This is a genomic window from Haloarcula marina, from assembly GCF_024218775.1.
GTDB classification, from domain to species: Archaea; Halobacteriota; Halobacteria; order Halobacteriales; family Haloarculaceae; genus Haloarcula; species Haloarcula marina.
On the sequence record NZ_CP100405.1, the window covers coordinates 56,919 to 172,261 of the forward strand.

A 115,343-nucleotide genomic window follows, 5' to 3' on the forward strand; every position below is an offset into this window, starting at 1 on the left:
ATTCGACTGTCGCTTCGGTAGGTATACCTCCGGAGTCGGCTTCGACAGAAGGTCAGTACAATACAGCGGTTCGAGGGAGGGCATGCTGTCTCGAGCCCACCTCGATGGCGACCGTGTCAGACGAACTCTCCGCCCAGAGCATTTATTTGCTTGCCTTCGGAGACTATCGTATGGATTCGATCCCACTCGGAACAACTGGTGAGACGGTCAGTCCGATCTGTCTTGGTGCGATGTATTTCGGGAGTAAGACCGATCCTGAGACGTCTCGGGAGATACTCGACCGGTACTACGATGCCGGGGGCCGGTTCATCGATACTGCCAACATCTATGCGACCTGGGTTGACGGCTTTGCTGAGCCGAAAAGTGAGCCGTTTCTCGGAGAATGGATGGCTGACCGTGGAAATCGAGATGACCTCTTCGTAGCGACGAAGGTAGGATTTGAGTACGGCGACGTTCCCAAGTCACTCGACCCGGGTGTTATTGAGCAGGAGGTCGACAAGAGTCTCGACAGGCTAGACACCGACTATATTGACCTCTTGTATGCGCACGTTGACGACAGGGACACGGCACTCGAGGAGACCATGGAGGCGTTCGACCGGCTCATTGAATCCGGCAAAGTCCGTCACATCGGTGCGAGCAACTACTACGGATGGCGGCTCGCACAAGCAAACACCATAGCGGAAGAACGAGGCCTCACGCAGTTCAGTTGTGTCCAGCCGCGTTTTTCGTATCTCATTCCGCATCGCAACTCTGATTTCGTGCGCCAGCGCCCGGCGACTGACGAATCTGTCACGTACTGTGACGACCACGATTTGACGATGCTTCCATATTCCCCACTGTTGAGGGGGTGCTACGGCCGTGAAGACCGCCCCATTCCGGACCGGTACGTCACCACGGAGAACCGACTGAAGATGGAGACAGTTCGGGATATCGCCGAACGACGGGATGTATCGGGTAACCAGGTCGTCCTTGCATGGCTCACTCAACGCGACCCGCCGACAATCCCGGTCATCGGGTGTAGTACCGTCGACCAACTCGAACAGAATCTCGCGTCGCTTGACCTCTCGCTATCCGAGCATGAACGTGAACGGCTCGACAGCATCGAAACGCTGGGCGGCCTTCACTGAGGTTCTGGTTCAGTAGCAGATCGGCTCAGACGAAAGTCGGGCCTTCGACGGACTCCTCTTCGCCCGCCTTCCACGAATGGCGTGGTTTCCAGCCGAGCATCGTCTCGGCCTTCTCGTTTGAGAAGGCAGATGCATCGCCGGAGATGCCGCATTCGTCCGGGAGTTCGCCGTAACCTGCTTCAATCGCGTCCGTGGTGTCGACCCCGAGGAAGTTATCGGCAGCGAAGCCGTTGAACACTTCGTGGCCGTCGAAGTCGCTCTCCAACGCCGCTCTTACGAGCGACACGAGGTCGCGAACGTCTATATACGACCAGAAGTTGCCGAATCGGCCCGCGCTCTCGAAGTCGAACTGTTTCCGGAGTGGTGTGGTCTCGTATCGTCCAGGGTACTGGACCCACGAGGGTCGAATCGAAGCGACCGACACGTCGAAGGCGTTTGTCACACGTTCAGCGGCCGCTTCACCCGCCAGCTTCGACGTCTCGTAGCCGTTCCACGGAGCTGGAGGCTGTTTCTCCGTCACTGGCAAGGAATTGGGCAGTTCCGGCTCGGGCCAGTGGGTCCCGTACACCGTTTCGCTGGACGCCCAGATTACGTCGGCGGTGGCCCTACCCGCAGCTTCCAGGGTGTGGAATGTGCTCAGCGCGTTGTTCTCGTAGACATCACCGCCGGCGTGGTTCTCTTCGTGAGGGATGTTTCCGAAGTGGACCACTGCAGTCGGCTCCGCGTCCAGCACTGTCTCCCATATCGGACCCTGTTCGGTCAGGTCCACCGCTTGAAAGCTCACTCCGTCTACGTCGATAGACTCCGGTAGTGTCATATCGACTGCCACGACCTCGTAGTCGTCACGGAGGTCTTCTACGATCCAACTTCCTGCCCCACCGAGTGCGCCGGTAACGACGACTGTATCAACCATACGGAACTGTGAATCCAATCGCTGATAAGCGTTGGTTTTGCGAAGTCTTGACCTGTCTCTCTCCGTCGAGAGGGGGTCACCAATCCAGCCAGCTAGGGGTCGCTTCTTCTTCCACACTTAGCCAGTGGCCCGCCGGGAATGTCCAAGTGACCACCTATCGCTTCGTCACTCCTCGTCAAACAGTTCTTGGCCGTCGGCGAGATGTTCTTCAACGGCGTCGAAGTCAAGCGTCAGGCCGAGTCCTGGTTCTTCGGTGACCGCCATCCGACCGTTTTCGATGAGGTTGTCCTCTTCGACCAGATCTTCCCACCAGCCGAGTTCGTAGCTGTGGTATTCGAGTGCAAGCGCGTTCGGGATTGCCGCACCGACGTGGGCCGAGGCCATCGTTCCGACCGGCGAAGAGACGTTGTGCATCGCCAGCGGGACGTAGTAGATGTCCGCCAGCGTTGCGATCTTCGTCGATTCCCGCATGCCGCCTACCTTGGGTACGTCAGGGGCGACGATGTCGACGGCCTGTTCTTCGAGCAGGCGGCGCTGGCCGTGGGTGCGATAGACGTTCTCACCGGTCGCGATCGGCGTGGACGTTCCCTGAGTGATCTCTCGCTGCACGTCGTGGTTTTCCGGCGGGATCGGGTCTTCGAGCCACCACACGTTGTACGGTTCGAGTGCGCGAGCGAGTCGGCGGGCACTGCCCGCACTAAATGCCCAGTGGCAATCGAAGGCTGCGAGTGCCCGGTCGCCGACGCGTTCGGTGACTTGTTTGACGATCTCGGCCTTGTGGTCGATCTCGGGTTTGCTGAGGAAGCGATTCGCGCGGTCCTGCTCGTAGCCGCTCGGCACGTCGAGGTCGAATTTCAGGGCGTCGTAGCCGAGTTCCTCAACGACACGCTCCGCTTCGTCAGCACAGGCTTCTGGGTCGGCCTCATCCTCAGTGTGACAGTCACAGTAGACACGGACTTCGTCCCGGTACTTACCACCGAGCAACTGATAGGCTGGCACGTCAAGGATTTTACCCGCTACGTCGTTGAGCGCGATTTCGATGCCGGAGATGGCGGCGATATCCTTGCCGGCGATCGACCCCTCTCCGCTCATCTTCTGCACAAGGTGCTCGTAGATCCGGTCGACGTCCAACGGGTTCTCGCCGACGATAAACGGCTTCATCCGTTCGATGATCTCCGGGATTGCACCGCCCCAGTAGGATTCTCCGATCCCACTGACGCCTGCATCCGTGTACACTCGGACGAGTGTCCATGGGTAATTGCCGTCGACGATAACGGTCTGCACATCAGTGATTTCGATGTCGCGCGACGAACTGTCTCGAGACAAGCCCATCGACTTGCCCGATAAATCACGCATGGTATACTCTGCGTTCGGATCGCTGAGAGTTTCGTAGCTCATTCGACGCTTAAGTGGTTTGATCAAGACCTAAATAAAGATTCCGGGGTCACATCTTTGTTATCGCTGTTATTCCCGCAAACCGAACAAGAGTCGTGCTTACGAGTGTGTGATGTTGAGCTCAATTACGTTCATTGCTTCAAGCAGTTTCGTAGGCAGTTCCTCATAGTACCGGTCGCCCCTGAGCCGGTTCGTTGGCCCCGAGATACTGATCGCCCCGAGGACACGATCACTGTTGCTGTGGATGGGAGCGGCGACACAGCGTAACCCCTTCAACCGCTCTTCGTCGTCGAACGCGAATCCATTTTCGCGAATCTCTTCGAGTTCCTCCAGCAACTCGTCCCTGTCAGTTATCGTCCGCGGGGTCCGTTCCGGCAGTCCCTGTCGATCTAGAATCTCGTCACGCTGCTTGGCAGGGAGGTATGCAAGGATTGCTTTACCAAGACCGGTGCTATGGAGGGACACACGCGTGCCAACATGGGCTTCCACTTGCACGGCGTCCTCCCCCTGCGCTCGATGGAGATAGCTTCCAAGGCCATGCTCTTCAACGAGAAGATTTGCGAGTTCCCCGGTTTCTGATGCGAGTTTGTCAATTTCGGGCTTGGCTGTCTCATAGATCTTCATCCGATTGCGAGCGTATGCGCCGTGTTCCAGGAACCTGATTCCGACGCGGTACGTTCCATCATCATTGATCAGATACTCTGCCTCCTCGAGCGATTTAAGATAGTTGTGTGTCGTACTTTGTGGCATCCCCATCTGCTGTGAGACCGTCGTCAACGACGCACCGTCGAGATCTTGCACCATATTGATGATGTCAAAAGTCTTTTTGACTGACTTTACTTTGTTGTCTGCCATAACCACACAATCGCGACCATACTGTATAAATCTTCAGTTATGCTGGAGTTGGCTTCCGTATTGTCGATGTTGAGTTGACAATCCCCCTATCCGGTGGCAATTGCGGTCCTCAGACGGGGATGACTTCGTTCTCGAGTGTCCCGATTCCTTCGATGTCGATATGGATCTGGTCGCCCTTTTCGAGAGTGAAATTCTCCTCTGGGACGAGTGAGGTACCGGTGAGAAGCACCGAGAATTCCGGGACGTTGTTGTGGCGAGTGTAGTACGAAACTAATTCTTCGCACGAGCGGACCATCTCGGAAGTAGACGTGCCATCGTTGTAGAGAACCTCCCCATCACGCGTAATCGACATGTTCATGTCTAAATCGTGTGGGTCTTCGATCGTCCCCACAGTCGCGACACATGGGCCGATAGAGCAGCATCGATCGTATACCTTTGCTTGCGGGAGATACAGCGGATTTTCTCCTTCGATTGAGCGACTGCTCATATCGTTTCCGATGGTATACCCAACGATATCTCCCTGATAGAGGACGATCCCGAGCTCGGGTTCGGGAACATCCCACTCCGAGTCCGAGCGAATCCCAACGGCGTCGTTCGGGCCGACGGTGCGACTCGGGGTCGACTTGAAGAAGATTTCAGGTCGCTCTGCATCGTAGACGTTCATATATATATCGGGACTCTCGCTTTCGGCTTCACGCGCTTCCTCACTGATTCGATAGGTGACCCCTGCTGCCCATATCTCGTCGGCAACGATAGGTACAGACAGTGTCCCTGGCACCGCCTCAACGGCATTTGCCTCTTCCAGCGATTCTTCGACATATGTGTCCGGCGTTACGCCTTCGTCATCCGCTGCTCGTAGAAGAGTGCCGAACGAATCGATGTCATCGTTCCAGTTGGTGAGGTCGTACGTAGCGTTCTCTGTCTTTGCTAAAAGGTGTCTTTCGTTCTCGAGAGTAGACTGGTAGTAACGCATAGTACTCCCTCTATCACAGCCATATAAAAGCGCTTCCCGAAAGTATTTAATAAAACCTTAGATTTCTGCTTGGTTACCCAATTTTGTGTCGTGTAATCACATTGTCGCTCCTTCACACTCTGGGGAGAGTTGCGTTCTCACTAAAGTACTCTCCAATCCGAAATGCCATCTCCGTCAGTTCGAGGCGAGTGTCTACAACAATGCCAAACGATTATACCAGTCGGAAGAGAACATTTAAATTGTATGGAATATCTAAATCTTATCGGTGGCGAGTGGGTCGCCTCCGGCAGTGGAAACACGACGGCAACGCGAAATCCGGCCGACAACCGCGAAACGCTGGGTACCGTGCAGGAATCGACGAGCGAAGATGCAATCCAAGCGGTTGAAGCTGCCGTTGCTGCCCAGCAAGACTGGCGAGCGACGCCTGGCCCTTCCCGAGGGGCTGTCCTGCGTGAAGTGGCGCAGTTGCTTGAAGCGCGAAAACCGGACCTCACGGAGACGCTCGTACGTGAAGAAGGGAAGACGAGGGCCGAAGCTGCCGGTGAAGTCCAACGTGCCATAGATATTTTCTACTACTACGCCTCGAAGGCCGCCGATCTCAATGGCGAAGTCAAGGCGAGCAGTAGCCGAGATGCGACGCTGAGGACTAAAGTGGAACCTCTCGGCGTCGTGACGGCGATCACACCGTGGAACTATCCGATCGCAATTCCAGCATGGAAAGTCGCCCCAGCACTCGCGGCCGGTAACGTGGTCGTCCTCAAACCTGCATCGATGGCTGGTGCGATCGCCCACGACTTTGCCCGCTGTCTCGACGATGCAGGGGTCCCAGATGGCGTCTTCAACGTTGTTACCGGGTCCGGAAGCACTGTCGGTGACGCACTTGTGACCGACAAGCGTGTCGACGCCGTGTCTTTTACCGGAAGCGAACACGTCGGCAATATTGTCTATCAGAACGCCGCACCGGATCAGAAACGCGTGCAATTGGAGATGGGGGGCAAGAATCCAACGGTTATCTCTGACAGTGCAGATATCGACGAAGCGGCCACCATTGTCGGCACCGGCGCCTTCGGGACGACCGGCCAATCGTGTACTGCTTGTTCACGCGCAATCGTCCATGAAGATGTCTTCGACGAATTCGTCGCTACGATAACCAACTATGCCGAAACGCTTGCCGTCGGTCCCGGTGTAGACGACCCAGATATGGGTCCTCAGGCCAGTGAAACCGAACTGGAGAGTACCTTGAACTACATCGAGATAGGGAAAAGAGAGGGGGCGACTCTCGAAACAGGCGGTGAGCGGCTTACAGAGGGCGATTACGCAGAGGGGTACTTCGTCGAACCGACCGTCTTCTCGGATGTCGAACCGGATATGCGCATCGCACAGGAAGAGATATTCGGCCCGGTTCTCGCCGTGATTCCTGTCGCCGATTTCGACGAAGCACTCGACGTCGCCAACGGTGTCGAACAGGGACTTTCGGCCAGCGTGGTCACAGACGACCTGACCGAAGCCCATCGATTCGTCGACGAGATCGAAGCTGGTGTCGCCAAAGTCAACGAGAAAACGACTGGGCTCGAACTGCACGTGCCCTTCGGCGGCATGAAAGCGTCCTCCAGCGAGACCTACCGCGAGCAGGGTGACGCCGGCCTCAACTTCTACACCATCACCAAGACCGTCTACCTGAACTACTGATAGGAGCGTTGTTGATAACAGGACTCCACTGTCAAGTCTGGTTGGTGCACTACAGTGTGGGTCCCCAATCCCGGCATTCTATCCCGAAATAGTGAATTTGAATTCATTAATTCGGAAAAAGTCTCTGCCTGATATCCCCCAATTCGGCCGTTTCGGACACATATATCATAAGTACACTTGTTATTCCCCTAATTCACCATATCTGAAGTGGTTTCCAGCCAATCAGGTTATAGCGCCCGTAATATTGAAGGAATCCGTCAGGAATATTCATTATTACCGATGCGCGTAGGAACACATATTCGGGTTGTTGGGCAGAGAACTGCTCTACGTGGAGGATCACAAAATAGTATGCGAAACACATCGATTCTACAATGGCATAAAGACTCCAAAAGTATCGAAATAGAATAGTTAGTTGTCCGTATTAGGAGTGATTCGTATGCTGTAGATATATTCGCGAGCGTAACAGGTATTTTTATATACTATGGTACTCCAGTTATGGATGCTCTCACTGCACCAGAGAGCACAAGATTCCACTTGCCCGTAACAATGCCGTGGACGACAACGGACGCGACTGGCGCACCACTCTCGCCTCACCGAGATCGTCTGTCCGAAAATAGCCACCTGCGTCTTCTCCACTGCATTTTGTAACTGGCAACGCCCAGAAGTTCTCACAGTACGAGTGTCACTGTAGACACACGGTCCTTGCTTAGAACAGGTCGAGTCGTCTCAAAGTTTCTGCGAGTTGTTTTTCTCCGGTTGCATCCATCCGCCGTAGCGGGGTCCGCATCGGTCCCGGTCGGAACGTTGTCTCTGGGTGCAGATCAAGTGCGGACTTCACGCCACCGAGGTATGGTCCCGTATCAAGTGCCGCCCACACGTCGAAGACAACGCTCTGTAGCTCACGTGCCCGCTCATCGTTCTCGTTCATATAGGCTTCGTACAGTTCGACCGCCATTTCGGGGAACACGTTTGAGACAGCGCTGACGAGACCGGTACAGCCGATCTCTAATTCCGCAATGAGCAACACGTCGAGCCCTGCGAGATAGGTTAGATCCGGGTTGCGGTCGATTGCCTGTCCGAGCCACCCAACGTCGCCGCTGGAATCTTTCACGCCGACAATTCCCTCGATGGAAGCGAGTCGATCTAAGGTATCGAGTTCGAGTTTATTCCCCATCCGTGCTGGAAAGTGATAGATGTACACCGGAATAGACACCGCGTCGGTGACTCTGACGTAGTGGTCGACGATCGCTTCGCTGCCTATTGGATAATAGTACGGGATACCCACGACGACGGCGTCGGCGCCGTTTTCCTCCGCATCAAGCGCGTATGAGATGGTGTTACGCGTACTTGGTGCGCTCACACCCGCGATGACCGGCACTTCGTTACCGACTTCCTCAACGACTGCCTGGATGACGTTCGCGCGTTCTTCTGGTTTGAGCATCGGAAACTCCCCGTTCGTTCCCAGTGGAAACACGCCGTGGACCCCCCTGTCTACGACAAACCGCGCATGAGCAGCCGTGGCCTCGTAATTGATCTGTTCGTCCTCGTAAAACGCGGTGATAATCGGTGGAATGACACCCGATAACAGGTCCTGTTCGTCACAGCTGGTCTGGCTCGACGTCGTCAATGGAGGTGTTTTCAAACCAGCCTGATGATTGTTTCGATGAAACCAGATTTCGCCGACGATTTATTGACGAGAACTAGCAAATGCTCTCGGGAGGGAGTTTCGGAGTGTCTTAGCCGTCGGTCCGATTGAGAGAGCAGTCGCTCACACCCCGCAGGCGCGAGCAGTTAGTCCGGCTAATCTGACTCGTGTGAAGCGACGTAACCGCATCCCTCACAGATTTGGCTGTGAACAGACTGCGGAATGGTCGTCCCACATCGTGGACAGTCGAATGCAAGTTTCATCCTACGGTTGAGACGATATCTTTGCAGGATAAATAAGTTGCATATTCGGCACCGTTCGGTCCGTGTGTTGTAGGATAGTGAACAGAACTGGGATCGAATTACCGGCCGATTAAATGAGTCGGAAAGATTCCCTAGAGTGTGATCCACTCACCACCTTCCGCGCTGCGTTCGACAGCGTCGAGGATCCGCTGAACGGCGAGACCGTCCTGAAAGTCAGGGTGGTATTCATCACCGTTGTCAACCGCTCTGAGGAACTCGTAGTTTTCATGGATGAACGTATGTTCCCATCCAATGACGTGGCCGGGTGGCCACCAGTGACTGATATACGGGTCGTCAGGATCCGTCATTAGGATGGTCTCAAAACCACGGTTGTCGTCAAGGTTTACGTCGAGTTCATTGAGGCGCTCAAGGGAGAAGCGCAGACTTCCCTCAGAGCCGTATATCGCTATCGAATGGTCGTTCTTGTGCCCGCCTGTGACTCGTGAGGCTTCGAAGGTCCCAACCGCACCACTTTCGAACTCCACCTGTGCGGTGTAGGCGTCGTCGACGGTAACTGCCCGAGTCTCGTCCGTGTCGGGGACCGGCCGTTCGTCGACGAAAGTCTGTAGCTGGCCGCTGATGCGATCGAACTCGCCGACGTGATCACCGACGAGGAAGCGCGTCAGGTCGAACGTGTGCGCACCCAAATCTCCGAGCGCGCCGCTTCCGGCCATCTCCTCGTCGTTGCGCCAGCTCCACGGAGCCTCGGAATCGGCGAGCCAATCCTGCAAGTAGCGGCCGCGTACCTGTCGGATTTCCCCGAGTTCGCCAGCTTCGATCAGCGCCCGGGCGTGCTGAATCGCCGGAATATAGCGGTAGTTGAATGCTGTCGCAGCGGTCGCATCGCTCTCCACTGCTGCTTTAGCCATCGCTTCGGCACCCTCGAGCGTCGGTGCGAGCGGCTTCTCACACAGCACCGGGATGTCACGCTCGAGCGCTGCGATTGACGGCTCCGGGTGGACGGAGTTCGGCGTCAGGTTGTACAAGATATCGACGTCGTCGAGTATCTCCCGCCAATCAGTCGCCGTATTCTCGAACCCGAGTCGAGCGGCCGCCTCTTCGAGGGCATCTTCGGTTCGCCCGACGATGACGTGGCGGTTCGTCTCCGGAGCATCCGGGAAGAACATCGGGAGCTTGTTCAACGCGTTCCCGTGAGCTTTACTCATAAACTGATATCCGATGAATCCAATGTTGTATGTCATATTGTTTTTCTGAGTGTATCTGCTGACAGTGCGGAACGACCGGCGAGCACTGCGCTAGACCCAGTGAGCCTCACCGGGGGTCGTTTCGAAGATAGCGCGGTCTAGCAGGTCGACAGCTTTCTCCAGTCCTTCACGGCCGCTGGTCAGGGAGTCTTCGTGTTCGATTGAGAGAGCACCGTCGTAGCCAATCATCCGAAGCGTACTTACGATGTCTTTCCAGTGTTTCTCTCCGTGGCCGTAACCGACCGAGCGGAACAGCCACGAGCGATTCTGCTCGTCGGTGTAGGGGGCTGTGTCGAGATATCCCTTTGTCCGCGCGTTGCTCTCGTAGAGTCCGGTGTCTTTCGCGTGGAAGTGGTGGATCGCATCCTCTGCACCGAGCAGGCGAAGCGCTTCGGTAATCTCGATACCCTGCCAGTACAGATGAGAGGGGTCGAAGTTCGCCCCGATCCGCTCGCCTCCTGCTTCCCGTAGCCGCAGCATACTGTGCGGTTCGTAGACGAGCATGTTCGGGTGCATCTCGATAGCCACGTCGACACCGTGTCCCTCGGCAAACTCCCCGATTTCGGACCAATACGGAATTGCCACGTCCTCCCACTGGTACTCAAGCGCGTCACCGTGTTCGTTGGGCCACGGGGCAGTGATCCAATTCGGCGTCTCGTCGCCCGGTGCACCACCAGGCAGGCCCGAGAACGTCGTCACCGTGTTCACGTCGAGCTGGCTCGCCAACCGAATCGCATCACGGAGCTCCTCGTCGGCGCGAGCAGCGCGTTCCTCGTCAGGGTGGAGCGGGTTGTTGTGGGTCGCCAAGGCACTGACGTCCATGCCGTACTCCTCGAGCAAAGCGTGGAGATCATTCTGTGCCTCATCGTCGTCGAGATAGTCCTCGGTCGCGAGGTGGTCGTCACCGACGAACCCCCCACAGCCGAGTTCGACTGCACCGACCCCGATATCGTCGAGATAGTCGAGTGCGTCTTCTAGTGGTTCGCCACCGAGCACGACGGTGAGTACGCCAACTTGCATAACGTAGGTTACTGCTCTCTAAAATGATAATAAATTTTCGGTCAAAATACCTATCGACTGCCGACAGATTCAACTCCCCAGCTGGGCGAAGCACGGCTAACAGCGGTATCGGTCCAAGGTGGGCCGTGTTCTTCAGTCGTCACGAGCAGCCCATCGGGTCCCTTCCCGGACGAGCCTCTGGACGCCCTCGTGGGTCAGTGACGGAGTACCGTGACCGAGCGAGCTGTAGAAGACGCGTCCGTCACCGTACTCTTTGACCCATACAACAGGCATATCGGCGTGTTCGGGATGATCCATCCGCGCCAACACGCGCACGTCGTCGTCGGCCTCGACCACGTAGGGTTCGTCCCACACTGTGAGATCGTCCATCGCTGCAGTGACCGGGTGGTGGTGGTCGATCACGTGGATGTCAAGCGCAGCCTGCTCCGGATGAGTGATGAAGTGGCCGCCGATCAGTTCGCGAAGCTCCGGGAAGGGCTCGTCGTGGAAGTCGATCACGTCCTCCGGGTCGTCAGCCTCCGTGCTGGTGAGGTCAGAGGCACAGTGAATACCCACGTATCCCCCACCATCGGCGACGAACGAGGTGAGCCCCTCCAGCTGCGCCTCGGTCAACGAACTGTCCGTGAGGTAGTCGAGCACTGCATCGTACCCCGACAGATCGACGAGGTCGTGCTTGTCGGTTGTGAGTGTCACGTCGATACGGTCGTCGAACGCAGCAGCGATCTCCGGACCTCGGTCCTCGAATCGATGGAACGGGAAGCGGTTGCCGCCGATCACGAGTACTGATCGTGGTGCCATACCACTCTTGTCTTGGAGGGACGATAAGAAGGTTCGGGTCGTTACTGTGGATTCTTATCGGTCCGGAAACGCTGGAGGGAGCGGTGTTGGGCGTCGGCAGTCTGACTCGATCGGTACGTGTTCACCAGCCGCGGACGCGGTGCGAATACCCGAGAGTACCGTCAATACGTGATAGGCGAGGCCGGCGTTTGTCCGGTGGTCCCAGTCGCCTCTGATAGCGTAGGCGAGGTCGGCGACACCGGCACCGCGGCCCGCAGTGTACTCGTGGGTGAGTTCGACAGTCTCAAACTGGTCGCTGTCGCGGTCCCGGACGCGAACGGGCCCCTCGAAGTGGTTCGGATCCGGCAGTTGGAGGGTCCCTTCCGTTCCGTAAATCTCGAAGGCGGGAGACGGTAGGGATGAACCGCCGTGCGTGTCGAAGCTCAGCAATAGGTTCGCGATCGCACCGTTCTCGAACTCGACGATTCCGGCTTCGTGTGTCGGAACATCCACGTTGAGCGTCTCACCGTTACGTGGCTCGCTCGTGATCGTCCGCTCCGAGAACGTCTGTTTGACCGAGCCGGTAACGCGGGATGCCGGGCCAAGCAACGAGACGAGCGCAGTAACGTAGTACGGGCCCATGTCGAACAATGGTCCACCTCCTTCATCGTAGTAAAGATCAGGGTTTGGGTGCCAACTCTCGTGGCCACCGGATGTCCAGATGGCGGTCGCGCCGATCGGCTCGCCGATTCGCCCAGAGTCGATAACCGACCGGCATGTCTGCAGTCCAGCACCGAGGAATGTATCCGGTGCTGAGCCGACCAGCAGGTCGGACTCGTCGGCCATGGCGAGGATTTCCTCGGCGTCCTCGACAGTCGCTGCGAGGGGTTTTTCGACGTAGACGTGTTTGCCAGCGTCGAGGAGTTGCTGGCAAGTCTGTGCGTGGACTGCTGGTGGTGTGAGGTTGACGGCAGCGTCGATGTCAGATTCGAGGAATCCGTCGACATCGTAAGCCGTGATGTTGTACTCGTCAGCCTTGGCCTCGGCCAGTGCCTGATCGAGGTCCGCGCAAGCCGTTATCTCGAAGCAGTCGAACTGGTCGTTCGAGGAAAAATACGCGTCGCTGATCGTACCACAGCCGAGGATACCGACCGCAATTGGTTCCATACTATTCAATCGTTGTACCCCCGTTTATTTGTGTCCCCTGACGCGTCGGTCTTACGAAATCGAGACGAGCATCGCGCCGACGACGATTGTGACGGCCGCTGCGATCAGTCGTGGCGTGATCCGTTCGAGATGACGGGGGAGAAACACAGCTGAGAGGACCAAGACGAACAGCGGGCCGGACTGGAGCAAGGGCATGACAATTGAAACGGGTGCCACCGCCAGCGCGGCGAAGTAGAGTCCGACCCCAGCGGTGTTCGCCAGTCCCGCACCGACGTGGTAGACCAGACCGGGCTGGTGGAGGACAGCGGTCACCCGTTCGTTGCTCACGAGCCACCGATAGGTAGCGAAACCGACGAGACCTGCCACAGCCTTCACTCCAAACCCCGTGAGAACAGACGTTCCCTCGTTGTACCCATAGTTTACGAAGATGGGTTCGAGTGCGATGAAGATGGCCGCTAAAAGGGGGAGCGAAAGGGCAACACCTGCGTCCCGGACTGAGAGAATAGATTCGTCGTTGGCGGACGTCTCCCACGAGAGGACAGCCACGCCGACGACGACGAGGATAATGCCGGAAAAGTGTCTCGCCGAGACTGATTCGTCCAAGACGATGACAGCAAGCACTGTCGCGAAGAGGACATTCGCGGCCACAATCGGCGAGGTTCGACTCGCGCCGATCTTCTGAATGCTCTGAAACTCGAGGACACGGGCCAGCAGCGAACCGACGATTCCTGCGGCGACGAATGAAAAAACAGACACTGTCGTGACCCGCACCGGAGTAAGGGCGAGTCCGAGCGGTAGCACGACCACGACGTTACAAACCAGCGAGACCAGCATCACGTCCGATACTGACCCGTCGGTCGTCCCGACGCGAACGAACAGATACTGTGACGCGAACGCTATGGCGGCCGCTGTCGCCAGCCCCGCGCCGAGGAACGACCCCCACTCAATCATTAACCATCTCTGCTCGAACTGAGGTGAAAATCTCTCCGGTTCTCAGCAGTGTCACAGGGACACATCTCCTAGCGAAGATTCGCGCCACGTGGACTGACTCAGATACGTCACATCACAACACTTTTTACACTCTTTTGAGATTATTATTTGGGACATTCACATGCAAGAGCTTGATATAGCTTTCATCGGTACCGGAGCAGATCCAGAAACGCAAGACAACGAGGGATTCGCGATGGCGTATCGGCACGGCTCAGCGTACGACCGACTCGACAACTGCACTCCCGTGGGCGCAGCGGACATCGTCCTGGAGAATGCGGCCGCGTTCGCCGACTACTTCGGAATCCCGGACGACGGCGTCTATGAGGACTATGAGGCTATGCTGGAGGAGAGACAGCCGGACGTAGTGAGCATCTGCACGCCGCCACACACACACGCAGATATCGTCGTCGACTGTACTGAGGTCGATTCGGTCCAAGCGATTCACTGCGAGAAACCGATAGCGCGGAGCTGGGCGGACTGCGAGCGGATGGTCCAGGCAGCCGACGACGCAGGCGTTAACCTCACATTCAACCATCAGCGCCGATTCGGGAAACCCTACCGTGAGGCCAAAGCCCTACTCGACGACGGAGAGATCGGCGAACTCGTACGCCTCGAGATGGCAGCACCCAACATATACGATTACGGCTCGCACTCCGTCGACCTGTGTAACTACTTCAACGGCGAAGGGTCGGCCGAGTGGGTCATCGGTCAGCTCGATTACAGCACGGAAGACAAGTGGTTTGGCGTCCACAACGAGAATCAGACGCTCGCTTCGTGGGAGTACGAGAACGGCGTCGAGGCGCTCGCATCGACGGGTGACCTCGGTGGTAACCTCGTCAATTGCCACAACCGACTGGTCGGCACCGACGGGGTAATCGAAATCGGGTACGGCTTCCCGAACGGGACAGTCGGTGAAGAAGTGCTGCGCATCAAGCGCGACGGAGACGGCGAGTGGGAGTCGATCGACACCGACGACGAGGGACTCCACGGACTCGATTCGGCGGAGTACGGGCGACTGTATATCGACCGCGCCATCGAAGACATCGTCACTGCACTCGTGGAGGGCAACACCTCCGAACTCAACGCGCAGAACGCCCTCGACGCGACGGAGATTATCTTCGCCGTCTGGGAGTCTTCGCGCGTACACGGTCGCATCGACCTCCCGCTCGACATCGAGGACAACCCCCTCGACGCGATGATCGAATCCGGCGAACTAACCCCCGAACCAGCGGACGACTGACTATGCCGTCCCTCTCAGTTTGTATCGAGATGGTGTTCGCTGACCGTCCTCTCGAAGAGCGAATCGAGCGCGCCGCGGCAGCCGGGGCCGATGCCGTCGAGTTCTGGGGCTGGCAGGACAAGGACCTCGACGCAATCACCGAGGTGTGTGCTGACGCGGATGTCGAGCTAGCGGCGATGCTCGGTGCCGACGCGCCACTGACCGATCCTGCCAGCACAGATGACGCGGTCCACGACCTGGAGCGTTCGATAGAGGTGGCCGCCGAGTTCGGGTGCCCGAACCTCATCGTCACCGTCGGACCGGAACAGGCTGCCATCGACCGCGATGCGCAACACGACGCGATCGTCACAGCACTCTCACGTGTCGCGCCGATGGCCGAAGACGCGGGTATCACGCTCGGTGTCGAACCGCTCAACACGGCCGTCGATCATCCGGAGTATTACCTAACGTCCACCGCCGAAGGCCGTGAGATCGTTCGGGCGGTCGACAGCCCTGCCGTCGGGCTGCTGTTCGACGTGTACCATCAGCAGATTACCGAAGGAGACGTGACCAGGAGCCTGACCGACGCAGTCGACGACTTGACGTACGTGCACGTCGCCGACAATCCTGGTCGCAACGAACCCGGAACGGGCGAACTCAACTACGAAACGATTCTGTCGGCGCTGGCCGAAACTGGCTACGACGGGTACGTTGGCTGTGAGTTCTCGCCAGTCGGCGACGATTCAGAAGCAGTCGAACGCTGTCGGGACCTCCTGCCCGACTGAACGCGGCCAGCGTTACTGCTCGACTCGGATCGCTATCTCGTGGGCAGGCCCTTCGACGACTGCGAGGTCTCGGCCGGGCACAGTCTCTTCGCCCAGGATGATGGTTCCACTTCCAGGGTCGACCGACACGTCCTCCTCGCGGAAGTTCGTAACCCACGTGTGGCCGTCGCGCTCGGTGAGACGAACGTTCTCGGGCAACTGCTCGGAGACCGGGAGTCCGGCCCGTTCGAGCAGCGCGACCACGAGAGCGTCCGCGAGCGCCGACTCGGGCCAGACGCCAACGTAGGCGACGTGGCCCTCGCCGTGTTCGTTGCGAACGATCGCCGATTCGCTGGCACCGACGCCCGATTCGTGCTGGCCGACGACCGTCGCGCCCTCCGGCTGTATCCATTCTCCCCACGTCCGGTAGTCGTACGTGTCGCCGTCGTAGCGCACGCGGGTATCGAGCCCCGGTGCGAGGCTCTCGTGTTGCTCGATCCGAGCGCCGAGCGCGTCCGACAGCGGTCCGGGGGCCAGTTCGTCGCGGAACCGGTCATACTCGTTTTTCGTCGCCGTCCGAACGGTCAACAGGAGTTCGCCACCGTCGGCGGCGTAGTCGGCCAGTCGACCGGCGAGGTCGTCGTCGACGACGTGCAGCGAGGGCGTGACGATCGCGCTGTACGTGTCGAAGTCGGCCGCCGTCGAGACGACGTCGACGGTCACGCCGCGGGCGCGAAGGGCGCGGTAGTAGGCCCGAATGTGTGCCCAGTAGTCGAAGTCGGGCGTGTGGCGCTCGTTGTGCAGCGCCCACATGCTGTCGTAATCGATGAGGAGCGCCACGTCACCGCTCGTCGCGTCCAGGTCGGGCAGTTCGTCGAAATCTGCGGCCGCCTCGGTGGCCTCGACGACGCCGCGGTCGGGCGAACCGTCGTAGTTGTTGAGCGCACCCCAGTACTGTTCTTGTCCGAACGTGCACCGTCGCCAACGGAAATACGAGACGGTGTCAGCGCCGTGGGCCACGGCCTGGTGAGCCCAGAGTCGCATCATCCCGTCGGCGGGTTCCGCAGAGTACGGGTATGCGCGGATGTCGCCGGACTGATTCTCCATGACCCAGAACGCACCGTCGCTGGCACCTCGGTAGAGAGCGTGGTTCATGCCGGTCAGATCCGGGTCGCCGACCCGCTGGATCGACGCACCCGCATCGCTGTCGGGGTCGGGCGTGTCGGGCGCTTCCTGGCCGTGCAGTGTCGGGTAGGAGTCCCACGCCGCGAAGTCGAGGTCCTCGGTCACGTCGAAGGCGTCCAGCGGTTCGAAATCGCCCATGAAGTTGTGCGTGACGAACCAACTGTCGTCCGCGTCCCGGAGGATGTCGACGTGCAGGCGGTTGTACTCGACGACGCTGTCCGAGGAGAAGCGCTGGTACTCGAGCATCCGACTCGGGTGTTGCTGCTCGTTCGCCGGTGTCCGTCCCGGGAGGTCGACTTCCGCGAAGGAGTTGTACTCCTGACTCCAGAAGGCGTTGCCCCACTCGTCGTTGAGTTCGTCGATGTCGTCGTAGCGCTCGCGCAGCCACGACCGGAAGGCGGTCGTACAGTTCTCGCAGTAGCAACGCACCGTCTCGTGACAGCCGAACTCGTTGTCTGTTTGCCAGCCAGCGACGTGTTCGTTGCCCGCGAACCGGTCGACCATCCGCTCGATGATCCGGCGACTCTCACGCCGGTAGATCGGTGAGTTGTAACAGTAGTGACGGCGGCTCCCAAATTCGAGTGGCGTCCCGTCGTCTTCCACTCGACGGACGCTCGGGTATTCGTCGATGAGCCACTTCGGCGGCGTCGCCGTCGGGGTACACAGCACTGCTTTCATCCCGTGGTCGCCGACGAGTTCGACTGCTTCGGCCAGCCACTCGAAATCGTACGTCCCGGGTTCCGGTTCCATGCGGTTCCACGCGAACTCGGCCATTCGCACGTACTCGATACCTGCGTCGGCCATCCGCTCGACGTCCGTTTCCCAGCGGTCACGCGGCCAATGCTCTGGAAAGTAACACACTCCTGTATGCATGATAGTCACACCAACTCACGGGGTTTTAATAAATTCGTATGGTGGCTTCTTACCCACGATCGACCGGGACTCCATGCATCGTCTCGATATCACTCGCCAGTGTTCTCGCGTAACCGTGTCGGTAGCCATCGTCCGAGACCATCGATTATTTGTATGTGGAACGTTCACTAAATGCGTATGTCTGTAAATCTCGACAATCAACGGAACGTCGGAATTCTGGTCGCGTTGGTCGCTGGGACAATCGCTGTCATTGCCTTCGGAATCATGTGGCTACAAGGTCAGGGAACGAACCTACTCGAAGAGGTCGGGTTCGCTATGTTCGTTCTCGTTCTCGCGTTGATACTCTACGACAAATTTCTGGTGATGTAATTAACTGTTCCGAAGCCATTATTACCCGGACGCCCCTGTAGATAGACATCCTCTCTTTCAATACTCATGACGACTAACGAAATGTACTCCGGATGGCAGGATATCCCGTCGGCAGAGACCCGCTCGATGATCCGTGACGCCTCCAGGCAGATGGGGGACCTCGTCCGAAGCACCCTCGGGCCACTGGGGATGGACAAGATGGTGGTCCGTCGGATGGAAGACGATCGAATCCGTGGGTTTGTCAGTAACGATGGGGTCGCGATCATCGAGGAATTCGAAGGGGAAACGAATCATCCAATCGCACAGCATTTCATTCGAGTCGCGGAAGACCAGGAAGACGACTACGGCGACGGGACCACGACGATGGTGCTTCTGGCGTCGGAGTTCCTGTCTACGGCGATGGACCTCGCCGACCAGGGCGTCCACCCGAACGACATCATCGAGGGGTTCTCAATCGCCGCACAGCGGACCCTGGAACGCTGGGACGAGATGGCGATCGACCTGCGGGCCACTGAGGGCACCCTGGATCACGAGAAACTCGAAGCGATAGCTCTTACCGGGATGACGAACGGACGAACAGGTTCGTGGCCGCTTGGAGACTTCGCCGAGACGCTCGTCGACGGTGTGTTGCGTGTCTCCGATCCAGCGACTGGTGGTGTTCGATTAGACCACGCTGAGACTATCGCCGTTCCGGGGGGTAATGTCACCGACTCGGAGCTCGTCGAGGGCGTCATGCTTCCCAAAGAACTCGTCGTTGCCGAGCATTTGCTACCAACGACCGGGTCGGTCTTGTTGATCGAGGGCAACCTCCAGTCTCGGAGCCTGTCTGCGAACGTCAGCATCAATGTGGAAAACAACGACGACGCACGTCGAACCGCGGGAGGGTTCAACGATAGCGAAGCTATCGCGGCGACTATCGGGCTCACGGACACCGTCGCGGTCGTCGTCAGTGGCGACGTTGATATGGCAATCGCCAAAGAACTCGCTCGTCACGGTGCCGTCGTCATGCGTAACGTCAAGGACAGCGACTTCGAATATATCGCAAAGGCCACGGGTGCGACTGCCCGCGGACCCATCACGCCAAATAGCAAAATCGACCCCGAGATGTTGGGGGCCGCGACTGTTCGGTTCCGAGACACGGGGCGAGACGACGATTGGGTCGCCTTCGAACCGCCGGCACACGTCGGTGCCCCCGCGGTAACGCTGCTTGTCCGTGGTGGTACCCAGACGACGGCAGAAGAAGCCCAGCGCCGAATCAAAGATGGGAAGAACGCGCTCCGGGCTTCCATCAAGAACCCGAAGGCCCTCCCGGCAGGTGGGGCCGCAGACATGGCGGCGGCCGTGGATATCAGGTCGTTCGCAAACCGCTTCGATGGTCGCGAACAACTCGCCATCGACGCGTACGCGGATGTGCTCGAATCGGTTCCCAGAACGCTAGCTCGGAACGCAGCGCTAGATCCGATCACAACGGTCGCCGACCTTCGGACACGACACCACGCGGGCTTCGAGCGTGCTGCTATCTCGAAGAATGGCGTGCTAGTCGACGACGTGACCGCCGACGGTGGCGGTCTCGAAGCGTTCCAAGTCCGAGCCTCAGGACTGATCCGTGCCGTGGAGTTCGCCAACAAAATCACTCGTATCGATAGCGTTCTCCTCGACGGGCGTCCACCGTCGGCAGAGCGTGTCCTCGACGAACCGAGAGTCAAACCAGGTGAGGTTCCCGAATAGTTGTCAATAGCACTGCGACCATACGAACTCTATCCGTTCGCTGATTTTAGACTAGTTGCGTTCCGATAACTGCGAGCAATGTCACCGGGAGTACCGAGATGACGCTCTGTTTCCGGTTGATATCGTACAGTTCGCTAATGATCGGGAGCAACAGGAAGCCGACCACGATCCACGTCGCCGACAGCAACAGGTCCACAATCCGCATCTGCGGAGAGTTGGCGACCACTCGGTGTGTCTCGATAACATCGGCCGTGGGCTCAACACCGGCGACAACTGCTTCTGGAGCTGGGATTGTAAGCGCCAGGAACCACGAAATAACAAGCACGGGTACGAATAGGACGGACAGATACCCACCCGCCTTGAATACGGTCGAATCCATGTTGGTCTTGTCTGAGAAGAATCCCGCTATCGACCCGGCAACGCCAAAATAAAGGAACCACGTGAACCCGACGATAAATACCCCGAACAAGAGATTGATTCCGAGTGCAAGCTGCCACCCAGTGAAAATGTACCCCTGCGACATCGCAAACGGTTCGGTCAGATGCTCGAAAATCCCTCTTGTGAAACCGTAGAGTAGCAACCCGACAATCGGTGGGAGCCAGCCGTACCGCTTCATCGTGCCGACTAGATCCTGCATACTTCGAGCATTCGCTAACTCCCGAACGAGCTGCCTGTAACTCTGCTCTGGGACACCCACGCCGATTGCCTCGTTGTGTGGCTCCGCAGTGCGATCCATCTGAGGATCGTATCCAGTGTTAGAATCGTCAGAATCCATTATTACCGAACAATGGTGCTCGGGACTTATAACCTGTCGTCTGCAACCGTTCGAAAGAGGTCTGGCAGCTCAGTCGTCTGCCTCTGCGATAGACTCAGTCGAGGCGTCGGCTACCGTCGGATTTTCCATCCCGACGTTCTCGCCGGTCTGGGGATCGAACACGTGCATGTGTTCGGTGTCGAACGTGAGGTGGACCGGCGTATCGTTTCGCTCGTACTCGATCGGGATGGAATTCGGTTCGATGAAGGCTTTGTGTTCCTCTTCGTCGCTCTGTTCGTCTTCCCCGATCTCGACTGAGTCAGAGACCACTTTCTCGACGTCCTCGCTGTCCTCAAGCTCGAAGTAAAGCAAGTCGTTGCTACCGAGTGGTTCGATGATGTCGACCTGTGCAGGGACGCTTTCCTCAGTCGGTTCCGTGTGTACTGTGATGTGTTCTGGCCGGATACCCAACAGGAGCTGCGTTTCATCGGTTTGTTCGCTGATCGTGTTGGCCCGTTGTTCGCTAATCTTTACGTCTATGTCACCGACAAACTTCGCACCATCGGCCGTCTGTTCGAGCTCAGAGACGAACATGTTCATCGACGGGCTGCCGATGAACTGTGCGACGAACGCGTTCTGTGGCTCGTTGTAGACCTCACGGGGCGTCCCAACTTGCTGGAGCTCGCCGTGGTTGAGGATCGCGATTCGGTCGCTCATCGTCATCGCCTCCTCCTGGTCGTGAGTGACGTAGATAGCTGTTGTCTCTAGCTCGTGCTGTAGACGCTGCAGTTCTGTCCGCATGTGTTTTCGCAGTTTCGCGTCGAGGTTCGAGAGAGGCTCGTCGAAGAGGAACACCGCGGGTTCTCGGACGATTGCACGTCCTGTCGCCACACGCTGGCGTTGTCCACCCGAGAGGTGTTTCGGTTTGTCGTCAAGTAGGTCCTCGATGCCCATTAGCTCTGCCGCCTCTCGGACTCGCTTGTTGATTTCCTCCTTGGGAAGATCCGTCGATCGTTTGAGACCGAAGGCCATGTTCTCTTGTACCTTCAAGTGAGGGTACAGTGCATAGTTCTGGAACACCATCGCAATGTCGCGGTCACGCGGCGGGAGGCGATTCACGATGGTCCCTCCGATGTCGATCTCTCCGCTCGTGATCTCTTCGAGGCCAGCGACCATCCGCAACAGCGTTGATTTTCCTGACCCGCTCGGCCCCACGAGCGTCAAGAACTCACCATCCTCAATTTCTAGATTGAAATCTTCAACGGCGATAGTTTTTCCATTGTATATCTTCGTCACTTCACTGAACAGAATCTGACTCATTATTGGTGAGATATGTTAGTCCATCCATTTATTACTTTGGGTTGAGGTGCCAGGAATGTCGGTCGGACTGAAAATCCAGGCTTCCTCTATTTAATTCAATACAATTTATTTACGGGACTCTCAGGTCTTGACAGCACCCTCTGCGAGCCCGTTGATAATGTACTTCTGCAGGAAGAGCAGGATGAAGAACATCGGCAGGGTCGCTCCAAGCGCGCCAGCCATCATCAGGTCCCACTGCAGGGAGTACTGGCCAACCCAGGAGCCCAACCCCGGTGGAATAGTCGTTTTCCCAGTGTCGTTTATCAGGATGAGTGCCATGACGAATTCGTTCCACGCAAAGATCCACGCGAAGATAGCGGTCGTCGCGATGGCTGGGGTGGACAGCGGAATGACAACACGGACAACCGCACCCACGCGCGTGCTCCCGTCAATCATTGCCGCCTCTTCCAGCGACGCCGGGAGATTCTCGTAGAAGCCACGCAACATCCAGATAGAGAACGGAAGGACGAACGCGACGTACGCTATCGTAAGCCCCAGCAGGCTGTTGAACAGACCGATGTTTCGGAAGATGAGGAACAGCGGGACTGCCACCAGAATGAGCGGAAACATCTGGGTTATCAACAGAAACGTCGCCACCGTCTTCCGCCCTCTGAAGTTCATCCTACCGATACTGTACGCGCCGAACGTACAGACCACGATTGCCAGGGCCGTCGAAGCTAACGTGACGATAACACTGTTCTTGAACCACGTCGGGAAACTGGTGTCGTACAACACAGTTCTGTAAGCGTCGAGACTCACGCCCGCGAGCCACTCTCCGGGGTTCGTCAGGAACGTATCGAACGCTGTTTGATTCAGTGAGACGATGATCATCCAGAACACCGGCAGGAGGACGACAAAGATCAGAGACCACAGCAGTGAGTGGAATCCGATTTTCTTCCCCCATTTAACCGTCTCTTGAGACAGTTCGAGGCCGAACACTTCCGTCTTGTTTGGGTTTTGACTAGCCATATTACTTCCCTCCAACTTCTTCTTGGTACAGTCGCAGATACACCATCCCGTATCCGAGCATGATGAGGAGCATCACGACTGAGATGGCCGCAGCGATACCGAAGTCGTTCTGGAGGAACGCCTGTCGGTAGATGTACACGGGTAACACCATCGAGGTGTTACCAGGACCACCGCTGGTCATGACGTATATCAACGTGAAGTGGTTCAGCGTCCACAGACTCATCAGCAACGTCGTAATGACGCCGATAGGCTGGATGAACGGGAGTGTTATGTGGCGAAATAGGTCGAGCCGAGTCGAGCCGTCGACACGTGCTGCTTCGAAGAGATCGGACGGAATACCCTTCATCGCTGCGAGGAAGGTAATCATGAAGAACGGGAAGTTACGCCAGACGTACGCCATCGTTATCGAGAATAGCGCGTACCGTGACCGGCCGAGCCATTCGATCCCTTCGAGCCCGAACAGTCGTAAGAGTCCGTTGAGCATCCCCAGTTCGTAATTGAACAGAAGCGTCCAGTTCAATGCCACAGCGATGAAGGGGATCGTCCACGGCAACAACAGGAGCGTCGTCGCAATCGACCGTCCCGTGAATTCACGGTTGAGGAGCACGGCAAAGAATAGCCCTATTGCCGCCATCATGACAACGCTTGCAAAGGACCAGACGAACGTGTTCTTCATCACGACCCAGAAATCTGGCAACGAGAACACTTCGACGTAGTTCTGCAACCCAACGAATACGTCCGGCTGAAGACCGCCGTATTCGTAGAAGCTCAGCGCGATGCCGCGGAGAATCGGAACTACGCTGATGAGTGCTAGTGCTGAGAGCGCCGGGAGGAGAAACAGCCATCCCCACAGACTCTCTTTTCCGAGCCAATATCGGTATTCTCTGGGAATTGTGAGTCCTCCGACTGTGGTATTAGCCTTTGCCATAGTCTTTGATGGATATGTGTGCTGGGGTATTTTATTTGTTTGGGTATTCCTGCCACTATTTGTTTCGGGCAGCGTTACCACCGATAATGCGAAGTCGCGAAAAAGTACCGCTACTCGCTCGACGGGTTACTCGTAGGGGTTGTAGATCTGCGGGACACCGTCGCCCGTAATCCACTTCTGAACCGAGTCCGGTGCGTCGTCGAGGGACGGCCCGCTGGTTTTCTCTTCGACAGTGAAGTCGAAGTAGTCTGCGTCGTTGATCTGCGAGCGTGCGTTGTTAGCCATCCCCCGCAGCGCAGACTTCGGATCCTGATCTGCACCGATCATCCCGGAGATCGCAGTCGAGTAGCCGGAACTGGCCCCCTCGAAGGAACCGAGGAACGGTGCGGCTTGCTTCGCACTACTGACACCGTACCGAACAGCGTTGGGGGCTTGTTCGAGACGGGTCTCGAGCCACGAATCCGGGACCTCTGTCGGATTATCGGTGAATAGCTCCATCTCTTCCTGTCCGGTTCGAACCGGGAGGAAGTTCGGTGCGGAGACCGGGAAGTACGCGTTCAGCTGTTCCGGCTGCGTCATGTAGTCGATGAAGTCGTCGCCCACCTCGTTGCCTGGGTCGTGGTTCGTGACGTTCGAGTTGAACGCCGCCAGGCAGCTCCCGCCCATGAAGGAGTGGCTCTCGCCATTGGGGCCGGCAGGCATCGGTGCCAGTTCGGTCGCTTCAGCGAGTTCCGAGTTCTCCTCGTTAACCCCTTCTTGGGGGTCAATGAGACTGCGTGCAAGGTCAGATGGCTGGTAATTGATCGCGCAGCGACCGGATCGGAATATCTCCTCGCTCGCCGTGTTGTCGAGGCCGCCCCATCCGCCGGGTGCGATGTCCCACTGCTCCCGGAGGCTCAACGTCCACAGGTGGGCAAACAGGGAGGCAGCGCCGTCGATATCGACGTTCCACGTCCCGTCGTCATTCACGCTATAGTAGCCACCGTCTGATTGGGCGGTGAATGCGGTTACGTTCTGCCCCGTTGTGAAGTCCTGTGCACCAGGAGTCGTGAATCCAGATGCATCCGTGTTCTCAGTGACGGCTTGTCCAGCCTCGATCAGTTCTTCCCACGTTTCTGGGATGCTCGACACACCGGCATCGTCCAAGAGGTTCATGTTCACGTGATTCGTTCGAAGTTCCATGAACCACGGGATGCCCCAGAACTCATCATCGAACTTACCCCAGTTTCCGACGGTTTCGTACCAGTCGTCGTACTCGTTGAACACTTCGGTGTTCGGGCGCGCCGCTCCTCGGTTCCCGAAGTCGACCGCGTGCTCACAGGCCATCTCAGAGACGTTCGGCATCGACCGTCCCTCAAGTGATGCGCTCCACTCCTGAAACACTTGGTCCCACACGACGACTTCAGTTGAGACGTTTACGTTCGCGTCGGCCGCGTCCTCGAACCCCTTTGCGGCACTCCTGATGGCCTCTGTTTCGGCGGGGATGTACCCGCGCATCGTCCACCAGAGGAAATCCTGTTCGGACGTTCCGTCCGAGCCGCCGTCGCTCCCATCACTGCTGCCACCGTCGCCACCGTCGCCCGAACAACCTGCGAGGCCGCCGGCGGCTGCGAGCCCACCGACAGCTGCTGCGGTCTGCATGAAGTTTCGACGCGAGTACTCGTCGTCTTTGTCTGTTCGTTCATTTGTTCCTGCTGCAGCTTCATCAGGAACTGATTCACTATTTTCTTTCGCCGACATAGTTTCTCTGTTGTAGACAGTCGTTATATATCTATCGGGAATTATTGGCATAATCATCATACTACTCTGGCAATTCAATCTTTGATTAACCGAGTGGTGGGTTTCGTCGTTGTTCTGACTGTCTTTATCAATCTAGGGATTCGTTCTCTCGCTCACCTTTCATCCTCCTTTTCTCGCCACAGCACTCTGCTCTATCGTCTGATTCCACCGGTTATCGACCCAAGCGGGTCTCGACACTATCGTTGACCCCATTGCTGTGTACCGGTAGTGATAGGCGATCGTAGTCGGTTCGCCATCGCTTGCTGCCGTGGTGTACTCCACATCAAGCGTTCGGATCAGGCCACTCGGGGTGACGATGGCTCGGACACTGTAGTTCCTGAAATTCTCGATGTTGGGGTGGACATCATAGGTGCCTGCAATCTCGTAGTTCACTTGCGTATCGACTCGTATTTTGGAAACCGTGACATGCCCCACCTGTAGGAATGGCTTCATCAATCGAGTTGTCGGCGTTGACGGGGCTCCTGTCACATTCCCCCTGTTGTAGGAGAGGCTCCCACTCCGATTTGTTCGGATGTACAGGTGTGTCCCGTCAGCAAACGCAGTTACGGACCACGTTGAATCGCTCGCATTGTCTCTCCAGTAGTATCGCGTCGGCGATTCTATCCGGACGAGTCGTTGACCGCGATTTCCATCCGAGGTCACTCGCACGCGCATTTGGTGTGACCGATTGTGCAATTGTTGCTGGTGGGCGTTGACCAGTGCATTGGTGTCGACGATACGGTTCTCGATAATTCCGGGCGGGAGTCTGTCTCCGGCTGGGTCGCCTCTTGATTCGCTGGGTACCGGAGCGGGGGTGACTGTGTCTGTCGACTCAGGACCAGTGACAAAGCCGCTACAGCCACTGAGTAACAGTGTCGCCACGACAGCACAGACCCGCCAATTCATACACAGTCTATGGGATCCATGGTGAAACCATTGTTGACACGTGGGTTGATCGAACGTATTCAAGAATTCAGCAATAGTGAAAAGCTCTTCAAAATTGTGGTCTTGTATTTCTGTAGCGTATGCACAATAGAGAAGGGACCGTATCATCACATCACCTAGATGTATGGCAAAGATTGATAGTATTGGCCACCAAGTATTTCTTCATTGTCACGATATCGTGCAATCGTTCATTATTTTGCTCTTTCGTTCTTGCCTCACGAGATTGTCTCACGCCTACTGAAATCCAGCATTACTGAATGGCATTTCATATGGATTTGTTAACAGTGGACCAGGGTTAATCTCCACCTCTTCCAGCCCCATAGAACTAACATGTGTACATCTGTTACCTCCAATCCATATTTTAGCAATTAACACATTCGTGTCATTGTCCTGCCACCCTCAATAGGCAGTTCTGTCGAGTCAACTGGCGGGGTCGATAGTTCGGCGAATCATCGAGAACTGGGTACTGACCAGACCTCTGCGCTCAATACCGACTGATATTAACGATTCGTGTTCGCATGTTATCTGGTAATTCCCACTGGTGCCACGCTCCTCTAAACATTCAGCATTATTGAATTGGTGAATTTCCGTTTTAGTATATTCGAAATTTTCGAACAGGTGATTACAGATCCACGAAACCGGTAGAGTTGTATCCTATACGCGTTATTTGATGACTGCGAAGAAAACTATATCGGCGGAGAGTGGGTTCGATTCTGAGAGCGGGAGACGACCGAAAGCCGGAATCCGGCAGGTGCGTTTGAAGTTGTCGGGAATGTTCCGAAATTAACTCCCGAGGATGCCGGACGCGCGAATGCGCAGACGGCGCAGCAGTCAAGTGGGCGAACACTCCGGGTCCCGAACGCGGTTCAATCCTCCGTGAAACCGGGTCATTCTAGAAGAACGAAAAGCGGAACTGACTGAAACGCTCATCCTTGAAGAAGGGAAAACACAGTCGGAGGCCGGTGGGGAAGTTCAACGGGCCATCGACATTTTCTATTATTATGCCGGAAAAGCGGCCGAAATCGGTGGCGAGAACAGCAGAGCTGCGGGCGCGATACGTCGCTGTACGTGCGTCAAGAACCCCTTAACGTCGTCGCGGCGATAACACCGTGGAACTACCCCTCGCCATCCCGGCTTGGAAAGTTGCACCGGCACTCCCAGCAGGCAATACAGTCGTTCTCAAGCCGGCGACGACGGCCAGCATCATCGGTGCCGCGTTCATAGAAGCACTCGACGACGCCGCCATCCCTGCTGGCGTCAGCAATTTCGTCACCGGACCAGGCAGTGTTATCGGCACCGCACTCTCGACCGACGAGCCCGTCGACGCAGTCTCCTTTACCGGGAGTGAGGTCGTCGGCGACATCGTGTATCAGGACGCGGCAGCGGATCAGAAACGCGTGCAATTGGAGATGGGGGGCAAGAACCCGACCGTGCTGCCCGACAGTGCAGACCTCGACGATGCCGTGAAAATCGTCGATACCGGCGCCTTCGATGTAACCGGGCGGGCCTGTACTGCGTGCTCCCGGGCTATCGTCCAGGAATCAGTCTGCGAAGAGTTCGTCGACGAGATCGAAGCTGGTGTCGCCAAAGTCAACGAGAAAACGACTGGACTCGAGTTGCACGTGCCCTTCGGCGGCATGAAAGCATCCTCCAGCGAGACCTACCGCGAGCAGGGTGACGCCGGCCTCGACTTCTACACCATCACCAAGACCGTCTACCTGAACTACTACGCGCGTCAGTGTCCTTTACCGGCCGATAGCGCACCCATGACCGTTTCGGGGGCAGCGATAGACTTTTTAAGGCTACCCACATCACACGTGATATGATAGCAGAAGATGCTCCTGAGTACCGAGATGCCTCGTTGCCAGTCGACCGTAGGGTCGACGATCTGATTGACCGGATGACGGTCGAGGAACTGGTCGCCCAGTTACTCTCCGTGCCAGCGTATCAACTTGTCATCGAGGGAGACGACGAAGATGTGGGCCAGTTGCTTACCGAAGACGGCGAGTTCGATCGAGAGGCTGCGACAGATATCCTCGAGCATGGTATCGGCCACCTCACACGACTCGCCGGCGGTGGCGGCCTCGAACCGGAACGTGCTGCCGAGATAACCGATGAGGTCCAGAACCTGCTCGTCGAAGAGACTCGATTAGGCATTCCAGCCGTCCCCCACGAAGAGTGTCTCAGTGGGTACATGGGTCCCGACGGAACGACGTTCCCGCAAGGAATCGGTCTAGCGAGTACGTGGGATCCTGACCTCGTCGAAGGGATGACCACGCGGATTCGCGACCAGCTTTTGTCTATCGGTTCAGTCCACGCCCTCTCCCCAGTTCTCGATATCGCACGGGACCTCCGGTGGGGTCGCACCGAGGAGACGTTCGGCGAGGATCCGTACCTCGTCGCACAGATGGCCAGTGCCTACGTCCGCGGGTTACAGGGTTCGGACCCAACTGAAGGTATCTCTGCGACGCTCAAACACTTCGTCGGCCACGGACTTGGTGAAGGTGGGAAGAACCGCTCCTCGGTCCAGATCGGCGAACGAGAACTCCGCGAGGTCCACCTGTTCCCGTTCGAGGCCGCCATCCACGAGGCGAACGCCGAGTCCGTGATGAACGCGTATCACGACATCGACGGCGTCCCCTGTGCGGCCGACGAGTCCTTACTCACCGACGTGCTCCGCGGGGAGTGGGACTTCGAGGGAACCGTGGTTTCGGATTACTTCAGCGTCCGGTTCCTCCACGAGGAACACGGAGTCGCTCGCGATCGGTACGAAGCCGCGATTCAGGCGGTCGAAGCAGGACTCGACGTAGAACTCCCACAGATAGAAGCGTACGACCACCTTGTCGAAGCAGTTGAGTCCGGGGACATCGCCCGCGAGACCGTCGAGACGTCGGCTCGGCGAGTCCTCCGCCAGAAATTCGAGAAAGGATTGTTCGAGGAGTATGGCTCGGACCCCGAAGACGCGGCTGAGGCGTTCGGACCTGACGCCCACCGAGAGTACGCTCGCGACCTTGCCCGCGAATCCATAACGCTCCTGAAAAACGAGGATGAGTTGCTCCCGCTCGACGACGACACGTCGGTGGCCGTCGTCGGCCCGAAGGCTGACACGCCGGAGGGACAACTGGGCGACTACGCCTACGCCGCTCACTACCCTGAGAAAGAGTCGAACCGTCACGTGGTGACGCCGCTCGAAGCCTTCCAGAGCCGTCTCGGTGAAGAACAGGTGACGTATGCTGCTGGTTGTACCACTACGGGCCCCGAGACAGACGGCTTCGAGTCGGCGGTCGATGCCACCGCTACGAGCGATGTTGCGGTCGCATTCGTCGGTTCGCGCTCGGCCATCGCACTCAGCGACGCGGAAGGGGAGGACCGACGCGACCGCCCCGACGTGCCGACGAGCGGCGAGGGTGCGGACGTGACCGACCTCGAACTGCCGGGGGTCCAGCAGGAACTGGTCGAACGACTCCACGAGACCGACACGCCCCTCGTCGTCGTCCAGGTCAGTGGCAAACCCCACAGCATCGAGTGGATCGACCAGCACGTCCCCGCAGTGGTCCACGCGTGGCTTCCCGGCGAAGAGGGTGGCCACGGCATCGCAGACGTGCTGTTCGGCGATCACAGTCCGAGTGGACGCCTCCCCGTCTCGGTGGCAAAGAACGTCGGACAGCTTCCGGTCTACTACGGTCGCAAGCCCAACAGTCGAAACGAGCGCCACGTCTACGCCGACAGTGACCCCCTCTACCCGTTCGGATACGGCCTGAGTTACACTGAATTCGAGTACGGCGACCTGTCACTGTCTGACGACGAAGTTCATCCAGCGGGAACCGTCACTGCGAGTGTGACCGTCGAGAATACGGGCTCGGTCGCCGGACACGAGGTCGTCCAGTGTTACGCCCACCAAGCCTGGCCGAGTCAGGCCCGCCCCGTGCAGGAACTCGTCGGGTTTGAGCGAGTTCACCTCGACCCGGGAGAGTCGGCGACAGTTTATTTCGAAATCGCAACTGCACAGCTAGCCTTCCACGACAGGGATATGGATCTCGTCGTTGAACCCGACGAGTACGAACTTCGCATCGGGCGGTCGGCCGCGACCACCGAGACTGCCGACTCCTTCGAGGTGGTCGGTGACCGCTACGAGGTACCACGGAGTGGCCGTGTCTACTTCGCGGAGACGCGCGTCGAGAACTGAGACCACCCGACACTGGCGGGGCTCCACATTCGACCGATTCTGATACCGGTTTGCGTGAACACATAGATTAATACCGCGTGTTGGCTGACACATCGTATGGGACTCCACGACGATTCACTCGACTACCACGAGTCCGACCCACCTGGAAAGATTGAAATCGCGACCACCAAATCGACGAGTACCCAGCGCGACCTGTCGCTCGCATACTCGCCGGGGGTCGCTGCGCCATGCGGGGAAATCGCTGAGACGCCGGAAGACGCCTATCGCTACACGGCGAAAGGGAATCTCGTCGCGGTTGTCTCTGACGGCTCCGCGGTGCTCGGACTTGGTGATATCGGTCCAGTTGCCTCGAAGCCAGTGATGGAGGGCAAGGGTGTCTTGTTCAAACGGTTTGCAGATATCGACGTGTTCGACATCGAACTCGATGCGTCTTCGACCGAAGCGTTCGTCGGTCACGTAGCGGCGATGGAACCGACCTTCGGTGGCGTCAACCTCGAGGACATCGCTGCACCTGATTGCTTCACTATCGAAGAGCGGCTTCGAGAACAGATGGACGTACCGGTCTTCCACGACGACCAGCACGGAACAGCGATTATCTCCGGTGCGGCCCTCATCAACGCTGCACAGATTGCCGGCAAAGACCTCGGCGACCTAAACGTGACATTCGCCGGTGCCGGTGCGGCCGCGACGGCAACCGCTCGATTCTTCGTCTCGCTCGGGGTCTCAACCGAGAACATCACGATGTGTGATATCGACGGTATCCTTACTTCCGACCGCGCAGCACAGGGCGAACTCCATCAGTACAACCGCGAGTTTGCACGAGACCGTACTCCAGGGGACCTTGCTGACGCGATGGACAGTTCTGACGTCTTCGTGGGCCTCTCAGCTGGCGGAATCGTCGATGAGGCGATGGTCCGATCGATGGCAGAGAACCCGATTATCTTCGCGATGGCCAATCCCGACCCCGAAATCGACTACCACGCCGCGAAGAACGCGCGTGAAGACACCGTCATCATGGCGACTGGGCGTTCTGATTATCCGAACCAAGTCAACAACGTCCTCGGGTTTCCGTTTATTTTCCGCGGTGCGCTCGATGTGCGTGCGACCGAGATAAACGAGGCGATGAAGGTGGCTGCAGCCGAACGGCTGGCGGAACTCGCACGCGAAGACGTGCCCGACGCCGTCGTGAAAGCCTACGGTGAGCAGCCCCTTCAATTCGGCCCCGAGTACATCATTCCCAAGCCGCTAGACCCGCGGATTCTGTTCGAACTCGCTCCGGCGGTAGCCAACGCTGCCGTCGAGAGCGGGGCCGCGCGTCGAGAACTCGACCTCAGTCAGTACGTCGAGCACCTAGAGGCACGCCTGGGGAAGTCTCGTGAGATGATGCGAGTCGTGTTCAACAAGGCACAGCGCGATCCGAAGCGGGTCGTCTTCGCTGAGGGCACCGACGTGAAGATCATCCGTGCCGCCTACCAACTAATCGATCAGGAAATCGCGGATCCGGTCTTGATCGGAGACCGTGAGCAGATCACTCAAACAATATCGGAGTTGGGGCTGTCCTTCTCGCCGGACATCCTCGACCCGGCTGAGATGGAACTCGACACATATGCCGAGACGCTCTACGAGCGGCGTAAGCGAAACGGCATCACGCGGCGGGATGCGGCTGAGCGTATCACAGATGGAAACTACCTCGGCAGCGTCCTCGTCGAGCGGGGCGAAGCCGACGCGATGTTGACCGGATTGACACACCAGTACCCTGCCGCGTTGCGTCCCCCACTCCAGATCATCGGAACCGACGACGATGCCGACTACGCGGCCGGCGTCTATATGCTCACGTTCAAAAACCGGGTCGTATTTTGTGCCGACACCACAGTCAACCAAGACCCAAGCGCCGAGGTGCTCGCCGAAGTAACCCGCCACACCGCTGCGCTGGCCCGCCGATTCAATGTCGAGCCGCGTGCCGCGTTGTTGTCGTACTCCGACTTCGGGAGCGTCAGGACGGCTGGGGCCGCGAAACCCCGACGTGCCGCAGAACGTCTCCGGGAGAACCCGACGGTCGACTTCCCGGTCGACGGGGAAATGCAAGCGGATACCGCCGTAGTCGAAGAGATGTTGACTGGTACGTACGAGTTTTCCGACCTCGACGAGCCGGCGAACGTGCTCGTGTTCCCTAACCTCGAAGCTGGGAATATCGCCTACAAACTCCTCCAACGTCTCGGCGGTGCGGAAGCTATCGGTCCGATGCTCGTCGGTATGGACAAGCCAGTCCACGTGCTCCAACGCGGGGACGAAGTCAAAGATATCGTCAACATGGCGAGTGTCGCCGTCGTGGACGCACAGGAGAAGTGAGCAAGAGAGATTCTGAGCGATTTTTATAGTTGGCTCTCGACGGAGGAGGTATGCTGGATTGGATACGATCGTACGAGGACCGTGATTGGCAAATAACGAGCGAGGGGACCGTCCGATACGCGCTCCTCGGGCTCGGGTGGTGGACGCTCGATGTGTCGCTGCCAGCCATAGAGAACTCCGAACTGGGTGAGGCGACCGTTCTCGTTAGCAGTTCGACCGAGAAGGCCGAAAAAGCGGCAGCGGAGCACGACGTCGAAAAGGGGATCAGCTACGAAGAGTTCCACGATGGAGCAGCGAGTGAGGCGTACGACGCGCTCTACGTCGGGACGCCTAACGCGCTCCACCTCGAGTATATCGAAACTGCGGCAACACTCGACAAGCCGGTCATCTGCGAGAAGCCGATGGAATCGACTGTCGAACGTGCCGAGCAGATGGTCGAGACCTGTGAAACGGCCAACGTGCCACTGATGATTGCGTATCGAATGCACACGGAGCCGGCCGTCCGACGAGCACGGGAGCTTATCGTCGACGGGTTCCTCGGCGAACCGGTCTCAGTCCACGGCCACAACACCCAGCCGGTTCTCGAAATGATACCGAATCCAGACCAGTGGCGACTCGACCCAGACATCTCCGGATACGGGACGTCGGTGATGGACCTGGGTATCTACTCGCTGAACACCACCCGATTCTTGCTCCGGCGCGAACCGCTCGCGGTCACCAGCCAGATGCACTCGCCACACGAGGCGTTCAGCGACGTGCCGGACGAGCGGTCGTCGTCGCTCCTCTACTTCGAAGACGATATCGTCATGACTTCCACGTCGAGTCAGAACGCACAGACTGACACCCACCTCAAAGTCACCGGGACCGAAGGCCAAATCGAACTCCAACCTGCCTTTCACGGCGAATGTACGCTGCATCTCAAACGCGGTGACCTTTCGATCACCGTCGACCACACGACGTTCGACGCTCAGCGAGAGATGCGCGAGGAGTTCGACTACTTCGCTGATCGTATCCTCTCAGACGGCGAAATCTATCCCGACGGGCGACACGGACTACAGGACATGCGGATTATCCGTGCGATCCACGAGGCTGGCGAGTCTGGAGAACGCGTGGACATCCAATAGACGCGCAGTCGCTGACTGTCGTGGTCAGCCCCGCTTCGATGATATCGTTGCCTCCGTTCGACATATTCATCGATGTCGCTTTGCCGCAGGTGGATTGTCGATTTGCTTCTAGGCTTCTGAGCACGAGACTCGTGATTTGATACGTGCTTCAGGCACGTAGGCCCTGGTCGGTACAGTTTAAACCGAGACCGACGGACACAGTACTAGTGAGACACCATCGTTTTGCCAACCTGGACCTCCTCTTCCTGATGGCGTCTATCTGGTTTCTCGCGAAGTTCGTCCGCTACACACTCCCACCGTTGTTCCCGGAGTTCCAGGCAGTCTACGGCGTCTCCAACGCCACGCTCGGTCTCGTGTACACGACGATGATGCTCGTGTACGCATTGATGCAGTTTCCCTCTGGCGTCCTTGCAGACAAGTTCTCCCCGCCGCACGTCATCGTCGGCGGACTCGTCACTGCCATGAGTGGCGTGTTCTTTCTCTCCTGGCCTGGTTCTTTCTTACTCCTTGCTGGCGGGATGGTGCTCGTCGGACTGGGAACGGGTGTCCACAAAACCGTTGCTGTCGCCTATCTTTCCCAGGTTTACTCTGAGAGGAAAGGTCGGTCTTTGGGCGTTCTGGACACGTTCGGGACCACTGCTGGCGTCGCCGCTCCTGCAGCAGTCGTCGTTCTCGCGAACACCCACGGGCGGGAGGTACTGTTCCTCGGTAGTGGCTGTGTTGGCCTCATTCTCGCAGGAGTATTTCTCACTCGAGCGTCGACGACACCGGAGGCGGTTTCTCAGCCGACAGATGCCGCGTCGGTTGCTGACTACATCGCATTGTTTCGGAATCGACGGTTCAGTGCGTTCGTCGTCGTGTCTGTCACGTACGCGTTCACGTACAACGGCATTGTTGCGTTCCTCCCCCTCTATCTGACTGAGTCGACACCGCTCAATTCAACCTTCGCAACCGTACTATATGGGGTGTTGTTCGCGGTGAGTTTCGTCCAGCTACTCACAGGCGACCTCAGTGACCGGTTGGGGTCGTTGCTGGTCATCGCTGGAACAACACTGATAGCGCTCCTCGGGCTCGTAGGAATACTGATCGGTTCGACACCGGTGGCCCTCGGAGCTGCCGTCGCTTTCTTCGGCGTCGGCGCCCACGGCTTTCGTCCGGTCCGAGGGGCCTACCTCGTCAAAGTCGTCCCTGATTCTCTCGCTGGCGGTGGTTTAGGTGCGGTGAGGACAATTCTGATGGGGGCTGGTGCGCTTTCCCCCGCTGTCGTCGGGTACGTCTCCGACAGTATCTCGTTCCGCGTGTCGTTCGCAGTCCTGCTGCTTTCGCTCGTCGTCACAGTGGTTACCGCATTCGGATTGCTCGTCACTGAATGACGTCCCCGGTCGTTTCGTCGGGAGTCGGTGTGGTCATTGTCACTCTTCCGGATGCCGGACGCAGCCGAATCGTCACCGGGCTCGCTTCCCGACCGGGCCACCCAAAAGATAATCATCACGGGGTCAGTCTCTGCGGATATTATGACGGACTGGATCAATCCGGAAATCATCGGTCGAAATAGGCTCGCACCGCATACTGATGTACTGCCGTTCGACGACGCGGCCACGGCTCGCGAAGGCAACCGTCCAAAGTCACCGTGGATTACATCGTTGAATGGTGACTGGCGGTTCAACCTATCTCCGACACCTTCTGACTCCCCTGATAACTTCGAATCCCCCACTTTCGATGTCAGTGATTGGGACGAAATCGAGGTCCCGCGGAACTGGCAGACCGCTGGCTATGGTGCGCCACACTACACGAACGTCGTCTACCCGTTCCCGCTCGACCCGCCGAACGTCCCGACAGAGAACCCCACAGGGTCCTACCGCCGGACGTTCCACGTCGCGGATGATTGGGACGGCCGTCAGATTCGCCTGCATTTCGAAGGCGTCGACTCGGCCTTCCATCTGTGGGTCAACGGCGAGCGGGTCGGCTACAGTGAGGGGGCACGCCTCCCTGCCGAGTTCGATGTGAGCGACTACGTCGAACCCGGCGAGAACACCGTCGCAGTCCGCGTCTACAAGTGGACCAACGGTAGTTACATCGAGGACCAAGATATGTGGTGGCTCAGCGGTATCTTCCGGGAGGTGTACGCCTACGCCCTTCCCGAGACCCACATCACTGACGTGGACGTGCGCACCGACCTCGATACCGACTACGTTGACGCTGACCTCAGTGCGACCGTTGACCTTGCCAACGTCGGCGATACTACTGCGACCAGTACTGTTTCGGCGACGCTGCGGGATGAAGACGACAACGCCGTCGTCGAGCTAGATGAAACCACAGAGATTCCAACAGACAAGACGTCGACGGTGACACTCGCAACGACGGTCACCGACCCCATGAAGTGGACAGCCGAGACGCCAGCCTGTTACACACTGGAACTGTCACTGACTGACAACGAGGGGGACGTCACCGAAGTCGTCGCCCAGACAGTCGGGTTCCGCGACGTCGCGATTGAGGACGGTCAGTTCCTCGTCAACGGCGAGGCAATCACGATTCGCGGGGTCAATCGCCACGATTTCCATCCGGACCGAGGTCGAAACGTCCCCATCGAGACGATGCGTGCGGACGTCGAGTTGATGAAACGGCACAACGTCAACGCCGTACGAACCGCCCATTACCCGAACGACTCCCGGTTCTACGACCTGTGTGACGAGTACGGTCTGTACGTCGTCGACGAGACGGACATCGAGTGCCACGGGATGGAACTCGCACGCGATACGCCCCACATCAGCGACGCGGACGAGTGGCGAGACGCCTACGTCGACAGAATGGTCCGCATGGTCGAGCGCGACAAGAATCACCCGAGTGTCGTGATCTGGTCGCTGGGCAATGAGTCCGACTTCGGCGAGAATCACGTCGCGATGGCCGAGGACACGCGCGAGCGTGACCCGACCCGACCAATCCACTATGAACCGGATACCGAGCAGGTCGTCTCGGACATCGTCGGACCGATGTACCCGCCGTGGGAGCAACTCGAAGCGTGGGCTGCCGAAGACGAGTACGACCACCCGGTCATCATGTGTGAGTACGCGCATGCGATGGGCAATGGTCCTGGTAATCTCCGAGAGTACTGGGACATGATCTACGACAACGACCGCCTGCAGGGTGGGTTCGTCTGGGACTGGCTTGATCAGGGCCTGCGCCAGACGACGGCCGACGGCGAGACGTGGTTCGCCTACGGCGGTGACTTCGGCGACGAGCCTAACGACGCGAACTTCAACATCAACGGACTGGTGTTCCCCGACCGTACGCCATCGCCTGGTCTCACCGAATACAGGAAGGTCATCGAGCCAGTGACACTGGAGGCCGCTGATCTCGAACAGGGAGCAGTGAGCGTCGCAAACCGCTACGATTTCCGCGGCCTCGACCACCTCACGGCCTCGTGGCGCATCGAAGCCGACGGCGAACTCGTCGAGAGTGGTGAACTCAACCTCCCGGACGTATCAGCCGGCGAGCGTGAGACGGTCACCGTCCCGTTCGCTGACACCGACCGAAGCGACGCCGAATTCCTGCTGACCGTCACAATCACGTACGCGGGCGAGACACCGTGGGCCGAAGCGGGCCACACCGTCTCGACAGGGCAGTTCGAACTCCCCGACAGCGGCGAGCCACGGATGCCGTCCGTCGGCAGCGGCCCGCTCACCTGCGAGACTACCGATGGCGGCATCGTGGTCACGGGTCCGGAGTTCGAAGCCCGTTTCGACGACACAACGGGTGTCCTCGACACGCTGACCTACCACGGAAAGCAACTCCTCGAAGCCGGTCCGCGCGTCGACCTGTGGCGTGCCCCGACGGACAACGACCGGGGGCTGCCACTCGACAGGACGCTCCTGTCTCGACTCACGGAGCTGTCTGAACGCGGAGCGACGCTCGAACCCGGTGCGTTTCGCACCATCGGATTCGAGCAACTCTGGCGCGAGCACGGACTTGACAGCCTCCAGTTCCGAACCGACGACGTCACCCAACAGAGACGCAGCGATGGCCGCGTCGAGATAACCGTCCACGGACGCCTCGCACCGCCCGTGTTCGACCACGGATTCAGCACTGAACAGGTGTATACGTTCCACGACGACGGGGCCGTCGAGATAGAGACGACGCTCGAACCGGAAGGGGATCTCTCGATTCTGCCGTCACTGCCACGGGTCGGTCTCGATCTGACACTCCCGGGAGACCTAGAGACCGTTACATGGTACGGTCGTGGCCCCGGAGAATCTTACGTCGATAGTAAACAGGCCTCACTCGTCGGCCGATATCAAGACGACGTGACTGCCATGCATACGCCGTACGTCCGCCCGCAGGCCAACGGCAACCGGGCGGACGTGCGCTGGGCGAGGTTCACCGACGGCCGCGGTGTTGGTCTCCACGTTACTGGCGACTCGCTCCTCCACGTGACTGCCCACCGCTATACGACCGACGATCTGGAAGCGGCTGCCCATGGCCACGAACTCCCCGAACGCGACGAGATTTCGGTGTCACTCGACCACACCCACTGCGGGTTGGGAACCGGGAGCTGTGGGCCGGCGACGCTCGACCAGTACCGCGTCGACCCTGAGACGTTCACGTTCTCCGTCACACTCCGTCCGTTCGTCGCACAGTAGAACCACCTGTCTCGACCGTCCGACTCTGTCTTGTCCGATGTCGGTCGAGAGATTCCGCCTGTCATCTACGAGTGACGAGTCGAACAGCACCCTTGCTCGGAACTGCGTCGGACAACCACCTACGAACGCGGTGCCGCAGCCTGCGCGAAGACCCGCTCGTTGCGGAAGAATGAATCGACCACCCCGGACTTGTACACCTGCTCGTAGCTGAGACACTCCTCGGCCAAGTCCTCGACGTAGCCGTTGCGCTGTCGCCAGCGCTCTTTTATCTCGTCGCTGACCGTGAAGTCATTGTCTTCGTAAAAGCTGGATTCGGCACCCATGTGTCGCATGACGAAATAGAGACTCGACGTCGGGAACGCGAGCATCCCGCGCTGTGACCCCTCTTCGGTCACCAGTTCAGAGTCGAACAGCTCGAAGCCGTTGCGGTCGTAGTAGTCGATGTATTCCCGGATGCGGTCGCTCACTGGGATCGACCGCATCGCTTCCCAAAAGTCGTTGTCGCCGTCGGCGAACAGATAATGGATGCTGATGAAGTCGTAGGCGGAGTTCCAGCTCCCCCGGACGTATCTGTTGTACGATTCCCTGAACGCGGCATCGTTGATGTGGCCACGGCCAGCGAGCCGACGGGATAGTCGGAGAGCAGTGTTCAGATGGGTCGTCAGTGATGTCGCCTGGAGCGGTTCGATGAACCCCTGGGCGTTGCCCGTCGTGACGCAGTTCCCGACCCAGGTGTCCTCGAAGAACCCCGAGTCGAACTGGTGATGTGCAATTCCCTGGAGCTGTTCGTCGCGGTGGGACTCGAACTCCGCGAGGGCCTCCTCCTCGGAGACGTATTCGGAACTGTACACGTAGCCCATTCCCCTCCCTTCGGGCGTATCGATCTGCCAGAACCAACCGTACTCGCCCGTATCCAGGACGGTTGCCGGCACGATTTCCGTGATGTCGATGTCTGCTTGGGCGGTGACGGCCCTGTCCAGCGGGATGTCGAAACTACGGTACTCGGCGTCGAGTTCGCCGACCAGATGGCGGGAGAATCCCGTCGAGTCGACGTACAGGTCTGCGTCATAGACGCCAGATTCACCATCGACGCGTTCTACCCAAGTCCCCGAAGCGTTCGTCTCGACGTTCGTCACCCGGTCGTTGATAAGGTCGATGTCTCGCTCCGTACATACTGTCCGCAAAAAGTCGTTAAACCGGCCGATGCTCAGGTGATACGCCATGTTGGGATACATGACGTACGAGTCCTGGCTGGGTGCGTAGACCAGTGGTGTCTTGCAGTGGTCGACAATCCCTTCTGCAGGCGTAGACATATCTCCGGTTTGATAATAGTGGTATAGCGATTCGACTGACTTTGGATCGTCGACTTCAGGTTTCACCGATCGGATGTCGAACGAGTAGTGGAACGGTTCGTAACCGCACCAGTCCCGGAAGTACGATGACCCTTTCCAGACTGGTCGAACTTCTTGGAGGAATCGCGCCTCGTCGATCCCGAGCGCATCGTGCAGCAGCGGGACGATCGACTGGAACGTTCCCTGACCGACGCTCGTCGGAGGGTCCTCAAAGTCGTCGACAATCTCGATAGATAGGTGCGGATTCACCCTACGAAGTGCCAGTGCGGCAAGGAGGCCAGCGTCGCCGCCACCGACGACCGTGACGTTCTCTATTTTATTCCCCATGTTATCTTGTATCGTCGTGATTTTCCGTTAAATACCTGTCTCTGTTTGAGGGAGTTCAGGCCCTGCTTGTACCGGGTACGCTGTAACCAGCATGAAGGGGAACCGACTGACACACGGCAACTTCGGCGATTCTAATAGTGGTGGTAATCACACTGATACCGGTATCAAGCAGCAGACAGTCCGCTGAGAAAGTTTTTACTGCTCATCAAAATGCGTAGACGTATAGCCACGGGGAGAGATACGCTCTTTTAGCGGCGAAGCTACCCATGACCGACACTGCACCCGACGTTCTCGTCTTACGAAACAAGTCACACGGGTTGGAAGCGCGTGACTACGCCGACTTGCTCGTGGAACGGTTACCAAATCACGACGTACGGCTCGCGACGACGACTGCCGAAGAACGAACGCTGATCAAACACGCGACCGTTGTCTCCGGTGTCGATATAGATGAAGACTTGCTGAGACACGCACAGGACTTGCAGCTGTTCGCTGGTACCGCGGCAGGTTACAATCACTTGCCACTCGACACGCTTTCAAAGATGGACGTCGCAGTGACCAACGCCTCAGGTATTCACGCACCCAACATTGCAGAACAGGTGATGGGCTATATCCTATTGTACTCACGGCGACTTCGTGAGGGACTTGCTCGTCAGGAGCGTAGCGAGTGGCGTCACTACCAGGCTGAGGAACTGATGGGGAGTACCGTCACCATTGTCGGCCTGGGTTCCCTTGGAACCGCTATCACTGAACGCCTGTCGGGTTTCCACGTCGATACGATCGGCGTCCGGTACACACCCGCGAAAGGTGGGCCGACGGACGAAGTCATCGGATTCGATCAACCAGACCTCGAATCCGCTCTCGCTCGGACTGACTACCTCATCGTCGCAGCACCATTGACGGACACGACACGAGGACTGCTCTCCGAGGAGGAGTTCATGACGCTCCCGTCCGATGCATTCGTGGTCAACGTCGGCCGTGGACAGATTATCGATACCGACGCACTCGTGACCGCGCTTCGGAAGAACCACATCGACGGCGCTGCCCTCGACGTCACTGATCCCGAACCACTCCCCAGCGACCATCCGCTCTGGGACTTCGAAAACGTTCTCATCACACCGCACAACGCAGGACATAGCCCGAAACACTGGGATCGGTTAGCCACGATCGTCGCCGAAAACGTCGCCACGCTCACAGAGACAGGCCGTGTCGGCTCACTGGAGAACCTCGTTCAATCGTAGACCGACGACTAGGCACACTTTCCTGCCAGTACTGGCTGTTCAGTTCCTGTCGCACCGACAAACGGTTGAAGTCATGGCTTCCGTGTAGTCACACTGTGATTGAGGTCGCAAGTATCTTTTCCGAACCAGTCTCAGCGCGGAAATGCTGGGAGGACTGCGTCAGGTTTCGTATTCGACGTGCGCGCTCCCAGTTATCCTCACTGAGTGCGTCGAAGAGCGCGAGTCCGACTTTTGGACGAAAATTGCATTGCTCACGCCTGCGGAGAACCCTTCGATACCGTGGTTCCAGAAGCTTAGTGCGTACGGCGTCGCTGTCGGCCACACGCATCTCCAACACGCGGCCACCACCGACGGCCGCCCTCTCGTCAACCCCGGAAGCGTCGGCCAACCGGGAGAGAAGCATCCCGACGCCGCTTACGGCGTGTTGGATACGAACGAGAACACAGTCGACCTCCGGCGGTCAGTTACGATATCGACCGCGGTATCGCGGAAGTCGAAGCAGCGGGGCTGCCGACCGAAACCGGGACACGTCTGCTGAATGGGTAACGAGAATTTAGTATAGCTACACAGTATAGCTATACTATCATACAGGTGCACAGCCGTTTGCGTCCGGTGTGCTGGCCGAGCGTAGGCAGGTCATTTTTAGCGACCAGACGGTCGCCGTCTACAGGTGAGAAGACGGTTTCCGCTATCGGTTGCGGACCTAATTAGAACTGTTCGTCGGCCGAGTTGTCGCCGTCAGCGACCATCGCTTTTCGAGAGACGAGTTCGATAGTCGTTTCGGACCCGATTGACGACCCACCGTCGATGCGCTCGACCCTGAGGACGACGTCTTCGGGCGAAGCACAGCCGCAGTTGACGAACTCCTCCCACTGGTCGCCGACGGCGATGGGGCCCGCGTGGGCCCATCGGAGATATCGCAGATAGGTCGACTCGGTCATCTTTTCTCGGAGCCAGTCGCTGTCCGCGATCCACCACCCGCCGTCTGTGTCGGGGTCCGCCTCGGGCGACCGAAACGACACGACCACACGGCTCGCTTGGTCCGCGACGGTCGACGGGTCAGTCAAGTTCGGTTTGCGCTTTCCGGATCGTCCCATCAGTCATCTGCCTCCGCTGGGACCGATGCCGCTGTCTCAGAGGCCGCCGCCAGCTGTGAGTTGAGCCACTCCTCAGCGTCTAACGCGGCCATACTCCCCATCCCGGCGGCGGTGATGGCCTGTTGATAGGCGTGGTCCATCACGTCACCGGCGGCGAAGACGCCATCGACGGCCGTCTCCGTCGTCGCCCACGACTCGTCCGCGTCAGCGGTCAGAACGTACCCGCTGTCGTCGAGTTCGACCGGCGTGTCTCTGAGGAAGTCCGTGTTGGGTTCGTGGCCGATAGCGTAGAAGACGCCGCCGACAGCGATTTCAGATACTTCGACGTCGACACCATCGGCGTACTTCGCCGCCGGATACCCGTCGGGATGAGACACGACAGTCGCACCGGTCACGCCTTCCTCGGATGACCCGTGGAGCGCGACAAGTTCGGTGTTCCATGCGAACTCGATGGCGTCGTTCTCGCGGGCACGGGTCGCCATAATCTCCGACGCTCGAAGGTCGTCACGACGATGCAGCACGGTCACGGTGTCGGCGAACTTCGCGAGGAAGAGCGCTTCCTCCATCGCGCTATCACCGCCGCCGACGATTACCACGTCGTCGCCGCGGTGGAACGCGCCGTCACAGGTCGCACACGTCGACAGCCCGTTCCCCATCAACGCCGTCTCGCCGTCCGCACCGACCCAGCGGGCGCTGGCACCGGTCGCGACGATGAGGGCACGAGTGCGAAGCGTCTCACCGGTCGAAAGCGAGAGCTCCTTCGGTTGGCTATCGAATGTGGCCGATTCGATGCTCCCGTACTGGAACTCGGCACCGAATCGCTCGGCCTGTTCTTTGCCCTGCTGGACGAGTTCCATCCCGCCCACGCCGTCGGGGAAGCCGAGGTAGTTCTCGACGTCTGTCGTCAGTGTCAACTGGCCGCCGGGTTCGTCGCCTTCGAGGACGAGGGGGTTGAGGTCGGCCCGCGCCGCGTACACCGCGGCGGAGAGTCCCGCCACGCCGGAGCCAGCGATTACCACGTCCCTTACCTGCTCGCTCATCTACTCGGTGTACCTCTCGATGAGGGACCGCAACTGGTCTTCGCTCTGGACGCCGACGATTTCCTCGACCTGCTCACCGCCAGCGAACAGGACGAGCGTCGGGACCCCACGAACGCCGTAGGCGGCCGCGAGTTGCTGATTGGCGTCGACGTCTACCTTCGCGACTGCGGCGTCCGTTTCAGCGGCGAGCGTTTCCACGACTGGTTCGAGCATCTTACACGGACCACACCAATCGGCGTAGAAGTCCGTGAGGACGACGTCATGGTCGGCAACAGCGTCGTCGAGTGCTGCCTGGCTCTCGATGTGGACCGGTTCGCTCGGAGCGGTGCTATTTGCGGTGGGTGCTGAATCAGTTGTCATCGTTTACGTATAGGTGGTGGCGGTAGTTAAGAGTTGTGGGGAAATTATACAATACCAATGCGACTATGGTCAGCGGTAGCAGTGAGAAAGACGGGTTGGAGGTTCCGGACGGCCGGGAAGACGAGATATTCGGACGCGGTGAAAAGGACTTGAGAGTCCGGGCACCGGGTTGGACCTGTATCTGGTCGACACGCTCGTCGGCCGATACGGTGGCGCCGAGTTCGTCAGCAGGCACCTGCAGCCGAACGCTGGCAGGACCCTGACCGCTGGGCCTGCCGGTGTCTCGCTCAGGCCGACTGCCGAGCGAACTCCCCGATGCGTTCATCCATCCGGACGTACCAAGCAGACAGTAATCTGTGCATCTCGTCTGCGAGTGCGTCGGCGTCCCGCATCCGGTACACGTACCGGTAACTCGGCCCGCTATCGTCGCGTGTCATCCGTTCTATGAGGCCTGCGTCGACGAGCCGGGTGAGCGACCGAGACACCGTCGACCGATGACGGTGGATTCGTTCGGCGATCTCGTCGACCGTCACTGGGCCGTCCACATCGGCGATGACAGCGAAGACACGCCGGTCAGTCTCACTGGCCCCGTACACGTTCTCCAGCAGAGTCACCCAGTTAGGATCAGCCTGCACTGACTCGTGAACGGAGGACACCATCTCGATTGAGATTATTGTTTGAAGACGTAAAAAGGTTGTTCGTATTCTCTACAATACTGTGGGAACAGCACTTCAGAGTCGGACTGACAGCAGTGTCTTCGAGAACCGAGAACAGCACACGTGACCGGCCATCATCCGAATATTTGGCACTCAACATCCGAAATATCCGCGGGTGGGAGAGGGGTTCGGTCGGCAGCGGCCTCGTCATCCCTAATCTGTCGGGGGCCACGATTGTTTATATTGTACAATCAAAGAGTTATTACCAGAGGGAGACTTAGGAGGAAGTATGGACCGTAATGTTGGTTCGACAGACAAGACTGCGAGAATTCTTCTCGGTGCCCTCGCGGGCCTCGTCTCGCTTAGCATACTTGCCAGCGCCGTTTCACTGCCAGCGATACTCGCGCCGGTGCTCGGACTCGCCTCGGTGATACTGCTGGGCACCGGCTTCAGCGGATTCTGTGGGCTATACAGACTCCTGGGTGTTGACACATGTTCCGTCGACGCCCGGTGAACGGTCGGTGTATTATCGGACGGACTTCAGAAACGGCGCGCGGCTAAACGCCTATTTACAGGGCGAGAGGGTGAGTTCGGCAGTAGCCAAAAATCGCCCCTCAGCGGTTCCGGGCCGAACGACCGAGCGAACGACGGCTGAGTCCAGCGACGCCCGAATCAGGACTCGTAACCGTCGAGGTCAACGACCCCAAAAAGACCGTCGAGCGTCTGGCCAGTGAGGGCATCGTCGTTCGGTCGTTGCCCCAACCGTCGGCGGTACGGGCGTCTATACACGCCGTCAATACCGAATCAGAAATCGACCGTCTTGCAGCGACCCTCGGCAGCGTCGGTATGTCCGCCCGGTGAACCTCCCGGACCCACGACGTGAGGGCGTGAATCCAATCCAGGTCGTCGTACACCGAGGTCTGTGAACCGCTGATAACCACGCCGTCGTACCGCCAGTCGTCCCCGGCTGGCGCCGGTGGGACCTGGCCATCGCTAACTTTGTACACCCGAGTCGTAGCGTCGAGTGACCGGGTCAGGTTGCGCTCTGCAGGTGTCTCACCAACTGACGCGTCGACGATGGCGATTGTTTGATTCATGTGGTTTCAGTCCCGGAGAAAGTCGCGCAGTGGCTGTCGTCGCTCAGACGAGCAGTTGGATGTCGGACTCGGCCATGTGCTGGAGCGCAGTGGCCGCGCCGACGCCGACGGTGACATCGTCGTAGAAGTCGTCCTCGTCGTAGTCCATCAGCTCGATAGTCATCTGGCAGGCCTGGAGGTCGACACCCTGGTCCAGCGACAGCTCGATGAGTTCGTCGATCGTCGCCGTCCCGTTGTCGTCGATGCGCTTTTCCATCATGCGCGTCGCCATCCGGTCCATCCCGGGCAGTGCCGCCAGCGCGTTCGGCATCGGCATGTTCGGATTACCGACGGCCGACAGCTGGAGATTCCGGGACTTCTCCTCGTGGAGGATATCTAAGCCCCAGAACGTGTGGAACACGACCACGTCCCAGCCGAACGCGGCCGCGGTGCTGGCGAGGATGAGGGGCGGATACGCCATGTCGAACGTCCCCTGCGTCGCGACGATGGTCATCTTCTTCTGGTCGTCGTCGGCCTCCAGGTCGGCGACCGTTTCCTCGAGTTCTTCGATGCGAGCCTGCAGTTGCGCCTCGCTCATCGACTCGCTGTCGCCGGTCGAGGATGCGTCTGTACTCATGTTAGGCGGTCTTCTCGATGTAGTGTTTGTACACGTCGCCGTCCTCGACCTGTTCGAGGAGTTGCACGCCGCTGGTCCCTTCGGCCCAGCCCTCGATGTCGCTCATGCTACCGCTGTCAGTGGCGAGGACCTCCAGTATCGATCCCTCGGCGAGGTCGTCTATCGCCTGTTTGGTCTTCACGACTGGCATTGGGCACGATACACCTTTCACGTCGAGCGTCTCCGCGATGTCGAATGCTTCACTCATTGTTGGAAAGACTCCAGCTACTGTATTGGAGCCACTACACAATATTAGGGGAGCAGTTAAAAGAATATCGATTATTGCACCATCCAACCACAACCAGTTTTCGGTATCGGCCAAACAATACCGCAATTTAGCCCCTAATACCGCTATATCCGATTCTAAAGAGAGGTGTTCCCAAAACAGTATTGTGTGTATTGGGAATTTCTATACAAACTCTTTTATGCCTCAACCCTGTAGGGATGGGTGTACTACATGAATGCTGAAGACTTCCCGACGCCGGACGCAGAAGTCGAATCGATCAACCCCGAAACTCTGAAGCAGCGAATCGACGACGGAGAATCGGTCACCATCCTCGACGCGCGCATGTCTGGGGACTACGATGAGTGGCACATCGACGGGGAGAATGTCGAATCCATCAACGTTCCATACTTCCACTTCCTGGACGAGGAACTGGACGCAGACATCATCGCGGACGTCCCGGAAGACCGCGAGATCACGGTCCTCTGTGCGAAAGGCGGGGCGAGCGAGTACGTCGCGGGCACGCTCGCGGAGCGTGGCTACGACGTCCACCACCTCGAAGATGGGATGAACGGGTGGGCCCGCATCTACGAAACCGTCGAAGTCGCCGACTATGACGGGGCCGGAACGCTGCTGCAGTACCAGCGACCGTCCTCCGGTTGCCTGGGCTACCTCGTCTACGACGACGACGAGGCCGCCATCATCGACCCGCTACGCGCGTTTACCGACCGATATCTCGACGACGCCGACGAGCTCGGGGTCGACCTGAAGTACGCACTGGATACGCACATCCACGCGGACCACATCTCTGGCGTGCGTGACCTCGCCGCTGAAGGTGTCGAGGGCGTCATTCCTGCCGCGGCCGTCGACCGCGGCGTCACCTACGCCGAAGAGCTGACGACCGCCGAGGACGGTGACGAGTTCCACGTCGGCGACGCGACTATCGAGACCGTCGCCACGCCCGGCCACACGACCGGGATGACCTCGTATCTCGTCGACGGAAGCCTGCTCGCTACTGGAGACGGACTGTTCATCGAGAGCGTCGCCCGTCCGGACCTCGAGGAGGGCGACGAGGGCGCGCCGGACGCTGCCCGGATGCTCTACGAGTCGCTGCAGGACCGCGTGTTGACGCTCCCCGACGACACGCTCGTCGGTGGCGCGCACTTCAGCGACGCCGCCGTCCCTGCCGACGACGGGACCTACACGGCGCCTATCGGTCAGCTCGTCGAGAAGATGGATGCGCTCACGATGGACGAGGACGACTTCGTCGAGACAGTCCTCGCGGACATGCCCCCACGGCCAGCCAACTACGAAGATATCATCGCGACGAACCTCGGTCAGAACACCGTCGGTGACGACGAGGCGTTCACGCTGGAACTCGGACCGAACAACTGCGCGGCGAGCCAGGAATCGCTCGCGGGTGACTAATCGTCGATGGTAGCTGATCCAGTCCCGCTCCAGCTGGCCGCCGAACTCTTCCCAAACGGGATTAGCCGGTACGCCATCGGCGGGCTCTTCGTCGGTCTCGGCGCGGCAGTCATCTACGTGGGCACCGGTATCAGTGCCGGTGCGAGCACGTTCCTCGAGTCGACACTGTCGTACGTCTCCGACCAATCGCGATTCCAGCAGTACGTCACCTCACGGGACTGGCGGCTCGTGTTCACGCTCGGTATCGTTCTCGGGGCCGCTGTGTACGCTGTGGTCTATCAGGGCGGCACGTGGACGACGGATGTCTCGTGGTGGCGACTCCTGTTGGGCGGCGTCTTCGTCGGCATCGGAACGCGCGTCGGGAAGGGGTGTACCTCGGGCCACGGCGTCTGTGGCGTGGGGTCGGCCTCGAAAACGTCCATCGCGGGCGTGCTCGCTTTCCTGCTGGTGGCGATACTCACCGCACAGGTGGTCGCTGCACTAGGGGTGACCCCCTAATGGCAGCGTCCAGTGACCGGCACCCGCTGTTCATCCCGCTCGTGCTGGTCGGCGGGCTCATCTTCGGCTTTGGGCTCGGTTACAGCCACATGGCCCGCCCCGAAGTGGTACTGAACTTCCTCCAGTTCGAGGACTTCGGCCTGCTGTTCGTGATGTTCGGCGGCGCGGCTGTGACGGGAATCGTGTTCTTCCTCATGCCGCGCGTGCTAGACCGGGCGCCCCTGACCGGCGACCGGTTCGAACGTCGGCTGAAGTCCTTCGACCGGAACGTGCTGGTCGGCGGTGCTATCTTCGGCGTCGGCTGGGGACTGTCGGGTATCTGTCCGGGTGCCGCCTACGCCAGCCTCGGCATCGGCAACGTGACCATCCTCTGGGCGCTGGCGGGGATGTTCCTCGGCGCGTATCTGCAGGGGTGGTGGCGAAGCCGGGCAACCGACGACGTCGACGTCACCGCCACCGGGGCAGACTGAACACCAAATCACATCTGCCCCAATGGAACTACAGCTTCTCGCCCTCTTCCTGACTGCTGGTCTCGCGAGCCTGTTCATGTCGTGGGTCATCGGTGCTGGCTCCAGCGGCGCGACACCCTTCGCACCCGCTGTCGGTGCCAATGCCATCTCGACGATGAAGGCGGCGTTCGTCGTGGGCATCTTCGGACTCGCGGGCGCGGTGACACAGGGCGCAAACGTCTCGGAAGCGGTTGGGCGTGGCCTCGTCGGCGGCGTCACTCTTCCTGCAGTCGGCGTTATCGTCGCCTTGGTGGCGGGTGCCGGGCTCATGGCCGTCGGTATCTACACCGGCTACCCCATCGCGACGGCGTTTACCGTCACCGGCGCAGTCATCGGTGTCGGGATGGCCCTCGGCGGCACCCCCGTCTGGGGGAAGTACCAACAAATCGGGACCGTCTGGGCGCTCACACCATTCGTCGGCGGCGGTCTCGCCTACGCCATCGCCAGCGTGTTGCCGCGGTCAGACGTCCCAGAAGTGGCCACAGTTCCGACGCTCGCGGCGCTGGTCGGCATCGTGTTGGCCAACGTCGAGTTCGCGTTTCTCGGACCTAGCGGCGGGCCGGGCTCGCTGACACGCTTCGGACAGCGACTGCTCGGCATCGACGGGGTCGTGGCGACAGTGGCACTCTCCGGTGTCGTCGCCTTCGTAGTGTGGGGCGTGGTGTACCGTGATCTCCGCCACGACGAGGCAGACGGCCTCAGACACGTCCTGATAGCGCTCGGTTCGCTGGTCGCGTTTTCGGCTGGCGGGAGTCAGGTCGGACTGGCGGTCGGCCCATTGCTCCCACTGCTGGACGAGGCCGTCCCGCTCTCGCCAGCGGTCGTCTTGCTGGGTGGTGGCCTCGGTATCCTCGTCGGGTCGTGGACCGGTGCGCCCCGGATGATAAAGTCGCTCGCGCAGGACTACTCCTCGCTGGGGCCGCGGCGCTCTATCGCCGCACTCGTCCCATCGTTCCTCATCGCTCAGCTCGCCGTCTTCCTCGGTGTGCCGGTGTCGTTCAACGAGATTATCGTCAGCGCTATCATCGGGAGCGGTGCCGCAGTCGGCGGCAGCGAGGCAATCGACCCGCAAAAGATTCTGGTCACGGTTGGCGCATGGGTCGGTTCGTTCGCACTCGCACTGACCGTCGGCTTCGGATCGATGACTGTGATGGCCGCGTTCTAGCCGCCTGTATCAGGCTGTTCGTGGGGGCGGGACGAGGTAAACGTTCCCGCGTGCGCGAGCGACGATATCCTCAGAGACACTCCCGAGCAACAGTCTGCGCATCCGGCTCTGGCCACGGGACCCGATAAGCGTCGTCGTTGGCGTCACGTCCGTCTCGACGTCGAGAATCTCCTCGGCGGGGTCGCCACTGCGAACCATAACTTCCGTATCGATGTCCCACTGTGCCAGCGTGTCCGCGAGCGCAGTGAGCCGTTCGGATGGTTCCTCGTCGCCCGTCTCGTCTTTCGGTGATTCGACGTGGACGAGCGTCGCTTCCTGGGTCGCGTGGCGGAGATACTGGAACGCGTCGAAGGCACGCGCTGCGTTCTCTGAGAAGTCTGTCGCGTAGAGTACTCGCTGGAACAGATGCTCCCTGAGTACCGCCGGGTCGTCGGTACTGCGTTCGATACGGTTGACCAGTAGCGGAACGACGGTTGTCCGCGCGAGATTGCGGGCTGTAGAGCCGATGACGCGGTTGTCGAGCGGACTCTGTCCGCGGGAACCGATAATCGTCAGGTCGGCTTTCTCTGCCTCTGCGATGCCGTTGATGCGCCGGTGGGGAGTGCCACGTACCACGTGGGTTTCAGTGTCGAACCCAGCGTTCTCCATCACGTTCTGGTACCGCGTGAGCCCCTGTTCCCGCCGCTTGCTGAAGTTCAGTCCCGGCATTCCCACGTGAACGTTCGACGGGATGACCGTGACGAGGTGAACGGTGTCGACACCGATGCGGCCGAGACATTCGAGACACGTCTCGTTCTGAATCGCCGCTTCACTCGCCGCCGAGAGATCTGTCGCATAGATGGCCCTCATGTTCGACTGTACGCGACCGACCATTAATATTGTTTGCTTTGTACAATATTAACGGACTGGGTAAGGGGGAGACAATCCAGAATTCTCGCCGTTCCCATAGCCAGTATAGGGGTTGTGACGGACAGATATTCGTTCAGGCAACCGTAGAAAAATGGCGCGCGCAACATTATTTCGGCATATTTTAGGGAATTTGAACCGAGGTCGACGAAGCCCGATATCTGGATAAGTTATACAGATATTTCGGTGGGATAGCGGTGTGATACTTTGCAGTAATATTGTGTATGTCTCCCAAAACTATTATCAATGCCCTCCGGCTAGGGTGCGGTGAGTAGAAAAGTATGATATTCACACAACAGCACAATTTCGAAGGGTGCTACCGATGGTAGACCTCGCGGCTTTCGCATCGATGGGCGCAGGCGGCGTCGACGCAGCGATGCTCATCGGTGCGGTGCTCCTAGAGGCAGCCCTCCTCTACGTCGGATACGGCGCACTCGAACAGGCATTCGGAGACCGTGTGGTCAAGCAACTCAGAGGGGAGTGACGAATGGAGATACTGGGACTCAGTCTCGCGATGGTGGTGCTGTTCATCGGGTTCGGCCTACTCATCGGCGTGCTCTTCGGATTCTTCGGGATGGGTGGTTCGTTCCTAGTCACGCCAGCGTTGCTGGTGATGGGGTATCCCACCCGGGTTGCCGTGGGGAGCGGACTCGCATTCGTCTTCGGGACCTCAGTCATCGCGACGCTGAAACACCGAGACATGGGGCAGGTCGACTACAAGTTGGGTTTACTGATGATTGCGGGGACGACCGCCGGCATCGAGGCCGGGAAAGAGATAGTCCTCCACCTCGAGACGCTCGGGATGGCAGGCAGCATCATCAGTGTCACGTACGTCGTCCTGCTGGGCGGTATCGGCGCGTTCGTTACGTACGAGGCGCTGCGAGGTGGCGACAGTGAGGGCGGTATCGACCACGACGCCGCGGACACCGAGGTCGACGCTGACGATATTCCGGACATCGCCAAGAAGATTCAGTCGTACCGCGTCCCGCCGATGATATCACTACGTGGAGGTATCAGCGTATCGCTGTGGATGATACTGGGCGTCGCGTTCGTTACGGGGCTCCTGTCCGGATTCCTCGGCGTCGGCGGCGGGTTCATCCGCATGCCCGCGCTGTTCTATCTCATCGGGGTACCCGTTCCCATCGCCGTCGGGACGGACCTCTTCGAAATCGTCTTCTCGGGTGGCTTCGGGAGCTTCCTGTACGCACTTGACGGCGGTGTCGACCTCTCTATCGTCCTCCCGCTGCTGGCAGGAAGCGCCTTCGGTGCCCGTGTGGGCTCGGCCGCGACAAGCATCGTCAACGAGGACGACATCAAGGTGTACTTTGGGCTGATGCTGCTTGGAGGCGCGCTAGCCGTTGCGGTTCGTGAAATCGGCAACGTCTACGGCATCAACGTGCTGAACACGGTCAGTCTGGTGCTCATCCTCGGCTCCGCGCTGCTAGTCAGCGGGGCCGTCGTCTACAGCAGCATCACTGCGCTCCGCGAGGAGAGTCAGTCCTCCTCACCCGTCTAAACTGGTTCTCGCGCACAATTGTGTAAACTACACACAAATCTTTTTATCGCCAGCACCCCTCTATTCAACTATATCAATGCCAGATTCGATGAGCGAACAACTACAACAGGATATGGAGTGTGAGGGGCTGTTGGAGTGTTTTCACGGCCTCAAGGAACTTGACAAGGAGTGCTTCCGGGCGCTTGTCACTGCGGGGGAGCCACTCACCGTCGACGAGATAGCCGAAGCCGTCGACAGAGAGCGGTCGACCGCCTACCGGGCGGTCCAGCGTCTCCTCCAAACCGGCTTCATCCAGAAAGAACAGATCAACTACGACCAAGGCGGCTACTACCACGTCTACCGACCAACCGATCCCTCGAAAATCGCGGGAGAGATGCAGCGGATGCTCAACGACTGGTACGCCAAGATGGGACAGCTCATCCAAGAGTTCGAGACGAAGTACGAGAACGAAACCGAGTCGGCCCCTCAGATCGAGAGCTGACGCAACGATCTTTTTGACGGTTGTGCGCCAAACCCCCGATTCCCGCTGGACTGCTTGAATATAGAGTTGGCATTGTAGATATACTACACGGCTGTTAACTTCCACTAGCGTGTTGGAGACGGCGATGTCACTGATGTTTGTTCGAGCCGCGCTGGATACAGAGCGCATATCGGGACTGGAATGCTCCCCGTTGCCACCGTCGAATTGGTCTGCCCGGAGAAACTGCCACTCGGTACTGAACGTCGAGGGTCCTATTGAGGCCAGGTGTTCACTGCAGAGGCACGTCGTCAGTGGCCTGTCTGGTCACAGTCGGTCGAAGACGTGGACCGGCCACTCCTCTTCGTACGACAGGTTGAACTCCGGATCGATATCGACTGTCTCGGGGTCACAGACTCGGAGTTCGACGCGGTCACCGATGGCGACGCTCTCGAGCGACGCGGTGACTCGACCTGTAAGCCGAGCCGACGAGTCGAGTTCGACCACTGCGACGGTGATCGGCGCCAGATGTTCGAACGCGGACGGCGGTCGCTTGACCGACGTGTACGAAACCACCTCGCCGGTCCGGGGCTGTTCCGAGAGTGTGACTGCCCGGCTGCCACAGTTGTAACAGGCTGGGCGAGGCGGTAGCAGGTGTGTCTCACACTCCGTACAGCGGGCGGCCATCAACCGGCCCGCAGCTAACGCGTCGAAGAAGCCGGGGAGCGTAAACGGCGACTCGGCGGTGATGTCTTCGGGTGCGAGCGGTCCCGTCGTCGTGGAGTCGGTGTCTGTCATCGGTGAATCACTCTCGTCAGTCATTGTGCGTCAATACGTGGGCCACAGTGTGGGCGTCCGCGACGCCACCTTCATTGATGAGCAGCGCGGTGTTGGCGTCGGCCACTTGCCGCTCACCGGCCCGGTCGGTGAGCTGTTCGTAGGCTTCGATGGCCTGCAGCAGCCCGGTCGCCCCAATCGGGTGTCCGCGGGCCTTCAGTCCGCCGCTGGTGTTGATTTGGACGTCAGTCCAGCCCGCCGACCGGTCTCCGGGGTCCTCGACGGTCTCGATTCCACGACCCTTGGGAGCGAACTCGGCGGCCTCGGCCAGCAGTGCCTCGCAGACGGTGAAGGCGTCGTGGACTTCCGCGACGTCGATATCCGCGGCGTCCACGTCGGCATCCTCGTAGGCGGTCGAGGCAGCGACGTTCGCGCCCTCGACGAACGTCAGGTCTCGCTCCGCGACGGCGAGGTTGTTGGCCGCCGAGCCAACGCCTGCCACGTGGACTGCGTCGTGACGGCGCTGCAGGTCGGCCGCTACTTCGTCGTTCGCGACGACGACGGCCGCGGCACCGTCGGTGACCGGCGCACAGTCGTACAGTTTCAGCGGAGGAGCGACATCGGGAGCGTCCATGACCGTCTCGACGTCGACTGCTTGCTGGAACATCGCCCGTGGGTTGGACGCCGCGTTTCGGTGGTTCTTTACGGCGATCCTGGCCAGGTCGCGTTCCGTCGCGTCGGTTTCGTGGAGGTATCGCCGAGCGAGGAGGGCGTACGTGGCGGGCGCGGTGATCCCGGACCGCTGTTCCAGGGCCCGCTCGAAGGCGGCACCGAGCGCGTTGGTGGCCCCCTCGGTCCCGCCAGCGGTCATCTTCTCGACGCCGCAGGCCAGCACGGCGTCGTGGACGCCCGCCCGAACGTCGCGGACGGCGTTCTTGAGCGCGAGCGCACCGGCGGCCGCACACGCCTCGACGCGCTCCGCGGGGACGTTCCGCAACCCGGCCCACTCGGCCATGAGTGTCCCCTGCATGATCTGGTTCTCGTACCGCTCGGACTGAGCGCCGACGTACAATCCGTCCACGACGTCGGCTGGGTCGGGCAGCCCCTCGAACGCCTCGGCTATGGCCCGAGAGAACAGGTCGCGGCCGGGCAGGTCCGTCTTGCCCAGCGGCGAGGAGCCGACCGCGATGAGATGCGCTGTAGCCATCCTCTGAGAGTCCGCAACTGAGCGCATTAATAGTTCGTCCCGAAGCCCACAACTCTCGACGCCGGGCAGTGAGTGGCAGTCCGAAACACATCTAGTCAGAAGTATGACCACTTCTACAGCGCCGATTGTGGATGCGTCTGGTCTCCCTGTGCGACCCCCGAACGGGAAATCCATGTCGTCGTCGAGAATTGATACCGCCCCCATTGAGGCATGAGACGCCCGTTTCGGGAGTATTCGAGCGCCGGTCACGCGTAGTCACCGGGCACGAGCCACCGGGGAACGTCAGCGGGTGAGAAAGAAATTTACGTGCCACAGACACGTCTTGTCATACCATGCATCGAGCGATGACGACGCTCGACTTCCTCGACAGGGGGGTCGACGTCTACGGTGACGCCGTCGGTGTAATCGCCCACGACGGCACCGAGTACACGTACGCCGAGTTCGGCGAGCGAGTCGACCGAGCGGCGGCGGCACTTTCGACCATCGGCATCGAGGAGGGCGACCGCGTGGCGCTGCTCTCGCCCAACACACACTGGTTTCTGGAGACGCTGTACGCGATCAACGTCCTCGGGGCCATCTCGGTCCCGCTGAACTACCGGCTCATCGCCGACGACTACGAGTACATCCTCAACGACTGCGGGGCCCAGGCGGTCGTCGCCGACTACGAGTACGCTGAGAAAATCGAGGCGGTCCGCGACCAAGTACCCGCCACGGCGTTCGTCGCCAACCCGGCCGACCGCGTCGACGGCGACTGGCGCGACTACGAGTCACTCCTGGAAGAAGCCGACCCCGGAGGTGTCGAGCGTCCCGACATCTCCGAGGACGACCCCGCGACGATCAACTACACGAGCGGGACGACCGGCGACCCGAAAGGCGTGGTCCGGACCCACCGCACCGAACACTGGCACGCACTGATTACCACCCATCACACCGAGGTCAGGGACGACGACGCCTACCTCTGGACGCTCCCGATGTTCCACGTCAACGGGTGGGGCTATCCCTACGTCATCACCGGCGTCGGCGGGACGCACGTCTGCCAGCGCCACTTCGACGCCGAAGGCGCCTTCGAGCGCATCCACGACCACGACGTGACTTATCTCTGCGGCGCGCCGACGGTGCTCGACTCGATGGTCGACCACTACGAGGACAACGACATCGCAGCGACCGGTGACAAGCCGGTCAGAATCTCGACCGCGGCCAGCCCACCGCCCGAAGCCACCATCCGGACCGTCGAGGACGAACTCGGCTGGGACATCCTGCACGTCTACGGACTGACGGAGACCGGCCCGCTGATAACGACGAGCAACTCGCCGCGCCGGATCGAGAGCGAGGGCCGCTTCGCGGTCAAGACCCGCCAGGGCCACGCCATGCTCGGGACCGAACTACGTGTCGTCGACGAGAGCGGTGCCGACGTCCCCCGCGACGACGAGACGATGGGCGAAATCGTCGTCCGCGGCAACCAGGTCATGGACCGCTACTGGAACAAGCCCGAGCAGACCCGCGAGGCGTTCAGCAGCCGGGTCGACGGGTGGTTCCACACGGGCGACTTCGCCACTATCGACGAACTTGGGATGATCTCGATCAAGGACCGCAAGAAGGACGTCATCATCAGCGGCGGCGAGAACATCTCCAGCGTCGAGGTCGAGAACGCCCTCTACGACCACCCCGACATCCGGCGCGTCGCCGTGATCGGCGTCCCCCACGAGAAGTGGGGTGAGACACCCAAAGCAATCGTCGTGCTCGAATCCGGCGCCGACCTCACCGAGGACGGAGTGATCGAGTTCGCACGCGACAACCTCGCACACTTCAAATGCCCGACCGTCGTCGAGTTTGTCGAGGACCTCCCCGAGACCTCGACAGGCAAAATCCGCAAAGTCGAACTCCGGGAGACCCACAGCGACCCTGTCGGGTGAGGCAGTCGACTCGTCCCGCCGTTCTCGACGGCTTCAGGCGACACCCTGACCGAATGGATCGCATCCCAACGACAGTCGGGAAACTATTCCTCGAACTGAAAATTATATCAATATCCCTGTAATCGCGAGTTTCTCCGAAACAGACGACGACGAGGAGAACCGGTTCGGCCAGACACAGACCGAGTACAAGGAGTGGGCCATCGAGCGGGTCCAGTAGCACCACACGACGACGGTCACCTACACCGGCGACAACAACGTCACCTACAACATCTGGAGGCGTCCCGCGGGGAGTACGCCGAGATGCCGCTCCACGAGAAAGCGATGGAGAACAAATTACTGGCCGGGAGAGCGTGGTCGCGACGCGGCTGCTCGTCGTCAGCCTGTTCGTGGGCGGCGGCATCATCTAGACCGACTTCACTGTTACCGGTCTCAGAGTGCCGCTATCCGGTCGATTGATTTTGTTGAACCCGTTCAGCAACGGCTGACTCAAACGCTGACAGCGAGGCGACAAACTCATCATCGGAAAAGAGGTCGACATACGATTCTCGGGCAACTTCCGAAACAAGCCGATTCCGCACCGCGTCGACCGTCAGTGACTGGTCATCCGCTTGCAGTGCTGCCACGATACGATTGATTCGCTCGTCAGTAGCATACACCGCTGCCAACTCTGTAGCCGACCGAGAGGCGGGGGGAGACTGTGTCGTGGCTTCGTCAGCCCATGCTGTGGCACGCCCACCGGATTTGTCGCGTATCAGCACGCCGACTGCGTGCCCATCTCGCCACTCTGACTGCGGGAATGCCGACTCGTGGTCGTACTGAGTGAAGTCAGCGTGTGCCGCCGCCAACTCTTTGTCGATAGCCGGTAACGTGGGCAAGCCCAGACGCTCGTATACACCAGTCGCCGAATCCGGGGGCAGGAATTTGCCTTGCCGACTGGACCACACGTCGACCCCCACGAAGGCTGGGACCTTCTGCCAGTCGAATTCGGTTCCCTCGTTTCGGGTCGCGAGTCCACAGAAGGTTACGTCGCTCGGGTCGTCCGTCGCCGCCGCCAGTGCTTCACGGTCCAGTCGGTCGTTGATGAGATTTGCCGCCCGACGGAATTGCGGCGGTACAGCTGCAGCCGTGTCGTAGGACTGCCTGGCTGTGGCGAACGTCACGAAACCTGATGCGGCCACCTGGAACCGAAACTCCGCGCCAGTCGGGAGTTCCTCTACCCAGACGTGTCCGGAGAACTCGGCATCATCGAGGGCCGGTGTGTCGGGACACTGCTTCACACTTAGACTCACATTCCGTGTGGTCGTAAAGGGATGGACTGAGCCAGCTGGATTTGATGAACGATAGTCCAGACGTGTTTGCTCGGAACAGCCACAGGGTACTTAGGACGAGAATGCCACTGTGTGCTCACCGAAACTGCTGCGTCACCTGTGACCAGTATTGATTCGGGGATTCGTATACCAGTACGCCCAGAGGATTAGGACGCCCTGCAGTGGTAGCCGTGCCCACCGGATGAGTTCTGACGGATCGCCGCCGCCGGGCACTCCTTCGATGACGAGACCACTGGTAGCCATGTAGATGTTCGCAGGAAAGATCGTTATGAGCAACGCAACCGTCGCCCACGCTGCGTATTTTCTCGTTTGTGGGAGCAATACCCCGATGCCCACAGCGATTTCGGCGAGCCCGGACAGATAAACCAGCAAGAGTGCTGCTGGGAATATCGGCGGGACAATTTGGACGTACAACTCTGGGACGACGAAATGGAGGAGTCCAGCAACGATGTACAATGGCCCCATCACGTAGAGCAACGGGCGTTTGAACTGCGCCAAACGAGCAGACATTCAATGCCGAATCGTGCCTCCACGCGTGAACCAGTTTTGGGGAGGGGGCGGCCATCGACGAACGTCAATGTGGACGGATTTGCGTCGTCTTGGCCCACCTGTCGTTTGGACTCCACTCCGCTCTGCCCTCGACCGTGACGCCGCCCCGCCGCGTGTCGGACTATCGCCCACCGTTACGGGAAACGCCGGGACGCCGCCCTCGCCGGATGCACTGGGGCCACCTCCTGACTCTCTCCGCGTGCCCCACGCCGCATTCGCTTCCTGCTCCTCGCGGCGACAATGAGGGCAACAGCCACGCCTCGATGCGTTCTCTCTGTGTGTGGTCGGTTAGGGGACGAGGCCCGACTGTGGAAATCGTGCGCGGTTGGGTCCGGTGGAACGAAAGGGCACTCCCGACGCCGCCACCGCCGACGCCACGCCCGCCGGGTCGTAGCCCCCGCTCACGGCGCTCCTGTGGCGCTCGTGGTCCCGGCCCCCTGGTGGCAGAGACGTCGTCGCCCTCCTGCCCCTCGCGGCCCTCTCCACGGGCCACGCCGGACGAAACCCGGCGGGCCGGGCAGTATCAGTACCGCCGCCACCTGTGGGACTCGCACCACTCACCGGGCCTGCAGGGTCTGCGCTACCACACTACGGACACCACTTCGGGGCCGGCCACTCTCTCCGGTCCCTGTGCCTGATCCACCTCCTGCACCGGCGCTCGCCGGCCACGGGACCGCTTCGCCGCGCCGTTGCCTCCCACGCTCTGCGCTCGCGCGTCGCCGACGTGGTTCCTCAACACCGCAACCTCCGGCTTGCGGCAACAACAGGGACAGCCTCCGCCCCCCGTCCGACTCGCTGCGCCGCCGCCGAAGCGACTGCCCCGGACAGGCCCCATGCTGGTCCGGGGCTACTCCCCTCGCCTCGGTCATACCGCTCGGCCACGGAGTAGCGGGTCCATAGCGCACCTGCCTGTCGACGTATCGAACCGCACTTCCAGAGGCCCGCGGCGCTCACACCCCACCTTCGAGGTCGCGTAGCCCCACTCACTATCCACGGTCACTCTGCCTCTGCCTGTCCACTCTGCATAGGCACACTCACTATCCACTCTCTCGGTCTCGGTGTCTGTTCACTCCTACGTACACACTTCCGCTGTCCCCGGTCGCGTAACACCCCTGCTGTCTCGGCGGCGCTTCTGCAGACTCTCCCCCTGCCGGTATAGACCTCGCTCACTCCCACTGTCTCTCTCAGACCTTGCGGAGTCGCCGCGGCGCTCATAGACACTCCGTAATCCATGCTGTTACTGGCCCTATCAGAGTCACCTAGACGTACCGCACTCACCGCACATTGAAGTTCATCCGCTGTTCTCATATCGAACTTCTCAATCCTTCCCTTTCGGGGTGACCCCCCTCCCCTCGAATCTCATCCGCGATGGGGGTCCCCCCCCCCTCTATAGGTGTCGTTCGGGTTGAACGGAATCAAATAGCCATCAACTCTTAGAGACGGGAAAGTTATCAAATAGCATCAAATTATCTCTTGATATGGGACGAGATCTCGGACTTGATCGCAACGCTGAACGCATGCTGGTAATGCTCGCTGACGACGGCCCGCTGAAGACGTCGGCACTACGGGAGCGGCTCGAACTAAAGAAGAATCAGGCCGTGAACTATCGTGGAAAGCGTGTGCTTGGCGGTGGTCGCGACGACGATGATCCAGCACTGGGGTTCGTCCAGAATGACGGCGATGGGATGGGCACATCGACAGAACTCACTTGGTGGCTAACGGAGTTGGGGCAGGAGTGGGTGCGTCAGCATCGCGACGACCTCGAATCTCCTCAGGATGCGAAAGAGGCTGTCGAGTTAGTTCGTGAGTTGCAGGACGAGATCGATTCACTACGTGGGCGGATCCAGCAGGCCGAAGGAAAGGTCTCTCAACTTGGCAGGAGTCCAGTTAAATCCAAAGAGGGTTTCTCTAAATCGGAGTTAAATAGTACTGGAAAAAATTCACACGATATACACAGATTAAAATACGATATAAGAAGTATTAAAAGGAAAAACGAACAGTTTGGAAAACGGCTGTCGAATATAGAGGACATATTGCTCGATCCTGAGCGCGAGCGTTGATCCGTGGGAATGCACGGTATCCTACATTTTAGTGGAAAATGAATAATTTATACATACGACTAGAGCCTCAGGAGGTGCACCCGAGATCAGCATTTGTGCCCGTGTCTCAACTATGAACGGTGTAGCCACGTGGCTTCAAACTCGCGACACTCGGATTCGATAATGATCTGGAATTAACAGAGATTGCAAGTCACTCGAATATAGGGAGACGAAGGTACGATCCGCTAGATCGGTCTGGGATCTCGGTATATCCAGACATCAGGTCCATCATTCGTTCGCCATATTCTATTCCATCGACGGTACGAACAGGTATTGTCGCGGGGATTGTCCCATCAAAAATTGGTTCCTGGTCTTCGAGAGAGTCGTAGTCTTCTTGAACCAGAATAATGTCGACGTCACTTGGGTTCTCGCCAGCTCTATCAATTGGTTTGTCTGGGTTGGCAAAACTACCTGTGAGCCATACGCTGTGTACTCCACTCCAGTCAGTAATCCTCAGATTTGCTTGAACGTGTTCGGCGATGAGGTCGAGATCTAATTGACTTGGATCTACTCCCATCGATGTCTCAGTATCTTCGCCTTGAGGGTATATACTCATATACATACTGGCTGGCAGTTCACAACTCAAGACATTCAAAATTGTAATAGCACAAAATATTTCGTGATGCTCGTAACCCCCTCTCTTTCTCTCTCAATATGGTCGGGTACTCTCAATGAGTGTCTAAATAATGTTAATTATCTACTTATACTGTTATCACTGGCCAGATTGACCGATGTATATGGAAACACCCTACACTCGCTTTGGGAAAACGACCTATCTGAGTGCGATTTTCGACGACACTATTTGGGAGATCGGATCACCCCTCGCGGTCGAGAATCCGTATCCGGGTATCGTGACGTTCCAATCGGCCCCAGAGCCTGAATCGAACCGATTCATAACAAAAAAGAGAACGAGCCCAGTCATCAGCACTGGTGAGTTCGTCGAACAATTTACATATTCACCGACGCTGGGCGTCTGGGAAGTCATTGGCGATGAGACAGCGGTGCTGTGGTTGGTTGCCGATGAGCCGACGAGAGATTGGCCCTGGGCAGTGTATAACGCTGTTAGCGAAACGGTAGCAGACACTGTTGGGATGTCACTTGAGCGGGTTAGCAAACTGCTCAACAGTACTGTAACACGGTTAACAGAGAAGACGATTGATTTGGGTCCAGTCAGACAACTAGACGGTAGCCGCCACCGTTTTCACCGACGCGGCTATCTATGGACCGTTGAGACCGTCGAGCGCACGAGTCTCGAATCGTTCATACGGTGGAACTTTCTCAACCACCACAAGCGAAAGGGGAGCGAAGAGCCGATCGACGAGGCGATACTCAGTGGGTTGCGACAAATGGCCAGCCAACTGCGAACAGAGGCTGCGATCGTCGAACGATTGGCGTCACCAGGTGACGATATCGTCGAACACCGTAATTCGCCGTTCGTTTCCATTGCGTACCCGACCGATACGCATCGACCTGAGACGAACGTTGCCGTCTCAGCTGACACAGAGAGAACCGAAACCAAACTGAACCCGATCCAGACAGATATCGGTGCAGCCATCGAAGGTGTCGATAGTGCACAGGACATCGATATTGTCCAGTCTTCAGTCGGGATCTGTAGTCGACCAAGCGATGTGATCGATATTGGTGAGAATATGGACACTGGGCCCGTTCGTGTCGGAGCTGACCGGTGGCAGCGAGCGTCCGAAGCAGAACTCGAATCGATGTCTCGGGAAAACTATATGCCACTCCGTCGGTTCCTCGTCACACGGCTCGGCATCAGCCAGTCTGAGCCAGAATTTGACCGGATCTCATATCGATTGCACGAGTACCTCACTGCGACTGACAGCATCCAGTCGGCAGGAACCCTGAGTAACGTTCGTCAGGATCTGCGAAGGCGAACAAACGAAGTCCCGACTCCACTCATGCACTGGAGCGGTGTGACTGGCCTGCTCGATATTGCTGCACTTGAGACACCTGACTTCTTTGTGGCATTGCCATACAGTTATTCATTGGAGGCGGCGGTTGACCGACTACGCGAGCATCACGAGACCGTTCGTCAGCTCTGTCGTGGTTGTGGAACATACTTCGAGATTGAGCCGGAAGCTCCTTCTTGGACCTGTGAGCGGTGTTGTTCGGACGCGACGCCGACGATCAACCGAACCGCAGTCTCGCCATTCGGTGCTGAACAAACAGAGTATTGTTACATTTGTCTTTCACCGGTCGCGCCGGACCAATTGCAACGGCACCATCTCGTCCCTCGCGATGTCTTTGAAGATGCGCGCACCAGGGACGACCCGGCCAATACGGTCACCGTTCACGCGACGAAGTGTCCGGGGCATGCACACGCGATTTCCCATCAAGCGTTGGACGCAGATATCGATCGGGCATGGAACCAGCAGTCGGTCGAACACGAGCCAGCGCGGTGGTTCAATCTGCCACATCTGGTCTGGGTACTGCACGAACTCGGCGACGAGATGGCGCCTCCAACCCGACAGCGAGTGATTGAGGTCATCTATCGCATGTGGACCGAACAGTTCCAATGACGCGGTATTCGCGTGAACATCACCTCGTCGAGGCAGCGTTCGAAGAGTTAGCTCCACGGGTCGCTCAATCGGTGACAACAACACCCAGTGCCAGTGAGGTGTGGGATTCCATCAGTGAGACGGATGCGGATGCACTCGTCTCGTTGGTGGGTAAAGAGTCGACGATTCGGACAGTGTCACACGACGTATTCGCTGATATTGATCCAGTCCGACCAGCCTACGGGCTCGACGCGGGGTCGACGGGCGGAATCCAGTTACAGTCGGGCCACCGTGTCTGTGGCTGTCGGTCGATGTTCGGCGTGGAGGGTGAGAAAGGCGATGTCTGGGGAGAGAAGACACTACTTCACGCAGTGATCGACCCGCATTCGGGGACTGAGCAGTATTACTCTGCACGGGTTTCGGATCGTGGGTACGAGAACGTCCAGACGGTGAGCCATGCGATTGCCTTGCCAAGCCCTGCAGATGGCCGCGAGACTGACGAACTCGTTACACTGCTGCAGTTTCTCTGTGAGGCGTTGCATCTTCAACGAGGTGTGCATCAGCTCCGTGGGCCGCTGTACATCGATGGGGCATTGCTTCCGTTGGGACTGGCCAGCAGACTGCAGTTCTCCCGTGATACGGAGACACGAGAGGAGCCGTGGACCGCGCTCGCTCGGGTTGTGCTGGCCGTCTTCGCGACGGCGATCGCCGTCCACCTCGAAAAGGGATATCGAGTGTTCGCGATCGCGAAGACGCAGGAGTCTGATGCCCTGGTTCGGACATTGAACGAGGTTATCGAGACTGGCGAGACGTCGGTGAGTGCCGTCCGGCCGACGTCGACCGCGGACGCTGTGTTACCGTGGCAGACTGACCGACAGTTCATGGCCGATTTGCTAGCCGAACAAGCTGCAGGTGGTCGGCCTGAGACGACGTGGGCCTACACACCGTGGTTGGCCCAGCCGATGCTTCCAGGTCCGCATGGTGACCACCAGTATCACCCACTTGCAGAAGTGCCGATATCGTACGTGCCCCAAGCGTTGTTGTCTCGGGCGTACTTCTTTGTCCGAATCCCGAATCAGAACGGCCTGTTTCGGATCGAAGCTCCGCTCCCGACGATTACGCGGGTTGATCAGGCAGCGCGAGAGCGGCTTCAGCGACTCATCATGCGAGAGATGGCCCAAGACAAAGGAACGGTCCAACCAGTTGCGCGTGCCGATGAGAACGTGTCTGTCGGCTATGCGGGACGGCGTGAGGTACAGGAGACGGTCGAGAGAGTGTTTGCTGCAGCTGATCTCAGGTCGCGGCCTGTGCCTGCGCACAACCGGGATATTCGCTGGCAGCATTAGCCCTGACAATATCCGACGGTTCACTGTCGTGATGGTGGGACGATATCAGCACACCAGTCCGACTCATTAACGTTGTGATGGTGAAACGACGTCGCAACACCAGTCCGACTCATTAACGTTGTGATGGTGAAACGACGTCGCCACACCAGTCCGATTTATTAACATTATGGTGGTATAACGACGTCACGGCACTAATCCGACTCATTGATATTGTGGTGGTGGTGAAACGACGTCACTCCATCAGTCCAATCCCACCCACTTCTATCGGAATTAACGCGTTGTAGCGGCGGGTCCGGATACTGGAGGGACATTCGGGGCCGGTAGCTATGATCGCCTTCGAGCCGAGTGACACCCTTCCGATGTATTAGTGCTGTGGTAGTCACGTGACGTTACTGACTCAGTCCGACCCCACCGCTCATTTATCCATCTATGTATACTCTCGACGTTAGTTGAGTGCTCTCCACGAACGGACTGAGTTGGACTCAATCCCAGAGAGGATTAGGGCGGCTGTCAACACATTCGGTGTGGAGATCTCGCTTGACCGTCCCTGAATCATTCGCCCTCTCGACGTGGACTATCCAGGCCCAATGACGAGGCGGTCGTTCGGACACTCGGGACAACTCAATTCGGGACTACCATTCCCGGCATCTCTCTACCCCTCACAGCCGCCCAGCGGCGGCTGGTGCCGCTGCATACGATAACACAAAGGACACACATCCAGCCAGTCCGTCAGTCCCACGCTGCCCACACCAGTCTTCGGCGGTTGCTCCCGGCCGCCAGCCCCCATGACGTTCACCGGTAACCTAGGTTTCTGCCCACTTCCTACCCCAACTCTAGAACCCGGCTTGAGACCCGACCGATAGTGAGCCGACACAATCGTCAGCAGGAACCAGCTCGCAACTGGACTGGCTCCTCAATTGTAATTAAATTCGTCGACGCAAATGTGATTAGCACTGTTAGTGATGTTCCGGGGTCTACTCGGCACCATCCAGTACCGTTGCCTCCGACAACTCCCGAATGCGAGACGGTGCAATCGGAAAAACCACCTCGGGTGTGCCGGCCGCCGCCCAGACGGTGTCGAACTACGGAAACACATTGCTAGCAATCTCGGTCGCCGAGTGCACCAATGGAATCGAGATAGTCTCGCACCGCCTGGACGAACGCACGATAGTGCTCAAGATCTTGAAGTTCATTATACACGACGTCGTGATTGATCATGTTGCCGTAGGTATGCGATAAGACATTTCGGAACCGGGCACCTGCACCATCTCCTCAGCCAGTGGTCTCGCGAGGACACCCATCTCACCGAGCGTTCGCATCGACGCTAGATTACTCGTTGGTAGCTTGCCCCGTTCGCGTTTGACGATCTTCCCAGCGGTATCGATGGCTGTCTCTGTCATTTTGACGACCCACATTTTCCTAGACCCACACATATGCTCGATTTATGACGATAACTATCTTTTACTCGAACTCAATCTAGTAAGCTTTCTCTACAAAACCTTATTGTTGTATAAAATTACTTAGTATAGGTTTGGATGGAAGTTTGTCTTTGCCAATATAGGTTAGTAAATTTCCCCGATACACTTCTAATCGATATTTTCTCTCTGAGGATGGCTACGTAGCTATCGTCCAGCCATCTTACCCGCAAGGAGTTTGGTTCTCTTTTCTACCTAATAAAAGGAAAATTGTATTTTATAGATTAATTATATCCCGGCCGATTGAAGCAGTTGTTCGGCCACCTGCTTCGTAGAACATGTAGAGTTTGTCCCCGTTCAGGTCGAAGTTTTTCGACGAACCAGTGGTGTAGAAGTAGGGGGAAGCACACCGCTCGTAATCCGGGCGGTCGGAGAGTGCCTGTCTGAAGATTCCGAGGTGATTCTCTTTGTCAAGGTTCTCTCCGACTTCGGCAATATAATGTTGGCCTTGACTGGTGCTCGGTCCGTCAGCATGGAAGGTGACATAATACGTCCCATCCCATTCGAAGTAGAACGGACCGGAGACATTACCGACGTTGTCGTGGGCAATATTATCCGGGTCGATCACTTCTTCGTCGTCTATCGTCCAGTTCTTCGCGTCGTCAGAGTACGCGGCGCGGATGTGTCGAGTGCCGCTCTGGTTATCCATGAACAGCATCAGATATTGTTGGCTTGCAGACTTCTTCGGCAGCGAATGTTCGAACACGCGGGCATACGACGATTCGCTGCTGTTGAGGGGATCCATTGTAGTGTCGATCGCAACCCCTCCGTACGTGAAGTTGATACCGTCCGATGAAGTCGCGTATCTGGTCGTGTCATTGTCACCGTGGAAATACAAGAAGAGCTGTCCGTGTTCGTCGTTCCACATCGCGTGCGGCGAGGAGACGTGAGACGCTTGGTAGTGTGGATTCCAATCCGGCGGGACGATTGGATTGTTCGAGTACTCTGTCCACGTCCCGTCCTCTAGTGTCCCATCGAGCGAATCGGAGTAAAACAACGCTACACCGACAGTGTTCCCATCTCTCGTATTCTCGTTCCCGTGCGGGGCACAATAGAGGTAGTACTGGCCAAGCGGATTGTCCAGATTCGAAGTCTCGATGACCGACGGGAAGATGAATTCGTCACCCGGACTGTAGTTCGCGTTCGCGGGCGCGAACACCTCGTCATTCGTCGAGAAATTCGGTTTCGGTGGGAGGTCTACCAGCGAAGTGCTACCGCTCGCTCCCGGTGAGCCGATGTCGATCGAGGAGTATGACGACTGACCGATACCGCTGACTTCGTCGAAGTTCGACGTGCAGAGCGTTCCCTGCAAGCCGCTCGTGACCGCCAGCCCGATATACGGGTCGGTCATGGAGATGGTCACCGACCCTATTTCAGTCCATGACTGACCATCGCGCGAATTGTAGCCGGTAAGTGTGTCACCGACTCGTTCGATCTTTACCCAGTATGGAGCGTTCACACCGTCATTTGGGTCCGTATTGGATGAACTGCCGCCGGTGGAACTCCGCCACTGGAACCGAGAGCCGTTCGCGCTCGGATTGTCCGGTGTGACGTACATCATCGCGTTCTTCGCGTCTGCGGAGAGACTGTCTCGAATCATCACTCCGGCTTTCGCCCAGTCGTGTGTCGCTTCTTGACGTGTAACCCGTGTTTGTATCGTAGTGTCACCGGAAACCTGTTCGTACGCGAAATGGCAGTGATCGGCGCTGCCGTAAATATCGTCACCAGCCCCATTGAGTTGCCATCCGTTACCCGACCCGCTTCCACCGCTTCCAGCGGACTCGGTGAGATAGTCGAAGGCGGCGGACTCCCATACTCTGAAGCCGAAACTCCCATAGGTATACGTCGAGTCCGTCGCCGAAACCTGTGCGAGTTGGCTCCCCGATGAATCTTCGAGGACCCACGTGAGGTTCCCGCTTGTGTCTGTCGTGATCGTATTGGTGACCCACTCGCCGGTGGGAATCGTCGCCGACGATTCGGCGAGTTTGGTCTTGCTACCGCCATCGAAGCGTCGAATCTTCACGACGTTCTGGTCTTCTTGGACGACGAACTGATAGCCGTCTGTACCAATCGCGTTCGTAAATAGCTGGATACCGGCATCGGTCTGTGTCCGGACGTACTGATGAAAGCTGAACTCGCTGCCGGCGGAAATTGAAGCACTGTCGTGTGTAATGACGGCCAGGGACCTGTCGACGGAACTGTCGAGCGCCGACGACCCGGTGTGAACCGGATTGCTGGTGATACTGAACGACCCTGTATCACCGCTGTATTCGGATAAGTCGCCGTCCTCGAAGTCGTCGAGGACGGTTGGACTGGCGAGACTGACTTGCGGGGCGATACTTGTACCAGTGGCTCCGACGCCGAGGACGCCGAGAGACTTGAGTAGGTCACGTCGGTTCATGATGTTCTCCGGGTTCGGAACCATGCGTCAACTTGCCGGCGTCACGCTCGATATGTGCTCAGCTCGACATGGGGCCGAACTCGGATTAAATTAGTAGAAGAAGGTACTTATACTTATCTCCTGAAAAATATAATCTTAAATTGGCAAATTCAAAGCAGGTGGAATTTCCAGATTTACTCAGAAGGACGGCGTCTCCGCTTTCGAATCGAGACGGCGGTTGTGGACCGCTTTTCCGGTCGCAGCGTCGAAAATGTGAATGACAGCTTCTTCGACGTGGAGCGCGACATCGTCCCCCTGCCTGATGTTTCGGGCAACAGCATCGTCAACGGTAGCAACGGCTGTCGTGTCGCCCGAACCTTGGTCTAGTTCGACGTAGATGTTACTTTCCTTCCCAAGCGATTCCGTAACGTTCACGCTCCCCATCGTATCGTTTGAGTCGGTAGCTTCTGGATATAGCTGAATGTCTTCGGGACGGATGCCGAGGACGTACTCTGACTGCGGCTTCAGAGCGGGTGCGATATCGTCAGAGAGGGCGTAGTCGAACCCACTCCCGCGTAATGTACCATCCTCGAACCTGACGTCGAAGAAGTTCATCGACGGCTCACCGAGGAATCCTGCGACGAATTTGTTGTTGGGCTGGTGGTAGCACACCTCCGGCGGGTCGAGTTGCTGGAGTTCGCCGCCGTTGAGGATCGCGATCCGGTCACCCATTGTCATCGCCTCCGTCTGGTCGTGAGTGACGTAGATAGTCGTCACATCAAGTTGGTTCTGGAGCTGCTGTAGCTCCGTTCTCATTTTCGACCTGAGTTTCGCGTCTAAGTTCGATAACGGCTCGTCCATCAGGAACACGTCCGGGTCACGGACGATAGCTCGGCCGAGCGCGACCCGTTGCTGCTGGCCGCCGGAGAGTTCTTCCGGGAGTCGGTCAAGCAACTCACTAATCCCCAACAACGAGGCTGTCTCTTCGACCCGATGACTGATTTCACTCTTGGATAAGTCGGTAGACTGCTCAAGCCCGAAGCTCATGTTTTTCCGTACTGTGAGATGTGGGTACAGCGCGTATGACTGGAACACCATCGCGATGTTCCGGTCCTGTGGCGCCCTGTCGTTGAGGGGCTCTCCGTTTAGTCGAATCTCGCCGTCGCTTATCGTTTCGAGGCCGGCGATTGACCGGAGAGTCGTCGTCTTTCCACAGCCTGACGGGCCAACGAAGACGACGAACTCGCCATCGTCGATCGTCGCGTTCAGTGTATCGACTGCAGTTACTTCGTCTGTGCCTCCTTCATTGAATCGCTTCGTAACGTCGTCGAATTCGAGGTGTGTCATTGTATTCTCCTTGTGTTAGCTTCCGCCGTATCCTGCGACACCGCGAACGAACTTATCGCCGAAGAAGATATAGATGATCAGCGTTGGAATCGCGGTGATGAACGCACCGGCCATCATCGTGTTGTACGTGGGTATTCGGCCAGCCAGCGCGAGTTTGTTCAAATCGACTGTTATCGGCGCTGCCGGACCCGCTCCTGCGACGATGAGTGATAATAGCAGGCCGTTCCAAATGGACGTGAACTGGTAGATGAACGTGACGATGAAGATGGGTTTCGATAGGGGGAGCACGATATTCTTATATATGCTCATCAGTCCAGCACCGTCGATCCGCGCGGCCTCCAGCATCTCATCTGAGAGGTTCTTGTAGTACGACCGAAACAGGAGCGTCGCGATGGGGATGCCGAAGGCGGTGTGAGTGAGGATGAGTTCGACGATAGTCGCGTAGTGTGGCTCCATGAACGAAAGGCCCCACAGGTCGAGGGGTGTCACCGATTGTAGTACGTTCTCGATATCGACGATAGCCCAGAAACGTGAGACGGGGACGAGAACCGATTGGATAGGGATAAACGTCCCGGCGACGAAGAAGACGAATATCAGCGTCTGTCCCCGCCACTTCGTGTTCGTCAGCCCGTACGCCGCGAGGCTACCGATGGTCGCCGAGAGAATCGTCGCGGGAACGGTGAAAGCCAGACTGTTGAAGAAGGACCCGGAGAGGGTGTTCCATGCCTCTTGCCACGGAGCGAGCGTGACTGTTCGCGGCGGGAGGAACGGCAGTGACGTGAGATAGCCGTCCTGTGTCTTGAATGCGGTCATGATACCGGTCTCTATCGGCACAAGGTATATCGCGGCGATGGTCCCCGTGAGAACGAGGAGCCATGGAACGTCACCGACGATGGTCGATTCGTCTTGCGCAGCGTCTTTGGACCGGATTGTACTCGATAGCTGCTGTAGTTTGGATTTGCCAGACATTGTTTATAGTCCTCCGCGCTGATATTCGCTGTACAGATACGGCCCGATAATCATCAGTGCGACAACAAAGAGCGCAACCGCGATGGCCGAGCCATAGGCCCAGTTGTTCGCGCTGTAGGCCTGCCGGTACATCATCGTCGCCAGTATATCCGCGTTTGGTCCCGGGTTCACCCTGAAGAGCGCGTAAATGAAGTCGAACGCTTTGAGACCGAACACAACGAGGACCACCGCTGCGCTGACCGTCGACGTTCGCAGTTGCGGGATGATGATACGGAGGTACACGGTGAGCGTATTCGCTCCGTCGATGTTCGCCGCTTCGTATTGGGCGTCGGGAATCGCGCGTAACCCCGCAAGATAGACGACCATCGCGTAGCCACTAAACTGCCAGACTAACCCGATGATAATTGACCAGAGCTTCAACCGGGGACTCAACCAGTTCAGAGCGAGAAACTCCAGTCCAATTCCCTCGAAGAACGTATTCACGACCCCGATATCCGGGTTGTACATCCAGAGCCAGAATTTCGCCGTAACGACGAACGAGAGGCTGAACGGGAGAAGATATATCGTTCGTATCGTATTCTCGTAGCGTATCCCTTTATCGATAAGGATGGCCAGCCCGAGACCGGTGAGCAGACACAATAGCGTGAAGACGACCATCAAGATGAACGTATTTTTGGTCGCATTCCAGAACACCGGGTCGCTGAACAATTGTCGATACATCTCGAGGTCGAAGGTAGAAACATCATATGTAGGGAGGGTCAATCCCTCGAAATCGGTGAACGATATCAAGACGTTCCACGAGATCGAGCCGTAAATTGCCAGTCCGACGATTAGTGTCGGCGGTAGCCAGAACGGCGTCGAGCGAAGCAACTCGCTGTCCCGTATCCGCTGAGTGAGCGTGTTCATGTGTCCCGGTAGGATTCTATGACTCATATTCCACGATTAAATAACAAGGTTAAATCGTTTTCGGTACCGCGTTATTCGAATGCGCTCACGAACTGATCGTACGTGGCATCAACATCCCACGAAGAGGTGAAGTCGCCGGTCGCTTTCTTCAGGTTCGTCAGCGGTTCCGGTGCGACCGACATGCCGTGTGTCATCGACCCCGGTTGATTATCTGTATTGTTGATGCTCTCGATTTGCTCTTTCTGATAGCCACTGAACTCCTCGGTCGAAACGTCGGTACGTGGCGGAATCGACCCCTTAATCGAGTTGAGAATCCGCTGTCCGTCCTTCGATCCGCAGAATTTGAGGAACTTCTTCGTCGCCTCGGGAGACGGATTGTTAGACGGCATCGCGAACACGTCCATCACGACGGTAAAGGAGTTCTCCGTTCCGGGGAAGGGAATCCAGTCCCAGTCTTCACCGAACGCGAAGTCTTCCGCACCGAGGAAGACCCCGGCGGCCCAGTCGCCGTTATTGAAGAACGCGGCGTTTCCCTCAGTGATCTGTGAGGCCGCTTCGGGCCATGCGATTGCGTTCGCATCACTCGAAAAGTGGTCTTTGAACGCCGCGATGCGTTCGAGTGCTGCTTTTGCTGGTCCCTCCACGGCCGCTACGTTACCGTTTGCGAACTTATTGTAGGCTTCAACTCCGCCCTCGTCGAGGAGCGCAGTCTCCCACAGTTGAAGGACGGTCCACGGTTCCATTGTCGATTGTGCCATCCCAACGGCATCAGTGCTGTTCTCCACCTTCTGCATCGCTGAGGTCAGGTCACCGGCACTTCCGAGGGACGTCGGGTCGACACCAGCCTGCTCAACGACCGATTTATTGTAAAATAGGAGATTGACCCGGTGGATATTTAGTGGGACCATCATGTAGCTCCCGTCCAATTGGGCGATCTCCTTTGGGCCCTGAAGATACGCATCTTTCATCCCGTTACTCGACCAGACTGAGTCGCCAATGGGGTCAAGATGCTGCTTAAACGGAGTCATGTACTTCCCCGCGAGGCCCTGGAACGTACTCGGCGGTTCGCTGTTCAATAGCCGTTGCGTGATGACCGTTTTGACGCCGGAGCCGGCCTGTCCGGCGATGGTGTTCTCCAAAATACGGACATCAGAGTGCTGATTCTTGAATTCCGTAAGGAACGCGCTGAACGCTTTTCCATCCGCACCACGGGTCCAGTGATGGATGATTTCTAACTCGCCGTTGCCGCCGCTCCCACCGTCGCTACTTCCATCGCTGGTGCTATCGCTACTGCCATCACCGTTGCCGTCGGTGGACGAGGTACCATCAGAACCGTCACCGCCGTCACCTGAACAACCAGCCAATGCCGTGACACCCCCTAAGCCAGCTAGCCCTGTAAGACGCATGTAATTTCGCCTGGAAACGGAGTCGTCGCTATCTACACTTGAGTCTGGAGTCGAACGTTGGTCGCTCATGCTTCGCTGTACCATTTATATTCATCATATATAAAACCTTCCCGAACCATCATCGACGATACGTGGAAGCGAGAGGAGAGACGTGGTTTGGGGTATTTTTATATATGAGATGGTTGTCTGGTATATCGATGACACGAGTAGTGTACATCGACATTGATTCGCTACGTGCGGATCATGTTGGTGCGTACGGGTATTCGAAAGAAACGACTCCAAATATTGACGCGGTGGCGGCCGACGGTGTAACCTTCCAGCAGGCATACGTCGCCAATTCACCTTGTATGCCGTCTCGTGCGGGCCTCATCTCGGGACGCTACGGTATCCACAACGGCGTCGAAACCCACGGAACGCAGTCGCAGTCCCTCCGAACGCCCGCACGGGAAATAGAGTGGGCAGGCACGTGGGGAGACCACACTGACGCTCATCCATGGTGGACTCTGCCGGAACTCTTTTTCAAGAACGGAGTGACCACTACGGCCGTATCGTCGTTCCCCCGTCATCCCGCACACTGGTTTTATCACGTCTGGGATGAGTTCCACCACCCGAAAGAACCGGATGGCCCGAACGAATCCTTTCAGACACCCCGCGGAGAAGTCGTTGCAGAGACAGCAAACGAAGTACTGGACAGAGTGGGCGACGACGAGTTCTTCCTCTATATCCAGATGTGGGATCCACATGGGCCGTATAACCGCTCCGAAGCACAAATTGAGGAGTTCCGTAACGGTAACTTCCAGGAGTACCCGACGGCTGAACAGATTGCCGAGCACCAGGAGTGGGATGCGTGGCGGTCCGCATCGCACATGAATATCGCAGACAGGGACGACCTTGAAGAACTGCTCGCCCACTATGACGCGGAGATTCGCTACGCAGACAAGCAAGTCGGCCAAGTGGTAGAGACGCTCAAGCAGGCGGGCCTCTACGACGAGACGTTCATCGTCGTGACGGCCGACCACGGCGAAGAGTTCGGCGAACACGGTGTGTATCGAGAACACTGGAGTACTCACGACGGGACTCAACGTGTTCCGCTGATCGTTAAGCCGCCAGCGTCAACCTCGTTTTCTACAGGGCCTCGAACCCAACTTGCAACGAACGTTGATATGCCGCCGACACTCGCCGACTTTGCGGATCTCGATCCACCAGAGAACTGGCAGGGGCGATCGCTTCTCCCCGCTATCGAGAATCCGAAGATCGACTGGCGCTCCGAAATTGTCGTCGACCACGGTCTCTACACGGCGCAACGAGCGATAAGAACGGACCAATGGAAACTCATCTGGACGTTCCACAGCGGTATGTGGGAGACCGTTGTCCCAAAAGTGCAACTCTACAATATGGACAATGACCCATGGGAGCAACAAGACGTATCGCAGTCACACCGGACCGTCGTTTCGGAGTTGAAGGAGCGGATGTCTGAGTGGGCGGAGACACACGCCGGGACGACCGGCGACACGCTCAAAGCAGTAGCACGAGACGGACCGGCAGGAACAATCGCCTTCGGTGACGATTTCGAGGGAGTATGAGAACGGTTATTCAGACTCCCATGGCGGATTCGAGTAGAGACTCTCCGCACTCCGTCTGAGCGAGAACGCAGTTATCGCACCAGGAGACATCGTCGAAATGGTTGCGACCGCGTTTGCCGCTGCGAGTATATCACGAACCGATTTCGCATCGTGCAGAAGCGACGCGATGACGCCCGCGGTGAAAGCGTCAACCGCACCGATGGGATACACTGGATCGACATCATACCCGTCGTGATGCGCGTCTCCTGTAAGGGGGCCATCGATAATCGTCCCATACGCTGATATGGAATCCAAAGAGAGGAAGACTGAATCGGGTCCGTATTGGACGAGTTCGTCAGCGAGGGTCTCCGGTGTGCTCGTCTCGAATCCGATTGGTTCGAAATCGGCTGGCGTCGCAATCACCACGTCAGTCAGTTTCAGTGCGTCGCCGATATCCTGCGCGAGCTCTTCCGTTCGATTCCAGAGCTGCGGGCGCGTGTTTGGATTGAACGACACCTGACAGCCAGCTTGCTGTGCTCGATCCATTAGTGAGAGGATAGCTGTCCGGCTCGGTTCGGTTGCTAGCAGGACCCCGGTAACATGGAGCCACTGAAGAGATTCGAGGACATCGACGGGGACCAGATCTGGTTCGAGACGTGTATCAGCCGTCTCGTGACGATAGAACGTGAAATCGAGTGCGTCGGATTTTTGACGCTCGACGAACGCCAGTGATGTCATCGCCTCGGCATCCGCTTCGACGAAGTCGGTCGGGATACCGTGTTCGTCGAGCGTCTCACGGAGGAATGCTCCGAACGGGTCCGTCCCAATTCGCGTGCGTAAGAACGGAGTTTCTCCGAGATGATGGAGACCAATCACCGAGTTAACCGCGGATCCACCGGCTCGGCGAGCGAAGTTCTCGACGTGTTTCGTCGGTCCGGCCTCGTCTGGGAGGAAGTCCACGCCCGCTTCGCCGACCACCATGATATTACCCTTCATGCTCTTGTGGAGTACACCCTCTAATGTAATTGTTTAGATTCAGTCGATCTGGTCAATGTCGTCGTCTTCCGTCGCGGCGACAATAGTAATCTCGGTGGCCTCGTAGTCCTCGTCAGTTGAATTCCAGCCGCCGACGGTGACGACGCCAGCATTGACCTTCGAGTCGTCCTCAACAGGATCCAATACCAGATAGGCCCGATCGTCGTCCTCCGAGTGGTAATAATCGAGCAGTTGGCCCGCGAAGGACACCTGTTCTCGTCTCTCCGTGTCTACGCCGTCCACCACGATGAATACAACTTCCATCGATTCTTCGGCCACGATATCTTCTATCGCCGCAATGCTATCACGAATTCGCATGAAAGAAAGCGGAAGCGAAGGTAGTTCCCGCGAATAAACTGGCATCGCATTCTCCCACAGTAACTCGTCAATGAATCGGTCAAGGAAGAGCGCGAGTTGTTTCGTTGTTATGTAGAATCCTTGTGAGTCGGTGCTCGGGTTACCGACGTAATCGACCCAGAAGAAGGCCCTCGAACGGTCGGCACAGACTACGATCGGTTCCTCCGTTTTTACCATACGAACCTCGCGAGCGATGTCTTGAAACGACTGGAGCGCAGTCGAATCACCGACTAGCAAGTCCTCTGGGACGTTGGAGACAATGAGTTTCGAATTGATTTCGTCCCCAATATTTCTGAGTTCAGATTTGTACTTCGTGACGAGTTCGAAAGGCAGGACGACAGAAACGGTCACGTCAGCTGAGCTAATCACCTGGCGGATGTACTTCTCAATGGTGGCATCGTTGCGAAACATGGCGATGCCGGTCTCAATCGAGGCATCGCGTTCGTGTATCTCTTCGAGTTCTCCGACCGCAGAATCGATCTGTGATTGAGTCTGTCCGAGCGTCTCAGCCGGGTCAACCGCGTATGCTTGCTTGGGGGATTCGTCGATGATTTCGATGAGATTCTCGTCTCGGAGCGTGTTCGTAATATCGTATACTCTCTGTCTGGGTACGTCACTCGTCTCTGCGATCTCCGACATCGTCTGTTTCCCGTTGCGAATAAGAGAGAGATAAACATCCGCTTCGTAGGTAGAGAGACCGAAATTATCGATGAGAACGTTCCGGAGCGATTTTTGATCGTGTACCATACCCAATTACACACTCTCGATGAAAGTAAGCGTGGCGGGCTAAACTCTAGTAACTCCTCCCTCGAAATTGTACCAGTAACAACCGTACGTTTGTGATAGTTTAGAAGTGTCTCGACCGCGACGGATTGTAACCACGGCTATGACAAAAAACCATCGGTGCACTCTAATCTAATATGCGTACATATGTTATAGTTTAGATGGATCTCGACCGCATCTGATTGTAACCACGGCTATGACAAAAAACCATCGGCAGTAAAGACCTGGAAGCAAGAACTGTCTAAAATGGTGGCAATAAAATCCTTGATGCGCCAGTATTATATACTGACAGAATTATTTTCGTCTGTGAATCGATGTGAAGAGACTACCACACTCTCAACCCCCTGCTACGGTGAGGTGTGAATTTGATCGCTCGTAGTCTCATGCGCACGAAGAGACCGCTAAATACCAATCGCTAATCAAACCTCAACATATGAGTAATGAACAACTGCTAGATGCTTCGGAGAACTCGCTCGACGACCGTTTTGGCATTCAGCCAGCTAACCATGATGGGTTCGAAACGGGTGATTTTCGAAACTTTTCACCAGTCTACCTTGGAACTGACACCGAGTGGATTCGTCCATCGATGACCGTCACCGAGAACAAGCCTATTGATGGCGACTACTCGCTTCATTGTTCAGCTGGTGACGGCCATCACCGATGGCTGTTAGTCAGTAACGCTTTCTCTCTACAGTCACCATTCGTCGCCTCAGCGAAATTCCGCCTCTCCTCACTTCCCGAGGAAGTAACGGTTGGACTGGGCGTGTTCGAAACTGGCGAAGAGAGCCTCGTGATTACAGGGACACGCGATTCCGTCGAATTATACACTGAGGGGCTGGACGCAGATTCGACAAAGACCCTCCAAGCGGAACTAGTCGATGATGAAGTCTATGAATTCGAGCTCGCACTTACTGAGGGCGAAGCCGTCGGGAAGCTGCGCCGGGACGAAACCGGAGAACTCCTCGCCCTCTTCAACACTGACACCACGATAGCACCGACAGCGCTCGGACTGTACGTCGACTTCCCTCCTGGTGCTGATACGGAAGCGGTCTTCGATTGTGTCTCGGTAGACACCGATACTTACCGTGTTCCAAGCAACCAGTGGGTCCGCTCACCGAGATTCGTAACTCTCCCCAGACAGCCCGATCTCGACCAAGATCAAGGGAATTGGGTCGGCGCTCACTCGATAATAGACGAGAGAGAGCGCTCACTTCTCTGGTATCGAATCAGAAATAACAACGGACGAGGGGCAGGCTACGGACTCGCTGCAAGTTCGGACGGGCTGAACTGGGAGCGAGTCACCAATACACCGGTGCTCACGAAATCAGACGAGTTCGTCAGTAACGAGGGGATAACTGTACTCTCAATCGATGGCACTTATCGCGCGTGGTACGCCGTAGACGATGGCGAGACCTGGCACGTTGTCTACGCGACGAGTGAAGATGGTATTCACTGGGAGAACCACGGTGTCGTTGTGGAGGGATACTGTAAGGACCCCATCGTTCTCTACAAGGAGGGCACGTACTATATGTACGCTATCGCACCGACCACTCACTCGTTCTCGGTGTATACCTCTGCCGACGGTTTGGACTGGGAGCGTCAGAATACCATGGAATTAGCATCACACCGCCATCCCGGTGCGTATTACGTGGAGGAGACCGAGCAATTTTGGCTGTACGCGTTTGCCGAAGAGGGTCTTGACGAAGGGGACCGGTTTGCACAGGAGGAACTGACCAATGACTCTCCAAGCCGTGTCTCGATAGCGTCCTCAACCGATGGTATCCACTTTGACGAATTTTCGACGACATGGCGGGACCCAGCACTCGGACTTGACGACCGTCCCGCTGGCGGCATCGATTATGGACGGTTTCCAACGGACGCGCATGGCCATCTCGCTCACGATGATCGCGTGCTGATGTATTATCAAGCTCGGCACAACTACGATAACAACCGACCGGGTTGGCAGATGGCGGGAGACGGACGCATCGTCTTGGCTGGTCGGTTCCGTGGCTTCTACGACGGTATAACGACAACAGTCTCTCCTTCCGGGACGAAGGCGTATCACTCGTTTCCACACCCAGCGACGCCACTCAGCAAGGTAAAACTGGAAACCGATACTGAGGCCATTATTACGCTTCAACAATCGTCAGAGCCGGAGACGCTGTTATCTGGTAACTTGCTACTGACTGAGACTGGTGAGATCACTCTAGTCATTACAGATCGTGTCCGAGAGGCAAGCTACGAATTGTCAGTAAACGGCGACCGGGCAGCAGAATCGAACGCCGACGAAGCGGGAACAGTTAGGCTCACCACGCGGGTTGATACGACTGAGAAAGTCGACGTGTCCGTGCAGCGTCTCGACAAAAATTAGGAAGCTTCACCGAACGAACCACCTGCCATTGTCCGGAGACCGAAACTTTCTCCTTGCTGGTATGGGATTGTAACACACAAAGATGAAACAATATGCAGATCCAGATTGGCTTCAAGAAGAGATAGGTGAACTACTAAATTTTTACTATCCGGCCTGCGTCGATACCACACACGGCGGCTTTATCGCGCAGTTAGATGAAACGACCGGTGAGATATACGACGAAACGTCGAAACACCTCGTTTCAACATGTCGACTCACATTGAACTTCGCTCACGGCGCGAGGTTGGGTAGCCGGGATTGGTGCTACCAGCAGGCAGAACGTGGTGTAGCGTTTCTCCACGACGAACACTACGATGCAGCTCTGGAAGGATACGACTGGCTATTAGATGGAACCAACATTATCAATAAAGCACGTAGTTGCTACGGTCATGCATTCGTCCTACTTACGTTCGCACGAGCAACCGGAATCGGTGTCGAAAACGCTGAAGACTACTTACGTGAGGTATACGACATTATCGATGATCGGTTCTGGGAACCTGGACACCGACTCTGTGCGTCCGAATTCGCACCGGATTGGTCATCGGCATCGGAGTACCGGGGACAGAATGCGAATATGCACATGTGCGAAGCGATGCTAGCTGCCTACCAAGAAACTGGTGAGGGACGTTATCTCAACCGAGCGTCCAAAATCGCGGAGTCAATCACTGTCCGCTTGGCAGAAGAGACAGATGGACGCCTCTGGGAGCATTATACATGCAAATGGGAGCATGATTTCGAGTACAACCGTGACAAGACGACTGATACGTTTCGGCCGTATGGCTATCAGCCCGGCCATCACCTCGAATGGGCGAAATTACTGGCTGAACTCGACCGAATGGCAAATTCAGCGTGGTTCCTCTCTCGTGCCAAAGAGCTGTTCCAGTACGCCGTTGAGTCCGGGTGGGACACAACATATGGCGGCTTCTACTACACACTTGACCAATCAGATACTCCACTTGCCACAGACAAGTACCGGTGGCCAGTAGCAGAAGGAATTGGGGCCGCTGCCGCCCTTTATGAGCGTACCGGGCAAGGCCGATACCGAGAACGATACATCGACTTCTGGGAATATGCGGAAGAAAACTTGATTACAAATCGGCGGAACTGGCGCTTGAAATTAACGCGAGAAAATGAACCGTATCCTCCCTCAGACGGACCCGAAGTCGGTGTCGGCTACCATCCCATTGGCGCGTGCCTGGAAGGACTCCAAGCATTCGGAACCAACCGCTCGAATTCAGAAGACGATATCTACTGATTGATTCAGTTTGAGACTAAGCTCGCTGATAATCCCAGCATATGATAACATATATGTCGATTCAAGAGTTAAAGTCGTCTAGAACTCTGCCTATCTGACCAAGGATATTCAATAGCACTATATTTGCGGATAGTAAACTATATCGTTATAAAGATAGAGAAAATAATAAATGATTTTCCAACCACTATAAGTAGAGATATCGAGACGATAGTTGCTAAGATACTGTATCTATTACGGCTCTGTTGAAATCCTCAGAAAGTGATATGTTCAGCTCCGATTGCGGTCAATACAGGGTAGTAGTCTATCGACGCTTCAGTAGCACAGAAATGAGCATAAGCGCCGCAAAGACGATTGCGAAGCCCATCACTCCGACTCCGAAAACGTAGTATGGGTTCGTAAAATCGGGACTGTTGAGGAACAGAAAGAGGCTGAAACTCGACCCCATCAAGACAATCACCACAGACTGAATACTCGGATTATACCAGTCTTCAAGCGAATCCCGAACAGTCCCATACATGTCAGAGTAATAACTTCTATGCCGTATAGCGTTTGCGGTCGGTGAAAATCCGATAAGTTCGCACTCTTCAGCAATCAGACGTTTTAGGCGATAATATGTCTGAAGAATGGGGTTTCAACATAGCCGTTCAGCTTTTTCATTCATGGACCACCAAAGGCAAAATAGCAGAAATCAGAGTTCAGGCTACAGCCGTCGGTCGATACTGGGTGCTTCTGCAAGTAGCATTGTAGGGGCCATCAGTCTCATGGCGATACGCTCTCCTGTTACCGGACAACAGAATGACAACCTCTCCATCGTATTCGAGGAACAGGAATCAGATGGGCAGACAGTCGTTATTTCCTCTGTCTCGACCGATGAGGATGCCGAACTCGAAATCAAGTCGGGTGAGACCGGAGAGCAACAGGAACACTATGGCAGGAGGGCCCTTCCGGCTGGGACGAATGAATCAAATCTCACTGTAGAGTTAGAACTCCCTATTACGGAAACCCAAATAATCGAAGTGGGGCTGATAAGCACGGAATCAGATTCTGTGGTTCGGGATCAGGCAGAGGTCGTCATTTCCGAAAACCAGGAAAACTCCAGTGTTACCTTCGTCGAGGCCGATTCCAGTGCAGGTTTCAACTATCCATACTACCTCTACACTCCAGATACAATTAGAGAGGGTGAGGTTCCCATTCTTGTCGAACCGAACAATACTGGGGAACCGACGGACGATTTCGAGGAACACCGCGAAAGCGCCAAGGAATTCATCGAACAACAGGGGCTTCCCCACTATATCAGTGATGATCTCGGCGTTCCGCTATTGGTTCCCGTGTTCCCCCGACCGATGTCTGAGCCAGTTGATGCCCTCCACTACACCCACCAACTCGACCGAGATACGCTCCTGATCGAAGATGGGCCGCTCGAACGAATTGATCTCCAACTTCTTCGCATGGTTGAGGACGCGACGACACGCTTTGATAGCGTCGATAGCTCGGTGGAGAATCGGATTATGCTAAACGGCTTCTCTGCATCGGGGAATTTCGTCGATCGGTTCACCGTGCTGCACCCAGAGCAGATCCTCTCTGTCACGGCTGGAGGGTTAAATGGGATGACTCTTCTTCCCCTCTCAGAAATCAACGGCCACACCCTAAACTATCATATCGGTGTTGCCGATCTGGACACGATTATCGGGAAGTCCGTCAATCTGGATGCACTTGACGAAGTGAATCAATTCCTGTACATGGGGGCTGAAGACAGTAACGATACAATCCCCTATGACGATGCCTGGACGAGCCAAGAGATGCGCGAGACTGCCTTGGCGGTCTATGGTGACGATATGATCGAAGAGCGCTTCCCATTCTCCCAGCAGGCGTACGAGACGGCAGGTGTGGATGCTCAGTTCAAAATCTATGCCGACGCAGGCCACAGTCCCCATCCAGCGAGGGATGATATCATTGAGTTCCATCGCCGGAGTGTCCAAGGTGAGGATGTGAGCAGTTTTGGGAGCGATCTCTCGTCATGGGAGGGTAGTACGAGTGATGAAAGTGACTCAGGTGGGTCGATGGATACCAACCAAGTCCGCGATGACGGTTCTGAGAGCGATCCGTTTGGGTTCGTTGAGGGACTCGGAATCGGGTTCGCGGCCGGCGCCGTCACGACCGGGATCGCGTGTTTCTCGTATCTGAAAGGCCGGCTCCATACTGACTCGGAGTGAGGGAAACGAGTCGGGATTGGATCGAGCACAGCGACAGTCCCCCTCTCTGGTCGAGAATTTCGTCACGCTCTCTTCACCGACAGTATCGTCTCTGACTGGAAGAGGGCTGCCGGCGGCAATGTCTTTGGCCGTTGGATAGGGTGACGACAACGAGGACTGTGTCTCTACGCGAGAGCCAGTGTTCCGGCGTAAGGGTGGTGTGGATGGGCGGAAACATCCGGATGTCTCCGAGTTAATTGGTGGTGAGCAGATAGCGTGATCACGCCCGTTGTGACGACGGGATCTGCTGCCAGCGGGTTGCGTGCGTTACGAACACATGCAACGTTGCTGTAACGACCGGAGCGCTCCCGCTTGCTGTAGCTAGCAGACAGCAATGCCGGCAGCGGCAGGGCATGTGCCACTGCGTCCAACAGCGTCAGTTCTGCATCGATTCCGTCCTCAGCTGGTGTTCGTCACGGCCTCAGTCCCCAGCCCCCGTCACAACGGGCGTGACACCGCCGGTGGTGGCTTTCCCGCCAGTCCCGTCCAGCAGGTCTAAGCCGAGATAGCGTTTCTCGAGGAGTCGTTCGGCAGTCTCTCGCTGTAGTGCCAAGATGTCCGTCGGCTCTTGGCTTCGGCTGACCTGCCGTGTCTTCTCCACGAGGTCACTCCCACCGAGTTTTCGGAGCTTCTCCCAGACACGTTTGACCGTCTGTCGGTGGGGCTCCTTCCCGAGTTCCGCTGTCAGGGCCATGGTGAGGTCCTCACGGGTAAAGAACACGCCAGAGCCGTCGGTCCGTTCAGTCGCGAACTCTTTCCAGCGCTTCGCGATTCTGATCGCTCGATACGTGTTCTGGCGGTTCGATTGCTCGACGAACAGCTCCTTGATCTTGGTCTCGCGACAGTTCGCGAAGAAGTCCAGCGGTGAACTGCTGGGTTCGACCCCCGCTGGCAACGATTCGGCGTCTTCCTGGTGGTCGGGGTCAGCCGTTGCCTGCTCGACTTTTGCGGTCGCACTCCGGGCAATGTCGCGTGTCTCCTCGTGGTCGTCTTCGAGCTCTTCGAGGCGTGCATGGTTGGTCGCCGCCTCCCCGACGGCCGTCGTTGCGACGTCGTGGGTCGCCTCCTGTTGGACTTCGAGTTCATCGACGCGGTCTTGCAGCCGGTCGATAGTCGCCACAAGCCCCTCGAGCACACTCGAAAGAAGAGGTGACACCTCGCCCTCGAGTTGCTCAAGCAGGGGGATGATCGTCTCTACGTCTGGCTCATCTTGTCCGATGTCCATGCCGAGTTGCTCGGCGAGTTCGGCGTCGCGGTCGTCGGCGTCGGTGCCGTTATCGGCTGTCGTGGTTCGTGGCATTGTGACCACAGTGCCCGCCCCGGAATCGAACCGGGCATCCCGACCACGGTACGGGCTACTGACGTTGAACAGCGCTGCCGCTCTCGGCAGCAGCGTGAGCGGCTCGTGGCCGCCGTGATCAGTTCACTGCTGTCGGTGGCCGACAGCCCTGAATCCCGGGACCGCCACGGTAGCGGAACTCCTCTACAGAGAGAGTGAGCGTGGGGACGTCTGCACGACGGACGGCCGCCGTGAGTCGTCGTCGGCGTCGTCGGTCACCGATGGATGCTGCGAGTCTGAGGACCGTTTCCTCGGCGAGGTCTGCGAGGCGTGTCCCGGTGACAGTCTCAGCCGTTTCGTCGGTCACACAGACGAGGAGCCACGGTTCTGACTCGTCGGTGTGGAGAACGACGACTTCACCCACCTCTGGGAGAGTTGCGGTCATCGGCGCCTCCGCGACTGCAGTGCCTCGGCCGGACAGACCGTTACCATATCCTGGGCGTGGCGATACAGGACGCTTCGACCCTGGTCGGTCAGCCGATAGGCGTTCGTTCGCTCGTCGATCGGGTCGGGTGTAAGCAGGCCCTCTTCCGCCAGTTGGTTCAGGTTCTGGTACAGACGGCTGTGGTTGATCGGGTCGGCGTAGCGGTCGTCGAGGTAGTCTTTGAGAGCGAGGCCGTATGGTTCGTCGTCGACGGCCGCGCTGGCCTCCAGCAGATCGCGCTGGAAGCCCGTGAGGTCGTAGTAGGTGGTCATAGGTGCTTGCTGGTGGTTGGTGAGCGTGCGTTGGCGAGCGATGCTTCTCGGTGTGGGTGGGAGCTCTGGTCGGTCATCGGTTGGTGCGCCGCCGTTGTTCTGGGCGGTGCCTATCCCTTGCTTCGGAGTGCGGGGTATTAGTTCTTGCCCCGTAGCAATAGTTGTAGTTAGTACGACTAATACCGGAGGCGAGTGAAACGGTGTCAAAGTGACAGATAAGCCGGGCCCGGATCCAACTGCTGACAGGAAATCTATCCTCGAGGCATTGGCTTTAGCGTATTCACCGGTACTTGGCACTAGTGACATTGCTGAGCGAACTGGTGTAAGTCGGCAAGCAGTGGATCAGCGGCTACGCCGGATGACAGAAGACGGACTTGTAGATACCCGAAAAATTGGACGTGCTAGGGTTTGGTGGATAACAAACGAGGGTCGGGCCTATCTTGATCCAGTAACTGATTCGGGTAACCAGTAGACAACAGCGCTACTCCCGACCTTCATTCGGTCAATTGTCCCTTGTTCGTTCAATTTATTGAGGCGCTGTCTTGCTCTCTCCGTCGAAAGACAAACTGCTTCTGCAATATCTCCTGTAGTCACGAATGGGGGGTCAGCTGATCGGACGGTCTCAATAATCTCTTCGTCAGTTACCTTGGGATCAGGGCCACGGGTGGACATATTCTGTATTGCTAACTATGTTGCTATGGAGCAATAGATTTTTGGTTGTCCGGGACAACAGTATGAGCAGGAACGCATGCGTAGCTGGTCGGTTTCTTACGAAATCGTCCCGGTGCCAGAACACCGAGACGCATGGTTCCTGGGAGAACCAATGGTAACTACACGAGTCTACCCACAAGAACGCATCGCCCACGAAGAACTATCCCAGCACTCGTTTTCCGGGACCGTCGATCAAATCCGCTACCGGAAGCGGCAAGAATTCCCAACCATCGTTGAAGTTGCTGAACCGGCGAGAATTGAACTTGTCGGGACTGTAGTTTCGACGCTTAGCCAGTGGTGTGAATACGCGCACGAGGGCCGTGGCTACCGCAATCAAGCAAACATCGACCATGCGCTCGTCCAGGACTCTATCCGGGGTGTTCCGACGTGAGCTGTACCGTCGAGCAGCGCAAACAGGTTCGACGTGCTGCACGGGCTATTCGAGACTGTGCACCTGCCATTGCCGTCGACATCGTCGCGCCGAATGCGAGTCAGTACGACGCGTGGACCCTCGATGCCGTGTTACGGGGACCAGACGGTGTGCCGCCAGCGGTTTTGCGTGAGCTGGCGCTTGCCGGGTTGACCTTGCGGCCGACGCCGTCGCAGGCAGGGTTCCAGCATGTGACTGCGACGGCGTAGTCCAGAGATATTTAACCAACATACGGGCGGGGACTGCAGACAGTTGGTTAACTAGCTGAGCGAGAAACACATACTTTCTGCGGAGAAAATATTGCGTATGAATTGGTTGCCTTTTCAGCGAACTGTGTAATCGACTCCCTTTTCACCGGCGCCGATATAATATGTGGGAATTTGAATCATTCATGAGTTCGTCTGAAACCGAGATTTCCATGTACTCACTCGAGCCGAACGACTGCTTCAATCCCTCATGGGTTCGTCTGAAACGCTATCCGCTCCGCGATTGCCGAGCGTGACACGCTGCTTCAATCCCTCATGGGTTCGTCTGAAACGGTATGTCGACGCTGACGGCGACTATAAGACCGTCGCTTCAATCCCTCATGGGTTCGTCTGAAACTATGTCAGAAGAACCTAACCATAGTGTCACAATCGACGCTTCAATCCCTCATGGGTTCGTCTGAAACGACGGATCCCACCAGATCGTGGAGCACCCACGGGCGCTTCAATCCCTCATGGGTTCGTCTGAAACGAGGCGCTCGTCCGTGCCCTCGAGGCCAAATCACAGCTTCAATCCCTCATGGGTTCGTCTGAAACTACCCTGCCGTTCGTGCTTCGAAGGGACGTAGATACAGTTCTGATAGTCGGATAGCTGAGGTGCAGTTCCCAACTCGGGGTAACACTCTCTGATTTGCGAGTGCGCAATCGTGATGTCTTCGAGACGAATATTCAGGAACTCACCTACCCTCATCCCGAGCTTGAGTAGCCAGATCAAAAAGAGCCGCTCCCGGATATTCGTACAGCCATGGATGATCTCAGAGATGTCGCTCTCTGTCAGGTGTGGATAGTCCTTCTCATCCGTATCGTCGGCAAGATTCATCTCTCGTTTGGCGATGTTGAACGGGTTGTAATCCGAAGGGTGTGGGAATGCGTAATAGTCCTGCCACCATTCGTAGACTCGGCCGAGATTGTCTCGCTTCTGTTCAATCGTATTCGTCGAGTTCTCCCGTTCGTTTTGGAGGTGAGCCGCAAACCCCTTGATATGCTTCTCGTTGGGGCACGCGGGGTGTCGACCCTCGTTGGACATGAAGGCTCTCCACTGATCGAACGTGTGACGGTAGTTCTTTAGCGTCGACTCAGAGGGATTCTTCGGGAGTAAAAACCCGTTCGACATAGGCTTGGAAAAGATCAACGTCGATATCTGCAAAGTCAGCCTCGTACTGACACAGCGGATCAGTTTGTCGACCGAAAGCTTCTGCAACTTCGCCGAGGTTCTGATTATGACTCACCATGTCTAGTTTGGTTCAACGGCGATTCTCCAGGGTACTCGTATTCCCTGCCTGTCAGCAACACCCTGCACATTGTCAATTTCCTCGGGCATGCAAAAGCGTCGGCGAGATCGTGGATCCGGCCCGCAACAGATATTCAACAGTAATAGCCAGATGACTAGTGAGATGATGGCAATTCTTATTGTCTAATCCCCCTCCGGTCAGAACCTGGCCATTGTACTAATTAACTGAAGGTCGCAGACTCTTTCGCAGTCAACTGGAGATTCTCGGCAATAAGCACAAGATCATCGTCTTGATTACTAATCTCGATTTGTAACGTGAGAATTCCCCAGTCGTCATCCTGTTCTGAAGCGTCAACGATTTCGATAGTCCCAGAAATCGTATCGCCGACATACACTGGATTAAGAAATCTAACCTTGTTGAATCCATAATTTACACCGAATCCGGCGTCTCTACTGATTGTGTCAACCACGAAACCATCCACGATACCCATGATGAGGACACCGTGAGCAACGATTCCATCGATAAGTGGATGCTCAGCAGCGTATTCCGCATTGACATGGTTAGGATGAGAGCCGTCTGTTGCACCGTTGAACATGCGTATGTCAGAGTGGGTAATCGATCTTCCCGCCGTCTGGAACTGCTGACCGACTTCGAAATCCTCGTATGTCTTTGTTTCCGCGAGATACTCGCTGAGTGAATCGTAATCTTGGAATGACTTACGTGCCATAGTATCCTGCCTTCGTCCCGGATATTAAACCTAATCGTCCACCACGTCCTCAGCCGCCGTTATTTCTGAGATAGTTTCGATTAATTTTCTCTACACTAATCTTTTCGAACTGATCCATGAACCGTATTCTCACTGACAAACGGGTGAGGAACGCATTCGGTGGGCTCACCCCTGGAGCGGAGACCCTACATTAACAGATTAGAGGATTAATGATCCTTTTGCCAGGCTGCTATTAGGGCTTATCAGTACAGCCAAAATCGTCGAATGCTGGCCCGCAACCAGAACCATCGTTACAAAGTTAAATAACGCACTAACGCGGAGGGAACGTTCCTTGAATTTTCTACGCGCTATTGAGCACCTGCTCATCAGCAATGTACATCCTTAAATCTCAGTCAGGATTGGTTGCTTTATCTCCCTCGCCCCGTAAAAACTGAATTGCAGTACGGAACTCACAAAGCCGACATAAACTTCAATTGGGAGACAATAGATCCTGGGTTAATGAGGGACGATAGTAAGGAGATCGCCGAATTCGACACCAATCGATTTCATCAAAGGCGTAAACATATCGGGTCGCCAGTCGAAATTATTGAACCGAGTCCTTATCGAAGCTTCAATCAGGTATACTTCGTCGCGCGCTGGCGTATATAGATTTTCGTACTTTAATAAGATGTCAATGGTGAGAATGAAGTCCCCCCGGAGACACTCACCTAAACTACTGATCTACCTCGGTATAGAAATCTGCATGGGAGAAACAGATTAACTCATGTAATGGGTTAGAAGATGTGAAGAAGATCCAGTTGTGGTGATTTCTATTAAATAATGTATCCTCCCAACAGTGAGAATTCTAGTTATATTCGGTTATTGGCTAAGTTCCTCAGTTCCGGAAGATTATTGCTCATAATGGACTGAGCTGCAAATTTCCGAGATCGGTTGACTAAGGCTTATTATACCTGCGAATACTGCATTACTTATGGCATTGCCATTGGAGGATGTAACAGTTGCTGACTTCACGAAGATGATGCAAGGTGGCTGGGCAACTCAAAAACTCGCGGACATGGGTGCCGAAGTCATCAAGATTGAACAGCCTGGCGGCGAATTCAACCGATCCCATACAGTAGGAGGCGATCTGTATCAGGGAGTTGGGCCTTTCTTTCTCGCGATGAATCGCAATAAACGTAGTATCGAACTCAATTTAAAGAATGATGAGGGGCTTGAAGTCGCGCAGAGAATAATCAAGAACGCAGACGTCCTGATGGAGAATTTTCGTCCCGGTGTAATGGAGCGTCTCGGTCTGGGATTCGAACAAGTGAAGGAGATCAATACCGAGATTGTCTACGTCTCCGCATCTGGTTACGGAGCAGATGGACCCTATTCTGATCGTCCAGGTCAAGACCTTCTTGTTCAAGCATTATCAGGGCTTGCCAAGAAAACTGGCCGGAAAGATGATCCCCCGACTGCAGCTGGAACCTACATCGGTGATGAACTCTCCGCAACTAATCTCGCCCTCCATACCGTCATTGCGCTCTATCATAAAAAAATGACTGGTGAGGGACAAAAGGTCGAAGTTAATCTATTTGACACGATGGTTGATGCTCAGTGTCAAGAAATAACAGCTACACTTAATCTCGAAAGGGAATTTAGTCGGAGCGAGGAAAACGTCTCACACCCGACTGAATCTGCCCCATATGGAATCTATGAAACAGAAGATGGTCACATAGCGATCGCGATTGCCCCCCTTGAGGAATTAGGCGATTCGCTTGGGATTGAGGAATTAGCAGAGTATGCATCTGGTGATCTGGCTTATGACAGCCGTGATGAGATATTTCGGATTATTGAGTCACATACTCGTGAAAATAAGACCGAGGATTTGCTGGAACAGTTACTTGAAGACGATCACTGGGTAGCTAAGGTTCAAAATTATTCAGACCTCTCTGAGGATCCTCAGATAGAGCACAATGATATGCTTGTGGATGTTGAGCATCCCGAGGTTGGAACGTATAAAACGACGGGGATTCCCGCAAAGTTCTCTGAAACACCTGGAGAAATTCGCTCACCTCCTCCACAAGTTGGGGAGCATACGGAAACGATCTTAAGCGAACTTGGGTATGATGACGAAGATATAGGCCATCTAAATGATATCGGTGCAATAGGCGATCTGAAAGAATAGGGGAGCATCAGTATGGACCTCATGTCTTGAAAACAACGGCTCAAAGCCGCTTCTACACAGGTCCTTTAAACATGGTGGAATATTATGAAAATAGATCCACCCTCCCAGTTGCTTTACCGCAATCTACTTACTAACTCTTATCGTATCTCCTAACAATGGTCTGGTCCGTCCCAGTAGACGGAAATACGTACGAAGAAGCACAAAGTCAATTCAGATGGCAGTTCCCATCTGATTTCAACGCTGCCAATGATCTGGTCCGAAAGCACGACAACCTCGATAAGAAAGCGCTCTACGAAAAGTCAACCAACGGAGAGAAGACTTCGTATTCTTTCAGAGACATTGACAGCTTATCCGACGACTTAGCATTCGCAATTGAGGGGCTTGGTCTTGGCCAAGGTGATAGAATTGCCATCGCAGGTTCACAAAGATCCGAAACTCTTGCAACACATCTAGCTGCTTGGAAGATGGGAGCAATTTCCGTTCCCCTATCTTGTATGTTTGGAGCGGAGGGTATCCGATATAGGCTGAACGATAGCGGCTCAAGAGTAGTCATCGCTGAGAGTGAAATGGTGCCTTCTATTCGTGCGATTAGTAGCAAGTGCAAAAATTTAGAACATATTATCTCTATCGGTGGGAACGAAAGCAACGAAGAACCAACATTCGAATCCTTCGTTGAATCCGAGAGCGCAAGATATGAAATCAAGCAAACCGATCACGAGACACCTGCAATAATCATCTACACGAGTGGGACGACTGGTGACCCCAAGGGAGTCCTTCATACTCACGGAATATGGGCTGGTTCAGTGCCTGCTTTTTATATGTATTTTGACGGAATGCCATCAGAAGATGATGTTTTCTGGACTCCTTCAGATTGGGCTTGGATTGGATCACTCGGCAATGTAATTTTTCCACCGTGGCACTTCGGTTGTCCAGTCGTAGGGGCGACGTTGGAGAAATTCAGCCCTAAGGAAGCCCATGCGATTATGGCTGAGTTTGATGTCACTAAGACATTCCTGCCCCCTACTGCCCTTCGTATGATGAAGGAACAATCTTTTGAAACGGCAAGTCTCTCTCTTGAAGCTATACTTTCTGGGAGTGAAGTTCTAACATCTGATGTCAGCGAGTGGGTTAGCGAATCGATGGAGGGCGTTCACCTAAACCAGGTCTATGGCCAGACCGAGGCTCATTCCATTATTGCAACCTCTCAAATGTGGTTTGATTATCGGGCTAACAAACTCGGAAAAAGTGTTGTCGGTCACGACGTCGCAATTGTTAACGATGAAGGAAATACTCTTGCTCCTGGCTCGGTGGGTGAGATCGCAGTGAAATTTGAAGACGACCCTGTGGTGGCATCTGAGTATTGGGGGCGACCAGAACTCCTCGATGAAACCCATATGAACGGATGGCACTTGACAGGAGATCTCGGGATGATTGACGAAGACGGATACATCGAGTTCAGATCGCGCAAAGATGACTTGATCATAAGCAGTGGTTATAGCATAAATCCCCTCGAGATTGAACAAATCTTAGCAGAACACCCGTCAGTAGAACAAGCAGGAGTGATTGGTGTCCCAGATGAGCTACGCGGCCAGCTGATCAAGGCTTTCATAAAACCGAAAGAGAAAGTCAAACCTTCCACAAAGTTAAAAACCGAACTCAAAGAACTTGTACGTGAAGAAGTAGCTCTATACGCATACCCACGTGAAATAACATTTACAGATCAGTTCCCTACATCTGCTTCAGGGAAGCTTGATCGTAGTAAGCTATCGAGCCTCGATAACTAAATCACTACACAACTCATTAGGGCATGAGCGACCGCCCACCATCAATTTGCAGAATTATTCCCGTTATCCAGTTTGACATCGGTGAGCCCAAGAAGAGTGCCGCCTCGGCAATGTCTTCAGGGACACCAGTCCGGCCAAGTGGGGTATAGTCTTCTGGAAATTCCCTAAGATCCTCTGTCATGGGCGTACGAACCAGTGACGGAGCGATGACGTTGGCATATACTCCATAGGAAGACCCGTATCCTGCTATATCCTTCATAAATCCGTGAAGTCCCCCTTTGGACGCCGCATATGCCGTGTTTTGACCGGATTTTCCCGTCTCTCCAACAATCGATCCAATAGCGACGATCTTCCCGTAGCCATTGGCGGCCAAATCGTCAAAGAATCTATCAACCAAGAGAAAAGAACCGGTTAAATTGATGCCAATAATTCGGTTCCAATCGTCTAAGGTTGTTTTTTCAAATGGGAGTTCCGGCGAGACACCGTGAGCCATCACCAAAATATCTATCTTATCCGAAAAGTTGTGTGATGCTTCATGAAGCAAATCAATATCTGCTGGATCAGTAACATCACACGCAACGGACTCGCATGCCTGCCCACGGCTTTCTACAAGCTCTACGACGTTAGATAGTCGATCTGAGTCTATATCTGTGGCGATCACGTCAGCTCCTTCGCGGGCAAACGATTGGCAGATTTTATTTCCAATTCCACCACCAGCACCCGTCACAACAGCCGTTTGCCCGTGCAGATCGGGTGGACCGCTTGAATTTCCGTTCATGTGTTCTCCACTTGATTAAATAATAGCCATGCTACAGCGTACTCTATCAGTTTCACAATAGAGAGAATGAGCAGATCAATATTAAATATGTGGATTAGTGTCAATCGAAAATCAAGGCTGGGTCAGGAGTACTATTGGCTAGCAAGACATTGAAGATCAAGCATAGACAGCTTCCTCATTGAGTACTAGTCGTCGATAACGATTATTCGAAGATCATTAACGTTTGTTCCAGTCGGCCCCGTTTTTATGAGAGAATTAGATTTCTCAAGAAATGTGTATGCGTCATTATTTTGGAGTGCGTTGTGACCATCATTCTCAGCATTCGCGGTGGTTTCAGAATCGACAATTGCGCCTGCGGCATCACTCGCACCATCAATACCATCAGTATCCACGCTTGCAACAACGATATCTTCAATGTCAAGTTCCAGTGAACTTGCAAGTGCAAATTCTTGATTCGGACCGCCTTTTCCATCTCCAGTAATCGTCACCGTGGTTTCTCCGCCAGAAACCAACACGGCTGGTGGTAAAAAGGGATTTCCCGTGTTATGGATCTCTTCAGCAATACCGACATGTGTCTTCGCGGCTTCACGTGCTTCACCGCGAATACGAGACGAAAGGATGTACGAATCAAATCCCTGGTCAACTGCAGTGGCACGTGCAGCCAGCAAAGTCGTCATTCCATCCGCGAGTACGTGCATAAATACGTTTTCGAAGACATTATCGTCAGAAGTTGGCGTCTCTGGGAGTTTGCCCCGAACTCCTTGTTGTAAATGACTTTGAACGGGATCCGGGACATCAAGGCGATACCGCGAAGCAATTTTTCTTGCATCATCGTATGTCGTTCTATCTGGCGACAAGGGGCCGCTGGCAATGATGCTGAGATCATCCCCCACGACATCGCTAAATACAAGTCCCACAACAGTGGCGGGTGAGGCAATCTTGGCGAGCCTGCCGCCTTTTATCTGTGAAAGGTGCTTTCTAACTGTGTTGATTTCGTGTATCGATGCACCACTGGCGAGGAGTTCAGCTGTGGTCGCACGGATTTCCTCGAGTGTGAGAGGCTCTGTGGGTGCAGAAAGGAGAGCGCTCCCTCCACCTCCGATGAATGCTAGAACAAGGGTACTTTCCTTACTCTTCTCAGCGGAGGTTATCACTTCACGTGTTCCCTCTATATTTTTCGTAGTTGGAATAGGGTGGTCACCCTCAATGACGCGAATTTTCGAAGTGTCAGCGGCTCCATCGGTGACAACTACCCCCCTGGTGAGATCTTCACCAAGAAGTTTTTCTAAGACGGTAGCTGCTTCTCCTGCTGCATTCCCGCCCCCAAGTAATACGACTTCATCGTAGTCTGCAAGATTGTACTGTGTTCCATTGATGGTAAGAATTCCATCTTTGAGCGTAATTGTCCGTTCAAGAACAGACTTTGGGTGTGCTGCTTCGATTCCTGCCTCAAGAGAAGCGAGAGCTATCTCATGGGCTGCCGTGGACGCTAAACTGTCTCTGTCCCTGATCACATTTTAAAGGACAGCCGAGTTATTAATAGCTCTTTATCTATCCATGTGCCATACTCTCTATGAATTCCGTAAGTGGATAAGAGTGCGAGTAGACTGAGGGAGATTATCCAAATGAGAGCGCTTCGGAAAGGAAGCTCCGAGCGACCATGTACATGATTACGGGTGGGATGCCGATCGCGAGGGTCATCGCCATCATCCAGGCCCAGTACGTTGCTTCCCCGCCAGCAGTGACTTGGTATAACACGACCACTGCTGGTGTTGTGTTAGCGCTCTGAGTCAACATTGACGCAAATAAGAAGTCATTCCAGCCGGTGAGGAATGCAAGGAACCCAACAGCGATTATCGCCGGCGTCGCGAGTGGGAGTGCCACTCGTGCGAAAGCAGTGAATTTCGAACAGCCGAATACCTGGGCAGCCTCTTCGAGGTTGGGAGGTAATTTCTGGAAGAAGTCACGTAGAACCCAGATGGCAAAGGGAACAGATATCGTCAACTGAGCCAACGAGACGCCAAGTTTCGTATCGAACAGTCCAAGCTGCCACCAAAGATCAGAGACGGGGATAATTAGCAAGATGTACGGGAACAACAACGCGATAATGACGAAGTAGAAGAGAAGCTCCCGTCGCGGAAGATCGGTCCGCGCGAACGCATATGCACCGGGGATCGCAATCAACAAGGTAAGGACTCCGGTAATAGTGGCGATTATTGCACTATTCTGTAGAGGTTGTGCCAATCGAGTAAATGCATCATCCCAAGCAGTTAGCGTTGGTTCTTTGGGAATCCAATGAGGGTCCTGTGTAAAGAACTCTGCTGGCGCTCTGAATGAAACTGAGATAATCTGCAGAAACACGCCTATAATGAAGAGTAAATAGATGGCGAGCAGGGAGAACCGTAAACTGTGATAAGCAACATCTCCCAGCGTCATGTTCCCGAATGGCCAATATTCAGAGTCGTTGACAGACATTATTGCATCACTGCATCCGTGTCAGCGTGAGTGAATTGGTACAAGAAGAATGCGATAATCCCTAGGACGAGGATGAGAAGTATCATGCCGACAGCGTAGCCAAGTCCCAGTGAGTTCTGAGTGAACGCAAACCTAAACAGCAATACGGCCAACAACGATGTTTCGAATCCAGGCCCTCCTCCTGTCATTTGAAGCGGTTGTGCGATTTTTGAGAGGTTCCAGATGACTCGGAGGCTCACAGCGATGTAAATTGCTGTTTTTAATTGTGGCAGGGTAATCCAGCGGAACTGCTGAATCCGATTCGCTCCGAATATACGAGCCGCTTCATACTGACGTTCTGGGAGTCCGTCAAGAGAAGCGAGTATAATTATGAACATAAACGGCCAAAAAGTAAACGCTGTAGCGATCATAATCCCAATCATCGCGCCAATACCGGACGTTTGCCAATAGATTGGATCACCAAGGATCCCCCAGTCAACTAAATACTGGAACACTGGACCGAAATCTGGTTGGAGAATCCACAGCCAAATTGTACCAGAGACTACTGGCGCCATCGCAAATGGACTAATTAGAATACTGCTGACTATGCTCTTGAGACGATTACGACGAATATGTGTTACAAGAAGTGCTGCGACTAGAGCAAGCACAAGTTGGACTATTGTAACAGTAGCAAAGATGAGTGTTGCTTTCAATGACGTATAGAACGGCTCCCAACTGAGCAAATACGCATAGTTGTCGAGCCCGACCCACTCTGGATCACCCGTTCCAAGTGGCCAACTATGGAAACTCATCCAGACGCCCTTCATGAATGGTATCCATAGTAAGACTGCGAGGAACAATATCACCGGTAGTACAAGCATGTATTCAAACCGATACTCTTGGACGCTATCGAGGAACCGATGATAGCTATTACGTGTGGATTGTTGGAGTTTATTTTCTGATGACATTATAAGTACCTTTTAGCATTTGGTAACAATTATATGGTAACAGACACCGTAGATTTAGGTTTGTCGCTTCTGAGCAGGCCTATCCGCTGAACCCTTCGGTGCCTTCCATTGCATCGCGGAGGTCGCTGGCCGTGTTTGCGACTGCTTCTTCCGGAGTGACCTCTCCACGCATCATCTGCTGCCAGTGAGGACCGGGCCCCTGGAACATAAGTGTTGAACCAAGGGGTGTAATCTCCCATGCAGCCTCTTGAGCCTCAATCATGTCGAAGAGTGTCTCCATCATATGATGCCCCTCTTCAGCTGGCGAGAGCTCCATCGCACGATCTTTGATATCGAGACGAACAGGTGCGTAGCCGATATCAAACATTTGAGACGATTGCCAACTCTCGGTCATGAAGGTCTTTTGATACTCAATTGCAGCCCGCTGTTGACGCTCCCACTTGGCACTATCAGCATTCTCCGGCTTTTCCGTAATGCCAATTGTGTACGGACCAAGTGCCCCATTCGGCCCTCCAGATTCAGAGTACATCGGATTCCATTGTATATCTCCGTTAGCTAGTTTATCTTCAGCTCGCGACAAAAACTCGGGGAACGTAGACCACTCTGGCATTGAGATAGACGTTGTTCCGTTTATCAATGCCTGCATCTGTTCTTCATCAGTTGCTTGGGGCGTCGTTGGCCCTGATAGACCATACTCGCTATAAATGGCTTTGAACCGGCGCCAAGTCTTTACCCATGTATCATTCTCGTAAGCGACGTCAGTGCCATCTTCATTTACGAGTAGCCCCTTTGATCCACCTTCGGCTACGGCTGCAGGTTGCGCTGCATCGATCCAGTCGAATGCTTGTCCGAAAATGTGGAAGCCCCATTCTCCAGGTCCATTTTCCTGTAAGGTTTGGGCGACATCAATTAAATCGTCGAAAGATTCAGGAGGAAAATCGTTGTCGGGATCCAGTCCGGCTTCCTCAAAATGGTCCATTCGCGCGACAAGAGGGTTACGTGGATAGGCAGCTATTGGGAGCTCCCACATTGTATCCTGGTAATCTGACGGGAGTGCTCGTGCAGCGTGCTTCTGAACCGGTTCGATCCACTCGACTGCTTCCCGAGTCTTTTGATCAAACTGGTCACTGAACTGCTCGAACGGTTTGACGTAATCTCCAAGGATGAAGGGGGAATCAAGAGGGTTTTCCCCAATGTACATATTTGGAATGTTCCCACGTTCGAAGTTACTGATCCAGTTACCTCCTGCTAACTCGGAGTAGTTCGACCAGTTAGGTTGAATCGTCGCACCTGTCTCCGATTCGAAGTCTTGAATCTTCTTTTCCAGGTTCCGTCGTGCCGCCCTGGAGTTGGTGTTGATCGAATCCCAATATCTGAACGTCACCCCAGATAGGTTGACTTCATTGGCATTTTCGTCAGTGGCTTTGTCTTTTTCCGTTTCTTGATTATTGCCACCATCGCTGCTACCATCGCTGCTACCATCGCTGCTACCATCACTGCCACCATCACTTGAACAACCTGCAACGCTTGCAGCAATACCAGCACCAATTGTTTTCAACAAATTTCTTCGTCTTTCGTCTGTATTTCCCGTCATTGTTATTACCTCTAACTACGGCCCATCAGTTTATTTGTCCGACTTCCATTTATAATTTTCGTTTATTATCATCCTCGTGTTATGAATCGTAGTCGTTGCTCATCATAGCAGGGGTTGCCAAAGTATCTGCGCGACTTTTCAGTGTAACCGTAGTACTGGTACGGTCGGTCTTGATGAGGATCGCAAAGTAGGTGATGCTCGAAGACAACCACTTTAGCTGGCAGTAGACTTCGAAACCAAGCCGATCGGGACCAATCCGAGTGAGGACTCTAGCGAAATCCAGACTCTACATGCGTTCGAAAGGGAGTCGTCTGCAGGAACTCAAACACTCTTGCCACAGTTCGAACGAGTGAGATGTTCCCGTGAAGATGCTCTTTCAATGTCCGTCTTCCGCTGGATTAGCTCTGACGGATCAACGATGACTGTCCCACTACTATTTACAGTAATCCGACATCCCTCATAATCAAACGTAATTGATCCGTTGCAGGGCTTCGTTTGGTTCGAAGTCGCAGAAAATATCCTGTCGAGTGTGTCTGGATCGATTCTAGTGAATAACGGTGACAAGGTGGTCATGTCTTCGTCCTTTGCCTCTGCAACGGCAGCAACGATTGCCTCACTCGGTCGGCGAATCTGATGGTCAAACTTACCGTTTCACTCGAAACCCCATTTTTAGCCTCTTCCGTCAGTCTCGATGAGAGTGCCTCAATGAGACGGCGGATCACGCTACACAACCGAGCACTGAGTGCTTGGTCAGTAATTCCGAGATCATCGGCCATCTCTGGCTAACCCGAATCGAGCTCTCGAGAGTCTGTGAAAAGGGATGACTATGGAGAGTACTCATGCTAGTCCTCATCCATGCAAGATCTTTGTGTTCATCGAACGGAACCACAGTCTAAAAATAGCGAAGCGGACTATGACTTCTCACATGTCCACCCCCTCTCGATATCTTAACGCGATGGCAAATTCATCATTGTTTCTCCGGCTGTTATTCGGTGTCGTACTCCTGGTTGGTATACAACCGACCTATGCGTGGGTCTATTCGCTCACTCCAAATACGAGTCCATTGCAGGCAATCGCTGTATCCACCCTTACGCTTATTGTCTGGTTAGCACTGCTTATCTGGTCTGTCGGTGCATATCGAGATATTAAGGCTGCTCGTGATGGCCGCATCCGTGAACGATATTGACAAAATTGACAAAGTCATCCTTTCCCTCAAGCTTCTGTCTCAGTGAAAGAATTTTACTGGACAAGATTTTTTATTTAGTATACTTATACTTCGATTTTTTCCGGTAGCGAGCGTCTGTTGTAGGATTGGTCGTTGGTGGTGGATCTTCTGAGTAACTTCGATCCATCCCTTCAACATCGGCGGTAGGAAAGGACCAATACACTCACGGAGTTCGGGAAGGATGAATACAGAGGTCAAGGCCGTCTACTTCGACCGCGGGTTTCCGATGACAAGTGTCTCACACTGTTGCAGGCGCACAACTGCAGCTACGTGATACCGATTATCAGATGGGGCGAGACATCCAGTAGGTACTCCCGAAGGGTTGGAGCGTGTCATCGACTACGATTTGGCAGGGTAACTTGAGGGTCACAACTGGACTTCGAGTTTCCCGTCTACACCACCTGTCAGTACATGAATGGTTGATAAGACAACCACGGGTTGGCGCGTCAGCGACGTAGCCGTGGCGCGCCGTTCACCGAGGCAGCAGGCCAGGCCCGAGACCGCTGAAGAGGTACTTCGGTATCGAATCGAGCTTCCGCTTGGCGAAGCAAGCAACAGCTCCGCCCTCGACCCGCGTTGTTCGACCACATCCGACGACCCATCACGACAGAACAGGCGGCTCAGGTCAGGTTGACAGACGATACTTTATGAGGCACTGAACCTCAATAAGCTCCCGCTTTCACGTGGTTCCTCTCCTAGCTGAAGATTGGTGAACGAAATCAGATTATCTTCTGATTTCATGCTGCATAGCAGGGTAACTCTTATTCTGAATCCCAAATATCTGTTCCAGAGAACGAATCCGAGAGACTTTCAGCTGTGAAGACATCATCAATTCCTACCAACAAAGAGGAAACCTCGGTTGCCAGGTTTATTGCATTTGACTTGACAAGGGTTGGTTCAATTACGCCCACGTCCATTACGTCAGTAACCTCTCCCTCGATGACGTCCAGCCCAGTCGTGGGGTTCCCGTTGTGATGGGCTTTTCGTACGTCTGAGAGCGCCAAGATAGGATCCATTCCAGCTGACGTCGCTAGCGTTCGAGGAATCCCTTCTATAACATCAGCAAACTCCTCTATCACCAGTTGACGACGATCATCCAATGTGAGGCTGTAGTCCCGAAGTTCGCGTGCAATTTCGACCTCCACTGCACCGGCACTGGGCAACACGCTACCCCCCTCAATAGCCATCGAAACTGCTGCTGTGGCATCTTTAACTATCCGCTCAACTTCGTCAACCGTGTAACGAGTTCCACCACGACAGACAACCGCTGCGCTCCGAGCGGCGTCATTCTCCACAAATATCAAGCCATCTCCTGTGACTTCTCGGTAGTCGATAAGTTCGGCGTGTCCGAGGTCTTCTTCACCAATCATACTAAGATGCGTGACGATATTTGCGCCCGTCGCTCGCTTTATTCGTTCCATTTCAGAGTCCTCGTTCACGAGTTCGATAGCAAGAATACCCGCATTAGAGAACATCTGACGGATCGGATCATCTAGGATTTGTCCGCTTGAAACGACGAATTCGACACCGAGTGACTGAACATGATCTATCCAATCTTGTACCTGGTCAAATCTCGCATCGTTGAACGACAAGTATTCACTGGAATTACCTGGTCGTGCTGTGATATCTTTTCTCCCACTTTCAGTACTAACATCGCTGTCAACCAGAGCGACTTTTGCCCCCTCAATTCGCTTGGGCATTTCTTCATGCACGCTCTCACTTTCAACAATTGCTCCTTTGATCAAAAATGAATCAGTTATCGAATCACCACGGAGGCGAAGCGTCTTTATCATCTCTAAATCGATTTCACCTTCAGCTGACACCGTCTCTACGGTTTGAACAGCAAGATCAGATAAGAAGTTCTCAGTCGAATCAATCAGTCTCCCAGACATTGTTGTCTTCGCAATTAGCAGTAGTATCTCACGATCATCGCTTGAAATAGGAATTGCAACGTCCGATAGAGACTCTCGCGCTTTGGATGCAGCCAGCTGGTATCCCTCTTGAATCGTAGTAGAAGAGACACCCAAATCACGAAGCTCTCCAGCTTTAACGAGGAGATCTCCGGCAAGTACGACAACGGTGCTTGTTCCATCGGCGACAATGTCGTGTTGAGTACGCGCCGCTTCTCGGATCATCTCACCGATGGGATCGTCAATATCCATCTCAATGACAATCGTGTAGCCATCGTTCGTCACTACATACATCCCGCCATCATCCACCAGAATCTTATCTCGACCGAAGGGTCCGATCGTTGAACGAAGGGAATCTGCCATCGATTTTCCTATAGCGGAGACGTGAGAATTGAATTCGAAGCTATCTTGCGTAGCTTTTTGATCAATTTCGGATGTGACGGAATCTGAATCAGTGGCCATTAGTATTGATGAATACTCGACCTAGCTTGATAAATTGTGTGGGCACCCGTATCAGACTGTCTCTCCTCTTCGAAATATGCAGTCCATCTCGGCGCACGCGATATTCTTGGCTGTCCCAATGTTGATCCTTGGACGACTATCGAGACGTCCTATAGAATGGCCCGACACTCGGGTGAACGAATACGAATCCAGAGAAAACCGACAAAGAGTGAAAGTACTCTTGCAAAGCATGTATGGTAGCAACCCTCTAGATTACGCGATATCCATCCTGATCAAACACCCATACATTTTCTTCATCAATGTTAACCGAAACCCGGCGTTTTTCTTCATCGATCTTTCCTTGTTCAGTAGATGCGCGAATCTCGATATCACCTGAACGGAGTAACACCGTATCTCGAGCCCCTTTCGGTTCAACAAGATCAATATCGCACTCAAATAGACTCGAGGTCGCATCGAGAGCCAAGTTCTCTGGACGTACACCAACAGTGATGTTCTCTCCTAGATATTCTTTCAACCGCTCGGCCCGTTCTGTGCGCATTGGAAGGGTGAATAAGTCGTTTACTATCGCAATTTCGTTTTCTCGCATTTCTATCGAACTTTCTATGATATTCGTCGAGGGAGATCCGATGAACTGGGCAACGAATAGATTGACCGGTTCATTGTAAATTTCGTGGGGAGTGCCGATCTGTTGAATTTCAGCATTATTCATGACGACGATTTTATCACCTACAGTCATCGCTTCCTCTTGGTCGTGGGTGACCAAAATCATCGCTCGATTGAGTTCGCGGTGGAGTCGCTTGATCTCAGTGTGCATTTGGTCACGTAGATTCGCATCGAGCGCTGAGAATGGTTCATCAAGAAGGAATGCGACTGGCTCCATCACCATGGAGCGACCAATGCTAACACGCTGTTGTTGACCACCAGAGAGGGCTGCAGGCTTTCTATCCAGATAATCTTCGATGCCGAGCATTTCAGCAGCTTCCTCGACTCGCTTGTTCTTCGTTGCTTTGTCCAAATCAGTTGCCATATCCAGCCCGAATCGAATATTCCTTCGGACACTCATATGTGGAAAGAGCGTGATATTTTGGAACACAAAAGCAAGGTTGCGATCCTTTGGTTTCTTGTGCGTTATATCCTCCTCCCCGACCGTTATCGTCCCTCCATCAGGTATTTCTAACCCTGCAATACATCGGAGTGTCGTCGTCTTCCCACACCCTGACGGACCAAGAAATACCACGAACTCCTCAGGTTGGATGTCTAGATCGATCTCCTTACAGGCAACGACTTCTCCACCATTGAACGTCTTCTTCACATTTCGGAGGCAGATGGTATTTTGTCCAATTTCGGCGTTTTGGGTATTGTCCGCCGTTTCTGCAGATTGTGATTCCATTCGTAGTAGGGAGATTACGCCTTCTTTTATAAATATTTGTTGGTGGGGTTACCACATGAGGCATCGCAAGCGTGACGCTCCCCCTTTCGGAATCGAGTCTCGCTTACCGCGGAATATACATAATGAATAATAATGTTCGACATGCTCGAACGCCATTCAGCTTGAATCTCAAATTCCAATCCACCCACACCGAAATAATAACAAGGGTATATGTGTTATTCCCAGCATTTACTATTTAATGTTCGGTTATGCCGTACCGGTCAGCTTTGTTGTACCACCAGGGAATAACATTTTATTTGATCTCAACAATAGTATCTGGGTCTGGTCTAAGAATAAGTCGACAGACAGTTCTGACGTCCCTATGAGAGGGAAGGGGGAATCTTGGCTGGGATTTTGATATCTCAAGGAGGAGGAAGTATGGCGCGAGGGCAACTACTGAGGCTGACGATCCAGCCCGGTTTCTGACTCCTCCTGATGGACACTAGCTGGCGAATACTGTCTCAATTCATGCTTCCTGGGTATTGGGTTCTCTCCCCAACTGGTCTTCTGAGGCTGAACGTTTCCACTTACTTCGGCATCGCCAACTCCAACTCGAATTCATTGACGATTTCGGATACTTGATTTGCAATTTCGCTTTCTTGATCTTGACCTGTGAACGACCTTTTCGGCCCATTAACGCTGAATCCACCAATCACTTTTCCGGCACGGTCTGTCGCCGCGACTCCCAGCGCATGTAGGTCCCGAATGTTTTCTTCGTGGTTTGTAGCATACCCCTGATCACGCACCTCCTCTAGCTCGTTGAACAATTCATCACGGTCCGTGATGGTATATTTCGTTTCCGCTGGCAAACCCCACTTATCCAATATCTGCTCCGTTTGCTGCCGGGGTAGTTCGGCGAGGATTGCTTTCCCAATGGCTGTATTGTGAAGGTACAATCGGTTCCCCAACTTTTCGTGGGCCCATCCCATACGATCTCCTGAAGCAGTATGAAAATACGTGGCTTTTCCGCCCATCTCAACAGCGAATGCAGACCGAAAGCCAAGCTTTTCATGTATATAATCAGTAAAGTGTCCCGCGAGTACGTAGCCTTCCTCTTGTGAGCGTACGTACGTCCCCATACGAAGTAGCTCAGGCCCGAGAACATAGATATCTCCTCGTTTGATAACAAATTCTTTCGCCTCCAACGTGGCGAGATGGCCGTGGATCGTACTCTTCGGAATATCCATTGCATCTGCTAGTTCACTGACTCTCGAACCGTCGCTCTCCAATAGGTACTCAAGAATCTCTATCGAACGTTCTGTTGTCTGAAGCGTATTTGATTTTGTGTTCATAGAGCTATGTAACGCCCCGCCCTATTAATAAAGTTCGATATGTCCAAACGATTCAAGGGCCGTTACTGGACTGACTGTTATATCAGAACGGAATACAGATCTATCCGTACTACTCAATCAGTAGTGACGGCAACGAATACAACTCGCAATAAATTCACAACGAACGCAAATCCTGCAACAGTTGGATGTACTCGAGTATATTTCACAATTGAAAATGGTAGTAGAATTATAATATTATATGAAAGTGGAAACGTAGGGTTATACCTCAACCCAGTTTCTCGTTTCTGCTGATTCATAAGCCGCATCAAGTACTCTGAGCAACTGTACCGCATCGTCAATGGTAGCGGGCACGTCTCCAGTTCTAAACCCGTCAAAGTAGGATTCAAAGTAGTCTTGAACAAAGTCTCCCCAATTTGGAAACCGATCATATGTGAATTCATATTCAATGGTTTGCTTGGGGGACGCAGACCATTCTGGATCTTCGGCTGTCAGTCTCAATGGAACTGTTGGTTCTTGTTGGAGGCTATCATGGTGAAGCGGGGTGAGAGCCTGCGCATCGGTCCCATATATACCAAGATGGGTATCCTTCCCACGATCACTCAAGTAGTATCCGGTATTTTGTGTTGCCAATGTTCCTTTCTCGGTTTCAAGTTGCAGGACTGCTCCAGTCTCGATATCGGCGTTTTCATCAGCGGCTTCATGCATACGAGCGTTCACGGAGGTAATCGGGTCGTTCAAGATATACGGAATAATATCAAGCCAATGAGGGCCAATCCACTGCAGGGCACCACCTCTGGACGTTTCTTCGTCATAGATATAATGACTCGTATCCCGCTGTGAGAGCTGACTTGCATTGAACCGGCCTTCAACAGTCCAAACATCGCCAAAGAATCCTTCTTCAATTCGATTACGGAGCGCGATACTGACGGGGTTTTTTCGATAAAAGAACGTCGGTGAAATTGTGACCCCTGTTTCATTGGCTTGCCTCGCTATTTCTTCCATGTCACTAGCAGTTCTGCCGATAGGCTTCTCACTAATTACATGTACTCCCTCTTCAACGGCAGTCTCGACGATATCGGGGGTCTTATCGTTTCGATAAGTAATCCAAACTACCTCAACATCGCCGTCGGAAATCAATGTGTGAGGATCCTCAAATACAGTCGCTCCTTTAAGCAGTTCCGAGACATCTTGATTTTCAGTTGTCACTTCGTCCGGCCTCTCTTGCATAGGTGTAATGTCCTCAAGATCAACCACTCGGCCAGGTTCACACACCGCAGTGATGTCGATGCCAATGTTGCTAGCCACGGAGAAATAGGGATCGCGATGATGATGATCTATTCCTATGTATCCTGCTTTCACAACCATATTCTCGCATCACTTGAAGAGGTATGGTACTATAACGTTTGTGGGTTAGGAAACTGACTCTGAAGACCCCCTTTTTAGTGAATGATCGAGAAATGGGGTAATGATCATTCTATGAGGTTAAAAATAAACCAGATTGTGGATGAATATTAATTAAAAAATCAAAGGGCATCAATATATTACAAATATTGACAACCTGGTATTCCAACTGTATACCTGTTTAGACGTTGTATGAGATATTTTCGACAGTAGAATCAATGCCTCTCTCTATCAAGTCCGTAGCCCGGTGGAATAGGATACTCTCTAATTGTTAGCTCAATATATAATCGAGCTTACGAGTTATATGGTGTTGGCATCGTGAAATTCCCTGAATCAAATGAGAGTGGCTTTGGTTCTTTGATTATCTTCAAATCTTCCCTGTTTCTAGACTCATCAATTAGCGCTTTCGAAGCATACAATCGGGATAGATGCATCGTGTCAGTTGCACGAAGGACTCGAACGGACTCTGGATCAACGATCCCAATGGTCGAGAGGGCTGCAGTCAGGCCTGCTCTGTCAGTTTGAACTACCGGTGGTATCCGAACCCCGCGAGGCGTACTCGCTGTGAGGGCGTTAATTAGAGTCGGTTCCATCTCTATTTCATTGAGAAGATCTTTGTGGATGAAATCGGCAGACCCCATCCCCATTGCATTTCCGTGTGTTGTTTCGGTCAGTCTACGAGTGTAGATTCGTTTTATATCCGGAGAAACAGGTTCTGGCTCTTGTATTGCGAATGGGCGTCTTCCAATAACGTTTGTATCCATGCCTTGCCCACTGATCTCTTTACCCTGATAGTCGAGAATGAGTAGGTCTATATTATCAAATGGCAGTTTTGGCATGATATCATATGATGTTTTCAGTAACTCTCTTTCACGTTCCAGAAAGTTTGAAGGGGTAATTCCTTCGATAGACGCAGTCTCGTCATGTTGATCTTCTAAAATTGCGACGCCTCCTAATATTGGAAGATTCTCAATTAACTGTTCAGTTATAGCTGGAATCATATCCCGTAGTGACCAATCCACAGCCCAGTCATGTGCTATCTTCGCCCCTCGCTGTTTTCCCATCCCAATAACGAGCATTTTTGAGAGCCCGCTTTCTACAGACCCATCGAAATCAGTATGTGGCTTAATTCGATTGATTGGCACTATCGCATCGGCATTGACTGCGTTCCTATCTGCGACAACGGGGACATTGCGATCAGTAGTACGACTCACCTCCACGACATCCATACTGGACCGAATTTCACATCCGATTGTTGCTTCAGTAATACCGAGTTCGTTTAGCATCTCCCTTTGACCCTCTGCCGTTGCCCCTCCATGGCTCCCCATTGCTGGAAATACGAATGGGTGGTATCCACGTTGATCTGCTTGATGAACAACCCCAGAGACGATATCGGCAATATTCGCAATACCTCGACTTCCTACTCCAAGCGCAATTTCGCCGTTTTCCGGCACATCATCCAAGGGAAGCGACAATAAAGCTTGACCAGCTTCAGCAGCGATCTCATCACTGCTTATACTATCTGTTTGCCATACTTGCTCAATGAGTCCTAGCTCAGGGAGTTCTATCTCGCCACACGCGTTCATCACCGCAGTTTCTGAGACTGCTAATGAATCTCGTGATTGGTCCATGCCAGCACAAACCCTACGTTTGGTAATAAATACGGTGGTTGCTCACATCCTGACGAGAGCTCGAGTTTTCGAAATCTTGGCTCTGTAGTTCGGTATACGGCACTAGTATTCACGAATATCTCCCGATCCGTCGAGTGACCTTGGGCCGATCCTCACATCATAGTTCTTTGAAGTCGTTGAATGTATATCGGTGATGGACAGAATTTCGACATCCACGAATGAAGTAACTTTGAGTGCTCAAACGTCGTAGGTAGTGCGCGTGGCAAAGGAGCGACTGGCTGCGCACGGTCGAGTTGAAGAAGGCGAGGTCAGCGTACTTCTCAGCTGACGCGCCGAGAAATGCACTCCAAATCTTCAGCAGGAATTTGCCCAAATCACTTGCTGGGAACGGTGTTATGAGGCAGATTCCGTCGAGGATGCCACGCATTTCGCTGAGCAAATCTACCGTGACACGGTAAGATTCACCCGGATCGATACGAACTGCACGCAAGATGGGCATCATCCACTCAGCGAACTCGTATCCCCGGAGAGCCGGTGGTTCGGCAGGATTTGTAACAACAGATTCAGGCGTTGCGTCCGTCAGAAAAGTGATGAGACGGATTTCCGGTGTCACACTGACGTGTCACTTCGCTTTCTATAGCAATAACGCAGTCACGGATTCTCTTTCTAGTAAACCTACAATGCCATGATTAATAAAAACACACCAAGCGCTCATTTAGCGAAAGCCGGCTCAGGATATTAACAAAGCTATGCCGATTTTGACGGTCTCTATCCCTCAAATTGCGATATTGCGTTATCAGCTTGACAAATCTCCCATAAACCAGAGAGATCTAATCCGGAAGAGAATAGATATAACGTTGCGTCACGGTGTCACCCCCATTCAGGTTCTCTATTATTAAAGAACGCATCAACGCCTTCTTTTTGATCTTCAGTCCCAAAGAGAAACATATTTGAGGTGACTTCGTCCACACCATTTGATAAGTTTTTGTTTAACTGTCTCTTAGTCATCTTAGCAGCTAAGGGCGCTGTCGATGCGATTTGCTCTGCTCTCTCGGATATCAATTCGTTAAGTTCCTCACTTGACGTGATCTCATTCACTAATCCAATCTCAAACGCTTCCTGAGCAGAGAATTCGCGCGAAGTAAGCAATAATTCCCTTGTTCTTTTTAAACCAATTAAATCTGGAAATCTTGCTAAAGCCACCATCGCAACGTGTCCAAGGTTTGGCTCGGGTAGTCGGAACCTGGCGTTCTCACTCGCGATTGTAATATCACATAACGCTGCAATTTCACAACCACCTCCAAAGGCGATACCGTCTACCTTTGCGATCACTGGGATAGACACTTCTTCGATAGCAAACATGGAACTCAATATATGCTCGGTGTACTCCCATAACTCCGAATCGCTCTTACTCTCAAAATCTAAATCAGAGATGTCATCACCTGAAGAGAACGCGCGCCCATTTCCAGCGAGAATTGCCACACGCACTTCATCATTCTCCTCAGCCTTTTCAAGTGCGGTTTTGAGTTCATTCCATGTCTTCGTTAATAATGCATTCAGCTTCTCGGGCCGATCAATCGTAATATGCGCAGTTTGCCCGACTATTTCGTAATTTATCTGTTGGAACATGCAGGATCATACTGATTCAGAATCATATAGATTTCGAATTTGAACGTTATCGAGGAGGAGAAATTTCACTTGAATAACCATCCATCTTCCATTCGAAAGCCTAAGTCTACCTCACAATCCTCTTTTTCACTGCCGACAATCGGATCGTACATGTTCCAACGGCGGCATTGATTTCCTTAAATAAGAGGGATACCTTTTGAATGAGAATCTCGCGAAGGTGGTTGGCCCGTGTCACCTGGGCGCGCGGTTCCTTCAGAACGGCGACCAGGCCAGTTCGCACAAGAAGGTGTTCACTATCGCCCAATCAAAGAGCGAAGCGAGCATCGACCGTCATGACTTCCTACCGGTGGCACTGAACACTATCTCCAATGGCGCAACTTTTCGAGACGCTCGACGGAGAGCGCGTCAAGACATGCGCTATATCACAGCACCGATCATCGGCCATCAAGGCCCCGAAATCGTGGCCCTCAGCCTGTTCGGATACAAGAGCCGGGCACAAGGAAACCGATCTACCGACGAGATACCAAGGCAGTTACTCAAATGTGCGAACGTCATCGAGGTGAACCTGACCTCCTCATAGTCGGGGGCAAACACAACAGTTAGGTTGGCGGGCCCAACAGCGTACGGTGATGCAATTCGTCCGATACACGAACGGTGGCGGTCCAGAGTGGGGAGTCCGTCTCGACGAGGAGATCGTCCCGTTGTCCGGCCTCCGCGAAGACGTCTCGTACCAGCAGTTGACCGACCCGGGATTCCTCCAGGTGGTCGAGAACGCCGTCGACGCGGCGTCGTCGCACGCGATTCCGGTCGGCGACGTACGGTTTCTCGCTCCGGTTCCACGACCCGGCAAGATCATCTGTGTGGGTTTAAACTACCACGACCACGCCGAGGAGCAAGACGAGGAGGTCCCCGAGCGCCCGCTGCTGTTCGGGAAGTCCCCGTCGTCGGTCACCAACCCGGGTGATCCCATCGTCCACCCGGACGACCTCGAGGAGGTCGACTACGAAGTCGAACTCGGCGTCGTCATCGGACGAACCGCTAAGAACGTTTCTGCCGAAGAAGCCCGCGACTATGTCGCCGGCTACACGGCAATCAATGACGTCAGCGGACGAGACGCGCAGTTTGACGACGGGCAGTTCTTCCGCGGGAAAAGCTACGATACATTCGCGCCGATGGGGCCGACGCTCGTCCCCGACGACCGACTTGACCCTGCCAATCTTGACGTCGCCTGCCACGTCAATGGCGAGACCAAGCAGTCCTCGAACACCGAGGAGTTCATCTTCGACGTCCCGGCGGTTGTCGAGTACATTAGCGGGTTCACGACACTGCGCCCGGGTGACGTCATCTCAACCGGGACCCCTGGCGGCGTCGGCATCTTCCGCGAGCCACCCGAATTGCTCAAACCGGGCGACACTGTCGACGTCGAGATTGAAGGCATCGGGACGTTAAACAACCCCATCGTTGCCGAATCGGAGATATAATCCCACTAACTGTACTCGAACGGAAATTTTCTAATTTTATCCTGGTGTTTTTAATCCCAAATAGTTCGAGTGGGGCGTAGTTGAACATTCAAATAAGAAATTCGGGCAGTTCAGGGCGATGAACTCCAGGTGAGGCGAACGATCGCGCACCTCAATGAGCAGTGAGCGTTACTTTCAGCAGATGTCCTGCCAAGTTTCGACTATTCTATTTAAATAAAGGAACTCTCAGCGAGGCCACGCTATGAAGCGGAAAACGAGGGACGTGAATATCTGAAGGGACTGTCGACTCTGATCTGATAAGTTTAGCCGGGCGAAAAAAGGAGGGCTCAATAGCTCTGGGAGAGAAATCAGATGACTCTAAAACAGCGCATCCGTACAAAGGATTCCATCTCTACTTCACCTAAGTCGACAGCTGAATACCGTGGTTATACGAAAATGATCTCGAAATCGAATCAAACATTAATACCGTAGATGTGTGCCTAATTTTCCACGGCCGACAGAAGAGACCGCTCTCGAGAGATGATACGACAAGCATGCCAACTTAAGAGTGGTATTTTACCACTCCGTGTGAACGGTTCATGCGAAATCCTTCCGTCCGTCACGAAAACACGGCCAGCAGGGAAATGAACCAGCAAACGACCTGTCGGTTGCATCCCGACGACCTCGCCTCGATAGGATGTTCCGATGGCGACGCCGTGGAGCTGTACAATCCGGACACTGGGGCACGGTTTCAGGCGACAGCACGAGCAGCATCGACAAATATGGACCCCGGACAACTCTCGGTGAGCACCCGCTGTCGGAAGCTCCTCGACGTGGAGTTCCCCGAACGGGCCGACGATGAGCAGGCGACGACGCTACATGCCCGAAAACCGGTCAAGACAGTCGATGAAAGTGACGAAAAGGGGCTCGTCAATCGATTCACCGACCGACTGCTCGATTGGGCCGTCGACTATCACGAGGTTCAGTTACGGGTCAATATCGGACTCAACGCTGACGAAGGTAGGTCGGCGGGCCGGGTAAACGCAGATACGATGGAGGTCCTAGCTATCGACGACGGAGATCGTGTTCAGATCCACTCCAAAGACTCAGAAACCACGGTCCGATGTCGAATCATCGAGCCGGAGAGCCACTTCATCGAGACGGACTCCGACATCGACGCCGCCGACGTCCGTGACAGGACGATCTTGTTGCCATCGACTGCCCGTGAACGCCTGGACGCAGTCTGTGGCGATATCGTTCGCGTCCGACGCGATACCCGTCACGTCGCGATTCGCAGCATTACCCCGTCGATGTTTGCGTTCCTGGGCGTGTTGATCAGCGGTCTGCAGATAGTCGACCTGCTGTCACCGTCCTTGCAACCGTACGCCATTCTGCTCACACTGATTCTCGCCGGTGTCGCGATATGGCTCATGCTCTGGCCGGAGCGAGTTCGCTGTCGGTAGGACGTGCAGGCCGAGTGCCGAGACCTATTAATCTGCCCCCGATGGTCAGAACGGAATCGACGGCAACGACACGCTCTTGGCGAGTCGAACAGCCACCGCCAGTGCCTTGACCGTCTCGATACTGCGTTCGGCGCGCTCGAACGGCCCGTGCTCAGACCCGACGCGCGAAGTACAGTGTATCGACGCCAGCACCCCTATCGTCGGGAATACGGGCGACTTCCTCGAATCCGAGATTTTCGAGTACCGCGATGTGGGCCTCGTTCGTGTGCCACGTCTTCGTCGAGGCAGCGGGAGCGTGCCATGCATTTGGGACGTCAGACAGTAGCGTCTGATACATCCGCATCGCAAGGCCACGTCCGCGATGTGACTCGTCGACCGCGATGATTTCGACGTGATTCGTCGGCGTGAACGCACTGAGTGCGTCAGCGTCTTCGAGTCGTTCGAACGAGCAAAACCCGACGAGATGTCCCTCATCGAACGCTCCGATCATCGGCCGCTCCAGACACCGCTTGACGTAGCCCTCGATGTTCGTTGCGCCTCCCTCGCCCGGTGCACGCGAGACTGCGGACCGCGTCTCGCTCGTTAGTGCGGGGACGAACTCCTCATCGACGTGTTTGAGGAGCCGTGTGACTCCGTTTCAAGAGGGCGTGGTTTCTTCGACGAATCGCACAGTCGCCATGGGGGGTGCTTTGGCTACAGCCCCACAGATAAAAGTCTCGACGGTGTCGCCGTACGTCGAGCGGACACACTCGAACGTGGATAGACCCATGTCTCACTCAGACCGATGGACTGTCCGTGGAGTCGAAGCCATCGTAGTACAGAGGTAGATGTCAATGTCTCGTTCACGTCCGCGTGGCACTCACCCGGCCAACAGTCGCCGTTGGTACACTTGAACGTCGTCTCTTTCAGGACACGAAAGAGGTCATCCTTTCATCCCCGAGAGACTCATCCCGCGGATGAAGTAGTTCTGTGCGGCGAGGAACACGAGGATGACCGGCGCGACGATGATGAGCGCCGCCGCCATCATCAGGCCCCACTCGGCAAAGTACTGGTTCCGAACCGCGAACAGCGCGATGGGGAGGGTGTACATCTCCGTGTCGTTGGCGATGATCAACGGCCACTGGAAGTTGTTCCACGTGCCCATGAAGGTGAAGATGCCCAACGTCGCCAACGCGGGTTTCGCCAGCGGCAGATAGATCTTATAGAACGTCTGGAACTCGTTGCAGCCGTCTATCTTTGCTGCGTCGCCGAGCGCCGACGGCAGGCTCTTGAAGTGCTGGCGGAGCAAGAAGAGGCCCAACGGCTGCGCGACGAGCCGCTCGACGACGTCGTCAAGGACACCCTCTGGCTGGTACAAGAAGACGAGACGGTCTCCAAAATGTCGATGGTCGACATCCAATCTGTTGCAGAGGACGCGTGGCGACTCGTCGGCGACGACGCGGTCACGCTGCACACCGCGTCGATAGAACGGATTCCGGCCAACAGGTCCCTCTTACAAACGGTTTTCGAGAAACTGTTCGAGAACACGCTTGCGCACACGACGGCTTCTCGGATCAACGTCGGGCCCTGCTACAAAGGTGACTATCTCGACGGATTCTACGTGGCCGACGACGGCAAAGGATTCGACACAGCCACACCAGAGGAACTGTTCGAAATAGGCACCAAGGAAGGGAGTGGTGGGGCGGGTATTGGACTCGCTATCGTTGACGAAATCGTCCGACGTCACGATTGGTCTATCACAGCGACCGAAAGCGACGAAGATGGAGCTAGGTTCGAAATAAGGCCGAAACGGTATCTCTGTACGAATATCGCTTACCAGCCGGTAAACGGATAGAATATGCGGTAAAACAAGCGATATATATTGGGCTACGGGTTATTCGGTAGTATGAGTAAGCCGGGGCAAGAATCGGTCTCGAACGACACGCGTGAGGCCATTATGGAGGCGACGTTCCGCGCCATCAGCACGCAGGGCTACAACGACCTCCGGATGCGCGACATCGGCGAGGAGATGGAGATGACCCGGCAGGTCATCCACTACCACTACGACGGAAAGCACGACCTGATGAGTCACTTCCTCGAATACATCATCGATCAGTACGAGGGGAGTGTCGAAGTCGCCGCCGACGCACCGCCCCGCGAGGAATTGGACGCCCGTATCGACCAATGCCTGTTCGGCCCCGAGTTCAGCGACTTCGGCCACTGGGACCGGATGAAGGTCTATCACGAACTGTTCACCCACGCCCAGAACGACGCCGAACACCGGGCTATCTTCAACGAGCACTACGAGCGTATCCGTGGCAGCATCACGGAAGTGATCGAAGAGGGTATCGAGCAGGGCGTCTTCCGCGATGTCGACGCCGCACGGATGGGCCAACTCATCACGGACGCCATCCACGCTGCTCGCGGTCGGCGGCTCTCACTCGGTCACGACGAAGCCCCTGAACAGACCCGCCAGTCCATCGACGAGTTCGTCCTCACCGCACTCGACGTCGAATAACCGCCTGCGCGGCCTACTCCTGCTCACCGAAGACACCCATTGCTTCCAGTTCGTCGAGTTCGTCCGCCGAGTATCCCAACTCAGCGAGCACCTCTCGGTGTGTTCCCCGAGAAGCGGCGGGGCCAACTCGAACCCGCTATCGGCGTTCGCGAATTTCAGTGGGTGTTCGATTACCG

General features: G+C 55.7%; 94 protein-coding genes, 7 pseudogenes and 1 CRISPR repeat array (1 of these 102 only partly in view). Of the genes and pseudogenes, 39 read left to right on the forward strand and 62 right to left on the reverse strand.

Annotated features, from left to right (window positions below):
- The first annotated feature begins 170 nt into the window (after positions 1-170).
- Positions 171-1,127: an aldo/keto reductase gene (locus NJQ44_RS17885; RefSeq protein WP_254274571.1), complete on the forward strand. Its 957-nt coding sequence runs from the start codon at positions 171-173 to the stop codon at positions 1,125-1,127.
- A 25-nt stretch (positions 1,128-1,152) separates the two neighbouring features.
- Here the strand turns inward: NJQ44_RS17885 and NJQ44_RS17890 are convergent, their stop codons facing one another.
- The 4 genes from NJQ44_RS17890 to NJQ44_RS17905 all read right to left on the reverse strand — a co-directional run bounded on the left by NJQ44_RS17890 (position 1,153) and on the right by NJQ44_RS17905 (position 5,263).
- Positions 1,153-2,040 (reverse strand): NAD-dependent epimerase/dehydratase family protein, encoded by an 888-nt coding sequence (locus tag NJQ44_RS17890; RefSeq protein ID WP_254274572.1) that lies wholly within the window; start codon positions 2,038-2,040, stop codon positions 1,153-1,155.
- Between the two features lie 165 nt (positions 2,041-2,205).
- A complete protein-coding gene (locus NJQ44_RS17895; RefSeq protein ID WP_254274573.1) occupies positions 2,206-3,438 on the reverse strand; it encodes a mandelate racemase/muconate lactonizing enzyme family protein in 1,233 nt (410 codons plus the stop codon).
- Between the two features lie 96 nt (positions 3,439-3,534).
- Complete coding sequence (locus NJQ44_RS17900; RefSeq protein WP_254274574.1) at positions 3,535-4,290, reverse strand: IclR family transcriptional regulator; 756 nt, start codon at positions 4,288-4,290, stop codon at positions 3,535-3,537.
- Between the two features lie 109 nt (positions 4,291-4,399).
- The gene (locus tag NJQ44_RS17905; RefSeq protein WP_254274575.1) at positions 4,400-5,263 is read right to left on the reverse strand and encodes a fumarylacetoacetate hydrolase family protein; all 864 of its coding nucleotides are present in this window, start codon (positions 5,261-5,263) and stop codon (positions 4,400-4,402) included.
- Positions 5,264-5,506: 243 nt separating this feature from the next.
- Between NJQ44_RS17905 and xacF the strand changes: the two genes are divergently transcribed.
- Positions 5,507-6,952 carry a 2,5-dioxovalerate dehydrogenase gene (xacF, locus tag NJQ44_RS17910; protein ID WP_254274576.1) on the forward strand — a complete coding sequence of 482 codons (1,446 nt, stop codon included), beginning with the start codon at positions 5,507-5,509 and terminating at the stop codon, positions 6,950-6,952.
- 706 nt (positions 6,953-7,658) lie between these two features.
- Here the strand turns inward: xacF and NJQ44_RS17915 are convergent.
- The 6 genes from NJQ44_RS17915 to NJQ44_RS17940 all read right to left on the reverse strand — a co-directional run bounded on the left by NJQ44_RS17915 (position 7,659) and on the right by NJQ44_RS17940 (position 14,019).
- The gene (locus NJQ44_RS17915) at positions 7,659-8,579 is read right to left on the reverse strand and encodes a dihydrodipicolinate synthase family protein (protein WP_254274577.1); all 921 of its coding nucleotides are present in this window, start codon (positions 8,577-8,579) and stop codon (positions 7,659-7,661) included.
- A gap of 412 nt (positions 8,580-8,991) precedes the next feature.
- Entirely contained in the window at positions 8,992-10,101 is a 1,110-nt protein-coding gene (locus NJQ44_RS17920) for a Gfo/Idh/MocA family protein (protein ID WP_254274578.1), read from the reverse strand.
- 54 nt (positions 10,102-10,155) lie between these two features.
- Positions 10,156-11,124 carry a sugar phosphate isomerase/epimerase family protein gene (locus NJQ44_RS17925; RefSeq protein WP_254274579.1) on the reverse strand — a complete coding sequence of 323 codons (969 nt, stop codon included), beginning with the start codon at positions 11,122-11,124 and terminating at the stop codon, positions 10,156-10,158.
- A gap of 132 nt (positions 11,125-11,256) precedes the next feature.
- Entirely contained in the window at positions 11,257-11,922 is a 666-nt protein-coding gene (locus tag NJQ44_RS17930) for a ThuA domain-containing protein (RefSeq protein WP_254274580.1), read from the reverse strand.
- 54 nt (positions 11,923-11,976) lie between these two features.
- Positions 11,977-13,068, reverse strand: a complete 1,092-nt coding sequence (locus tag NJQ44_RS17935) for a Gfo/Idh/MocA family protein (RefSeq protein WP_254274581.1) — start codon at positions 13,066-13,068, stop codon at positions 11,977-11,979.
- A 51-nt stretch (positions 13,069-13,119) separates the two neighbouring features.
- Complete coding sequence (locus NJQ44_RS17940; protein ID WP_254274582.1) at positions 13,120-14,019, reverse strand: DMT family transporter; 900 nt, start codon at positions 14,017-14,019, stop codon at positions 13,120-13,122.
- Positions 14,020-14,179: 160 nt separating this feature from the next.
- Between NJQ44_RS17940 and NJQ44_RS17945 the strand changes: the two genes are divergently transcribed.
- Positions 14,180-15,298, forward strand: coding sequence for a Gfo/Idh/MocA family protein (locus NJQ44_RS17945; protein ID WP_254274583.1), 1,119 nt, complete (start codon positions 14,180-14,182; stop codon positions 15,296-15,298).
- Between the two features lie 2 nt (positions 15,299-15,300).
- A complete protein-coding gene (locus NJQ44_RS17950; protein ID WP_254274584.1) occupies positions 15,301-16,062 on the forward strand; it encodes a hydroxypyruvate isomerase family protein in 762 nt (253 codons plus the stop codon).
- A gap of 12 nt (positions 16,063-16,074) precedes the next feature.
- Here NJQ44_RS17950 and NJQ44_RS17955 read toward each other — a convergent pair whose 3' ends face one another.
- Complete coding sequence (locus tag NJQ44_RS17955; RefSeq protein WP_254274585.1) at positions 16,075-18,099, reverse strand: beta-galactosidase; 2,025 nt, start codon at positions 18,097-18,099, stop codon at positions 16,075-16,077.
- 435 nt (positions 18,100-18,534) lie between these two features.
- Between NJQ44_RS17955 and NJQ44_RS17960 the strand changes: the two genes are divergently transcribed.
- Positions 18,535-20,196 (forward strand): TCP-1/cpn60 chaperonin family protein, encoded by a 1,662-nt coding sequence (locus NJQ44_RS17960; protein WP_254274586.1) that lies wholly within the window; start codon positions 18,535-18,537, stop codon positions 20,194-20,196.
- Positions 20,197-20,242: 46 nt separating this feature from the next.
- On the opposite strand, the gene NJQ44_RS17965 is transcribed toward NJQ44_RS17960, so the two are convergent.
- The 6 genes from NJQ44_RS17965 to NJQ44_RS17990 all read right to left on the reverse strand — a co-directional run bounded on the left by NJQ44_RS17965 (position 20,243) and on the right by NJQ44_RS17990 (position 26,378).
- A complete protein-coding gene (locus tag NJQ44_RS17965; protein WP_254274587.1) occupies positions 20,243-20,971 on the reverse strand; it encodes a hypothetical protein in 729 nt (242 codons plus the stop codon).
- Between the two features lie 69 nt (positions 20,972-21,040).
- The gene (locus NJQ44_RS17970; RefSeq protein ID WP_254274588.1) at positions 21,041-22,270 is read right to left on the reverse strand and encodes an ABC transporter ATP-binding protein; all 1,230 of its coding nucleotides are present in this window, start codon (positions 22,268-22,270) and stop codon (positions 21,041-21,043) included.
- Positions 22,271-22,390: 120 nt separating this feature from the next.
- Positions 22,391-23,278 carry a carbohydrate ABC transporter permease gene (locus NJQ44_RS17975; protein WP_254274589.1) on the reverse strand — a complete coding sequence of 296 codons (888 nt, stop codon included), beginning with the start codon at positions 23,276-23,278 and terminating at the stop codon, positions 22,391-22,393.
- A 1-nt stretch (position 23,279) separates the two neighbouring features.
- The gene (locus tag NJQ44_RS17980) at positions 23,280-24,206 is read right to left on the reverse strand and encodes a carbohydrate ABC transporter permease (protein ID WP_254274590.1); all 927 of its coding nucleotides are present in this window, start codon (positions 24,204-24,206) and stop codon (positions 23,280-23,282) included.
- Between the two features lie 126 nt (positions 24,207-24,332).
- Entirely contained in the window at positions 24,333-25,946 is a 1,614-nt protein-coding gene (locus NJQ44_RS17985) for an ABC transporter substrate-binding protein (protein WP_254274591.1), read from the reverse strand.
- A 159-nt stretch (positions 25,947-26,105) separates the two neighbouring features.
- On the reverse strand, positions 26,106-26,378 hold the full coding sequence (locus NJQ44_RS17990; RefSeq protein WP_254274592.1) for a DUF7537 family lipoprotein: 273 nt from the start codon (positions 26,376-26,378) through the stop codon (positions 26,106-26,108).
- Between the two features lie 1,203 nt (positions 26,379-27,581).
- On the opposite strand from NJQ44_RS17990, the pseudogene NJQ44_RS17995 reads away from it, so the two are divergent.
- From NJQ44_RS17995 to lacZ, 6 genes and pseudogenes are all read left to right on the forward strand, one after another.
- A pseudogene (locus NJQ44_RS17995) lies at positions 27,582-28,657 on the forward strand (aldehyde dehydrogenase family protein); the annotation flags it as partial.
- Positions 28,658-28,752: 95 nt separating this feature from the next.
- On the forward strand, positions 28,753-31,116 hold the full coding sequence (locus NJQ44_RS18000; protein ID WP_254274593.1) for a glycoside hydrolase family 3 N-terminal domain-containing protein: 2,364 nt from the start codon (positions 28,753-28,755) through the stop codon (positions 31,114-31,116).
- Positions 31,117-31,212: 96 nt separating this feature from the next.
- Entirely contained in the window at positions 31,213-33,465 is a 2,253-nt protein-coding gene (locus NJQ44_RS18005; RefSeq protein ID WP_254274594.1) for an NADP-dependent malic enzyme, read from the forward strand.
- 50 nt (positions 33,466-33,515) lie between these two features.
- Entirely contained in the window at positions 33,516-34,589 is a 1,074-nt protein-coding gene (gene gfo6 / locus NJQ44_RS18010) for a D-xylose 1-dehydrogenase Gfo6 (RefSeq protein WP_254274595.1), read from the forward strand.
- Between the two features lie 248 nt (positions 34,590-34,837).
- Positions 34,838-35,962, forward strand: a complete 1,125-nt coding sequence (locus tag NJQ44_RS18015) for an MFS transporter (protein WP_254274596.1) — start codon at positions 34,838-34,840, stop codon at positions 35,960-35,962.
- A gap of 141 nt (positions 35,963-36,103) precedes the next feature.
- On the forward strand, positions 36,104-39,226 hold the full coding sequence (gene lacZ / locus NJQ44_RS18020) for a beta-galactosidase, LacZ type (protein WP_254274597.1): 3,123 nt from the start codon (positions 36,104-36,106) through the stop codon (positions 39,224-39,226).
- A 119-nt stretch (positions 39,227-39,345) separates the two neighbouring features.
- On the opposite strand, the gene NJQ44_RS18025 is transcribed toward lacZ, so the two are convergent.
- Positions 39,346-40,905: a tryptophan 7-halogenase gene (locus NJQ44_RS18025; RefSeq protein ID WP_254274598.1), complete on the reverse strand. Its 1,560-nt coding sequence runs from the start codon at positions 40,903-40,905 to the stop codon at positions 39,346-39,348.
- A gap of 266 nt (positions 40,906-41,171) precedes the next feature.
- Between NJQ44_RS18025 and NJQ44_RS18030 the strand changes: the two genes are divergently transcribed.
- On the forward strand, positions 41,172-42,143 hold the full coding sequence (locus tag NJQ44_RS18030; RefSeq protein WP_254274599.1) for a D-2-hydroxyacid dehydrogenase: 972 nt from the start codon (positions 41,172-41,174) through the stop codon (positions 42,141-42,143).
- Positions 42,144-42,234: 91 nt separating this feature from the next.
- Here NJQ44_RS18030 and NJQ44_RS18035 read toward each other — a convergent pair.
- Positions 42,235-42,455: pseudogene (locus NJQ44_RS18035) on the reverse strand (dihydrodipicolinate synthase family protein); the annotation flags it as partial.
- On the opposite strand from NJQ44_RS18035, the gene NJQ44_RS18040 reads away from it, so the two are divergent.
- On the forward strand, positions 42,418-42,681 hold the full coding sequence (locus tag NJQ44_RS18040) for a metallophosphoesterase family protein (protein WP_254274682.1): 264 nt from the start codon (positions 42,418-42,420) through the stop codon (positions 42,679-42,681). The pseudogene NJQ44_RS18035 and the gene NJQ44_RS18040 sit on opposite strands and share 38 nt — an antisense overlap.
- 169 nt (positions 42,682-42,850) lie before the next feature.
- Here the strand turns inward: NJQ44_RS18040 and NJQ44_RS18045 are convergent, their stop codons facing one another.
- The 4 genes from NJQ44_RS18045 to NJQ44_RS18065 form a co-directional block, all read right to left on the reverse strand.
- Positions 42,851-43,240, reverse strand: coding sequence for a DUF7968 family protein (locus tag NJQ44_RS18045; protein ID WP_254274600.1), 390 nt, complete (start codon positions 43,238-43,240; stop codon positions 42,851-42,853).
- Positions 43,240-44,280 carry an NAD(P)/FAD-dependent oxidoreductase gene (locus NJQ44_RS18050; protein ID WP_254274601.1) on the reverse strand — a complete coding sequence of 347 codons (1,041 nt, stop codon included), beginning with the start codon at positions 44,278-44,280 and terminating at the stop codon, positions 43,240-43,242. Before NJQ44_RS18050 ends, NJQ44_RS18045 begins: the two co-directional genes overlap by 1 nt.
- Entirely contained in the window at positions 44,281-44,640 is a 360-nt protein-coding gene (trxA, locus tag NJQ44_RS18055; protein WP_254274602.1) for a thioredoxin, read from the reverse strand.
- Between the two features lie 287 nt (positions 44,641-44,927).
- Positions 44,928-45,299: a helix-turn-helix domain-containing protein gene (locus NJQ44_RS18065; RefSeq protein WP_254274603.1), complete on the reverse strand. Its 372-nt coding sequence runs from the start codon at positions 45,297-45,299 to the stop codon at positions 44,928-44,930.
- A gap of 286 nt (positions 45,300-45,585) precedes the next feature.
- On the opposite strand from NJQ44_RS18065, the gene NJQ44_RS18070 reads away from it, so the two are divergent.
- Together NJQ44_RS18070 and NJQ44_RS18075 are read left to right on the forward strand one after the other, a co-directional pair.
- On the forward strand, positions 45,586-45,810 hold the full coding sequence (locus tag NJQ44_RS18070) for a YgaP family membrane protein (RefSeq protein ID WP_254274604.1): 225 nt from the start codon (positions 45,586-45,588) through the stop codon (positions 45,808-45,810).
- 122 nt (positions 45,811-45,932) lie between these two features.
- A pseudogene (locus NJQ44_RS18075) lies at positions 45,933-46,157 on the forward strand (aminotransferase class V-fold PLP-dependent enzyme); the annotation flags it as partial.
- On the opposite strand, the pseudogene NJQ44_RS18080 reads toward NJQ44_RS18075, so the two are convergent.
- From NJQ44_RS18080 to NJQ44_RS18090, 3 genes and pseudogenes are all read right to left on the reverse strand, one after another.
- Positions 46,129-46,393, reverse strand: a pseudogene (locus NJQ44_RS18080) (type 1 glutamine amidotransferase family protein); the annotation flags it as partial. The pseudogenes NJQ44_RS18075 and NJQ44_RS18080 overlap by 29 nt on opposite strands.
- A 43-nt stretch (positions 46,394-46,436) precedes the next feature.
- Positions 46,437-47,009 (reverse strand): DsrE/DsrF/DrsH-like family protein, encoded by a 573-nt coding sequence (locus NJQ44_RS18085; RefSeq protein ID WP_254274605.1) that lies wholly within the window; start codon positions 47,007-47,009, stop codon positions 46,437-46,439.
- A gap of 1 nt (position 47,010) precedes the next feature.
- Positions 47,011-47,256, reverse strand: a complete 246-nt coding sequence (locus tag NJQ44_RS18090) for a sulfurtransferase TusA family protein (protein WP_254274606.1) — start codon at positions 47,254-47,256, stop codon at positions 47,011-47,013.
- A gap of 249 nt (positions 47,257-47,505) precedes the next feature.
- Here NJQ44_RS18090 and NJQ44_RS18095 point away from each other — a divergent pair, with 249 nt between their 5' ends.
- The 4 genes from NJQ44_RS18095 to NJQ44_RS18110 are packed head-to-tail and all read left to right on the forward strand — an operon-like array spanning position 47,506 to position 50,871.
- Entirely contained in the window at positions 47,506-48,699 is a 1,194-nt protein-coding gene (locus tag NJQ44_RS18095; protein ID WP_254274607.1) for an MBL fold metallo-hydrolase, read from the forward strand.
- A gap of 6 nt (positions 48,700-48,705) precedes the next feature.
- Positions 48,706-49,197: a YeeE/YedE family protein gene (locus NJQ44_RS18100; RefSeq protein WP_254274608.1), complete on the forward strand. Its 492-nt coding sequence runs from the start codon at positions 48,706-48,708 to the stop codon at positions 49,195-49,197.
- Complete coding sequence (locus NJQ44_RS18105; RefSeq protein ID WP_254274609.1) at positions 49,197-49,667, forward strand: YeeE/YedE family protein; 471 nt, start codon at positions 49,197-49,199, stop codon at positions 49,665-49,667. Before NJQ44_RS18100 ends, NJQ44_RS18105 begins: the two co-directional genes overlap by 1 nt.
- Positions 49,668-49,689: 22 nt before the next feature.
- Positions 49,690-50,871, forward strand: coding sequence for an inorganic phosphate transporter (locus NJQ44_RS18110; RefSeq protein ID WP_254274610.1), 1,182 nt, complete (start codon positions 49,690-49,692; stop codon positions 50,869-50,871).
- Positions 50,872-50,880: 9 nt separating this feature from the next.
- Here NJQ44_RS18110 and NJQ44_RS18115 read toward each other — a convergent pair whose 3' ends face one another.
- Positions 50,881-51,720: a universal stress protein gene (locus NJQ44_RS18115; RefSeq protein ID WP_254274611.1), complete on the reverse strand. Its 840-nt coding sequence runs from the start codon at positions 51,718-51,720 to the stop codon at positions 50,881-50,883.
- Positions 51,721-52,099: 379 nt separating this feature from the next.
- On the opposite strand from NJQ44_RS18115, the gene NJQ44_RS18120 reads away from it, so the two are divergent.
- The 3 genes from NJQ44_RS18120 to NJQ44_RS18130 all read left to right on the forward strand — a co-directional run bounded on the left by NJQ44_RS18120 (position 52,100) and on the right by NJQ44_RS18130 (position 53,774).
- On the forward strand, positions 52,100-52,261 hold the full coding sequence (locus NJQ44_RS18120) for a DUF7512 family protein (RefSeq protein ID WP_254274612.1): 162 nt from the start codon (positions 52,100-52,102) through the stop codon (positions 52,259-52,261).
- Between the two features lie 3 nt (positions 52,262-52,264).
- Positions 52,265-53,293: a sulfite exporter TauE/SafE family protein gene (locus NJQ44_RS18125; RefSeq protein ID WP_254274613.1), complete on the forward strand. Its 1,029-nt coding sequence runs from the start codon at positions 52,265-52,267 to the stop codon at positions 53,291-53,293.
- A gap of 76 nt (positions 53,294-53,369) precedes the next feature.
- Complete coding sequence (locus NJQ44_RS18130; protein ID WP_254274614.1) at positions 53,370-53,774, forward strand: helix-turn-helix domain-containing protein; 405 nt, start codon at positions 53,370-53,372, stop codon at positions 53,772-53,774.
- 303 nt (positions 53,775-54,077) lie between these two features.
- On the opposite strand, the gene NJQ44_RS18135 is transcribed toward NJQ44_RS18130, so the two are convergent.
- Together NJQ44_RS18135 and NJQ44_RS18140 are read right to left on the reverse strand one after the other, a co-directional pair.
- Complete coding sequence (locus NJQ44_RS18135) at positions 54,078-54,548, reverse strand: Zn-ribbon domain-containing OB-fold protein (protein WP_254274615.1); 471 nt, start codon at positions 54,546-54,548, stop codon at positions 54,078-54,080.
- A 16-nt stretch (positions 54,549-54,564) separates the two neighbouring features.
- Positions 54,565-55,734, reverse strand: coding sequence for a thiolase C-terminal domain-containing protein (locus NJQ44_RS18140; RefSeq protein WP_254274616.1), 1,170 nt, complete (start codon positions 55,732-55,734; stop codon positions 54,565-54,567).
- Between the two features lie 332 nt (positions 55,735-56,066).
- Here NJQ44_RS18140 and NJQ44_RS18145 point away from each other — a divergent pair, with 332 nt between their 5' ends.
- Positions 56,067-57,647, forward strand: coding sequence for a long-chain-fatty-acid--CoA ligase (locus NJQ44_RS18145; protein WP_254274617.1), 1,581 nt, complete (start codon positions 56,067-56,069; stop codon positions 57,645-57,647).
- A gap of 440 nt (positions 57,648-58,087) precedes the next feature.
- On the opposite strand, the gene NJQ44_RS18155 is transcribed toward NJQ44_RS18145, so the two are convergent.
- Complete coding sequence (locus NJQ44_RS18155; RefSeq protein WP_254274618.1) at positions 58,088-58,924, reverse strand: hypothetical protein; 837 nt, start codon at positions 58,922-58,924, stop codon at positions 58,088-58,090.
- 144 nt (positions 58,925-59,068) lie between these two features.
- On the reverse strand, positions 59,069-59,485 hold the full coding sequence (locus NJQ44_RS18160) for a DoxX family protein (RefSeq protein WP_284440235.1): 417 nt from the start codon (positions 59,483-59,485) through the stop codon (positions 59,069-59,071).
- Positions 59,486-61,002: 1,517 nt separating this feature from the next.
- Between NJQ44_RS18160 and NJQ44_RS18165 the strand changes: the two genes are divergently transcribed.
- Complete coding sequence (locus NJQ44_RS18165; protein WP_254274619.1) at positions 61,003-61,584, forward strand: hypothetical protein; 582 nt, start codon at positions 61,003-61,005, stop codon at positions 61,582-61,584.
- A gap of 190 nt (positions 61,585-61,774) precedes the next feature.
- On the opposite strand, the gene NJQ44_RS18170 is transcribed toward NJQ44_RS18165, so the two are convergent.
- Positions 61,775-62,140 (reverse strand): hypothetical protein, encoded by a 366-nt coding sequence (locus NJQ44_RS18170; RefSeq protein ID WP_254274620.1) that lies wholly within the window; start codon positions 62,138-62,140, stop codon positions 61,775-61,777.
- Between the two features lie 220 nt (positions 62,141-62,360).
- Between NJQ44_RS18170 and NJQ44_RS18175 the strand changes: the two genes are divergently transcribed.
- From NJQ44_RS18175 to NJQ44_RS18185, 3 genes are all read left to right on the forward strand, one after another.
- Positions 62,361-64,163, forward strand: a complete 1,803-nt coding sequence (locus tag NJQ44_RS18175) for a hypothetical protein (RefSeq protein WP_254274621.1) — start codon at positions 62,361-62,363, stop codon at positions 64,161-64,163.
- Entirely contained in the window at positions 64,142-65,488 is a 1,347-nt protein-coding gene (locus NJQ44_RS18180) for a hypothetical protein (RefSeq protein WP_254274622.1), read from the forward strand. The genes NJQ44_RS18175 and NJQ44_RS18180 overlap by 22 nt, the downstream gene beginning before the upstream one ends.
- A gap of 1,017 nt (positions 65,489-66,505) precedes the next feature.
- Positions 66,506-66,727: a hypothetical protein gene (locus tag NJQ44_RS18185; protein WP_254274623.1), complete on the forward strand. Its 222-nt coding sequence runs from the start codon at positions 66,506-66,508 to the stop codon at positions 66,725-66,727.
- A gap of 453 nt (positions 66,728-67,180) precedes the next feature.
- Here the strand turns inward: NJQ44_RS18185 and NJQ44_RS18190 are convergent, their stop codons facing one another.
- The 5 genes from NJQ44_RS18190 to NJQ44_RS18210 all read right to left on the reverse strand — a co-directional run bounded on the left by NJQ44_RS18190 (position 67,181) and on the right by NJQ44_RS18210 (position 74,040).
- Complete coding sequence (locus NJQ44_RS18190; RefSeq protein ID WP_254274624.1) at positions 67,181-69,388, reverse strand: hypothetical protein; 2,208 nt, start codon at positions 69,386-69,388, stop codon at positions 67,181-67,183.
- A 153-nt stretch (positions 69,389-69,541) separates the two neighbouring features.
- Positions 69,542-70,690: an ABC transporter ATP-binding protein gene (locus tag NJQ44_RS18195; RefSeq protein WP_254274625.1), complete on the reverse strand. Its 1,149-nt coding sequence runs from the start codon at positions 70,688-70,690 to the stop codon at positions 69,542-69,544.
- A gap of 15 nt (positions 70,691-70,705) precedes the next feature.
- Positions 70,706-71,659, reverse strand: a complete 954-nt coding sequence (locus NJQ44_RS18200) for a carbohydrate ABC transporter permease (protein ID WP_254274626.1) — start codon at positions 71,657-71,659, stop codon at positions 70,706-70,708.
- Positions 71,660-71,662: 3 nt separating this feature from the next.
- The gene (locus NJQ44_RS18205) at positions 71,663-72,565 is read right to left on the reverse strand and encodes a carbohydrate ABC transporter permease (protein ID WP_254274627.1); all 903 of its coding nucleotides are present in this window, start codon (positions 72,563-72,565) and stop codon (positions 71,663-71,665) included.
- A gap of 71 nt (positions 72,566-72,636) precedes the next feature.
- Positions 72,637-74,040, reverse strand: coding sequence for an ABC transporter substrate-binding protein (locus tag NJQ44_RS18210; protein WP_254274628.1), 1,404 nt, complete (start codon positions 74,038-74,040; stop codon positions 72,637-72,639).
- A 128-nt stretch (positions 74,041-74,168) separates the two neighbouring features.
- On the opposite strand from NJQ44_RS18210, the gene NJQ44_RS18215 reads away from it, so the two are divergent.
- Positions 74,169-75,554 carry a sulfatase family protein gene (locus tag NJQ44_RS18215; RefSeq protein ID WP_254274629.1) on the forward strand — a complete coding sequence of 462 codons (1,386 nt, stop codon included), beginning with the start codon at positions 74,169-74,171 and terminating at the stop codon, positions 75,552-75,554.
- Between the two features lie 6 nt (positions 75,555-75,560).
- Here NJQ44_RS18215 and NJQ44_RS18220 read toward each other — a convergent pair whose 3' ends face one another.
- Together NJQ44_RS18220 and NJQ44_RS18225 are read right to left on the reverse strand one after the other, a co-directional pair.
- The gene (locus NJQ44_RS18220; protein WP_254274630.1) at positions 75,561-76,529 is read right to left on the reverse strand and encodes a carbohydrate kinase family protein; all 969 of its coding nucleotides are present in this window, start codon (positions 76,527-76,529) and stop codon (positions 75,561-75,563) included.
- A gap of 39 nt (positions 76,530-76,568) precedes the next feature.
- The gene (locus NJQ44_RS18225) at positions 76,569-77,672 is read right to left on the reverse strand and encodes a TrmB family transcriptional regulator (RefSeq protein ID WP_254274631.1); all 1,104 of its coding nucleotides are present in this window, start codon (positions 77,670-77,672) and stop codon (positions 76,569-76,571) included.
- Positions 77,673-78,141: 469 nt separating this feature from the next.
- Between NJQ44_RS18225 and NJQ44_RS18230 the strand changes: the two genes are divergently transcribed.
- From NJQ44_RS18230 to NJQ44_RS18240, 3 genes are all read left to right on the forward strand, one after another.
- Positions 78,142-80,079, forward strand: coding sequence for a glycoside hydrolase family protein (locus NJQ44_RS18230; protein WP_254274632.1), 1,938 nt, complete (start codon positions 78,142-78,144; stop codon positions 80,077-80,079).
- An 82-nt stretch (positions 80,080-80,161) separates the two neighbouring features.
- Positions 80,162-81,373 carry an AGE family epimerase/isomerase gene (locus NJQ44_RS18235; protein ID WP_254274633.1) on the forward strand — a complete coding sequence of 404 codons (1,212 nt, stop codon included), beginning with the start codon at positions 80,162-80,164 and terminating at the stop codon, positions 81,371-81,373.
- 659 nt (positions 81,374-82,032) lie between these two features.
- The gene (locus tag NJQ44_RS18240; protein ID WP_254274634.1) at positions 82,033-83,586 is read left to right on the forward strand and encodes a hypothetical protein; all 1,554 of its coding nucleotides are present in this window, start codon (positions 82,033-82,035) and stop codon (positions 83,584-83,586) included.
- Between the two features lie 460 nt (positions 83,587-84,046).
- Here the strand turns inward: NJQ44_RS18240 and NJQ44_RS18245 are convergent, their stop codons facing one another.
- From NJQ44_RS18245 to NJQ44_RS18255, 3 genes are all read right to left on the reverse strand, one after another.
- Positions 84,047-84,925 carry a hypothetical protein gene (locus NJQ44_RS18245; RefSeq protein WP_254274635.1) on the reverse strand — a complete coding sequence of 293 codons (879 nt, stop codon included), beginning with the start codon at positions 84,923-84,925 and terminating at the stop codon, positions 84,047-84,049.
- A gap of 118 nt (positions 84,926-85,043) precedes the next feature.
- Entirely contained in the window at positions 85,044-85,349 is a 306-nt protein-coding gene (locus NJQ44_RS18250) for a hypothetical protein (protein ID WP_254274636.1), read from the reverse strand.
- On the reverse strand, positions 85,346-85,660 hold the full coding sequence (locus tag NJQ44_RS18255; protein WP_254274637.1) for a PadR family transcriptional regulator: 315 nt from the start codon (positions 85,658-85,660) through the stop codon (positions 85,346-85,348). Before NJQ44_RS18255 ends, NJQ44_RS18250 begins: the two co-directional genes overlap by 4 nt.
- Positions 85,661-85,868: 208 nt before the next feature.
- Between NJQ44_RS18255 and NJQ44_RS18260 the strand changes: the two genes are divergently transcribed.
- A complete protein-coding gene (locus tag NJQ44_RS18260) occupies positions 85,869-86,132 on the forward strand; it encodes a winged helix-turn-helix domain-containing protein (RefSeq protein WP_254274638.1) in 264 nt (87 codons plus the stop codon).
- Here NJQ44_RS18260 and NJQ44_RS19575 read toward each other — a convergent pair.
- The gene (locus tag NJQ44_RS19575; protein ID WP_431357803.1) at positions 86,096-86,332 is read right to left on the reverse strand and encodes a FaeA/PapI family transcriptional regulator; all 237 of its coding nucleotides are present in this window, start codon (positions 86,330-86,332) and stop codon (positions 86,096-86,098) included. The two genes, NJQ44_RS18260 and NJQ44_RS19575, sit on opposite strands and share 37 nt — an antisense overlap.
- 426 nt (positions 86,333-86,758) lie before the next feature.
- Between NJQ44_RS19575 and NJQ44_RS18265 the strand changes: the two genes are divergently transcribed.
- Positions 86,759-87,010, forward strand: coding sequence for a hypothetical protein (locus NJQ44_RS18265; RefSeq protein WP_254274639.1), 252 nt, complete (start codon positions 86,759-86,761; stop codon positions 87,008-87,010).
- A 169-nt stretch (positions 87,011-87,179) separates the two neighbouring features.
- A CRISPR array of direct repeats spans positions 87,180-87,601; the repeat unit is 30 nt; unit sequence GCTTCAATCCCTCATGGGTTCGTCTGAAAC.
- A 361-nt stretch (positions 87,602-87,962) separates the two neighbouring features.
- Here NJQ44_RS18265 and NJQ44_RS19580 read toward each other — a convergent pair.
- Together NJQ44_RS19580 and NJQ44_RS18270 are read right to left on the reverse strand one after the other, a co-directional pair.
- Positions 87,963-88,178 (reverse strand): annotated as a pseudogene (locus tag NJQ44_RS19580) (phage integrase N-terminal SAM-like domain-containing protein); the annotation flags it as partial.
- Positions 88,179-88,516: 338 nt separating this feature from the next.
- A complete protein-coding gene (locus tag NJQ44_RS18270) occupies positions 88,517-89,023 on the reverse strand; it encodes a MaoC family dehydratase (protein ID WP_254274640.1) in 507 nt (168 codons plus the stop codon).
- A gap of 970 nt (positions 89,024-89,993) precedes the next feature.
- Between NJQ44_RS18270 and NJQ44_RS18275 the strand changes: the two genes are divergently transcribed.
- Positions 89,994-91,190 carry a CaiB/BaiF CoA transferase family protein gene (locus NJQ44_RS18275; RefSeq protein ID WP_254274641.1) on the forward strand — a complete coding sequence of 399 codons (1,197 nt, stop codon included), beginning with the start codon at positions 89,994-89,996 and terminating at the stop codon, positions 91,188-91,190.
- Between the two features lie 155 nt (positions 91,191-91,345).
- Positions 91,346-92,974, forward strand: a complete 1,629-nt coding sequence (locus NJQ44_RS18280; RefSeq protein WP_254274642.1) for an AMP-binding protein — start codon at positions 91,346-91,348, stop codon at positions 92,972-92,974.
- Between the two features lie 16 nt (positions 92,975-92,990).
- Here NJQ44_RS18280 and NJQ44_RS18285 read toward each other — a convergent pair whose 3' ends face one another.
- The 14 genes and pseudogenes from NJQ44_RS18285 to NJQ44_RS18345 all read right to left on the reverse strand — a co-directional run bounded on the left by NJQ44_RS18285 (position 92,991) and on the right by NJQ44_RS18345 (position 109,747).
- Entirely contained in the window at positions 92,991-93,752 is a 762-nt protein-coding gene (locus tag NJQ44_RS18285) for an SDR family NAD(P)-dependent oxidoreductase (protein ID WP_254274643.1), read from the reverse strand.
- 185 nt (positions 93,753-93,937) lie between these two features.
- Positions 93,938-95,266, reverse strand: coding sequence for a glycerate kinase type-2 family protein (locus NJQ44_RS18290; protein ID WP_254274644.1), 1,329 nt, complete (start codon positions 95,264-95,266; stop codon positions 93,938-93,940).
- A gap of 103 nt (positions 95,267-95,369) precedes the next feature.
- Positions 95,370-96,227 (reverse strand): carbohydrate ABC transporter permease, encoded by an 858-nt coding sequence (locus NJQ44_RS18295; protein ID WP_254274645.1) that lies wholly within the window; start codon positions 96,225-96,227, stop codon positions 95,370-95,372.
- Positions 96,227-97,033 (reverse strand): carbohydrate ABC transporter permease, encoded by an 807-nt coding sequence (locus NJQ44_RS18300; RefSeq protein WP_254274646.1) that lies wholly within the window; start codon positions 97,031-97,033, stop codon positions 96,227-96,229. Before NJQ44_RS18300 ends, NJQ44_RS18295 begins: the two co-directional genes overlap by 1 nt.
- Positions 97,034-97,253: 220 nt before the next feature.
- Complete coding sequence (locus NJQ44_RS18305) at positions 97,254-98,768, reverse strand: ABC transporter substrate-binding protein (RefSeq protein WP_254274647.1); 1,515 nt, start codon at positions 98,766-98,768, stop codon at positions 97,254-97,256.
- Between the two features lie 321 nt (positions 98,769-99,089).
- On the reverse strand, positions 99,090-99,398 hold the full coding sequence (gene ddfA / locus NJQ44_RS19585; protein ID WP_431357804.1) for a DdfA family disk-determining factor: 309 nt from the start codon (positions 99,396-99,398) through the stop codon (positions 99,090-99,092).
- A gap of 595 nt (positions 99,399-99,993) precedes the next feature.
- Positions 99,994-100,176: pseudogene (locus NJQ44_RS18310) on the reverse strand (hypothetical protein); the annotation flags it as partial.
- A 578-nt stretch (positions 100,177-100,754) separates the two neighbouring features.
- Positions 100,755-102,365 carry a thermosome subunit alpha gene (gene thsA, locus NJQ44_RS18315; RefSeq protein ID WP_254274648.1) on the reverse strand — a complete coding sequence of 537 codons (1,611 nt, stop codon included), beginning with the start codon at positions 102,363-102,365 and terminating at the stop codon, positions 100,755-100,757.
- Between the two features lie 247 nt (positions 102,366-102,612).
- The gene (locus NJQ44_RS18320) at positions 102,613-103,755 is read right to left on the reverse strand and encodes an ABC transporter ATP-binding protein (protein ID WP_254274649.1); all 1,143 of its coding nucleotides are present in this window, start codon (positions 103,753-103,755) and stop codon (positions 102,613-102,615) included.
- 566 nt (positions 103,756-104,321) lie between these two features.
- Positions 104,322-105,086 (reverse strand): IclR family transcriptional regulator, encoded by a 765-nt coding sequence (locus NJQ44_RS18325; RefSeq protein WP_254274650.1) that lies wholly within the window; start codon positions 105,084-105,086, stop codon positions 104,322-104,324.
- Between the two features lie 258 nt (positions 105,087-105,344).
- Complete coding sequence (locus NJQ44_RS18330) at positions 105,345-106,451, reverse strand: Gfo/Idh/MocA family protein (RefSeq protein WP_254274651.1); 1,107 nt, start codon at positions 106,449-106,451, stop codon at positions 105,345-105,347.
- 329 nt (positions 106,452-106,780) lie between these two features.
- Positions 106,781-108,118, reverse strand: coding sequence for a nickel pincer cofactor-dependent isomerase, group 22 (locus tag NJQ44_RS18335; protein WP_254274652.1), 1,338 nt, complete (start codon positions 108,116-108,118; stop codon positions 106,781-106,783).
- A gap of 157 nt (positions 108,119-108,275) precedes the next feature.
- Positions 108,276-108,731 (reverse strand): hypothetical protein, encoded by a 456-nt coding sequence (locus NJQ44_RS18340; RefSeq protein ID WP_254274653.1) that lies wholly within the window; start codon positions 108,729-108,731, stop codon positions 108,276-108,278.
- A 257-nt stretch (positions 108,732-108,988) separates the two neighbouring features.
- Entirely contained in the window at positions 108,989-109,747 is a 759-nt protein-coding gene (locus NJQ44_RS18345) for an enoyl-CoA hydratase/isomerase family protein (protein ID WP_254274654.1), read from the reverse strand.
- Between the two features lie 629 nt (positions 109,748-110,376).
- Here NJQ44_RS18345 and NJQ44_RS18350 point away from each other — a divergent pair.
- Positions 110,377-111,228, forward strand: a complete 852-nt coding sequence (locus NJQ44_RS18350) for a fumarylacetoacetate hydrolase family protein (RefSeq protein ID WP_254274655.1) — start codon at positions 110,377-110,379, stop codon at positions 111,226-111,228.
- A gap of 761 nt (positions 111,229-111,989) precedes the next feature.
- Positions 111,990-112,670 (forward strand): hypothetical protein, encoded by a 681-nt coding sequence (locus NJQ44_RS18355; RefSeq protein WP_254274656.1) that lies wholly within the window; start codon positions 111,990-111,992, stop codon positions 112,668-112,670.
- A gap of 151 nt (positions 112,671-112,821) precedes the next feature.
- Here the strand turns inward: NJQ44_RS18355 and NJQ44_RS18360 are convergent, their stop codons facing one another.
- Together NJQ44_RS18360 and NJQ44_RS18365 are read right to left on the reverse strand one after the other, a co-directional pair.
- On the reverse strand, positions 112,822-113,196 hold the full coding sequence (locus NJQ44_RS18360) for a GNAT family N-acetyltransferase (RefSeq protein ID WP_348533099.1): 375 nt from the start codon (positions 113,194-113,196) through the stop codon (positions 112,822-112,824).
- A 396-nt stretch (positions 113,197-113,592) separates the two neighbouring features.
- Complete coding sequence (locus tag NJQ44_RS18365) at positions 113,593-114,027, reverse strand: carbohydrate ABC transporter permease (protein WP_254274658.1); 435 nt, start codon at positions 114,025-114,027, stop codon at positions 113,593-113,595.
- 27 nt (positions 114,028-114,054) lie between these two features.
- Here NJQ44_RS18365 and NJQ44_RS18370 point away from each other — a divergent pair, with 27 nt between their 5' ends.
- Together NJQ44_RS18370 and NJQ44_RS18375 are read left to right on the forward strand one after the other, a co-directional pair.
- The gene (locus NJQ44_RS18370; RefSeq protein ID WP_254274659.1) at positions 114,055-114,504 is read left to right on the forward strand and encodes a sensor histidine kinase; all 450 of its coding nucleotides are present in this window, start codon (positions 114,055-114,057) and stop codon (positions 114,502-114,504) included.
- Positions 114,505-114,555: 51 nt separating this feature from the next.
- Positions 114,556-115,167, forward strand: a complete 612-nt coding sequence (locus tag NJQ44_RS18375) for a TetR/AcrR family transcriptional regulator (RefSeq protein WP_254274660.1) — start codon at positions 114,556-114,558, stop codon at positions 115,165-115,167.
- A gap of 13 nt (positions 115,168-115,180) precedes the next feature.
- Here NJQ44_RS18375 and NJQ44_RS18380 read toward each other — a convergent pair.
- Positions 115,181-115,343, reverse strand: a pseudogene (locus NJQ44_RS18380) (CoA transferase) (its annotated part continues 190 nt past the right edge of the window); the annotation flags it as partial.

Coding starts and splice junctions, on each gene's coding strand:
- NJQ44_RS17885 (WP_254274571.1), top strand. CDS start 171: ATGGATTCGATCCCACTCGGAACAACTGGTGAGACGGTCAGTCCGATC.
- NJQ44_RS17890 (WP_254274572.1), bottom strand. CDS start 2,040: ATGGTTGATACAGTCGTCGTTACCGGCGCACTCGGTGGGGCAGGAAGT.
- NJQ44_RS17895 (WP_254274573.1), bottom strand. CDS start 3,438: ATGAGCTACGAAACTCTCAGCGATCCGAACGCAGAGTATACCATGCGT.
- NJQ44_RS17900 (WP_254274574.1), bottom strand. CDS start 4,290: ATGGCAGACAACAAAGTAAAGTCAGTCAAAAAGACTTTTGACATCATC.
- NJQ44_RS17905 (WP_254274575.1), bottom strand. CDS start 5,263: ATGCGTTACTACCAGTCTACTCTCGAGAACGAAAGACACCTTTTAGCA.
- xacF (WP_254274576.1), top strand. CDS start 5,507: ATGGAATATCTAAATCTTATCGGTGGCGAGTGGGTCGCCTCCGGCAGT.
- NJQ44_RS17920 (WP_254274578.1), bottom strand. CDS start 10,101: ATGACATACAACATTGGATTCATCGGATATCAGTTTATGAGTAAAGCT.
- NJQ44_RS17925 (WP_254274579.1), bottom strand. CDS start 11,124: ATGCAAGTTGGCGTACTCACCGTCGTGCTCGGTGGCGAACCACTAGAA.
- NJQ44_RS17930 (WP_254274580.1), bottom strand. CDS start 11,922: ATGGCACCACGATCAGTACTCGTGATCGGCGGCAACCGCTTCCCGTTC.
- NJQ44_RS17935 (WP_254274581.1), bottom strand. CDS start 13,068: ATGGAACCAATTGCGGTCGGTATCCTCGGCTGTGGTACGATCAGCGAC.
- NJQ44_RS17940 (WP_254274582.1), bottom strand. CDS start 14,019: ATGATTGAGTGGGGGTCGTTCCTCGGCGCGGGGCTGGCGACAGCGGCC.
- NJQ44_RS17945 (WP_254274583.1), top strand. CDS start 14,180: ATGCAAGAGCTTGATATAGCTTTCATCGGTACCGGAGCAGATCCAGAA.
- NJQ44_RS17950 (WP_254274584.1), top strand. CDS start 15,301: ATGCCGTCCCTCTCAGTTTGTATCGAGATGGTGTTCGCTGACCGTCCT.
- NJQ44_RS17955 (WP_254274585.1), bottom strand. CDS start 18,099: ATGCATACAGGAGTGTGTTACTTTCCAGAGCATTGGCCGCGTGACCGC.
- NJQ44_RS17960 (WP_254274586.1), top strand. CDS start 18,535: ATGACGACTAACGAAATGTACTCCGGATGGCAGGATATCCCGTCGGCA.
- NJQ44_RS17965 (WP_254274587.1), bottom strand. CDS start 20,971: ATGGATTCTGACGATTCTAACACTGGATACGATCCTCAGATGGATCGC.
- NJQ44_RS17970 (WP_254274588.1), bottom strand. CDS start 22,270: ATGAGTCAGATTCTGTTCAGTGAAGTGACGAAGATATACAATGGAAAA.
- NJQ44_RS17975 (WP_254274589.1), bottom strand. CDS start 23,278: ATGGCTAGTCAAAACCCAAACAAGACGGAAGTGTTCGGCCTCGAACTG.
- NJQ44_RS17980 (WP_254274590.1), bottom strand. CDS start 24,206: ATGGCAAAGGCTAATACCACAGTCGGAGGACTCACAATTCCCAGAGAA.
- NJQ44_RS17985 (WP_254274591.1), bottom strand. CDS start 25,946: ATGTCGGCGAAAGAAAATAGTGAATCAGTTCCTGATGAAGCTGCAGCA.
- NJQ44_RS18000 (WP_254274593.1), top strand. CDS start 28,753: ATGATAGCAGAAGATGCTCCTGAGTACCGAGATGCCTCGTTGCCAGTC.
- NJQ44_RS18005 (WP_254274594.1), top strand. CDS start 31,213: ATGGGACTCCACGACGATTCACTCGACTACCACGAGTCCGACCCACCT.
- gfo6 (WP_254274595.1), top strand. CDS start 33,516: ATGCTGGATTGGATACGATCGTACGAGGACCGTGATTGGCAAATAACG.
- NJQ44_RS18015 (WP_254274596.1), top strand. CDS start 34,838: ATGGCGTCTATCTGGTTTCTCGCGAAGTTCGTCCGCTACACACTCCCA.
- lacZ (WP_254274597.1), top strand. CDS start 36,104: ATGACGGACTGGATCAATCCGGAAATCATCGGTCGAAATAGGCTCGCA.
- NJQ44_RS18025 (WP_254274598.1), bottom strand. CDS start 40,905: ATGGGGAATAAAATAGAGAACGTCACGGTCGTCGGTGGCGGCGACGCT.
- NJQ44_RS18030 (WP_254274599.1), top strand. CDS start 41,172: ATGACCGACACTGCACCCGACGTTCTCGTCTTACGAAACAAGTCACAC.
- NJQ44_RS18045 (WP_254274600.1), bottom strand. CDS start 43,240: ATGGGACGATCCGGAAAGCGCAAACCGAACTTGACTGACCCGTCGACC.
- NJQ44_RS18050 (WP_254274601.1), bottom strand. CDS start 44,280: ATGAGCGAGCAGGTAAGGGACGTGGTAATCGCTGGCTCCGGCGTGGCG.
- trxA (WP_254274602.1), bottom strand. CDS start 44,640: ATGACAACTGATTCAGCACCCACCGCAAATAGCACCGCTCCGAGCGAA.
- NJQ44_RS18065 (WP_254274603.1), bottom strand. CDS start 45,299: ATGGTGTCCTCCGTTCACGAGTCAGTGCAGGCTGATCCTAACTGGGTG.
- NJQ44_RS18070 (WP_254274604.1), top strand. CDS start 45,586: ATGGACCGTAATGTTGGTTCGACAGACAAGACTGCGAGAATTCTTCTC.
- NJQ44_RS18085 (WP_254274605.1), bottom strand. CDS start 47,009: ATGAGTACAGACGCATCCTCGACCGGCGACAGCGAGTCGATGAGCGAG.
- NJQ44_RS18090 (WP_254274606.1), bottom strand. CDS start 47,256: ATGAGTGAAGCATTCGACATCGCGGAGACGCTCGACGTGAAAGGTGTA.
- NJQ44_RS18095 (WP_254274607.1), top strand. CDS start 47,506: ATGAATGCTGAAGACTTCCCGACGCCGGACGCAGAAGTCGAATCGATC.
- NJQ44_RS18100 (WP_254274608.1), top strand. CDS start 48,706: ATGGTAGCTGATCCAGTCCCGCTCCAGCTGGCCGCCGAACTCTTCCCA.
- NJQ44_RS18105 (WP_254274609.1), top strand. CDS start 49,197: ATGGCAGCGTCCAGTGACCGGCACCCGCTGTTCATCCCGCTCGTGCTG.
- NJQ44_RS18110 (WP_254274610.1), top strand. CDS start 49,690: ATGGAACTACAGCTTCTCGCCCTCTTCCTGACTGCTGGTCTCGCGAGC.
- NJQ44_RS18115 (WP_254274611.1), bottom strand. CDS start 51,720: ATGAGGGCCATCTATGCGACAGATCTCTCGGCGGCGAGTGAAGCGGCG.
- NJQ44_RS18120 (WP_254274612.1), top strand. CDS start 52,100: ATGGTAGACCTCGCGGCTTTCGCATCGATGGGCGCAGGCGGCGTCGAC.
- NJQ44_RS18125 (WP_254274613.1), top strand. CDS start 52,265: ATGGAGATACTGGGACTCAGTCTCGCGATGGTGGTGCTGTTCATCGGG.
- NJQ44_RS18130 (WP_254274614.1), top strand. CDS start 53,370: ATGCCAGATTCGATGAGCGAACAACTACAACAGGATATGGAGTGTGAG.
- NJQ44_RS18135 (WP_254274615.1), bottom strand. CDS start 54,548: ATGACAGACACCGACTCCACGACGACGGGACCGCTCGCACCCGAAGAC.
- NJQ44_RS18140 (WP_254274616.1), bottom strand. CDS start 55,734: ATGGCTACAGCGCATCTCATCGCGGTCGGCTCCTCGCCGCTGGGCAAG.
- NJQ44_RS18145 (WP_254274617.1), top strand. CDS start 56,067: ATGCATCGAGCGATGACGACGCTCGACTTCCTCGACAGGGGGGTCGAC.
- NJQ44_RS18160 (WP_284440235.1), bottom strand. CDS start 59,485: ATGTCTGCTCGTTTGGCGCAGTTCAAACGCCCGTTGCTCTACGTGATG.
- NJQ44_RS18165 (WP_254274619.1), top strand. CDS start 61,003: ATGGGACGAGATCTCGGACTTGATCGCAACGCTGAACGCATGCTGGTA.
- NJQ44_RS18170 (WP_254274620.1), bottom strand. CDS start 62,140: ATGGGAGTAGATCCAAGTCAATTAGATCTCGACCTCATCGCCGAACAC.
- NJQ44_RS18175 (WP_254274621.1), top strand. CDS start 62,361: ATGGAAACACCCTACACTCGCTTTGGGAAAACGACCTATCTGAGTGCG.
- NJQ44_RS18185 (WP_254274623.1), top strand. CDS start 66,506: ATGCGAGACGGTGCAATCGGAAAAACCACCTCGGGTGTGCCGGCCGCC.
- NJQ44_RS18190 (WP_254274624.1), bottom strand. CDS start 69,388: ATGGTTCCGAACCCGGAGAACATCATGAACCGACGTGACCTACTCAAG.
- NJQ44_RS18195 (WP_254274625.1), bottom strand. CDS start 70,690: ATGACACACCTCGAATTCGACGACGTTACGAAGCGATTCAATGAAGGA.
- NJQ44_RS18200 (WP_254274626.1), bottom strand. CDS start 71,659: ATGTCTGGCAAATCCAAACTACAGCAGCTATCGAGTACAATCCGGTCC.
- NJQ44_RS18205 (WP_254274627.1), bottom strand. CDS start 72,565: ATGAACACGCTCACTCAGCGGATACGGGACAGCGAGTTGCTTCGCTCG.
- NJQ44_RS18210 (WP_254274628.1), bottom strand. CDS start 74,040: ATGAGCGACCAACGTTCGACTCCAGACTCAAGTGTAGATAGCGACGAC.
- NJQ44_RS18215 (WP_254274629.1), top strand. CDS start 74,169: ATGACACGAGTAGTGTACATCGACATTGATTCGCTACGTGCGGATCAT.
- NJQ44_RS18220 (WP_254274630.1), bottom strand. CDS start 76,529: ATGAAGGGTAATATCATGGTGGTCGGCGAAGCGGGCGTGGACTTCCTC.
- NJQ44_RS18225 (WP_254274631.1), bottom strand. CDS start 77,672: ATGGTACACGATCAAAAATCGCTCCGGAACGTTCTCATCGATAATTTC.
- NJQ44_RS18230 (WP_254274632.1), top strand. CDS start 78,142: ATGAGTAATGAACAACTGCTAGATGCTTCGGAGAACTCGCTCGACGAC.
- NJQ44_RS18235 (WP_254274633.1), top strand. CDS start 80,162: ATGAAACAATATGCAGATCCAGATTGGCTTCAAGAAGAGATAGGTGAA.
- NJQ44_RS18240 (WP_254274634.1), top strand. CDS start 82,033: ATGGACCACCAAAGGCAAAATAGCAGAAATCAGAGTTCAGGCTACAGC.
- NJQ44_RS18245 (WP_254274635.1), bottom strand. CDS start 84,925: ATGCCACGAACCACGACAGCCGATAACGGCACCGACGCCGACGACCGC.
- NJQ44_RS18250 (WP_254274636.1), bottom strand. CDS start 85,349: ATGACCGCAACTCTCCCAGAGGTGGGTGAAGTCGTCGTTCTCCACACC.
- NJQ44_RS18255 (WP_254274637.1), bottom strand. CDS start 85,660: ATGACCACCTACTACGACCTCACGGGCTTCCAGCGCGATCTGCTGGAG.
- NJQ44_RS19575 (WP_431357803.1), bottom strand. CDS start 86,332: ATGTCCACCCGTGGCCCTGATCCCAAGGTAACTGACGAAGAGATTATT.
- NJQ44_RS18270 (WP_254274640.1), bottom strand. CDS start 89,023: ATGGCACGTAAGTCATTCCAAGATTACGATTCACTCAGCGAGTATCTC.
- NJQ44_RS18275 (WP_254274641.1), top strand. CDS start 89,994: ATGGCATTGCCATTGGAGGATGTAACAGTTGCTGACTTCACGAAGATG.
- NJQ44_RS18280 (WP_254274642.1), top strand. CDS start 91,346: ATGGTCTGGTCCGTCCCAGTAGACGGAAATACGTACGAAGAAGCACAA.
- NJQ44_RS18285 (WP_254274643.1), bottom strand. CDS start 93,752: ATGAACGGAAATTCAAGCGGTCCACCCGATCTGCACGGGCAAACGGCT.
- NJQ44_RS18295 (WP_254274645.1), bottom strand. CDS start 96,227: ATGTCTGTCAACGACTCTGAATATTGGCCATTCGGGAACATGACGCTG.
- NJQ44_RS18300 (WP_254274646.1), bottom strand. CDS start 97,033: ATGAAGGGCGTCTGGATGAGTTTCCATAGTTGGCCACTTGGAACGGGT.
- NJQ44_RS18305 (WP_254274647.1), bottom strand. CDS start 98,768: ATGACGGGAAATACAGACGAAAGACGAAGAAATTTGTTGAAAACAATT.
- thsA (WP_254274648.1), bottom strand. CDS start 102,365: ATGGCCACTGATTCAGATTCCGTCACATCCGAAATTGATCAAAAAGCT.
- NJQ44_RS18320 (WP_254274649.1), bottom strand. CDS start 103,755: ATGGAATCACAATCTGCAGAAACGGCGGACAATACCCAAAACGCCGAA.
- NJQ44_RS18325 (WP_254274650.1), bottom strand. CDS start 105,086: ATGAACACAAAATCAAATACGCTTCAGACAACAGAACGTTCGATAGAG.
- NJQ44_RS18330 (WP_254274651.1), bottom strand. CDS start 106,451: ATGGTTGTGAAAGCAGGATACATAGGAATAGATCATCATCATCGCGAT.
- NJQ44_RS18335 (WP_254274652.1), bottom strand. CDS start 108,118: ATGGACCAATCACGAGATTCATTAGCAGTCTCAGAAACTGCGGTGATG.
- NJQ44_RS18345 (WP_254274654.1), bottom strand. CDS start 109,747: ATGTTCCAACAGATAAATTACGAAATAGTCGGGCAAACTGCGCATATT.
- NJQ44_RS18350 (WP_254274655.1), top strand. CDS start 110,377: ATGCAATTCGTCCGATACACGAACGGTGGCGGTCCAGAGTGGGGAGTC.
- NJQ44_RS18355 (WP_254274656.1), top strand. CDS start 111,990: ATGGACCCCGGACAACTCTCGGTGAGCACCCGCTGTCGGAAGCTCCTC.
- NJQ44_RS18370 (WP_254274659.1), top strand. CDS start 114,055: ATGGTCGACATCCAATCTGTTGCAGAGGACGCGTGGCGACTCGTCGGC.
- NJQ44_RS18375 (WP_254274660.1), top strand. CDS start 114,556: ATGAGTAAGCCGGGGCAAGAATCGGTCTCGAACGACACGCGTGAGGCC.